Genomic DNA, 101,734 nt, shown 5'->3' with positions numbered 1-101,734 from the left:
CCACTCACTCGACCTCAGCATTACACTGGGCGGTGGGGTGGGGGGTGTTTTTTTATAACCCCACCCCCCGGTGGTGGTGGGGCGCGCCGCCCCCCCGGGCGCCCCACCGCCTCCTGGACCAGGTCGAGGTCTTTTCGGCGCTGGCGGGGGATGGAGTCCACGGCGCCGATTGCCGCATCGATCATCAGGTCTTCCAGGCTCTCACCGCTGCCGTCGGCCTCGGCGACGCCGATGGCGACCAGATCGGGATCGCCGGCAAGCTCGTATTTGTCGTCGAGCACGACATTGACGGCGACATGGCCGGCAAAGGACAGCTTGCGGCGGTCGCGAATGCCCATCGCCTGGTCGGTGCCGATCAGCCTTCCGTCCTTGTAGATGCGGCCGAACGGCACCTGGTCGATGATGGCGGCGGCACCCGGATACAGCCTGAGCATGTCGCCGTCGCGCACCTGCGCGACCTGGCCGATGCCGGACGTCGACATCAGCGAGCCCTGCGCCACCAGATGCGCCGCTTCGCCATGCACGGGAACGCCGATTTGCGGCCGCACCCATTCATACATCTTGCGCAATTCGCTGCGGCGTGGATGGCCGGAGACATGCACCAGCGCATCGCCGTCCTCGATGATCTTGATGCCGAGATCGATCAGGCGGTTCTTGATTTCGAGGATCGCCTTCTCGTTGCCGGGAATGGTGCGCGAGGAAAACACCACCGTGTCGCCGGCCGTCAGCGCCACCGACTTCATCTCGTCGCGCGACAGCTTGGCAAGTGCGGCAAGCGGCTCGCCCTGGCTGCCGGTGCAGATGATGACGAGGTTTTCGCGCGGGATGAAGCCGTAATCCTCCTCGGCGATGAATTCCGGCAAGCCGTCCATATAGCCGAGTTCATCAGCCACATCGATGACGCGCTTCATCGAGCGGCCAATCACCAGGCACTGGCGGCCGGCATCCCGCGCCGCCTTGGCGATGGAGACGATACGCCCGACATTGGAGGAGAAGCTGGTGACGGCGACCCGGCCCTTGGCGTTCTGGATGACGCTCTTGAGGCCCTCGCCCACCGCCACTTCGGACGGCGATTCCCCTTCCCGCATCGCATTGGTGGAATCGCAGACCAGCGCCAGCACGCCCTTGTCGCCATAGGCTCGGAAGCGCGCCTCGTCGGTCATCGGCCCGACCGTCGGCGCCGGATCGATCTTCCAGTCGCCGGTGTGGATGACGACGCCGGCCGGCGTCGTGATCGCCAGCGACATCGGTTCGGGAATGGAGTGCGCAACAGGGATGGCCTCTATCTCGAACGGACCGACGGTGAATTTCTCGCCGGCCCGGTAGATCGTCACCGGGATCTTCGGCGCCCCTTGCTCGCCCTGCCGCTTGGCTTCCAGCAGGCCGGCGCTGAACGGCGTCATCCACACCGGCGTCTTGAGCTTCGGCCAGATATCGTGCAACGCCCCGTAATGGTCCTCATGCGCATGGGTAATGACGATGCCGCGCAGATTGGCGATATTCTCCTCGATGAAGCGTGTGTCGGGCAGAACCAGGTCGACGCCGGGCAGGGTTGCATCCGGAAAAGTGACGCCGACGTCGACCACGATCCATTCGCGCGCATTGGCCGATCCATAGCCGTAGAGGGCAAAGTTCATGCCGATCTCGCCGACACCGCCGAGCGGCACGAAGACAAGTTCGGCGTTTTCCGCTGTCGCCATGGTCTTTCCTTCCTTGCCGGTCAAAATTGCGGGCCGGTCAAAATTGTCGGCCGGTCAAAATTGTCGGCCGGTCAAATTCAAGCTGGTCAAATACCTGGCCAGTCAAACGTATTGGCCGGTCAAACGCCGGCCGAGGCAACCGCGCCGAAATGCACGTCGCCGGCGGCGATCGTCAGAACCGAACCTTCATCGTCGCGGATCACGAAACGGCAGTCCTCGTCAATGGTCTCGAAGGTGCCGCGCACCACATTACCGTCAATTCTGACAGCAACCTGCCCGCCAAGCCCCGCCGCACGCGCCAGCCACCGCCGCCTGACGGCGGCAAGCCCACGCCCTTCGTTCCACAGCCGCGCATTCTCGCTCCAAGCATCCGACAGCGCCAGAAACAGCGTCTCGGCATCGCAAGCAGACCCCAGCGCGCTGAGCGACGTCGCTGGATAAGGCAAATCCTTGGGATAAGCCACCACGTTGACGCCGATGCCGACAGCCACCGCCGAACGGTCGCCATCCAGCATCGCCGATTCCAGCAGGATGCCGGCGAGCTTGGCGCCCGAGGCAAGCACATCGTTCGGCCATTTCAGTTCGAAACGGTTCTTGCCTTGGCTCGCACCATCGAGGCCGATCGCGATCCTGCCCTTCGGCACGACGGCGTCGAGTGCGTCGGCCAGCGCCAGTCCGGCAACGAAGCCGAGCGTCGCGGCAAGCCGAAGCTCGGTGTTGGTGATCACCAGCAACGTCGCTGCCAGATTACCCTCGGGCGTCGCCCAGGCGCGGCCACGGCGGCCACGCCCCGCTTCCTGCTTTTTGGAGACGACCCAGAGTTTGCCCGGATCGCCGGCCCGCGCGTGCTCCAGCGCCAGCGCATTGGTGGAGCCGACCGTGTCGTGCGCCTCGAGCCGGAACCCGTCCGAAGCCGCGGTTGGAGCCAGCCTGAACGTCATTCCGTCAGAAGAAGGTCTTGGCTGCGGCAGCGGCGTAGGTTCCGATGGGGCCGCCGATCAGCACGTAGAACAGCACGAAAGCGCCGCAGGCGCCGAGCACGACGCGCAGTTCGGTCGCCATCGGCACGAAGCCGCCGACCGGTTCGTCGAACCACATGATCTTGATGATGCGCAGATAATAATAGGCGCCCACCACAGACGCGAGCACGCCGATGATCGCCAGCGCGTAGAGGTTGGCATTGATGGCGGCGAGGAACACGTACCATTTCCCCCAGAAGCCGGCGAGCGGCGGGATGCCGGCCAGCGAGAACATCAGGATGGTGAGGATCGTCGCCATGATCGGATTGGTCGCCGACAGGCCGGCGAGATCGCTGATCTGCTCGACATTGCCCTCCTTGCGCCGCATGGCGAGGATGAAGGCGAAGGTGCCGAGCGTCATCACCAGATAGATCAGCATGTAGATGGCGACGCCGCGCACGCCGTCCTGGCTGTTGGCGGCAAGGCCGACCAGAGCATAACCCATATGGCCGATGGAGGAATAGGCCATCAGCCGTTTGATGTTGGTCTGGCCGATGGCCGCGAAGGCACCAAGCGCCATCGAGGCGATCGAGATGAAGACGATGATCTGCTGCCAGTCGGCGGCGATCGGCTTGAAGGCGCCCATGGTGACGCGCACCATCAGCGCCATCGCCGCCATCTTCGGTGCCGCCGCCAGAAAAGCCGTCACCGGCGTCGGCGCGCCTTCATAGACGTCGGGCGTCCACATATGGAACGGCACCGCCGAGATCTTGAAGGCAAGGCCGGCCAGCACAAAAACCAGGCCGAAGACGAGGCCGAGCTGGCGCTCGCCGCCGCTCAGCGCCGCGGCGATCTCCTGGAAGCCGGTGTTGCCGGTGTAGCCGTAGACCAGCGAGATGCCGTAAAGCAGCATGCCCGACGACAGCGCGCCAAGGACGAAGTACTTCAGCCCGGCCTCGGTCGAGCGCAGATTATCGCGGTTGATCGCCGCCAGCACGTAGATCGCCAGCGATTGCAGCTCGAGGCCGAGATAGAGCCCGATCATGCCGTTGGCCGAGATCATCAGCATCATGCCGAGCGTGCAGAGCAGGATCAGCACCGGATATTCGAACTTGTCGAAACGCTCCGCCTGGGCAAAGCGGACCGACATGACCAGCGTCACCGCCGAGCCGATCAGCGCCAGCACCTTCATGAAGCGGGCGAATGGGTCCTGGATGAAGGCTTCGCCATAGGCATTGCCCTGCCCTGGGGAAAAGATCAGCCAGGCGCCGGCGATCACCAGCACGGCAACAGCAAGGCCGCTCACCGTGACAGTGGTGTTGGCGCGAGAATAGGCGCCGAGCATCAACAGCGCCAAGGCGCCGAGGGCGAGGATCAGCTCTGGCGTCGAGAGCGACAGGCTTGAGAGAAGGTCCGGCGTCATGGTTCGCAAAACCCCCAGTCAGTTCGCCGCCGCGGTCTGCGCGGCGCCGATGGATGCGGTGACATTGGTAACGAGCGCCTTGACCGATTCGGCGGTCGCGTCGAAGATCGGCGCCGGATAGACGCCGAAGAAGATGACCAGCGCGACCAGCGGATAGATGATCACCTTCTCGCGCGTCGACAGGTCGAGCAGGCCTTTAAGGCTTTCCTTGGTCAGCGCGCCGAAGATCACCTTGCGGTAGAGCCAGAGCGCATAGGCCGCCGAAAGGACGACGCCGGTGGCGGCGAAGAACGCTACCCAGGTGTTGACCCGGAACACGCCGAGCATGGTCAGGAACTCGCCGACGAAGCCGCTGGTGCCGGGCAGGCCGACATTGGCCATGGTGAAGATCATGAACACGGTTGCATATTTCGGCATGTTGTTGACCAACCCGCCATAGGCGTCGATGTCACGCGTATGCATGCGGTCGTAGACGACGCCGACGCAGAGGAACAGCGCGCCGGAGACCAGGCCGTGCGACAGCATCTGGAAGATCGAGCCCTGGACGCCTTCCTGGTTCATCGCGAAGATGCCCATGGTGACGAAGCCCATGTGAGCGACCGACGAATAGGCGATCAGCTTCTTCATGTCCTCCTGCATCAGCGCCACCAGCGAGGTGTAGATGATGGCGACGACGGAAAGCGTGAAGATCAGCGGCGCGAACATTTCGGATGCGATCGGAAACATCGGCAGCGAAAAACGCAGGAAGCCGTACCCGCCCATCTTGAGCAGGATGGCGGCCAGGATTACCGAGCCGGCCGTCGGCGCCTCGACATGCGCGTCCGGCAGCCAGGTATGCACCGGCCACATCGGCATCTTCACCGCGAAGGACGCGAAGAAGGCAAGCCATAGCCAGGTCTGCATATTGGCCGGGAAGTTATGCGTCAGAAGCGTCGGGATATCGGTGGTGCCGGACTGGAAGAACATCGCCATGATGGCGAGCAGCATCAGCACCGAGCCGGCCAGCGTATAGAGGAAGAACTTGAAGGAGGCATAGACGCGCCGCTTGCCGCCCCACACGCCGATGATGATGAACATCGGGATCAGGCCGGCTTCGAAGAAGACATAGAACAAGACGATGTCGAGCGCGCAGAACACGCCGATCATCAGCGTCTCGAGCAGCAGGAAGGCGATCATATAGGCCTTGACGCGCTTCTCGATCGATTCCCACGAGGCGAGGATGCAGAGCGGCATCAGGAAGGTGGTCAGGATGACGAACAGCATGGAGATGCCGTCTACGCCCATATGGTAGGAGATGCCGGAATCCAGCCAGGCAAACTTCTCGACGAACTGGAAGCCGGGCTGCGAATTGTCGAAGCCGGTCCAGATGAACAGCGAAACCACGAAGGTGAACGCGGTCGTGAACAACGCGATGGCGCGGATGTTGCGGCGCGCGTTCTCGCTGTCGTCACGCACGAAAAGGATGAGCAGCACACCAACCAGCGGCAGGAAGGTGACCAGCGATAGGATCGGCCAGGCGGTCATCAGAGCATCATCCAGGTGACGAGTGCGGCAACGCCGATCAGCATGGCGAAGGCATAGTGGTAGAGATAGCCGGTCTGCAGCTTGACGACCCGGTTGGTGACGTCGACGACGCGCGCCGAAATGCCGTCCGGCCCGAGCCCATCGATGACGGTGCCGTCGCCGGTCTTCCACAGGAAGCTGCCGAGGCGCTTTGCCGGCCGCACGAACAGGAAGTCGTAGAGCTCGTCGAAATACCATTTGTTGAGCAGGAAGGCGTAGAGCAGGCGATGGTTGGCGGCGACGCTCCGAGGCATTTCCGGCGCGCGAATATAGAACTGCCAGGCAATCGCAAAGCCGATCAGCATGGCGATGAACGGTGACAGCTCGACCCACAACGGCACTTCGTGGATTTCGTGCAGGATGTGGTTGTCCGGCAGCGTGAACAGCGACGCCTTCCAGAATTCGGCGTAGCCCTCGCCGATGAAGGCGCCGTGGAAGATCACGCCGGCGAACAGCGCGCCCGCCGCCAGGATGAACAGCGGCACCAGCATGACCGGTGGCGATTCATGGACATGGTGCATGACCTCGTGGCTGGCCCGCGGCTCGCCATGGAAGGTCATGAAGATCAGCCGCCAGGAGTAGAAGGAGGTGAAGCAGGCAGCAATGACCAGCAATATGAAGGCAAACGCGGCTACCGCATTGTGGCCGGCGAAGGCCGCTTCGATGATGGCGTCCTTGGAAAAGAAGCCGGCCGTGCCGATGATCGTTACCGGAATGCCGACACCGGTCAGCGCCAGCGTGCCGATCACCATCATCCAGTAAGTCGTCGGGATCAGCGTCCTCAGGCCGCCCATTTTGCGCATGTCCTGCTCGTCGGAGACGGCGTGGATGACCGAGCCCGAGCCGAGGAACAGCAGCGCCTTGAAGAAGGCGTGGGTGAACAGATGGAAAATCGCTGCGCCATAGGCGCCGACGCCGAGCGCCACGAACATGTAGCCGAGCTGCGAACAGGTCGAATAGGCGATGACGCGCTTGATGTCGTTCTGGACGAGACCGACGGTCGCCGCGAAGAAGGCGGTGAAGGCGCCGATGAAGGTAACCACCGTCAGTGCCGAATGCGACAGCTCGAACAGCGGCGACAACCGCGCCAGCATGAACACGCCTGCCGTCACCATGGTCGCGGCATGGATCAGGGCCGAGACCGGCGTCGGGCCCTCCATGGCATCCGGCAGCCAGGTGTGCAGCGGCACCTGCGCCGACTTGCCCATGGCGCCCATGAACAGGAGCAGGCAGACGACCGTCATCGCAGCCTGCCTGTCGAGTGCGTAGCCGAGGAAGGTCAGCACGGCCGCACCTTGCGGCGCGCCTTCCGCCGGAATGAACGTCGCCGCATTGGCGAAGATGGTGCCGAGATTGACCGAGCCGAACAGCACGAACACGCCGAAGATGCCGAGCGCAAAGCCGAAATCGCCGACGCGGTTGACGACGAAGGCCTTGATTGCAGCCGCATTGGCCGAAGGCTTCTTGTACCAGAAGCCGATCAGCAGATAGGAGGCAAGGCCGACGCCTTCCCAGCCGAAGAACATCTGCACGAGGTTGTCGGCCGTCACCAGCATCAGCATGGCGAAGGTAAACAGCGACAGATAGGCGAAGAAGCGCGGCCGGTCCGGATCGTGATGCATGTAGCCGATCGAGTAGATATGGACCAGCGACGACACCGTGTTGACGACGACCAGCATGACCACCGTCAGCGTGTCGATCCTGAGCGCCCAGGACGCCTCCAGCCCGCCCGACTGGATCCAGCGCATCACCGGCACGGTGAACACCTCGCCGCCGCCGAAGCCGACCGAGAAGAAGGCGACCCACGACAGCACAGCCGCGATCACCAGGAAGCCGGAGGTGATGTATTCTGAAGCCTTGGCGCCGAGCGAAGTGCCGAACAGGCCGACGATCAAGAAGCCGAGCAGCGGAAGGAAGACGATGGCCTGATACATGGTGGTTCCGTCAACCCTTCATCATGTTCACGTCTTCGACCGCGATCGAGCCGCGGTTGCGGAAGAAGACGACGAGAATGGCAAGGCCGATCGCCGCTTCGGCCGCCGCGACCGTCAGCACGAACAGTGCGAACACCTGGCCGACCAGGTCGCCGAGCGCCGCCGAGAAGGCGACGAAATTGATGTTGACGGCAAGCAGGATCAGCTCGATCGACATCAGGATGACGATGACGTTCCTGCGGTTCAGGAAGATGCCGAACACGCCGAGCGTGAACAGGATCGCCGATACGGTCAGGTAGTGCGCGATGCCGACGACCATCTCAGACTCCTTCGCCCGTCTTGACCTTGCGGATTTCCACTCCGGTTGCCGCCGTGCGGCCGACCTGGGCGGCGATCGACTGCCGCTTGACGCCCGGCTTGTGGCGCAGCGTCAGCACGATGGCGCCGATCATGGCGACCAGCAGCACCAGCCCCGCCACCTGGAAGTAATAGAGGTAATCCGTATAGAGGATGTCGCCGAGCGCTGCTGTGTTCGAGCGCGCGGCCAGGTCCGGAATGGGCTTGGCGACCGTCGCCGCCAGTTTCGGCGCGAATGTATAGCCGCCGAGCACCACGATCAGCTCCGCCGCCAGGATCAGCCCGACCAGCGCGCCGATCGGTGCATATTGCAGGGCGCCTTCCTTCATTTCGGCGAAGTCGACGTCGAGCATCATGACGACGAACAGGAACAGCACCAGCACCGCGCCGACATAGACGACGAGCAGGATCATCGCCAGGAACTCGGCGCCGGTCAGCATGAACAGGCCGGCGGCGTTGAAGAAGGTCAGGATCAGGAACAGCACCGAATGCACGGGATTGCGCGCCGATATGACCATGAACGCCGATGCCACCGCGACAAAGGCGAAGAGGTAGAAAAAGGCCGCCTCTAGTCCACTCAGCATGGGTTCCCCCGGGTTTCCTGTCAGAACAGGACGTTCGTCCTGTTTTTTGCCACCGCCTCCGGTCGGCAAGTTGCGTGTTCCTTAAACGAGGCCCCTCGCCCCGTCCATGCGTCAAATATCAGCGGTAAGGCGCATCCAGCGAGATGTTGCGCGCCAGTTCACGCTCCCAGCGGTCGCCATTGGCCAGGAGCCTGTCCTTGTCGTAATAAAGCTCCTCGCGCGTTTCGGTCGCGAATTCGAAATTCGGGCCCTCGACAATGGCGTCGACCGGGCAGGCTTCCTGGCAGAAGCCGCAGTAAATGCATTTCACCATATCGATGTCGTAGCGCACGGTGCGCCGTGTGCCGTCGTTGCGGCGCGGGCCGGCCTCGATGGTGATGGCCTGCGCCGGGCAGATCGCCTCGCACAATTTGCAGGCGATGCAGCGTTCCTCGCCGTTGGGATAACGGCGCAGCGCATGTTCGCCACGGAAGCGCGGGCTGACCGGCCCCTTTTCATGCGGATAGTTGATCGTCTCCTTCGGCGCGAAGAACTGGCGCATCGACAGGAAGAAAGCGCTGACGAAATCCTGCAAAAGCAGTGACTTGGCGGCCTGGGAAAGAGCGGACATCAAAGGGCTCCCGAAAGTTTCATACCTTGAATCCATCCAACTATTGGCAGAAAGGCAAAACCGAAAAAGGCAACGCCTCTTAGGACACGTCGGTTTTTCAGTGGAAGTTCGGGCTTCAACCAGTAAGCGCGAAGTAGAAAGAACTCGACAGCCGCAAAAGCAACGCCACCGATCGCTCCCCCAATTTCATATGTCATCACGCAAACCCCGTGATTTTGAGGAATGCCGCGGTGGCGACCACCATGAACAGCGAGATCGGCAGGAAGACCTTCCAGCCGAGCCGCATCAGCTGATCGTAGCGATAGCGCGGCACGAACGCTTTCACCATCGAGAACATGAAGAATACCAGGCAGACCTTGAGCACGAACCAGATCAGCCCCGGCACCCAGGTGAACGGCGCGAAGTTGAAGGGTGGCAGCCAGCCGCCAAGGAACAGGATGGTGGCCAGCGCGCACATCAGGACGACGGCGACATATTCGCCGAGGAAGAACAGCAGGAACGGCGTCGAGGAATATTCGACCATATGGCCGGCGACGAGTTCCGATTCGGCTTCCACAAGGTCGAAGGGCGGCCGGTTGGTCTCGGCCAACGCCGAGATGAAGAAGACGATGAACATCGGGAACAGCGACAGCCAATGCCAGTCGAGGAAGGTGTTGGGCAGGCCGAGCCGCGTGCCCAGCCCGTCCTGTTGCGACAAGACGATGTCGGACAGGTTGAGCGAGCCGACGCAAAGCAGCACGGTGACAATGACGAAACCGATGGAGACTTCGTAGGACACCATCTGCGCCGCCGAGCGCAGCGCGCCGAGGAAGGGGTATTTCGAATTGGACGCCCAGCCGCCCATGATGACGCCATAGACCTCGAGCGAGGAGATGGCGAAGACATAGAGGATGCCGACATTGACGTTGGCGATCGCCCAGCCTTCATTGACCGGTATGACCGCCCAGGCAGAGATCGCCAGCACCGCCGACACCAAGGGCGCCAGCAGGAAAACGCCCTTGTTGGCGCCGGACGGGATGACCGGCTCCTTGAAGACGAATTTCAGCAGATCGGCGAAGGCCTGCAGCGTGCCCCATGGGCCAACGACGTTCGGGCCTCGGCGCAATTGCACCGCCGCCCAGATCTTGCGGTCGGCGTAGAGCACATAGGCGACGAAGATCAACAGAACGACGATCAGCACGACCGACTTCAAAAGAATCAGCAGCGCCGGCAGCACGTAGAAGGAGAAGAAGGTGTCCATATCTACTCCGCCGCCTGCCTGAAGCCGTTCTTCGCCAAAGCCGAGCACTCCGCCATCACTGCGGAAGCCCGCGCGATCGGGTTGGTCAGGTAGAAATCCTTGACCGGCGAGGTGAAGGTGCCCTTGTTCAGCCGCCCGCCGAGCTTGGCAACCCTGGCGATGTCGGCCGGGTCGCCGGCCGCGACATGGTCGATGCGGGCAAGATGCGGGTATTCCGCATAGAGCTTAGCGCGCAGCTGCGGCAGCGAATCGAACGGCAGCTTCTTGCCAAGCACATCCGATAGTGCCCGAAGGATCGCCCAGTCCTCGCGTGCCTCACCGGGCGCGAAGCCGGCACGGTTGGTCTGCTGCACGCGCCCCTCGGTGTTGACGAAGGTGCCCGACTTCTCGGTATAGGCGGCACCCGGCAGGATGACGTTGGCGCGGTGTGCGCCCTTGTCGCCATGCGTGCCGATATAGACGACGAAAGCGCCGCCGGTCTTGGCCATATCGATTTCGTCAGCGCCGAGCAGGAACAGCACATCGGTCTCGCCCAGCATGCCGGCGACGTTCCTGCCGCCCTCGCCCGGCACAAACCCGACATCGAGGCCGCCGACGCGTGCCGCGGCAGTGTGCAGCACGGCAAAGCCGTTCCAGTCGGCCCTGGCGGCGTTGACTGCGACGGCGAGCTTCGCCGCCTGGCCGAGCACGGCCGCCCCGTCCGGACGCGCCATCGCACCCTGTCCGACGATGATCAGCGGATGCGTCGCCTTCTTCAGCAGCTGGAAGAACTTGCCGTTACCGTCGGCCAGATCCTTCAGCGATTCCGGCCCGGCGCCGAGCTGCTCGTAATCATAGCGCGTTTCGCCGACATCGCCGATGACGCCGACCGGCAGATTGCCGGCCCGCCAGCGCTTGCGGATGCGGGCGTTGAGCAAGGATGCCTCGAAGCGCGGATTGGCGCCGATGATCAGCACCGCATCGGCCTGTTCGATGCCTTCGATGGTCGGGTTGAAGACATAGCTCGCCCGGCCGAGCGACGGATCGAGTGCGGCGCCGTCCTGGCGGCAGTCGGTGTTCTTCGAGCCGAGCGAAGCCATCAGAAGCTTCAGCGCGTAGATCTCCTCGACGGCTGCGAGATCGCCGGCAATGGCACCGATCTTTTCGGGTGCCGCATTCGACACCTCTTCCTTGATAGCGGCAAAAGCCTCGGCCCAGCTTGCCGGGGCCAGTCTGCCGTCCTTGCGCACATAGGGGCGGTCGAGGCGCTGCGTGCGCAAGCCGTCCCAGATGAAGCGGGTCTTGTCGGAAATCCATTCCTCGTTCACCGCCTCGTTGGTACGCGGCAGGATGCGCATCACTTCGCGGCCCCGGCTATCGACGCGGATCGCCGAGCCGACGGCGTCCATCACGTCGATGGATTCGGTCTTGGTCAGCTCCCACGGCCGTGCCTGGAAGGCGTAGGGTTTGGAGGTCAGCGCACCGACCGGGCAAAGGTCGATGACATTGCCCTGCAGTTCCGAAGTCATCGCGCTTTCGAGATAGGTGGTGATCTCGGCATCCTCGCCGCGGCCGATCAGGCCGAGCTCGGATATGCCCGCAATCTCGGTGGTGAAGCGGACGCAGCGCGTGCAATGGATGCAGCGGTTCATGATCGTCTTGACGAGCGGCCCGATATACTTGTCTTCGACCGCCCGCTTGTTCTCATGGTAGCGCGAGGAATCGACTCCGAACGCCATCGCCTGGTCCTGCAGGTCGCACTCGCCGCCCTGGTCGCAGATCGGGCAGTCCAGCGGATGGTTGATCAGCAGGAATTCCATCACGCCTTCGCGCGCCTTCTTGACCATCGGCGTGTTGGTGAAGATTTCCGGCGGCTCGCCATTCGGACCGGGGCGCAGGTCGCGCACGCCCATGGCGCAGGACGCCTGCGGCTTGGGCGGGCCGCCCTTTACTTCGATCAGGCACATGCGGCAATTGCCGGCGATCGACAGCCGCTCATGGAAGCAGAAGCGCGGCACTTCCGCGCCGGCGTCCTCGGCCGCCTGCAGCAGCGTGTAATGGTCGGGTACAGTGATCTCTTTCCCGTCGACCTTGAGCTTTGCCATTTCGCCTCAAACCCCTGCGGACGTTCCGCAATCTTTCCTTCCGGGCGCAGCCGAAACCGCGCACGATATTGAATTCACTTTTTGGCCCCGGCCAACGCGGCCGCCTGACCGATCCAGCCGTCACGGCCGATGCGGCCCTTCAACGACAGGTAATCTTCGACCCAGGCGATCTCTTGCGGCGTCCACGCGGCGATCTGGGCGTATGTCCAGATGCCAAGGCCGTTCAGCACCTTTTCCAGTTTCGGCCCGATGCCCGATATCGCCTTGAGGTCAGCCGGCTCGGCTGGCCGATCCATCGGCTTGGGCTGCTTGAAATCCTCCGGCATCAGCCCGGCCGACGCATCCGCTGCAACGGTGCTGGCATTCGCCAAGCTCCGCGCAGCGGTGCTCGTCGCAATGTCGGTCACATCGTTGGCGAAGGACTGCGCCTCGGCAATCAGGGTTTTGGTCGCTGCGCGCGCCTTTGTCGAGGAGCTTTTGCCGGTCGCGGAAAAGCGTTCCGTCCGGGCCTCGAAATCCTCGGCGACCGGCTGCCAAAGCCGCTGCGAGGTTTCGGCCGCGCCCGAAAGCACGCCCATCCAGATGCCAAAGGCGTGGTTGGCAAGACCGATGCCGAGTGCCGTCATCGCCGCCGCGCCCGCGACAGGATGCGCCAGGAGATTGACGGCATTGGCCATCTCCTTCGGCATCATCCTGGTCAGATCCTGGTTCATCTTCAACAACGGGTCCATATCGGGCGTAAAATCGTCGGGTGTCGAAAACAGCGACATAGGTGGTCTCCTGGTCGTTTCCGTCTGCCCCGCGCTCGTTTCCTCGTATCGGACATTCGTCCGCATTTTGAATTCTTCTATTCCGCCGCCGCCAGCACCGGTTCGGCGCGATGTGCGTTGCGCGAAAACTCGTCGATGCGCCGCTCCACCTCGCCGCGGAAATGCCGCATCAGGCCCTGGATCGGCCACGCCGCCGCATCGCCCAGCGCACAGATCGTGTGGCCCTCGACCTGCTTCGTCACGTCGAGCAGCATGTCGATCTCGCGCTTCTGCGCCTCGCCGCGCACCAGCCGTTCCATCACCCGCCACATCCAGCCGGTGCCCTCACGGCAAGGCGTGCACTGGCCGCAGCTCTCGTGCTTGTAGAAATAGGACAGCCGCGCGATCGCCTTCACGATATCGGTCGATTTGTCCATGACGATGACAGCCGCCGTGCCGAGGCCCGATTTCAGGTCGCGCAACGCATCGAAATCCATCGGCGCGTCGATGATCTGCTCGGCCGGCACCAGCGGCACCGAGGCGCCGCCCGGAATGACCGCCAGCAGGTTGTCCCAGCCGCCGCGAATGCCGCCGCAATGCGTCTCGATCAGTTCGCGGAACGGGATCGACATCGCCTCTTCGACGGTGCATGGATTGTTGACGTGGCCGGAGATGCAGAACAGCTTGGTGCCGACATTGTTGGGCCGGCCGAAGGACGAGAACCAGGCGGCACCGCGGCGCAGGATGGTCGGCGCGACAGCGATGGACTCGACATTGTTGACCGTCGTCGGGCAGCCATAGAGGCCGACATTGGCCGGAAACGGCGGCTTCAGCCGCGGCTGGCCCTTCTTGCCCTCGAGGCTTTCGAGCAGCGCCGTTTCCTCGCCGCAGATATAGGCACCGGCGCCATGGTGCATGTAGATGTCGAAATCGTAGCCGGAGGTGTTGTTCTTGCCGATCAGCTTGGCCGCATAGGCCTCGTCTATGGCGCGTTGCAGCGCCTCACGCTCGCGGATGAACTCGCCGCGCACATAGATGTAGGCGGCGACCGCGCCCATGGCGAAGCCGGCAAGCAGGCAGCCTTCGACCAGCGTGTGCGGGTCATGGCGCAGTATGTCGCGGTCCTTGCAGGTGCCGGGCTCGGATTCGTCGGCATTGACGACGAGATAGCTCGGCCGGCCGTCGCTTTGCTTGGGCATGAACGACCATTTGAGCCCGGTCGGGAAACCGGCGCCGCCGCGGCCGCGCAGGCCCGATGCCTTCATCTCGTTGACGATCCACTCGCGCCCCTTGGCAACGATGCCGGGCGTGTTGTCCCAGGCGCCGCGCGCCATGGCGCCGGCCAGCGACTTGTCGAAGCGGCCGTAGATGTTGTTGAAGATGCGGTCTCTGTCCTGAAGCATTGCTCGTTCCTCAGACCGGCTTCTTGCCGGTCGGCCGGCTCCTGTTTCCGGGCGACGGCTTGGCCGCAGCCTTCGCCGGTTTGACCTTGGCCTCCGGCGCTTTGAAAGCAGACGCCGGCTCGGCCTTGTTCTTGGGGCCCTTGCGCTGTTTCGAGACGTCCTCGACCTGCGGTTCGGCCTTGTTGGCATTGGCGGCCGAATGCAGAGGCGCTGCGACGCTCGCCGCCCTTTCCGCCGCGGGCGCGACTTTCGTCGCCGACGGCGATTTCAGCGCCGGGTTGGTCTCGACCGCGTCGGTCTTCGGCTTGCTGGCATTCGAGGGCGCAACCGGCGCCGGCGCGGCAGGAGCAGCTGGCGGAACTGATGCTGCGGCGGCGGCCGCCGGCTCTGCATCCTTGGCGGCCTTGGTCGCCGCCCTGGTTTCCCGGTCGCGGGTCGCCTTGAGGATCGCCTTTTCGCTCTTGAGGGTCGTCAGGCCACTGGCCGGCTCGGAAGTGATGCGGCCGTTTTGCGGTCCTGGCGTCACCGAAGCACCTTTGCCGGCGTCATAGAGGTCGATGATCTCGGCAAGCCGCTCCGGCGTCAAATCCTCATAGGTGTCCTTGAATATCATCACCATCGGTGCGTTGACGCAGGCGCCGAGGCATTCGACCTCCTCCCACGACAGCGTGCCCTTGTCGTTGGTGTGGAACTGGTCGTGATGGATCTTCGAGCGGCAGACATCCATCAGCGCTTCCGAGCCGCGCAGCATGCAGGGCGTGGTGCCGCAGACCTGGATATGCGCGCGGGTGCCGACCGGATTGAGCTGGTACTGGGTATAGAAGGTGGCGACTTCCAGCCCACGGATATAGGGCATGTCGAGCATGTCGGAGATCGTTTCGATCGCCGCCTTGGTCACCCAGCCTTCCTGCTCCTGCGCCAGCATCAGCAAGGGGATGATCGCGGATTGCTCGCGTCCCTTCGGATATTTCTTGATCCACTGCTTCGCCGCCGCCGCATTCGCCCGGTTGAAGGCGAAGGAGGCTGGCTGGAGGCTGGCTTCTGCGAGACGGCGGACTGACATGGAGTTTCGCTTTTATGTTTTCTTATTGAACCGAACTGGAGACGCGATAGCAGTTCTCAGATTGCCCTAACACGCATACAAACTCTTCCTTACCGCACTTCAGACGGATGTATTCATCATAACGATCGTCAACCCAAGAGACACAGTAAGGCCTCGGCCGGCTGGGCACTTGGGCAACAAACGACTCGATCGGACACGGAAGAGAATGAAAACCCATCCCGTCATCCATCGGCGCATGCCTCTCGTATGTACGCCCCATCAGCAAGTCGCCCTCCGAGACCAGCTCAAACCCGATCTTGAGCAGGTCTCGCGAAAGCAATCGACCATCCGGGGCCCAAGCAGGAACTTGGGCCGCCATGGTCAGAACCGCTGCGGTGACAAGCGCGTTCATTGCTACCGATCCACCTCACCAAACACGATGTCGAGGGAGCCGAGAACGGCGGTGACGTCGGCCAACATGTGGCCGCGACACAAAAAGTCCATGGCCTGGAGGTGCGCGAAGCCGGGCGCGCGCAGCTTGCAACGATAGGGTTTGTTGGTGCCGTCGGAGACCAGATAGACGCCGAACTCACCTTTCGGCGCCTCGACCGCCGCATAGACCTCGCCGGCCGGCACGCGGTAGCCTTCGGTGTAGAGCTTGAAGTGATGGATCAGCGCTTCCATCGAGCGCTTCATCGCCGCGCGCTTCGGCGGCACCACCTTGCCGTCGAGGTTAGACACCGGCCCGCTGCCTTCCTTGCCGAGCAACAGGTCGACGCACTGGCGCATGATTTTCGCCGACTGCCGCATCTCTTCCATGCGTACCAGATAACGGTCGAAACAGTCGCCGTTCTTGCCGATCGGAATGTCGAAATCCAGCTCGGCATAGCATTCGTAGGGCTGCGATTTGCGCAGGTCCCACGGCGCGCCCGAGCCGCGCACCATGACGCCGGAAAAACCCCAGGCCCATGCGTCGGCCAGAGACACCGTCGCGATGTCGACATTGCGCTGCTTGAAGATACGGTTGCCGGTCAAAAGCGCGTCGAGATCGTCGACCGATTTCAGGAATGGGTCGATCCACTTGCCGATGTCCTCGATCAGCTTCTGCGGCAGATCCTGATGGACGCCCCCGGGGCGGAAATAGGCAGCATGCATGCGCGAGCCCGAGGCGCGCTCATAGAACACCATCAGCTTTTCGCGCTCGACGAAGCCCCACAGCGGCGGCGTCAGCGCGCCGACATCCATCGCCTGCGTCGTCACGTTGAGGATATGCGACATGATGCGGCCGATTTCCGAATAGAGAACTCGGATCAACTGGCCCCGCTTCGGCACCTCGATACCGAGCAGCCGCTCCGCGGCAAGCGCAAAGGCATGCTCCTGGTTCATCGGCGCGCAATAATCGAGCCGGTCGAGATAGGGCACGGCCTGCAGATAAGTCTTGGCCTCGATCAGCTTTTCCGTGCCGCGGTGCAACAGCCCGATATGCGGGTCAACGCGATCGACGACTTCGCCGTCAAGCTCCAGCACCAGGCGCAAAACGCCGTGCGCCGCTGGATGTTGCGGGCCAAAATTGATGTTGAAGTTGCGGACCGAAGTTTCAGCCATTTTGGCGTCTCTGGCGAAGAGTCAGTAGTGAGTAGTGAGTAGTGATCATCAATCTCAGTGCCTGCTTCATTCCGCCTGCTTGGCCTGCACCGTTCGGATAAGAGATCTCGTCATTTTTCCAATCTCTTCGCATCGCAGCAGCAGCTCAATCTCGTTGTCATTTCGTAGCAGGCCAACCCGGCATGCCAGTAGTATGTGCGTTTCCAGTTCCTTCAACGAACCTTGCGCCATGCGCAAAAATTGAACGAACGAACCTCTGTTCTCCCGACCGTACCCCTCCGCGATATTGGCTGCGATCGACACCGCCGATCGGCGCATTTGAGAGGTCATGCCGTAGATCTCCTCTCTCGGAAACCCTTTGGTGATGCGGTAACAATCTTCAGCGAGTAGCATCGCCGATTGCCACACCTTCAGGTCACGATAAGATTCGATCCGTTGCTCCAATTCTTTCCTACCGACTACTCACTATTTCACTACTCACTGTTTCGCCTTCTCATCCCCCGGAAGCACGTAATCCGTACCTTCCCACGGAGACAGAAAATCGAAATTGCGGAATTCCTGCTTGAGCTCCACCGGCTCGTAGATGACGCGTTTGGCTTCGTCGTCGTAACGCACCTCGACGAAGCCGGTAAGCGGAAAGTCCTTGCGCAGCGGATGGCCTTCAAAGCCGTAATCGGTCAGAATCCGCCGCAGATCGGGATGGCCTGAAAACAGCACGCCATAGAGATCATAGGTCTCGCGCTCGAACCAGTCGGCGCCGGGATAAATCCCGGTGATTGACGGCACCAGCGTCTCTTCGTCGGCCTGGACCTTGATTCGGATGCGGATATTCTGTCTCGGCGACAGCAAATGATAGACGACGTCGAAGCGCTTCGCCCGCGATGGATAATCGGCGCCGCAGACGTCGATGATCGAAATGAACTGGCATTTCGGGTCGTCGCGCAGGAAGGTCACCACCTCGATCAGGTCGCGCGGCTCGACCGAGATGGTGAGTTCGCCATAGGCGAACACCGCCTCCCCGATCCGGCCGATCAGCTTCTCGCCGAGATAGGTCGAGAGGTCATTCAACGCCTGGGTCATGCCGCTCACCGTTCGATCGTGCCGGTGCGGCGGATCTTCTTCTGCAGCAGAAGGATGCCGTAGAGCAGCGCTTCGGCGCTCGGCGGACAGCCGGGCACGTAGATGTCGACCGGCACGATGCGGTCGCAGCCGCGCACCACCGAATAGGAATAATGGTAATAGCCGCCGCCATTGGCGCAGGAGCCCATCGAGATGACGTAGCGCGGCTCCGGCATCTGGTCGTAGACCTTGCGCAGCGCCGGCGCCATCTTGTTGGTCAGCGTGCCGGCGACGATCATGATGTCGGACTGGCGCGGAGACGCGCGCGGCGCCACGCCGAAGCGCTCGCTGTCATAGCGCGGCATCGAGGTGTGGATCATCTCGACGGCGCAGCAGGCGAGGCCAAACGTCATGAACATCAGCGAGCCGCTGCGCGCCCAGGTGATCAGCGCCTCGGTCGAGGTGACGAGAAAGCCCTTGTCGGCGAGCTCGTTGTTGATCTCCAGGAAGAATGGATCGTCGGACCCGACCGGCCTGCCGGTGTTGGGGTCGATGAGGCCCTTGGGCTTCGGCGCGACGAGCGTACCGGAACTGTCGTTCAATCCCATTCCAGCGCTCCTTTTTTCCATTCATAGGCAAAGCCGATGGTCAACACCGCCAAAAACACCATCATCGACCAGAAACCGAGCATGCCGATCTGGCTGAACGACACCGCCCACGGAAACAGGAAGGCCACCTCCAGATCGAAGATGATGAACAGGATCGACACCAGGTAGAAGCGGATATCGAACTTCATGCGGGCGTCGTCGAACGAGTTGAAGCCGCACTCGTAGGCGGAAAGCTTTTCCGGATCGGGGTTGCGGTAGGCCACCAGGAACGGTGCGGCGAGCAGCGCCAGCCCGACGATCAGCGCCACGCCGATGAACAGGACGATGGGCAGGTACGAACCTAAAAGTGCGTTCATGCTGCAGTTTCCGTTGGCGGCCAATCCACTCTGATTACAGCACCGGACCCACTTGCGGAAGCGTGACAGTTTAACCACTGAACCGTTTTAAGGGGGCTCTATGCTGCAACGCGGCGAGGGTTAGCGCAGCGCTTTCGGCGAAGCAAGTCAAACCTTGTTCAAATCGCGGTGCTGGACGGCATATCCGGGAAAACTGGTCCGATCCGCTCCTGTTTGATTTCCTTCACTTTTTACTCCACTTTTCTCTCCTGACATAGATGCCGCCAAAACCCTGCTAGCATGGCACGGAATCGTAGGTCATTTTCTCTGTCTAAGATCGTCCGGATGCCGCCTTCATGAAGGAAAAAATCTCGCGCGCCATGGCCCGTCGCATTGCGCTCGCGGCACAGGGATTCAATGACCCGCGCCCCACCGGCACGCCTGACCGACGGCATCTGGCCCGCGTGCTTGCCCGTACCGGCCTGCTGCAGATCGATTCCGTCAGCGCCGTGGTGCGCGCCCACTATATGCCGCTCTATTCGCGGCTTGGCCCCTACAAGCTGGCGCTGCTCGACGACGCCGCGGTAACGCGCAAGCGCATGGTCTTCGAATATTGGGCGCACGAAGCCTCGTTCTTGCCGGTCGGGACCTATCCATTGATGCGCTGGCGCATGCAGCGGGCCGAGGGCGGCGACGAAATGTACAGCGGACTGGCCAAATGGGGCCGCGAGCACGCCGCCTATATCGAAGACATCTATCGCGAGGTCGCCGAACGAGGCCCGATCGCGGCGTCGGCTTTCGAAGGGCAGAAGGGTTCGGGCGGCTGGTGGGGCTGGAGCCATGCCAAGCACGCCTTCGAATGGCTGTTCTGGGCCGGCCGCATCACCACGGCGCATCGCCGCGGCTTCGAGCGGTTCTACGATCTGCCGGAGCGCGTGCTGCCGCCAACAATACTGAGTCTGCCAACGCCCTCCACCGAAGACGCTCACCGCGAATTGCTGCGCATCTCGGCCCGTGCCCACGGTATCGCCACGGCAGGCGACCTGCGCGACTATTTCCGTCTCTCGCCCGCCGACATCAAGGGCCGGATCGAGGAGCTGGTCGAGTCCGGCGACCTGTTGCCGGTGAGCGTCGAAGGTTGGAGCAAAACAGCCTATCTCCACAAGGACGCCCGTTTGCCGCGCAGGATCGAGGCGCGCGCCTTGCTCGCGCCGTTCGATCCTGTCGTCTTCGAACGATCGCGCACCGAGCGGTTGTTCGACTTCCACTACCGCATCGAGATCTACACGCCGGCCGAAAAGCGCCGGTATGGCTATTATGTGCTGCCATTCCTGCTCGGCGACAGCGTCGTCGGGCGCGTTGACCTCAGGGCCGACCGTCCGGCCGGCGTATTGCGCGTCCATGCCGCCTATGCGGAGCCCGGCGCCCCGCCACAAACCGCTGCCGAACTCTTCAAGGAATTGAAGCAGATGCAGGGCTGGCTCGGGCTTGAGCGCATCGAGGTGACCGCTGCCGGCGATTTGGGCCGGCCGCTCGCGGACATCGCCGCGCCATAGACGTGCGTTGACACGACTGCCTCCACAAGCCTAAATCCGTTCCAGACGGTCCCCTGCCCGCAACGGCAGGGGCCAAGAGGGAATGCGGTGCGAAATCTCGATTTCAAATCCGCGGCTGTCCCCGCAACTGTAAGCGACGAGCCAAGGCCGAAAACCACTGGGATATTCCCGGGAAGGCGGCACCCAGGCGATGACCCGCGAGCCAGGAGACCTGCCGTCTAGGACATAAGAATCCGATCGCCTGGCGGGTTTTCCGGGCAAGGAGCCTGATTTGGAACGCGACAGCAGTTTTCCGGCTGAGACAGCGGATTTATTGTCCGGCCATGGTGATTCCCCGGCCGGCGTTACCGTCATCGTCTGCTCGTCCTGCCGTGACGAGACCGGTTCGGACGCTCATCCGCGCGCCGGCGAACTGCTCGCAGAGGACACGCGCCGCGCTGCTTCCAGCGAAAACATCAAAATCCGCACCGTCGAATGCCTCGGCAATTGCAAGCGCCGGCTCAGCGCGGCCATGCTGCGCGACGGCTGCTGGAGTTACGTCTTCGGTGATCTGACCACGACCAGCGGCGCCGATCTCGTCACCGGGGCAAAGCTGTTCGCCACCTCGACGGATGGGCTCATTCCATGGCGCGGCCGTCCCGATTGCCTGAAGCGCGGCCTGGTTGCCCGCATCCCTCCCCTTGACCATTTGAAGGACCTGACATGACCGCTGCCTCCCTTTCGCGCGTTCCCTGCACCGTGGTCACCGGCTTTCTCGGCGCCGGCAAGACGACGTTGATCCGCCATTTGCTCGAAAACGCCAAAGGCAAGCGCCTGGCCATCATCGTCAACGAGTTCGGCGACATCGGCATCGACGGCGAGATCCTGAAGGGCTGCGGCATCGACACCTGCCCCGAGGAAAACATCGTCGAGCTGGCCAACGGTTGCATCTGCTGCACCGTCGCCGATGATTTCGTCCCGGCGCTGGACCAGATCCTGTCGCTGACGCCGAGGGTCGACCACATCCTGATCGAGACATCCGGCCTCGCTTTGCCCAAGCCGCTGGTCCAGGCCTTCCAGTGGCCGTCGGTGAAAAGCCGCGTGACGGTGGACGGCGTCATTGCCGTGGTCGACGGACCGGCGCTGGCTGATGGCCGCGTAGCCAACGACATGGACGCCCTGCAGGCGCAGCGCGCGCAGGACGAGACGCTCGACCATGACGATCCGGTCGAGGAAGTGTTCGAAGACCAGCTCGCCTGCGCCGACTTGATCATCCTGTCGAAGAGCGACCTGATGGACGCAGCCGGCGCGGCCCGTGCCAATGCCGTCATCGGCAAGCACGTTGCGCGGGCGGTGAAGATCGTACCGACTTCGCAAGGCAAGGTCGACCCGTCGGTGCTGCTCGGCCTCGGCCTCGCCGTCGAGGACGACATCGAGAACCGCAAGACCCACCACGACGACGAGCTCGACCACGAACATGACGATTTTGACTCGTTCGTCATCGACATCGCGTCCGTGTCCAACCCGGACGAGCTCGCACAACGCGTCGCCACGGCGGCGGAGGAAGAAAACGTGTTGCGCGTCAAGGGTTTCGTCGAAGTCGGCGGCAAGCCGATGCGGCTCCTGCTGCAGGCCGTCGGTCCGCGCGTCAACCACTATTACGACCGCGCCTGGACCGCTGAAGACGACCGCCGCTCGCGCCTCGTCGTCATCGGCCTGAAAGGGCTGAACCGCCCGGCCATCGAGCGTATCCTCGCCGGCTGACCCCAGGTACGAGCCGCGATGCACATCCTCACCACCACATCCGCCTCGCTCGACGATCTCGCCGAGCCTGTCGATCTCAGGCAAACGCCTGCGGATGTCGTGGCGCTGTCCTTCACCGACAGCGACCTGGCCGGGCTGGCGGCGGCGTGGAAGGCAGATGCGCACCGCCTGCCGTCGATGCGGCTCGCCGCCTTGCGCGACCTGCGCCATCCGATGTCCGTCGACCTGTGGATCGACAGTGTCGCCCGCCACGCCAAGGTCATTCTGGTCCGCATCCTCGGCGGCTATGACTGGTGGCGCTATGGCTGCGACCAGCTCGCCGCTATCGCGCGAAATCGCGGTATCAAGCTGGCGCTCCTACCGGGCGAGAGCCACGACGAGGATTTGCGACTGATCGAAGGCTCGACGCTGCCGCGCGAGGAGTTGGACGCCCTGCTTGGCTACTTCCGCGAGGGCGGGCCGGCAAATATGACGGCGCTGGTGCAGAGGCTGGCAAGTCTCGCTGGATCGGGTGCGGCGGTAGCCGAACCTGTTAGCGTGCCAAAGGCGGGATTTTACGAGCCGGGACTGGGGGTCGTAGAACGCGGTGTCCCCCTCCCCCTCGAGGGGAGGGCCCGGCCGCAGGCCGGGGGTGGGGTCCTCTCCGAAGCGCGCCTGCACAAAACGTCGAGCACTGCCGTGACGACCCCACCCGGCCCTGCGGGTCCCCTCGAGGGGAAGGGGGACGTCGTGCCAATTCTCTTCTACCGTTCGATGCTGCTCGCGGCCGATGTCGCGCCCATCGACGCGCTTTTCGAAGCCCTGCGCCACCGCGGCATGGCTCCCGTGCCTATGTTCGTCTCCAGCCTCAAGGACCCGGCGTCGCTCGCCTTTGTCGCAACCGCGCTCGCAACCCTGAAGCCTGCCGCCATCATCACCGCCACAGCTTTCGCCTCGGGTGCCGAGCCCGGCGTTGAAACCCTGTTCGACCGCGCCGGCGTGCCCGTGTTCCAGGTCATCGTCGCAACCACCCGCCGCGACATCTGGCAAACCAATCAGCGCGGCCTGGCGCCCGCCGACCTTGCCATGCATGTCGTCCTGCCCGAGCTCGACGGCCGCATCCTGGCCGGCGCCATTTCATTCAAGGGCGAAAGCGAAACCGACCCGGCGCTGGCCTTCCGCGCCTTCGCCAACCGGCCTGAGCCCGACCGCGTGGCGCAAGTGGCGAACCGTGTCGAGGCCTTCGTGCGCCTGCAGCGGTCGCCGCGTGCGGAGCGCAAGCTCGCCATCCTGATCCCCGACTATCCGAGCGCCCCCGGTCGCACCGGCTACGCGGTTGGTCTCGACGTGCCGTCCAGCGTCCTGGCAATGCTGCACGACCTCAGCGAACAGGGCTACGCCGTTGAAAGCATTCCGCAAACACCGCGCGAGTTGCTGGAGACGCTGGAAAAGGGCGGCCATGGGCTGGCATTGAAGGAGTATTTGACCTTCTCGACGGAATTGCCGCCGTCGGCCATCGCTGCGGTGGAAGCCGCATGGGGAAATCCAGAAGATGAGACAGGTTTGTGCGAAGCACCCCCCTCTGTCCTGCCGGACATCTCCCCCTCAAGGGGGGAGATTAGCAGTTCCGCCACCGGCTCTCCCTTAAGGCCCTCGGTAATTGGCGAAAGTAGAGACAACAGCGCAATCTCCCCCCTTGAGGGGGAGATGTCCGGCAGGACAGAGGGGGGCGCGACAGAACGCCAATCTTCGCTGCTGGTCAGCGAAAAACAATTCCCCTTCCGCGCAGCCACCTTCGGCAACGTCACCGTGGCACTCGCACCTGACCGCGGGCGCTCAGCCGACCGCCGCGCCGACTATCACGACCCGACGCTGCCGCCGCGCCATGCGCTGGTCGCCTTTGGCCTCTGGCTGCGCAAGTCGCTCGGCATCCATGCAATTGTCCATGTCGGCGCCCATGGCACGCTGGAGTGGCTGCCCGGCAAGACCGTGGCGCTCAGTGAAAACTGCTTTCCCGAGATAGTCACCGGTCCCCTGCCCGTCATCTATCCCTTCATCGTCTCCAACCCGGGAGAGGCAGCGCAGGCCAAGCGGCGCATTGCCGCCGTCACGCTCGGCCATCTGCCGCCGCCGCTGACCGGCGCCGGGCTGGACGAAAACCAGCACAGGCTTGAACGACTGGTTGACGAATATGCCCAAGCCGACGGGCTCGACCGCCGCCGCCGCGACCGCCTGGCGAAGCTGATCGTCGAGACGGCGGAAAAGACCGGCCTCGCCTCAGAGGCAGGCGTCGCCAGGACCGACGCAGCCGACGAGGCTTTGCGCCGCATCGACGCCTGGCTCTGCGATCTCAAGGATTTCGCCATCAAGGACGGCCTGCACATTTATGGCCGCTCGCCGGAAGGCGAGGCTGATCCGGTACGGCGGCAAAGTGCGGCAGCTGAAAGAACCGCGCTGCTTGCCGCCCTCGACGGCCGCCACGTCGCTGCCGGTCCGGCCGGTGCGCCGGCGCGTGGCCGGAGCGATGTGCTGCCCACCGGCCGCAATTTGTTTACCGCCGACCCGCGCACCATGCCGACGCCGACCGCCTATGATCTGGGCAAGGTGGCAGCGGAAGAAGTGGTCCGCAGCTACATGCAATCGCATGGCGACTGGCCGCGCTCGCTGGTCATCGACCTGTGGGGCTCGGCCTCGCTGCGCACCGGCGGTGAGGAGATCGCGCAAGGCCTGGCGCTGATGGGCTGCCGGCCGCAATGGGATTCCGCCACCGGCCGCATCACCGGCATAGATGTGCTGCCGCCGGCAACACTCGGCCGTCCGCGCATCGATGTCACCTGGCGCATATCGGGCCTGTTCCGCGACATGTTCCCGACCCAGATCGCGCTGATCGACGCCGCGGCCAACGCGGTGGCGACCCGCGACGAGGACGATTCGGAAAACCCGCTGGCGGCCAGGACCCGCACCGATGGAAAGATCAGCCCGCGCATTTTCGGCACCTCGCCGGGCACTTACGGCGCGGGCGTCGAGGACTTGTTGTCGAGCGGCGACTGGGCCGCGCGCGAAGAGATCGGCCGCACCTATCTCGCCGCAACCTCGCACGCCTATGGCGGCTCCGAGGGCAAAGGCATTTCGGCGCCCGGCGCGTTCGAGGAACGCCTCGCCGAGGCCGACCTTCTGGTTCATACCGGCGACGACCCCGGCCGCGACATCCTCGAAGGCTCGGCCGACGTCGCCTTCATCGGCGGCTTTTCGGCAGCGCTTGCCGCGCTCGGCAAGAACGCCGACGTGATCGTGCTCGACACCACGGACCCGCAAAAGCCCAAGCCGCGCTCGATCAGTGAGGCCGTATCCCGGGTAGTTCGCGCCCGCGCGGTCAACCCGCGCTTCATCGCCGGCCAGCTGCGGCACGGGCCGCGCGGCGCCTCGGAATTCGCCGAGACGGTCGACCGGCTGGTCGGCTTTGCCGAGACTACCCATGCCATATCGGGCACGCTGATCGAGGCGGTGCACGACGCCTATCTTGGCGACCCCGTGGTGCGCGCCTTCATCCTGCGCGAGAACCCGGCGGCGGCGAAGGTGATCGCCGAGCGTTTGCTGTCGGCACGGCGGCGCGGGCTCTGGCATCCGCTGCGCAATTCGATCGATGACGATCTCGCCGCACTGATTGCCGAAGCGCAAGCGCTGGGAGTGGCGGCATGAACGCTTTCTCGCGCCGTGGCGCCTGCCCCGCTTTGTCGGCGCCGATGCAGACCGGCGACGGGCTGCTGGTGCGGCTCAATCCGGTCGCTGGAGGACTGTTGCCGAAGTCGTTGATCGGACTCTGCGAATTCGCCTTGCGCCATGGCAACGGTATCATGGAAGTGACCGCCCGCGGCAGCCTGCAGATCCGCGGCCTGACGCCGGCAAGCGCGCGGCTGCTGGCGATGGAGGTCGATGCGCTCGGCATCGCGGTGCGCACCGGCGTGCCGGTCGAGACCGGCCCGCTGGCCGGGCTCGACCAGGAGGAGATAGCCGACCCGCGCCCAATGGCGCAGCGGATTCGGGCGGCAATTGAGGACGCCGGTGTTACGCAACGCCTTGGCCCGAAGGTGTCGGTGATTGTTGACGGCGGCGGGCAGCTGACAATGGATGCGGTTACGGCCGATGTCAGGCTGGTCGGGGTGCGGGCCGCCGACGGAATTAAGTGGCGGGTATCGCTCGCCGGAGATGCGCAGGGTGCCACGCGGCTGGCGATGTCCGAGGAAGATGCGGCTTGTGACATCGCTGTCGCCATTCTCAGGATGGTTGCCGAAAAGGGCCGCGATGCCCATGCGCGGGATTTGACGGCGAGGCAGCTGAGATCCCTCGCAAGTTGGCGATCCGTCGCGCCCCCCTCTGTCCTGCCGGACATCTCCCCCACAAGGGGGGAGATTGCGCCCTCCTCTCGGCTTTCGCCTATCACCCGAGGTCCTGAGCCGCCGCTGAAGCTGCCGATCTCCCCCCAAGTGGGGGAGATGTCCGGCAGGACAGAGGGGGGCGCGAAGGATCGCCGGCCCATCGGAATTTTCGATCTGGCAGCCGGCAGTACCTCCCTCGGCATCGGCCTGCCGTTCGGCAGCATACCAGCGCAAAAACTTATCGATCTCACCCAACACGCCCTCACCCTCGGCACCACCGAAATCCGCCTGGCGCCGGGTCGCGCGCTGCTTTTGCTTGGCCTCTCCCCAGCCGCATGTCTTTCCCTCCAGAAAACCGCCGCAGCCCTCGGCTTTGTCACCGACGGAGCCGATCCGCGCACCAGGATCGCCACCTGCCCCGGCGCACCCGCCTGCGCCTCCGGCCGGATCGCCACCCGCGACATCGCCGAGATCATCGCTACAGAAAACCGCGACATCCTTGATTCCTCGCTGACGCTGCACATCTCAGGCTGCACCAAGGGTTGCGCCCATCCCGGTCCGGCGGCGCTGACCCTGGTCGGTGGCGAAAACGGAGCCGGACTTGTCGTGGACGGGACGGCAAAGGCATTGCCCGCCGGATACAGGCCGGGCTACGACGCCGCGCACGGCATCGGCCGCATTGCAGCGGCGATCCGCAGCGCACGACATCCCGGCGAAACCGCTGCCGCCTGCCTGGCAAGGCTCGGCGCGGCCGGCATCACCGAAATCTATCGACAGGAATGAGCATGCCCGCCCAGAACGCCTACGACTACATCCGTGATGGCACGGCGATCTACGAGCGCTCCTTCGCCATTATCCGCGCCGAGGCCGACCTGTCGCGCTTTTCCGAAGCCGAGGCCGAAATCGCTATCCGCATGATCCACGCCTGCGGCCAGGTCGACGCTGCGCGACACTTCGTTTTCTCGAGCGATTTCGTCGCCGCCGCGCGCACGGCGTTGCGGGCCGGCGCGCCGATCTTCTGCGACGCGCAGATGGTCTCGCATGGCGTCACGCGCGCCCGGCTTCCGGCCGGCAACGAGGTGATCTGTACGCTGCGCGATCCACGGACAGCCGACATCGCGAAAAAGATCGGCAACACCCGCTCGGCCGCCGCGATCGACCTGTGGGGCGAGCGCATGGCCGGTTCGGTCGTCGCCATCGGCAATGCGCCGACAGCCCTTTTCTATCTGCTGGAAAAGCTGCGCGACGGCGCCCCGAAGCCGGCGGCGATCATCGGCATGCCGGTCGGGTTTGTCGGCGCCGCTGAATCGAAAGATGCGCTGGCCGAAAATTCCTATGGCGTGCCTTACGCCATCGTGCGCGGCCGGCTGGGCGGCAGCGCCATGACCGCCGCCGCACTCAATGCATTGGCGAGGCCGGGCCTATGAATGCGATTGCAAAAGGCAGGCTTGTCGGCGTCGGCACCGGACCCGGCGACCCGGAACTCTTGACGCTGAAGGCAGTGCGCGCGCTGGCCGCGGCCGATGTCGTCGCGCATTTCGCTAAGCGCGGCAACAACAGCAACGCGCGCGCCATTGTCGGCGCGCATTTTCGCCCTAATCTGATCGAGCTGCCGCTGCTCTATCCGGTGACGACCGAGATCGACAAGGACCACAGCGATTACCGGTCGCAGATAACGGATTTCTACGAGCAGTCGGCCGAAAAGGTCGCCGAGCACCTCAGCGCCGGCAGGATGGTCGCGGTGCTTTCGGAAGGCGATCCGCTTTTCTACGGCTCCTACATGCATCTTCATGTCCGGCTGGCGCACCGCTTTCCGAGCGAAGTCATTCCCGGCGTCACCGCCATGTCCGGCTGCTGGTCGGCGACCGGCCTGCCGATCGTCCAGGGCGACGACGTGCTGACGGTGCTGCCGGGCACCATGAGCGAATTCGAGCTGACGCGTCGCCTCGCCGACACCGACGCTGCGGTGATCATGAAGGTCGGCCGCAACCTGCCCAAGATCAGGCGCGCGCTGGAGGCAACCGACAAGCTGGCGCGGGCCATCTATGTCGAGCGCGGCACCATGCCGGGCGGCGTCTCGATGCGGCTGGTCGATAAAAAGGACGACCAGGCGCCTTATTTCGCCATCGTGCTGGTGGCCGGCTGGTCGGGCCGGCCAAGCGCATTGAAAGCCGAAGCATGAGCGGCCGCCTCACTGTCATCGGCCTCGGGCCCGGCAACGCCGACCAGGTGACGCCGGAGGCAAGCCGCGCCGTTGCCGAGGCAAAATTCTTCTACGGCTATAAACCCTATCTCGACCGGCTCGATCTGCGCCCCGACCAGATTCGCGTCGCTTCCGACAATCGCGAGGAACTCGCGCGCTCCAGGGACGCGCTGCTGAAGGCTGTGGAAGGCCACGATGTCGCCGTCGTGTCGGGCGGCGATCCCGGCGTCTTCGCCATGGCCGCGGCCGTCTGCGAGGCGATAGAGGCGGGCCCACCCGAATGGCGCGCGGTCGACATCGCCATCGTGCCCGGTATCACCGCCATGCTCGCCGTCGCCGCCCGCATCGGCGCGCCGCTCGGCCATGATTTCTGCGCCATCTCCCTGTCCGACAATCTGAAGCCGTGGGACCTGATCGAGCTACGCCTGCTGGCGGCAGCCGGCGCCGGCTTCGTAATCGCGCTCTACAACCCGATCAGCAAGGCGCGCCCATGGCAGCTAGGCCGCGCCTTCGAATGCCTTGCTGCGATCCTGCCCGGCACCACGCCGGTGATCTTCGGCCGTGCCGCCGGCCGTCCCGACGAGCGCATCGAGGTTTTTCTGCTGGCCGACGCCGATGCCGCGAAGGCCGACATGTCGACCTGCATCATCATCGGCTCGCCGGAAACCAGAATCATCAAGCGGGGTGACAAGGCCGCGCTGGTCTACACGCCGCGTTCGGCAGCGGGCCCAAGAACATGACCGACCAGAAAATGATCGACCATCGCGGCAAGAGATTCGACGGTCTCAGCCGACGTGACGTCCGGCAGCGCCGGCCTGCGGATCATCACCACCTCGATTCCCAGCGCTCGCGCCGCCGCGATCTTGCCGTAGGTCGCCTCGCCGCCGCTGTTTTTGGAAACAACGACTTCGATGTGGTGTTGCAGAAGCAGTGCATGTTCGTCGACTTCCCGAAACGGCCCGCGCGCCAAGAGATAGGTCGCATCGGGCACAGCGAGCCTGGGCTCGACCGGGTCGACACTGCGGATGAGATAATGATGCTGGGGAGCGGCCTTGAAGGCAGCGACCTCCTGTCGCCCGAGCGCCAGGAACACGCGGCGCGGCACCGATCCCAGAGCCGTCACCGCGCTGGCAACGGTGTCGACCAACATCCAGCGATCACCTTCGACCGCCTCCCATCCGGGACGCCTGAGCGCAACGATAGGCACGCCGGTCATGCGCGCTGCTTCCGCCGCATTGGCAGAGATTCGCGCCGCATAGGGATGCGTGGCGTCGATCAGCAGGTCGATCTTGTTCTGGCGGAGATACGCCGCCAGCCCGCCGGCACCGCCGAAGCCGCCGACCCGCACCGGCACCCCCTGCGCGGCCGGGTTTTCGGTGCGGCCGGCCAGCGACAGCATGACCGAAATATCCGCGCGCGCGGCCAGCTTTCCGGCCATTTGCCGGGCTTCCGTGGTTCCGCCGAGGATCAGAATGCGGTGGGTCGTCATGCCTGCTGAAGCTCCGCGCGGCGCCAAGCTCACCTCAAAGTGGCTCACGATCATCGGCATCGGCGAGGACGGTGTAGCGGGTCTCGGCGACGAGGCCAAGCGGTTGATCGCGGAGGCCGAATTCGTCTTCGGCGGCAAGCGCCACCTTGCCCTCGTCGCGTCGCTCGCCAAAGGTGAAGCGCGCGCCTGGCCGACACCTTTCGATGCCGAGATGCGCGACGTGCTGGCGCTCTCCGGCAGACGCGTCTGCGTGCTGGCCTCCGGCGATCCCCTCTACCACGGTGTCGGCGTCACCCTCGCCCGCAAGGTCGCGGCAGAGGGTATGCGGGTGATCCCCGCGCCCTCGGCCTTTTCGCTGGCCGCCTCACGCCTGGGCTGGGCGCTGCAGGACGTCGAGACCATTTCGCTGCATGGCCGCTCGCTCGACCTGATCCGGCCGTTGCTGCATCCTTGCACCCGCATTCTCGCGCTGACCTCGGACAGCGATGCACCGGGAGCGATTGCCCGTCTGCTGACAGAGCTCGGCTTCGGCGCCTCGCAGCTGACCGTTCTGGAGGCGCTGGGTGGGCCGAACGAAAGCCTGCGCTCGGCGAGCGCCGGCACTTTCGACCTCGAAAAGATCAACCCGCTCAACGTGCTCGCGATCGAAGTTGAATCGACTTCGCAAGCGCGCATCGTGCCGCTGACAGCGGGACTTGCCGATCATTTGTTCGAGCATGACGGCCAGATCACCAAGCGCGAAGTGCGCGCCGTCACCCTGTCCGCTCTCGCGCCAAGACGCGGCGAACTGCTGTGGGACATCGGCGCCGGATCGGGCTCCATCGGCATCGAATGGATGCTGGCGCATCCTTCCATGCGTGCGATCGCCGTTGAGGCCGATCCGGCCCGCGCCGCGCGCATCCGACGCAACGCCGCGGCTTGCGGCGTTCCCGGTCTTGCCGTCGTTGAAGGTTCGGCACCGCAAGCGCTTGCCGGACTGGAAACGCCGGCGGCGATCTTCATCGGCGGCGGCGGCAGCGATGCCGGCGTACTGGAAAGAGCCATCGATGCCTTGCCTGCCGGCGGGCGCCTCGTCGCCAACGCAGTAACCCTGGAGATGGAGGCGCTGCTGCTTTCCCGTCACGCTGCGCTCGGAGGCGAGCTTACCCGCATCGCTATATCCCGTGCTTCGCCGGTTGGTTCGATGCAGGCGTGGCGGCCGGCTATGCCGGTCACTCGATGGAGCTGGGTGAAGCCATGATGGTCGCGGGCATCGGCAGCCGCAAAGGCGTCAGCGCGCGCGACGTGCTTACCGCGGTAGAAACCGCGCTGGAAGCGCACGGGCTTGCCCTGCCCGCGCTTTCAGCCCTCGCGACCGCGTCTCTCAAGCAGGATGAAGCGGCAATCTTCGCCGCCGGACGCGAACTCCGCCTTCCGGTAATCGTTGTCGGGCAGGACGAACTCAAAGCCGCATCTACGACCAGCCGTTCCGACCTATCGCAGGAGCATGCCGGCACGCCGTCAGTTTCCGAAGCCTCGGCGCTTGCCGTCGCCGGCAAAGGCGCAAAACTGCTCGGGCCGCGCACCGTGCTCGGCGCTGTCACTTGCGCCATCGCCATCAGCGGAGAGGCGGCATGACCGTTCACTTCATCGGTGCCGGCCCGGGTGCTGCCGACCTCATCACCTTGCGCGGCAGCCGCCTGCTCGGCAGTTGTCCCGTCTGCCTCTATGCCGGATCGATCGTCGCGCCCGAGCTGTTGCAGCACTGCGCGCCCGGAACGAGGTTGATCGACACCGCGCCGATGTCGCTCGACGAGATCGAGGCCGAATATCTGGCCGCCCACGCGGCCGGCAATGATGTCGCCCGCCTCCATTCCGGCGATCTTTCGGTGTGGAGCGCCGTTGCCGAGCAGATCCGCCGGTTGGAAAAGCACGGCATTCCCTACACGCTGACGCCGGGCGTGCCGTCATTCGCCGCTGCGGCGGCAGCGCTGCGCCGCGAGCTGACCATTCCAGAAGTCGCGCAAAGCCTGGTGTTGACCCGAATCTCCGGCCGCGCCTCGAAAATGCCGCCCGGCGAAACGCTGGCCGGCTTCGGCCGCACCGGCGCCACGCTGGCCATCCACCTTGCCATCCACGCCATCGACCGCGTCGTCGCCGAGCTGACGCCGCATTGCGGCGCCGACTGCCCGGTCGCGGTCGTCTTCCGTGCCTCCTGGCCGGACGAGCGCGTGCTGACCGGCACGCTGGCCACCATCGAGGCGCAATTGGCCGCCGATCCGATGGAACGCACGGCAATCATCTTCGTCGGCCGCTCGCTGGCGGCCGAAGGCTTTGGCGAAAGTTCACTGTATGACGCGCATTACCAGCGGCGCTTTCGCGGACGGGACGGATTGTGAGCGGCAGCAATAGAAACACTACGGTCGAGCAGGCGCTCACCCGGCTGAACTTCAAGCCGCGCCAGCTGGAGCCCGGTCACGTCTGGCTAGCCGGCGCCGGCGCTGGCGATCCCGGCTGCCTGACGCTGGAAGTGCTAGCCGCCCTCGGACAGTGCGACGCGCTGGTTTATGACGCGCTGGTCTCGCCAGAAGTCGTCGCTGTCGCCGAGGGCGCGGAACTGTTCTATGCCGGCAAACGCGGCGGCAAGCCGTCGATGAAGCAGGACGACATCACCGCTCTGCTGGTCCGGCTGGCGCGCGAGGGCCGGCGCGTCGTCAGGCTGAAGGGCGGCGACCCCTATATTTTCGGGCGTGGCGGCGAAGAGGCGCTGGCGCTGGCCGGGGAAACTATCCCGTTCCGCATCCTGCCTGGCCTGACGTCCGGCCTCAGCGCGCTGGCCGCGACCGGCATTCCCGGCACCATGCGCGGCATCAACAAGGCGCTGATCCTGGCGACCGGCCATGCCGCCGGCACCGATGATGATCTCGACTGGGCGGCAATCGCCCGCACCGGCCAGCCGGTGGTCATCTATATGGGCATGGCCAACCTGCCGCTGATCGCCGCTTCGCTGATCGAGGGCGGCCTGCCACCTTCGACGCCCGCCGCGGTCATCGTTGCCGCGACGACGCCGCAGGAGCGTATCGTCGTCGCCACGCTCGCCACGATTGCGGAAGAGGCAGCGGCCGCCGGTCTGACCTCGCCGGCGCTGATCGTCGTCGGCGGGATCGTCGGGATGCGCGCGGCACTGGCGGGTGAGCCATGACCCGCGCCATCATCATCGGCGCGCCGCGCTCGGGCTCGGGCAAGACCAGCGTCACCATCGGCATTCTACGCGCCCTCGCCCGGCGCGGCCTGAAAGTGCGCGGCGCCAAATCCGGCCCGGACTATATCGATCCCGGCTTCCACACCGCCGCCACCGGGTTGTCCGGCATCAATCTCGACAGTTGGGCAATGCCGCCCGCCCTGCTCAACGCACTGGCCGGCGAAGCGACCGAGGACGCCGACTTCATCTTCCTCGAAAGCGCCATGGGCCTGTTCGACGGGATCCCTGCTGCTCCGGGCCGTTCCGGCTCGGCCGCCGATCTCGCCCGGCTCTATGGCCTGCCGGTGCTGCTGGTGCTCGACGTCTCCGGACAGTCGACCACGGCGGCGGCCGTCGCCAAGGGCTTTGCTATTTATGACCCCGATGTGCGCATGGCCGGGGTCGTGCTCAACCGGCTGGGCAGCGAGCGCCACCGCCGGCTATGCGGCGATGCCATCGAGGCACTTGGCCTGCCTGTCGTCGGCGCCATCCTGCGCGATCCCTCGCTCAACCTGCCCGAGCGCCATCTCGGCCTCGTCCAGGCCGGCGAATATGAGAATCTGATGGCGCATCTCGACCGGCTGGCCGACATGGTCGAGCGCTCGCTCGATCTCGAGGCCATCATGGCGCTGGCGGCGCCATTCACGCCCGCGCCGGGCAATTTCGACGACGCGCTGCCGCCGCCCGGCCAGCGCATCGCATTGGCCGAGGACGCCGCCTTCACCTTCCTCTATCCGCACGTTGCCGCGCATTGGCGCAAGGCCGGCGCCGAGATCGTTCCGTTCTCGCCGCTCACCGATGAGGCGCCAGGCGACGATTGCGATGTCTGCTGGCTGCCCGGCGGCTATCCCGAGCTTCATGCCGGCCGCCTCGCGGCCGCGGCGAATTTCAGGGCGGGCATGGCGAGGTTCGCCGCCACGCGGCCGGTGCACGGCGAGTGCGGCGGCTTCATGGTGTTGGGCGAAGCGCTCGAGGACGCGTCGGGCGAGACGCATCGGATGCTTGGCCTCCTCGGCCATTCGACCAGCTTCGCCAAGCGCAAGATGAATCTCGGCTACCGCGAGGCGCGGCTGCGTTCCGGGTGTCCGCTCGGCGGCCGAGGCACGCTGATCCGCGGCCATGAATTCCACTACGCGCAGATGATTGCGACCGGCAATGACGAGCCGCTGGCCGACCTCGCCGACGGACAAGGCAACCCGCTCGGCGCCTCCGGCTACCGGCGCGGCAATGTCAGCGGCACGTTCTTCCATGCCATTGCGAGGGGCGAGAGCATGATTCCGAACCGAAGGACCGCATTAGCGATAAGTGCTAGCCGGTTTTCGGAATAGATCATGCTCAACCTCCAGATCCCCTCGCAACAGCAAATTCTCGATGATATCGCGCTTTGCCTCGTCTTCTTTACCCGGCTGCCGCTGCCGCGAGCCGACTTCCGTGGCCGCAGCCTTGCCGCTGCGATCTGGGCTGCACCCGTTGCCGGTCTCGCCGTCGCTCTGGCCGGTGCGCTGGTCTACGCCGGCGGCACGAGGCTCGGCCTCGCCGCAGGCCCCGCTGCCGCATTGACCCTTGCCGCGATCCTGCTCGCCACCGGCTGCCTGCATGAAGACGGGCTTTCGGATGTCGCCGACGGCTTTGGCGGCGGCAAGACACGCGACAGGAAACTCGAGATCATGCGCGACAGCCGCATCGGTGCCTACGGCGCCTGCGCGCTCGGCATCTCGCTGCTGATCCGCTGGAGCGTGCTCTCTGGATTCGCTGGCTCGGCCCATGTCTTCTGGGCCCTCATTGCCGCGCATGCGGGCTCGCGCGGCCTGCTCGGCGCCTTCATGCACCTGCTGCCGCCGGCCCGCGCCGACGGCCTCTCGGCTGATGCAGGCTTAGTCACCGCCGAAACCGCGGGTGTCGGTGCCGTGCTCGGCGCCGTCGCGCTGCTGGCGCTTGGGTTCAGTGCTGCCATGTTCGCGCTCATCCTGCTTGCGTTCTTGTTTGCCGCGTTTCGAGCGCTTTGCCTCAACCAGATCGGCGGCCAGACCGGCGACACCGTCGGCGCCCTGCAGCAGCTCGGCGAGATCGCAATCCTGCTCGTCGCTTCCGTTTCCCTGTCTTGACTCTGTTTCGGAGATTTTGCCCCCATGCCTTTCAAATCGCTCGATGAACTGCGCGCCGCCTGCCTCGACCTGCACAGCGGCAGCGACGCCGCGGCCAACGCCGTCGCCCACCGCCAGGACACGCTGACCAAGCCGCAAGGCAGCCTCGGCCGGCTGGAGACAGTAGCCGCCTGGCTGGCGCGCTGGCAGGGCCGCGACATACCAAAGCTCGACCGCGTCAAGGTTTTCGTCTTTGCCGGCAACCACGGCGTCACCGCGCAAGGCGTGTCGGCCTTCCCGTCGGAGGTCACCGTGCAGATGGTGGCGAATTTCGCCGGCGGCGGCGCCGCCATCAACCAGCTTGCCCGCATCGCCGGCGCGGAGCTGGACGTCATCCCGCTCGACCTCGACCGTCCGACCGGCGACTTCACGCAAGAGCCGGCGATGGACGACGAAGCGTTCCTCGCCGCCGTCTCGGCAGGCTACGACGCGATCAGCAGGGATCTCGACCTTGTATGTTTCGGCGAAATGGGCATCGGCAACACCACGCCGGCGGCGGCCATCTCGACCGCGCTGTTCGGCGGCGGCGCGGAGCGATGGACAGGGCGTGGCACCGGCGTCGACGACGCCGGCCTCGTGCGCAAGATCGTCGCCATTGAGGCCGGCCTGAAGCGCCACGCCCCGGCGCTAGCCGACCCCCTGAAAGTAGCGGCAGCCCTCGGCGGCCGCGAGCTCGCGGCGATCCTTGGTGCGACGCTGGCTGCGCGCCACCTAGGCGTCCCGGTGCTGCTCGACGGCTTCGTCTGCACCGCCGCCGCCGCACCCTTGGCGAGATTGCACTCTGCCGGCCTCGCTCACACACTGGCCGCTCACGTCTCTGCTGAATCCGGCCATCGCCGGCTGCTGGAGGCACTCGGCCTGCCGCCCTTGCTCGACCTCGGCATGCGGCTCGGCGAAGGCTCCGGCGCCTGCCTCGCAGTCAACATTGTTCGTTCAGCCCTAGAATGCCATACGCGCATGGCAAGCTTTGAAGAGGCTGGGGTCTCGGAGAAGTAAGGTGGAGCCAAGCGCGGATCGCTTTGATGAACAAACGCTCACAGATCTTCGGAGACCCCAAACAGGGGCTTCGCGATATTCTTGCTCGGATCATCAGAGATTTCGACAGCAAGAGCGGCGCTTTTGCCGGGCTGAAATACAATTCGCCGTGGATACTCGCCACCGAGGATTGGGCAGAGCGATCGGGCCATACGGTCGAAGAGCTATGCGAGATGATTTCTCAATGGCGAATCTCAATCTTTTCTGGCGAGCAGACAGACCCGAGCATCGTTCAGATTTTTGAAGATCTTCGCAGCGCCGCGGAAGATTGGCGAACCGAGACAGACTACATCGATCCACCCCTTCCCTTCGATCCTGAAGAGGCAAAATTCCCCAATCGCAAAGAACTGAAAGCGCATACCCCCAGGGCTTGGGATTCTTTGGGATTATCGACGCAATGGCATCACTACGATGCCCGAGACCTTAGTTTTAGCGGAATTATCGAAGATAGATTTGGTCACGAAATTAGATTCTCGATGACCTTCAAGCTGGCATATGGTGGTCCCATAAGGTTGTTCTTCCAATTTCCTTACTATTCTGAAGGCGATCCGAGACATCTAGACCTCTTTATGCTTTCAGGCTGTTTTGTCTGTCAGGAACCTCCGTTTGCCCGAAGCACCCGACCTTAAATGGACCGTCGGTAAAAGCAGGACAAACTTCGATGCCGTCGACGGCGTCTTGGCCATAGTGCGGGCGATCCTCAGCTGTCTGCGGCCGACTATCCAATAGCGGCTGCATAAATGCGGCCACCCGATAGCGGCGAAACATCCCGCTTTCTAGGTCTTTCCACCAATTTTCTGAAAAATTTGGTGGGTGCGCACAGGATTGAACTGTGGACCCGCTGATTAAGAGTCAGCTGCTCTACCAACTGAGCTACGCACCCACTCGGCCGGCAAAACCGGCGTTGGCGGGCATATAGCCGCCGACATCCGCCATGTCCAGCCCCGTGGGATTCATTTCCCGACAAATCGCCGAAGTGCCGCGCCCGTCAAACAAAAAGCCTGCCTTCAGCCACCTTCACCGCATGGCCGCCGATGCGGGCGGCCGCCAGTTTGCCGCCTTCGACATTCAGTTCGAGGCGAATGCGCGAAGGCCGGCCCATCTCCAGCCCCTGCTCGATCCACAGTTGTGAAACGCCGTCCGTCGGGCCGTCGAAATGCATGATCGCGCCGGCGAAGGCGGCCGCCGCTGAGCCGGTCGCCGGGTCTTCGTAGGACGGATTGCCGGGCACCATCATGCGGACATGGAAGGCGCTGTCGTGATGCACCGTCTCGCGGCAATAGACATAGGGGCTGGCGAAGGCCCATTCGCTCTTGCGTGGTGCGAGCTCCGACCAGGCCTGGTTGTCCAGCCTGATCCGGGCGGCCGCCTCCAGATTGGCGACGGGGATGGTCACGTAGGGCACGCCCGCCGACCAGAACGAAACGCGGTGGTTCTCGAAGCCGATCTCGTGCGGCCCAAGGCCAAGGGCCGCGCCGATCGCCTCGGGATCGGCCGACAATGCCAGCTGCGCCGGCAGTTTCGCCAGGTCGAACTCGGCAAAGGTCGAACCGTCGTGCTTGCTGACAGCGCAGCGCACCGGGCCAATATTCTCCTCGAGCACGAAGATGCCGGCGGCCTCTCCCGCCATTTCGGCGAGCGCTATCGCCGAGCCGACGGTTGGGTGGCCGGCGAACGGCATTTCATAATCGGGCGTGAAGATACGGATGCGGGCCCGGTGCTTCGGGTTGTCCGGCGGCAGCACGAAGACGGTTTCGGACAGGTTGAACTCGCGCGCCACCGCCTGCATCGTCGCAACGTCCAGCCCATCACAGTCGAGCACCACGGCCAGCGGATTGCCGGCCAGCCGGTTGGTGGTGAATACGTCGTAAAGCAAGTAATTCCGCGGCTGCATCTCAGTAAGTCCTCTGCCTCATTCCAAACATGAGCGAAATTTAATTTGAATTTTGAACCATAAGGCCTGATTTGTGCACTGATGGGATATCACTGAACATAGGGGTCCGGCGTGGACCAGATTGTCAATCTGCCAAAGACGGAATCCGCTTCCGCCATCGAGACGGCGCTCGGGCTCGACCACCAGGGCCTGAAGACAAAACGCCGTCGCGGTTGGGGTTACGCAGTGTTCGCACTGCTTGCCGTCGCCGCGAGTGTCGTCGGCTACCAGTGGTATGCGGGCTCGCCCGCCAAGATCGAGTATACCACGACACTGGCCGCCATGGCCGACCTTACCGTCGCCGTTTCGGCTACCGGCGCGCTGCAGCCTCTCACCCAGGTCGATATTTCCAGCGAACTCTCCGGCGTCGTCCGCTCGGTTTCGGTCAACGAGAACCAGCTGGTGAAGAAGGGCGATGTGCTGGCCGCGCTCGACACCGCAAAGCTGGAGGTGCAGATCGAGCGCGCCCAGGCCTCCGCCAAGGCAGCGGCGGCGAGCGTCGAGGACGCCACCGTGACCCTGGCCGAAAACGAAAAGGCGCTGGTGCGCGCGGCGCAACTGACCAAGCGCGGCATGGCGACGGACCAGTCGCTCGAAGCGGCAACCGCCACCCGCGACCGCTCGAAGGCGGCGCTTGATATCGCCAAAGCCAACCTCGCCATGGCCAATGCCGATCTCAAGGCGCAACAGACGGATCTTGCCAAGAGTACCATCTACGCTCCGATCGACGGCATCATACTGACGCGCTCGGTCGACCCCGGCCAGACGGTCGCCTCCTCGCTGCAGGCGCCGGTGCTGTTCGTCATCGCCGCGGATCTGAAGAACATGGAATTGAAGGCTGCGGTCGACGAGGCCGATATCGGCGCCGTCAAACCCGGCCAGCATGCGCGCTTCACCGTCGACGCGTTCCCCGAACGGCCATTCGACGCCGAAATCCGCGACATTTCCTATGCCTCGGTCACCACCGACGGTGTCGTTACCTATGATGCAAGGCTCGACGTCGACAATAGCGAGCTTCTGTTGCGGCCCGGCATGACAGCCACCGTCTCGGTCGTCACCAAGCAGGCCAAGAACGTGCTCACCGTGCCATCGATCGCCTTCCGCTACCGGCCGGCGCAGACGGCGGAGCGCGGCTGGAGCCTCACCGACCTGTTCACCGGCCGCATGGGACGCCCCGGCGGCAACCGCCAGCACCAGGCGGCGGCGAAGCCCACCGACGGCTCGCGCACGCTCTACGTGCTGGAGAATGGGCGGCCGCATCCGGTCAACGTCAGGGTCGGCTCGACAGACGGAGAACTGACCGAGATCGTCTCCGGCCTGGAGGAAGGCGCGCAAGTCATTACCGCCTCGCAGCAGCGGAGCTGATCGTGGCATCGGGCGCGACCACCCTCATAGGCTTCGACAAGGTCTGGAAAAGCTATGGCCAGGGCGAAGCCCGGGTGCATGCGCTGGCCGGCGTCGACCTCGCCATCAGGCGCGGCGAATTCATCGCCATTATGGGCCCGTCCGGTTCGGGCAAATCGACGGCCATGAACATCATTGGCTGCCTCGACACGCCGACCGCTGGGACCTACAGCTTCGAAGGCATCGACGCCGGCCGTCTCGATCGCAATCGCCGCGCCGTACTGCGCAACCTCTATGTCGGCTTCGTCTTCCAAGGCTACAACCTCTTGCCGCGCACCACGGCGGCGGAGAATGTCGAACTGCCGCTGATCTACCGCGGCGTTGGTGCCCGCGAGCGTCGCGGCCTTGCCATGCAGGCGCTTGCCGAGGTCGGCCTTGTCGGCCGCGAGCATCATACGCCAGCCGAGCTGTCCGGCGGCCAGCAGCAGCGCGTGGCGATCGCCCGCGCCATCGTCACCAGGCCGACGCTGCTCGTTGCCGACGAGCCGACCGGCAATCTCGACACCGCACGCACGCACGAGATCATGGAACTCCTGACGCAGCTGAACAGCGAGCTCGGGCTGACTATCGCCATGGTCACGCACGAAGCCGATGTTGCCGGCTATGCGCAGCGCACGATCCGTTTCCTCGATGGCCATGTCGCGTTGGACACAGCCAATCTCGAGATGGCCTAGCCATGATCTGGGAAACCGTTCGCCTCTCGCTCCGCTCCATCCGCCGCAACGTGCTGCGCTCGTTCCTGACGCTGCTCGGCATCGTCATCGGCGTCGCCGCCGTCATCGCCATGCTGACCATCGGCTCGGGCACCACCGAGAAGGTCAAATCCGACATTTCCAAGCTCGGCAGCAATCTGCTCGTCATCCGTTCCGGCCGTCCGGCCGGGCCTGGCGGACCTGGAGGGCTCGATCAGGTCGTCCGACCGCTGGGCGACAAAGATCTCGCAGCGCTTGTCGCGCATCTGGACGGCGCGCGTGCCATCTCGCCGGCGTCGCAAAAGCAGGTGCGCGTCATTTTCGGCACCGAAAGCCTGACCTCGGGCGTCACCGGAACCGACAGCGTCTATCTCGATGCCCGCGACTGGAAGCTGGTTTCGGGCCGTCCGTTCAGCGATTCGGAAACCCGCTCGGGGACCGGCGTCTGCCTCATCGGCGAGACGGTGCGCCAGCAGTTCTTCGGCGCCGGCGACCCTGAAGGCGAGATCATCCGCGTCAACCGCACTTCCTGCAAGATCATCGGCTTGCTCGAACCGAAGGGCTATACCGGTTTCGGCCAGGACCAGGACAATGTCGTGCTGATGCCGCTCGCCGCCTATCAGCGTCGCATTGCCGGCAATCGCGACATCGATTCGATCTATGTCGCCGCCGACGACCGTACGCCAACCACGGTGCTGCAGCAGCGCGTCGAGGACATCTTGCGCGACACACGCCGCATCACGCCCGACCGCGACGATGATTTCTCGATCCGCGACATGACCCAGATCGCCGATGCCATGGCCAGCGCGACCACCACCATGACTGGCATGCTCGGTGCCGTCGCCGGCGTCAGCCTGCTCGTCGGCGGCATCGGCATTATGAACATCATGCTGGTGTCGGTAACCGAGCGCACGCGCGAGATCGGCATCAGGCTCGCCATCGGCGCCCACGAAAAGCACATCCTCATCCAGTTCCTGGTCGAGGCAACCGTGCTGTCGCTGCTTGGCGGCATCATCGGCATCCTGATCGGCCTGGCCCTTGCCGGCCTCGCCTCGCTGACGCTGACGATCCCGTTTGCGCCAAGCCCGGCGGTCATCCTGCTTGCTGTCGGCTTTTCCGCGCTGATCGGCATGGTGTTCGGCTTCTTCCCGGCGCTGCGCGGCGCGCGGCTTAACCCGATCGACGCGCTGAGGCATGAATAGGCATTGCAGCAAGTGTCGCCTCCAGACGCTGCCAATTTTTTATGCAACCTGCCCTTGTCGCAGCACATTCTGCAATGATAACAATGCTGTTGGGGACTAAGGGGGGAACAATGGATGAGCAAGAAAGCGCGACTGGCTCTGGCGATTGTGATCGTCGAAGCCGCCTTGGCAGGGCTTTGGTGGAATTTGATCCTTTATGGGATGGACAACCCCGATCGCGTCACCGCTGACTTCCAGCAGGTAATTGGGCAGACGATGGGAACGGCGATGGGCGCGCTCCTGGGTCTCGGCGTGCTGTTGTATTTTGTTGCCGCCCGCAACGACCGCAAGGCTATTGAAGGTAGGCTACGACGTTAGAGTTGGAAACCTTGCTCGCTCGCAAAGTGCCATTCGATCAGCGGTCTCATATGCGGCATCAGCCCGTCCGGCAGGTCGGCTGCATTGCGGATGATGACGGGGCCTTCGATTTCAGGCTCTGATTCGGCGGCGACGAATGCACTGATCCGCTGTGCCAGGTCGTCGGCGGAGGCCGTCTCGCGGTAGCGGCGAAAGATCACCGTGCCGGTTGCCGTCGACAGGGCGTAATAGCGCCTGCCGCGTGTCGCACCTGATAGATCGAGCCCGGTTTCCTCCAGTACCTCGCGGATCATGTTGAAGTCGACGTCAACGATGCCGTCGCGGAAATCGGTTGGCTCGAACGAACCGGCGGCGAAGTAGACGCGCCCGGCATTGACCGTATGCGGTGCCATACGGATCGCCACCAACGCGTTGTCGCCGGCGACCAGCATGGCGTGCGCGTAGGCATGTTCGGCGCCAGGCACCTGTCGATTGCTGCGCCAAAGCATGAAGGTCGAATAACGCACCGCATGGCAACGGCCGACTAGGCGAGTGTCGCGATAGCTGAGAGCGGAAAGCAGCACCACGGTGCCGTCGAAAAGCGCCGGCTTGGCCGCGGTCTCACGCCGCCAGTTCGCCGCGATCGCGTCGGCATGATCGCGCTCGAACGGATGCGGGCCGGAATCGAGCCTGACGTCGATGGCATCGACCGGCAGGATGACGTTGCGCGGCAAATCGAAACTCACGCCTGTCTCACACCAGGTCGAGGGCAATTGCTACTGGGCAATGGTCGGATGCCTTCGGCCGGTCCCACCCGGCGCGTGGGAAGCGCTCGACCTCCTGGCCCGCCGGAAATATGGTGCGCCAAGGCTGTCCGCTACGGATGATATCGGGAACGGCGGTGGCGTTCTGCCTGGCTAGCGCCCTCGATAAAAGGATGTAGTCGAGCTGGCAGAGATGCCGCTCTTCCGGTCCGCGCGTGTGATAGAAAGTCCAGCGGTCCATTTCCGGCCGCCGCTCGACCGCGTTTTCGCAAAAACCGCCGGCAGTGAGCACGTCGATGCAGGACCGGGTCTCGTCGATCACCTCGAAGCGATGGCCGTCGAAAACATCGCCAGTGATCTTCACGCGCTGCCGGTAGTCGTTCATGTCGCCGCAGATTGCCCAGCGCTTGTCGGCGGCATTATCCTTGCCGAAGCGCTCCTCGATGATCCGGCGCACCGCTTGCGCCTCGGCGATGCGCAGCGGCATTGTCGCCTCGCGGCCGTCGAGGCCGTTACGGGGCGAGCCCATCGACTTGAAATGCACGAGATACAGCGTCAACGGCGCGCCAGCGACCGTCAGATCGATTTCCAGGCAGTCGCGTCGGAAGATGCGTTCATTGGCCTGGTGACCAAGCGCTGCCAATTCCGCCGTGTGCAGGCCGAATTGCTCGAACGTGACATAGGCGTAGCTAGTCATGCGCACGAATTCGATTGGCTGGCCCTGCGCGGTCTCGTTGCGCATCATCACGGCGACGTCGATGCCGCGCGAATCATTGCCGGCGGTGGTGTATTTCTGCCGATAGCCTTGCCCCACCATCTTGAAGAGATAGCCATATTCGAAGGCCTTCAGCGCCTCGATATTGTCGACCTCCTGCATGCAGATGATGTCGGCGCGGGTGGCCGCGATCGCCAGCGCCGTCAACTGGCGCGTGTCGTCGGACTGCGCGATCGCCCGCGCCTGCTCGAGCATCTTGTATTCGGCCTCGCTCTGGATGTCGAAAAGCGCCAGTGTGCGATCTTCGTTGAGCTGATTGCGGTATCCGGAATAATCAAACCTGTTCATCAGGTTTTCGACGTTGAAGGTGGCAAGGCGCAGCGACATGGCTTTGAGCTTTGCCCGCAAGCGCGCCCGAAAACAAGGGCGCAGAAACCAGGAGGCTCTGATTGATCGCGCGCTCGCCATGGTTGACGGAACCTTTTTGTTCATCTTCCGTTCAGATGGAAAGTTCCATCAATAGGCTCTTCCCCGAGGTTCTGGGCGTGGGGCCTGAATTTCGGAGAGTGCGATGAAACCGCTCTTTTTATCTTCCGTCAGATCCGGGCTGATGGCCCTCGGTCTGATCGCCAGCCTCTCGGCCCCGTCGCTTGCCGGGCCGATACCCAAACCCCTGCTGCCGGTGGCGGGCAACGCTGCCGACATCGTGCAAATTCGTGAAGATTGGGCAGGCGGCAATGACAGGCAGATCTGGCGTTGGCGCAATCGCGGCTTTCGGCAATGGCACGGCGGCGACGATTGGAGATGGCGGTCCCACAATTTCCGCGGCCGTCATTTTTCGAGACACTGGGACAATGGCGGCTGGGACGACAGCTGGCGCTGGCGCCACCATCGCCGCCATTACCGCGGCGGCTACTATGATGATGGTGCGGGTGCCGCGATTCTTGGCTTGGGCCTGGGCCTCGGCCTTGGCAGCCTGTACAACAGCTACAACTACTACGACGCGCCGCCACCGCGCCGCTATTATCGCGCAGGGCGGCTTTCCAGTGCACATGTCCAATGGTGTTACAATCGCTACCGGTCGTACCGCGCCTGGGACAACACCTTCCAGCCCTATTACGGGCCGCGCCAGCAATGCTACTCGCCCTATAGGTAAGCAGGCCGACAACAAGCATCATTCGGCGCCGTGCTTCGCGGCGCCTTTTTCTTCCAGCCAGGAACCGCGAACATCGCCCAGTCCCGACTGCTGATAACGCTATTTTTATCAGGCAGGTCTAATAATCCTCCCGATCAGAACGCCCGAGACGCGAAAAATGGCTGGATTGCGTGCGATGGCCGAGGACGAACAGAGGGACAAACACCGGCAGCGCGTCTTGAAGGGCGCGACGATCCTGACCGGCGTGAGCAATTCCGAGGTCACATGCACGCTGCGCAACATGCACGCCGGCGGCGCCGAATTGAAGGTCTCGATCGACGCGCGCGTGCCCGATGAGTTCCTGCTCTATGTTCCGACCGACGGCATTGCCTACAAGGCCGTGGTCCGCTGGCGCCGCGAAGATCGTATCGGCGTGATGTTCACCGGTACCGAACCAAAGCCCAGTTGGCACTACGGCTGAGATCCCGGCGCTATCCGGGTGGCAGGACTCGCAGTGTCTGCTCGTCAAACAGCGGCTCATCCTGGCCGACGCGAACGAATAGAAGCTTTCGCAGTTCGGGTGATTGCACCTCGAAATACTGAATGCCGTCCGGGGCTTCGCCCCATTCGCCACAAGGCGGTTCGCCGACCTCGTCAGGGTTGGCGACGGTCTTCAATTCCTCACGATAGGCGGCATCGGGACTGAAAACATACCGGAGGATGCGCGCGGGCGTCGCCCCTTCGGTGTAAGGCATGAGCACGCAACGTGTGCTGATGGCTTTCTCGGTCTTCTCCGTAAAAATGCGCTGCAACGCAGAATCGGCGGCCTCGCCAGGCAGCATATCGAAGACTTCGACGACAGGATCGGCCGGCCCGCCGTCGCTGTATTTGATGGCAAGAGCATTGCCGCCAAGCTCGAAATGAATCCGGCGAAAACCGAAATCGCAACGCTGCACCCAGGCAGCCAGCCCGACATCCCTGTCCGCCAGCCGTTCCCAAGCGCATTTGTCGACAGGCGGACGCGACGGCTTGCTTTGGTCGGCACGAGCGCCGGTTGCCATGGCAATAAGGACCGACAGGGCGAACATGCAGGCCGGCAGTCTCTTGCTATTCATCGCTACAACCCGTCAAACTAAAGGCGTCCCAGGCTGAACCGTCGGGATTGGCTTTGGCGAAATCGGGCCATTCGGTAAAAATCGCGCCGAAGTCAGGCAACAGCAACCCTGCCGGTGCCGGCGAGGCTTCGCGGGAATTCAACTGCTCGGCACCGCCTGCATTGAACGCATAGACCTGCCCATCCCACACTCTGCACAGCCCGGTGCCGTCCTCGAGACCAGCCTCACGATCGTCGTCGGTGCAGGTGTGCCGGATCGTGCCCACAGGAAAGGAGTACTTGCCATTGGTCCAGGTAATGTCCGACGGCAGACGAATGTCGGTATTGGGCACGATCAACGAAAAGACCTCGGTCGTCAGCGCGGCCGGCTCGTTGTTGGTTGGCCGGAACTGTATCGTCGCTCCCGAACGCGGCTCGCGATAGGTCGCATGGCTGAGCGAGCATTCTGTTGCGTTCGCTGCTTGCAACAGGCTCAGCATGCTCAGAAAAATAGCTGCTGCTTTGCGGATGATCATTTAAGTCCCTTGGAGCAGCATCATTGTGAAGTTTGAGCATCGATGCTTTAGCATGGCCCAAGGCCGCGTCGAAAAGAAAGAATCGATGATGCGAAATCTCTTGATGCTCATTTCGATCTTAACATTTACGTGCGGCAGCGCCTTTGCCACGGAACCCTATGTGGGCACATGGTCCGGGGACAGATCGAACTGTACCGCCGTTGCGGATGTTCAACGCCAGACTGTCTACACATTGTACCGCGACGCGCTGTCGGTCCCTGCTCTCGGCTGCGAACACGCATCGTTTCTCAAGACGCCTACGGGCTGGGTGGCTCGGGCCAGCCAATGCTACGGATCCGACCCGTCGGCCGAAGAGCCGTTCTCCCGTGTCATCCATATTGTGGTCGACGGGGCGACGGTGAGATTGACATGGCCTGGCTTCGACAGCGGAGTTCTTGTCAGATGCTGAAGACAGGCGTCTTTTTCCGCTGGATATGCAGCCTAGGACAGCAGCTTCAGATGACGCCTACCAGCAGCGCGGCTCCACCGAGGAGGCCAACTGCGCAGACCCACAGGAGCCAAAGCCCGCTCACCCTGCATTCGAGAACCGCTGCAACTGGGTTGTCGGGATCGTAGTGGACCTCGACCTTGTCGCCCTGGAGGTAGCGCTGCGATCGACCGCTGACGAGGCTCGGCAGCGAAGCCGTCACGTTTGCGCCGAACGCGATGCGATCGGCGGCGTAGCGCTGGCCGGCGACGCTATAGCTGTAGACGACGCGGGATTTGAAGACTGTCCGCCAGGGCCGATAGCCGCCTCCGGACTTGTCGCGGGTCTCGAATTTCTGCAGGCCCGAAGCATCGATGCGTCCTGCCGTGATCGGCCATTTGGCCGCCTGTTCCGCAAGTGACTTCTGGGCAAAGCCCATGCGCAGGACAAATAATCCCATGAAAAGCAGCAGGGCAGCGGCGCCGAGGTTCTGCGGCCTGGGCAAAAACGGCCGGATCGCTTCGAGGAGGCCGCCGACGGAGAAGACCAATACAAGCGCGCCGACCACCAGCCCGGCCGAAAGCTGGACCATGAACTTGAAGGAGCCGTCGGGCATGGTGCGTTCGATCACCGCCTTGGCTGGATCGGCCGGATTGTAGAAGACGGTTACGCCGGCCCCGTTTGGAAATTTCGCAAGGGTTTCCGCCACGGCAAAGTTTCCAAGGTTCTCCTGCACGCTGTAGTGCGAACTGCGAAATGTCTTGCCGTTCACCTTGTATTCGAAGGTGATTGCCGGGAAGTTGCGGATTTCGGTCGACCCTCTGCTGTCCGAACCGGATCCCGAACTGGTCACCTCGCGGGCCTCGACCCGCGACGAGATGATCTTTCCCGGCGTCGGAGACCAGCGGCTGACCGCCCTCACCTCCCACCACTTCAGCAAGGTGACGAGGGAGAGCATGCCGGCAACCGCGCAGGCAAACCCGATCAACAGAAATTTGAGTTCCAACTCTCACCCCCTTGGCACTTTTGCGCCATGCCCCGCACAGGCATATCACGGTGATGAGGATAATGCGCCTGTCCAGAAGCCTGGAAACCACACGATCTTGATGCGAAAAGGCCGGCGGATCGCTCCGCCGGCCTTTCTTGATCGGCAATGAAATTGCGATCAGTTCTTGGCCTTGTCGACCAGCTTGTTCATGGAAATTCCCACGCGCCCGCAGGGCGAAGCCCGAGGACGGGTAACGAAACGAACGTGGGTGTCCTTCAGTTCTTGGCCTTATCAACCAGCTTGTTCTTCGAAATCCACGGCATCATCGCGCGCAGCTTGGCGCCGACTTCCTCGATCTGGTGGCTGTCGTTGTTGCGGCGGATGCCCTTGAAGCGCGACATGCCGGCGCGGTATTCCTGCATCCATTCCGAGGTGAACTTGCCGGTCTGGATATCCTTCAGCACGCGCTTCATCTCGGCCTTGGTCTCGGCGGTGATGATGCGCGGGCCCGAGACATATTCGCCCCATTCGGCGGTGTTCGAGATCGAGTAGTTCATGTTGGCAATGCCGCCTTCATAGATCAGGTCGACGATCAATTTGACCTCGTGCAGGCACTCGAAATAGGCCATTTCCGGCGCGTAGCCGGCTTCCACCAGTGTCTCGAAGCCGGCGCGGATCAATTCGACTAGGCCGCCGCACAGCACCACCTGCTCGCCGAACAGGTCGGTCTCGCACTCCTCGCGGAAATTGGTCTCGATAATACCCGAGCGGCCGCCGCCAACGCCGCAGGCATAGGAGAGCGCCAGGTCGAGCGCATTGCCCGAAGCGTCCTGGTTGACCGCGACCAGGCACGGCACACCACCGCCCTTCTGGTATTCGCCGCGCACCGTATGGCCAGGCCCCTTCGGCGCGATCATCACGACGTCAACCGAAGCTTTGGGCTCGATCAGGCCAAAATGCACGTTGAGGCCGTGGGCAAAGGCGATCGCTGCGCCATCGCGGATGTTCGGCGCGATCTCGGATTTGTAGATGTCGGCCTGCAGCTCGTCCGGCGTGGCCATCATCATCAGGTCGGCCCACTTGGCGGCATCGGCTACGCTCATCACCTTGAGCCCGTCGGCCTCGACCTTCTTGGCGGTCGCCGAGCCGGCCTTGAGGCCGATGGCGATGTCCTTGACGCCGGAATCCTTAAGGTTGAGCGCATGCGCCCTGCCCTGGCTGCCATAGCCGATGATGGCGACCTTCTTGCCCTTGATCAGGTTGAGATCGGCATCGCGATCGTAATAGACACGCATTTTTGTTCCTTCCCGTTTTGAATTCAGAGGCCTTGCGGCTCGGTTTTTGCCCCGTAAAGAGCGAGAAACTGCTGCGTCGCCCGGACGGCATCGCCGCCGATCGCCGCCAATTCCAGCCGGTCGCCAAGCAGCAGGCGGATCTGCACGTCGCGGGCGACCAGCCCGAAAAAGGTGCGGAACGCCGTCTCCGCGTCGGAAAACTCGAGGAAACCAGCTTCCTTGCCTGCCTCCAGCACCGGTTTAAGGCGCCGGGCCAGTGCGAAGCGGCCGTTCTCCAGCACGATGGCGCCGAGATCGTCCTTCCCCGAACTAGCATGGCCGACCGCCACCCTGTTCAGCGCGATCGAGGTGTCGCTCGAAATTACCTTGAGCCAGTCCGAAGCGAAGCGTTCGAGGCTCGCCGTCAGCGAAGGGAGGTCGAGCCCCTTGCGGTCGACCGGCACTACCCGCACCTTAGACGCCTGCCATTGTACCGTTGCCGTCAACAGCCCGTCGCGATCGCCGAACCATTTGTAGAGCGTCTCCTTCGAGCAGCTCGCCCGCCGCGCCACGGCGGTCATGGTCAACTGATCGCCCTCTTCGACCAGCAGGCGAAGGGCGGCGTCGAGCACGTCCTTCTGCCGCTCCGTCAGCGCCTCGCTGGTGTCGATGTCGGTCACAGCGTGCAACACAGTTTTTCCTCAGGACGCGAACTCACCCGCAGTTCAGATACGAGCTCGATGGCGTACCGTACGTTACGGTTCGGCTTTATGGCGTATTGCCCGACCCGACGCAAGCCTTTATTTCTGTAGCTTGCTCCATGCGGGGCATCACGGGAGACACTGATCATGCTCGCCGGATTGCTTGCGTTGACCGTTACCGCAGTGTTCGCGGGTGCGGCTATCTACGTCAGCGTCGCCGAACAGCCGGCGCGGCTTCGCCTCGAGGACAAAGCATTGCTGCAGGAATGGCAGCCTTCCTACAAGCGCGGCGCCGCCATGCAGGCCTCGATCGCCGTCATCGCCTGTATTCTAGGCCTCGTCGCGTGGTGGCTGACCGGCAATCTCGCTTTTCTGGCCGGCGCTGTGCTGATCATCCTGCCTTGGCCATGGACGCTGCTGGTGATGATGCCGGCAAATAGGTTGCTGGAGGCGATGGACGCGAACTCCGTCAATCCTGAAGCTCGGACATTGATCGCCAAATGGGGCAATCTGCATCTGGTCCGCGTCGGGCTTGGCGTTCTGGCGACGTTGGCATTCCTCTTGGGCAGTGCCTGACCTCGCCAATCGGTCGCCATCTTCGTCATGAAGGCGTGTCACTCCAGGGCGGGCGGATCTCGCAGGCGCCCAAGCAGAGCTGACAGCGCGTCCAGTTCAACATTGGAAAGCCGGGAGCCGACCAACTCCGCGATCGACCGGCCGTAGACAGCCCACATGCGGCGGCGCGTCTCGCGTCCCTTGTCTGTGACGCGGACTGTTTGCCCGCGGCCGTCATCGGCAACTGGAAGCTTCTCGACCTGCCCGTCGGCTTCGAGCCGCGCCAGCAGCCGGGAGATGTTGTACTGCGCAAACAGGGTGCGCTCGGTGAGTTGGAACGGCCGCAATCCGCCCTCGCCCGCCTCGGCAAGCTCGTGCAGGATGTCGTACCAGGCAAGCGGCGGCAGGCCACTGTCCTTCAGCGCGTCCTCGGCTCTTTCCAACAACTGGCGCGAAACCCGCATCAGGCGAGCCCAGGCCTTGATGGCTGGAGGTGTAGGAATCCCGGTCATGATTGCATCGTAGGCGATAGATGCAATTGCATCAAGCTTGACGATCGATGCAAATGCATCTATATAGATGCAATCGCATCAATCACGAGAGGCAATTCCGATGAAGCATGAAATCTGCAAGATCGCCGACATTCCGGAAACAGGCAGCCTCATCGCTCCGTTTTTCGGCCGCGAGGTCCATGTCTACCGCAGCGGCGAGCGTATCCGCGCCGCCGCCAACGTCTGCCTGCATTTCGGTGGCCCGCTCGACTGCAAGGACGGCAAGCTCGTCTGCCAGTGGCACGGCGCCTCGTTCGACATGGCGAACGGTGATCGCCTCGAAGGCCCGGCGCCGAAGGGCTCCCGCCTGATGTTCCTCTCCACCCGCGTCGAGGACGGTGCTTTGAACTATGTCTGGGGGGAGTGAGATGACCGACAAGCTCACTCTCGTCAGCCATCATCTTTGCCCCTATGTGCAGCGCGCGGCGATTTCGCTTCGCGAAAAGGGCGTGCCGTTCGAACGCATCACGGTCGATCTCGCCAACAAGCCTGCCTGGTTCAAGGCGATATCGCCGCTCGGCAAGGTGCCGCTGCTCCGCGTTGAGCATGACGGCCAGGAAACGGTGATCTTCGAATCGCTCGTCATCCTCGAATTCCTCGAGGAAACCCAGCCCAATCCGCTGCATCCCACCGACCCCTACGCCCGTGCCCGGCATCGCGCCTGGATCGAGTTCGGCTCGGCAATCCTCAATGCCATCGGCCGCTTCTATTCAGCTCTCACCGAAGCCGCCTTCATCGCCGAACGCGGGGCTCTGGCAGCAATGTTCGATCGCCTGGAAGTGGAACTGGCGAACGGCGCGGCTGGGCCATGCTTCGACGGCGAGCGCTTTTCACTGGTCGACGCGGTCTACGGCCCGATTTTTCGCTATTTCGACGCCTTCGACCGGATCGGCGATTTCGGCATCCTGGACGGAAAGCCGCATGTCCAGGTGTGGCGCGAGGCGTTGCGCAAACGCCCATCCGTGAAGGGCGCGGTCGCTCCCGATCATCCGCAACGCCTCCATGCATTCTTGCAGGCTAAGGGTTCGCACCTTTCGGAAATCATCCGCCAAAACGATCCGGCCACAGCGCTTCCGCAAGCCCTATCGGCTTGAATGGATTGAGCACCGTTCCTGTAACCATGGAAGCAAGAAACTGCGGCGCCGGCGGGACTTTTGCCAGCGTCGCCACCAGCCTGTCGCGGACGAACGGCATCACAATCGAGTCCGATTGATAAAACGGCGTCAGCACCAGCGACAGCGCCTGGAAGACCCGCACATGCCATCGCCGTGTCCGGACATAGGCCTCCAGTGCAGTATCGATACGGTCCGTTCCTATTAGTGCGTAGTTGAGCGCGGCTGCATCGAGCAGCGCCATGTTCGCGCCCTGGCCGAGCTGCGGGCTCGTTGAATGGGCCGCGTCGCCGATAACGGCCAATCGCCGTCCGGCTGGCGTCTTCATCGTGTGATGGCCATAGCGCGCCAGCGAGAGCTGCTCGAAACTGTCGATCTGGTCGATGAAGGCCGCGCATTCAGGCCACAGCCCGACCAATCTCGCCTTCCATGCCTCGAGACCTGCCGCCCAGACGCGCTCGGCATCCGCCGGCTTGAGGCTCCAGAAGAATGCCGCCATCTGCTGGGCATCCGGCTCGGGCCGGCCGATTGGCAGCACGCCGATCATCACGCTCGCGCTGTCGTAGCGCTGCAGCAGCGCGTGCTCGTCGAAACCCTCGCCGCGCCAGCCAAGCGATGCCCAGAACGCGCCATAGGCGAGCGATCGCGGTTCGCCCGGATTGTTCACGCACCGCCGCAGTTTGGAGCGCGAACCGCTGGCATCCACTACCAGGTCGAACGACCCTATCCGTTGTCCGTTGCCGCAGATCAATGTTGCCCGCTCGCCGGTTTCCAGCGTCTCGAGCTCGATACCTGTCTCAATGGTGAGCGCCTGGCGCCGGGCGGCGCGGAAAAGCACGCCGAACAGAGCCGCGCGGTGCACCGCCAGCCCGAAGCGGCCGCCACTCCGGGCATCGTAGCGGACGTCGAGCACTGTGCGGCCGGTCTTGGCATCTGCACCATGCAGGCGGTCTATGCGGCTGCCCAGCGCCAGAATGTCATCGAGCAGGCCGAGATCGGCAAGCACCGTCAGCCCGGTCGGCTGCAGGATCAGCCCGGACCCGACCGGTTGTGGCTGGTCGAAGCGCTCGAAGATGGTGACCCTATGTCCGGCGCGCGTGAGATAGAGCGCGGCGGCAAGTCCAGCCGGCCCGGCGCCGGCAATCGCGATGTCCAGAGAATTGCCCATCTGCCCGCCCCAACCCAGGCCGGACAATCCTTCAGCACCGCCGCTAAATCAAGCCGCCGTCTCGGCCTGGGGGCTCAGCCTTCGGCAGCATCGAAAACCTTCCGTGCCTCGCGTACAGCGCCGTGATTGAGCTCGGCCCATTGGATCAGCTGATGCAAGGGTCCAAACATCGAGCGCCCGAGATCGGTGAGGCTGTATTCGACGCTCGGCGGTTTGGTCGGGAACACCTGGCGATGCACATAGCCGTCGCGCTGCAGATCGTGCAGCGTCTGGGTGAGCATGCGCTGTGAAATATCGGGCACCAGCCGCCGCAATTCGCCGAAGCGGTACGGCTTCTCGGCCAAGGCCTCCATCAACAGTGAACTCCATTTATTGCTTATGCCCTGGATCACGTCGCGAACCGGGCAATCCGCAAGGTTTCCGCCACCGCTGCCTGCTTTGTATATCTCGAGCTTCGATCTCAGATTGACGATCTTGCCGTCCATGGCTGGTTCCCTGGGTGTGCCTACCTCCCGCAAAACTGCCTTCTTTACGAGGATGGGTCAATTCCTATTTTAGTGCTGGTCTCTTTTTGAGACTAACATATGCACCCGCCGCTCCGGCGCAACGTCAGGACATCTCATGACCGACACCCTTCTCGTCACCGGCGCCTCCGGCCAGCTTGGCCGCGGCGTCATTAATCATCTGCTTGACACGCTCAAGGTCTCCCCTCAGCGCATCATCGCCGCCACCCGCAACCCGGAACATCTGGCCGATCTGGCAGCCCGAGGCGTCACCATCCGGGCAGTCGACTTCGACGACGCCACGTCGTTGGCCAGTGCATTTACCGGTGCGGGCAGGGTTCTGATCATTTCGACAAACGAGCTCGCCGTTCCGGGCAAGCGCCTGAAGCAACATGAGGCTGCGGTCGCCGCAGCAAAAAGCGCCGGCGTTTCGCATCTGCTCTACACGTCGATGCCCAGTCCGGAGCCAGGATCGCCGGTACTGTTTGCGCCTGATCACCACGGCACCGAGCAGGCGATCAAGGCGAGCGGTATCCCCTACACCATCTTTCGCAACGGCTGGTATCAGGAGAACCTGTTCATGGCGCTGCCGCACGCCATCGCGTCGGGGCAGTGGTACACATCCGCCGGAGACGGCCGCATTGCCCATGGCGCGCGCGACGACATGGCCGCGGCGATCGCCGCCAGCCTTGCTTCGAGCGGAACCGAAAGCACGACATACACGCTGACCGGCCCCAAGGCCCACACGATGGCCGAGATTGCAGCCCTCGTCACCGAAGTTACCGGCAAGCCGATCGAGGTCGTCCAGCTTTCGGACGAAGCGCTGACCGGGGGATTGAAGGCAGCCGGCGTCCCCGAAGGTTTCGCGCCTGTCATCGTTTCCTTCGACACCAACACACGCTCCGGCCGCATCAGCATGGTGACGGACGCGATCGAGACGCTGTCCGGCAGGAAGCCGCGGCCGCTGAAGCAATTTCTTGAAGCAAACAAGGCGGCTCTGGTGAGCTGAGCCTGACAAATGGCCGTGCCCTTCGAAGGGCACGGCCGTTTGCTCAGATAGCCACCTGCGTTCCGATCTCGACGACGCGTCCGGTCGGGATCTGGAAATATTCCGTCGCATCGGCCGCCGTGCGCGCCAGCCCGATGAACAGCTTGTCCTGCCAGACCGGCATGCCGGAATTGGGCGAGGCCTTGAGAGAGCGCCGCGACAGGAAGAAGGACGTCGTCATGATGTCGAACTTCCAGCCCTGTTTGCGGCAGATCGCCAGCGCACGCGGGATGTTGGGCTGCTCCATATAGCCGAAGGTCAGCGTCACCCGCATGAACAGCTCGTTGACCATTTCCATCTTGACGCGCTCGCTGTCGGGCACAACCGGCTGCGGTGCCGTCACCACCGAAAGGATGACGTTCTGCTCGTGCAGCACCTTGTAGTGCTTCAGGCTGTGCATCAGCGCGGTCGGCGCGCTCAGCGGATCGCTGGTCAGGAACACCGCGGTGCCCGACACCAGATGCGGCTTCTTCTTCAGCAGATTGCCGGCGAGGAAATCCAGCGGGATCTCGTTCCGGCGCGTCTTGTCGAACAAATAGCGGCTGCCGCGGATCCAGGTCCACATAGTCATCACGATAACTGCGGCGATGGCAAGCGATGCCCAGCCACCTTCAAACACCTTGACTATGTTGGCGGCAAAGAAGCCGGTATCGACGAAGGCGAACACGGCCATCAAGGCGATCGCGACGCCGAGCGGCCATTTCCAGATGCGCGTCATCACAACAAAAAGCAGCACATTCGTCACCAGCATGTTGCCGGTCACCGAAATGCCGTAGGCCGAGGCCAGGCGGCTGGATTCGCCGAAGCCGACCACCAGCAACATCACCACCAGCGCCAGCATCAGGTTGATGCGCGGCAGATAGATCTGGCCCGACTGTTTTTCCGACGTATGCTGGATAACGAAACGCGGCAGCATATTGAGCTGCACCGCCTGTCTGGTCAGCGAAAAAGCGCCGGAGATCACCGCCTGGCTGGCGATGACGGTCGCCGCCGTCGCCAGCACGACCATCGGAATAAGCGTCCAGCCCTGGTTCATCTCGAAGAATGGATGACCGACAACGCCGCCATTTGCCAGCACGAAGGCGCCTTGCCCGACATAGTTGAGCAACAGACAAGGAAACACGATTGCCAGCCAGGCGAGTACGATCGGCTTGCGGCCGAAATGGCCGAGGTCGGCATAGAGCGCCTCGGCGCCGGTGACGGCGAGGAAGACCGCACCAACCGTGACGAAGGCGACATCGGGCGAGTTGACCAGGAACGACACGATGTAATGCGGGCTGATCGCCAGCAGGATTTCCGGATCGGCGATGATGTGGTTAATGCCGGAAAGGCCGATGGCCAGGAACCACAGCGCGGTGACTGGCCCGAACACCAAACCTACGCCGCCGGTGCCGAATCGCTGTACCGCAAACAGGATCGCCAGGATGGCCAGTGTCAGTGGCACCACATAGGGCTGGAATGTCGGCGTGACGACGTTCATACCTTCGACCGCCGATAGCACCGAGATCGCCGGCGTGATGACTGCGTCGCCGAAAAAAAGCGCCGCGCCGACGATGCCGATGCCGAGGATCACCGCCGAGCGCGTCGGGAAGCTGTTGCGCGCCAGCGCCATCAGCGACAGCACCCCGCCCTCGCCTCGATTGTCGGCGCGGAGCACGAACATGATGTATTTGATGGTGACGGTGATCGTCAGCGACCAGATGATCAGCGACAACACACCGAGGATGTCGCCACGGTTGGCGACGTTGCCACCGGCCGATGCGTGCAACGCCTCGCGAAATGCATAGATCGGGCTGGTACCGATATCGCCGTAAACCACGCCGAGCGCGCCCAGCATCAGCACCTTGGTGCTGTGCTGCTCGACCTCAGAATGGCTGGATTGTTCGACAGGTTCTGCCTCGTTACCAGCATTGGTAAGGGCCATGGACGACACTCCGGTAAGCGGGCGGTGCTCTACGCTTGCTGCGCTGCAATATCAAGTGCCGTCACGTAATGGCTCCGTCCCGATATTGCGAGCCCTCCACGACTTGGCAGACTCAGTCCGATCGGCAGACCACCTGGAATGTCGCAACGGACACGTTTTTAAATAGCCACCTGCGTCCCGATCTCGACCACCCGTCCGGTCGGGATCTGGAAATATTCCGTCGCATCGGCCGCCGTGCGCGCCAGCCCGATGAACAGCTTGTCCTGCCAGACCGGCATGCCGGAATTGGGCGAGGCCTTGAGAGAGCGCCGCGACAGGAAGAAGGACGTCGTCATGATGTCGAACTTCCAGCCCTGTTTGCGGCAGATCGCCAGCGCACGCGGGATGTTGGGCTGCTCCATATAGCCGAAGGTCAGCGTCACCCGCATGAACAGCTCGTTGACCATTTCCATCTTGACGCGCTCGCTGTCGGGCACAACAGGCTGCGGCGCCGTCACCACCGAAAGGATGACGTTCTGCTCGTGCAGCACCTTGTAGTGCTTGAGGCTGTGCATCAGCGCGGTCGGCGCGCTCAGCGGGTCGCTGGTCAGGAACACCGCGGTACCCGACACCAGATGCGGCTTCTTCTTCAGCAGATTGCCGGCGAGGAAATCCAGCGGGATCTCGTTCCGGCGCGTCTTGTCGAACAAATAGCGGCTGCCGCGGATCCATGTGGACATGATCAGCCCCATGCCGCAGGCGACCGTGATCGACACCCACCCGCCTTCGAGGATCTTGACGACGTTTGCGAGGAAAAATCCAGTATCGATCGTGCCGAACAGCAGTGTGAGCGCGGCTGCCAGTGCAAGCTGCCATTTCCACCGGAACCGCATCACCACAAACAACAGGATGGTTGTCATCAGCATTTCGCCAGTCACCGAAATGCCATAGGCGGAAGCCAGCGAACTCGAACTGCCAAAGCCGACCACCAGCAGCATCACGCCGAGCGCGACCACCAGATTGACCCGCGGCATGTAGATCTGGCCGGATTGCATCTCGGAAGTATGCTGCACCTCGATACGTGGCAGCAGATTGAGCTGCACCGCCTGCCGCGTCAGCGAGAAAGCGCCGGAGATCACCGCCTGACTGGCGATCACCGTCGCTGCCGTGGCCAGCCCAACCATGGGCATTAGCGCCCAATCCGGCAGCATCTGGAAGAATGGATTGGTGGGTTTGCCGCCGTTGGCCAGAACGAACGCGCCTTGTCCGAAATAGTTGAGGAGCAGACAAGGGAACACCACGGAGAACCACGCCAGCACGATCGGCCTGCGGCCGAAATGGCCGAGATCGACATAAAGGGCTTCGGCCCCGGTGACCGCCAGGAACACCGCCCCGACCGTGACGAACGCACCGGTGGGCGTATTGGCCAGATAAGCGACGGCGTAATAGGGATTGATCGCCAGCAGGACCGACGGGTCGTCCAGCAGATGGTAGACCCCGGCGGCGCCGATCGCCAGGAACCACGCTGCCGTCACCGGTCCGAACACGGCCGCCACCCTGCCGGTGCCAAAGCGTTGCACGGCAAAAAGCATTGCCAGGATGATCAGCGTGATCGGAACAACATAAGTTTCCAGCGTCGGGGTCACCACTTCCAGGCCCTCGACCGCCGAAAGCACGGAGATGGCCGGCGTTATGATGGCGTCGCCGAAAAACAGCGCCGCGCCGCAAAGTCCGATCCCCAGAATGAACCGGGCTCCCTTTGGATAAGCGTTGCGCGCAAGCGCCATCAGCGACAGCGTGCCGCCCTCACCCTTGTTGTCGGCTCTGAGCACGAAAGCGACGTACTTTATCGTGACGATGATCGTCAGCGCCCAGACGATAAGCGACAGCACGCCAAGGACGTCGTTGCGCGCTACCGGTCCCGACGATGCGTGCAGCGCTTCCCGAAACGCGTAGATTGGGCTCGTGCCGATATCGCCGTAAACCACGCCCAACGCGCCCAGCATCAAAACTCTGGTGCTGTGCTGTTCGGCCTTGGAGTGGCTGGATTGTTCGATGGGTTCTGCCTCGCTACCGGCGTGGGCAAGAGCCATGGACGACACTCCCATAGACGTGCGGCGCTCGACGCTGCGGGATGGAAAGGACGCGCTGCCGTGCCCGGAACGCATGGCCTATCGGCTCGCCTTTCTCTACCAGCCACAAGCCTTCAGAAACCGCCTGACCGTTGCGGCCATGCCATACTCCAACGCATCGGCTGTCAACCCATGTCCGATCGACACTTCGGCCAATGCCGGGATGCGCCTGGCCAGCGCCGGCAAATTGCTCACCACAAGGTCGTGCCCGGCGTTGACCTGGAGCCCTGCCGCCAATGCGGCATCCGCCGTCTTTCCCAATTTCTCCAATTCCTTCGCCGCTTTTGCCGAATCGGAATGATAGCTGCCGTATGGACCCGTATAGAGTTCGATCCGATCGGCGCCGGTGTCGCGAGCGGCGTTCACGCCAGCGGGATCCGGATCCGAAAACAGCGACACGCGAAAGCCTCCCTTCTTCAGGCGCTTGACGACCGGTGTCAGGAACGCAGCCTCGGCGGCGAAGTTCCAGCCATGGTCGGAAGTCGCCTGCGCCGGGTCGTCGGGCACCAGCGTCACCTGCTCGGGCTGATGCTTTTCCACAAGCGCCAGGAACTCCTCGGTCGGATAGCCCTCGATGTTGAATTCCGCATTCGGGAACTCGTCGTCGATCAGCGCCCTGATCTCAGGCAGATCGGAATGCCTGGTGTGCCGCTCGTCGGGTCGCGGGTGCACCGTGAGCCCATGCGCGCCGGCGGCAAGGGCGATGCGTCCGAGCCCCGTCACGCTTGGCCACGGCAGGTCGCGCCGGTTGCGCAGCATGGCGATCGCATTGAGGTTGACGGAAAGCTTTGCAGGCATTTGCACGGCTCCAGGCTGATCTTGGCGCGCATCTATACCGCCTTTAACGGGAACAGACAGAGGGTTTCAGGTGTTCCAAGGTGTGCGAAGGAAATCGAGCGCAAGGAGTTCCCTGTTGAATTTTCTCGAGGCTGTGCCGGCGGTTCGCCGCATCGATACCGATCGCGAAGATCTTTTCGCCATCGATGTCGTCGGCCATGTCGCAGCGGCTGACGCCGAAAACCTGTTCGGATTGCTGGAGGCGGCCTATGCGCTGCATCCGAAGATCGACGTGCTGGTGCGCCTGATCGACCATGAGGGTGTCGACTGGGCCGACGTATCGGACGAGACGATCGAACAGGGCATAGCTCATGCCGTGGAGCATATCGGCCGCTGCGCGGCGATCGGTGAGCCGAACTGGATACCGGAGGCAAGAGCCTTTTTGCCTGCCTCTTTGCCTATCGAACTCCGGCATTTCGAGGCCAAGGACGAAGCCGCCGCCTGGGAATGGCTTGACGCCAGACCGATCGCCCAGCGCTGATACGACGGACCTGACAGCCCTATCGGACGATCGTCAGCCGTTCGGCTGCGCGCGTGATCGCGGTGTAGAGCCAACGCTGCCGGGTTTCCTTGAATGCCCAGCTTTCGTCGAAAAGCACGATCTCGTTCCATTGCGACCCTTGCGCCTTGTGCACGGTCAGCGCGTAACCGTAATCGAAATCGTCGAAGCGCTTCTTCTGCTGCCAGGGAATGTCGGCGTCGGGATCCTCGAATGCGGCTTTGAGCAGCTTGATCTTGGCGACGCCGCGATCCGGGTCATCTTCCTCTGGTGAGACCAGCAGATTGATGCCGGGCTTGACCGTCTCGCGCGACGAGGTCATCACCTTCCACAGCGAGCCGTTGAGCAGCCCCTTGGCCGGATCGTTGCGCAGGCAGACCAGCTTGTCGCCGGCCTGCGGATAATCGGCGTTGAACCCCTTCAGCTCGCGCAGCCGCTGGTTATAACGCCGGCGCGTACGGTTGGTGCCGACCAGCACCTGGTCCGCTTTCAGCACCAATTCCTGGGTGACGTCTTCCTTGCCGATCACTTGCGCCGCGCCATAGTCGCCACGCATGAATTCGCGGCCCTCGCGCACGTCGAGCGCAAGCCGGATGATCGGGTTGTCTCGCGCCTGGCGATGGATTTCGGTGAGCAGAATGTCCGGCTCATGGTCCGTGAAGAAGCCGCCGCCGGAGATTGGCGGCAACTGGCCGGGATCGCCGAGCACCAGGATCGGCGTGCCGAAGCTCATCAGGTCACGGCCGAGTTGCTCGTCGACCATTGAGCATTCGTCGATGACGACGAGCTTGGCGCGCGAGATCGGGCTCTGCCGGTTGAGCGAAAATGTCGGCGACATCGATGTCTTGCCGGTTACCTCGTCCGATACCGATTCTTCGCCCTTCGGCCGGTAGATCAGCGAATGGATGGTGCGGGCATTGACCGCGCCCTTGGAACGCAGCACCTGCGCCGCCTTACCCGTAAACGCGGCGAACTGCACCTGGCCGTCGACATGCTCGGCGAAATAGCGCGCCAGCGTCGTCTTACCGGTGCCCGCATAGCCGAACAGCCGGAACAGCTGCGGCTTGCCGGCTTTCAGCCAGCCGGCCACCGCCTTCAGCGCCTCGTCTTGTTGAGGAGAGAATTCCATCAGCGCGACAGACCGGATTCGCGAGGGAAAGACAAGGTGACTGCCGTCACCGGCAAATTTTCATCGCCGGCAATCACGCCGCTGCGACAGGGTCAGGCTATCAGTGACGAACAGGAACGTAAAGAGAACAAGGCCGGGCGGCCGCAGCTTACCCGGCCTGCTGTGGATCGTTCTCCAGCTGGATCGGCTTGCCATGCGGAGTTGCGTGCGCGGCGCGTTCCCAGGCAGCGGCGAGCGCATCGACGTCGCGCTTTCCGGCAACGCCCTTGGCCAAAAGCAGCTTTTCCAGCGCTGCCAGCCAGTGCTCGTAGTAATCGTGACCGTCGCGCGCGGCGCCCGGCCGCTTCACCTCTGCCGACAAAGCATCCGCCCATTCGCTCCACGAAAACAGCCCGTTGTCGTGCAGTGCTACCGTCATGGCAAAGGCCTCTGCTTGCCACGGCTCGGCAAACACAGGCGCCTCGACACCGGCGGGCAGCATGGCGGCAACTGAGCCCGTCTCACGCCGGCTCAAGGTAGCTCTCGCAGGCGTCGATCGACACGACAAGTGTCGGATCGGCGCCCTCGCCCCAGATTTCGCCGCCGGTGAAGGCCACCGTATAGACCCATTGCGGGTTTTCGCCCTGGCCGTGCGCATTGGTGTCGGGAAAGACAAAGCCGTCGCGCACAGCCTCGACGACGCCTCGCTTGCCGCGTGCATAGCGCGGCAGTCTGGTGTGGCCGGTCGGATGAAAGTTCTTGGTTCGCACGGGGTCGCCCGCCTTGAACCGCGCAGGCGCGGCGACAGGCCGGTCGCAGTGCCCGCCCTTGGCCAGCACCGCCGGAACGTCCTTAGCCTTCAGCACCCGTTTGGGTGTCGCTGCCGGGTCGACTGCGTCGCCCGTAGTCAGGTCCCGGTCGCTGACGAAACCATGGCGTTTGAGCAGCACCTCCAGCGCCTTGATCCATATCTGGTAGTAGCTGGAGGCATAATAATCCGCTGGATGCAGCGATTCCCGCGCGTGCCGGCTCTCGTCGATGGTCCAGGCGCCCATGGCGCCGGCGCACAACGTCACGCCCAGCGCCCGCCTTTCCCAATCGGCATGGAAATAGGGTTCGTCAGGTTCGGGCGCGACCGGCCCGAAACCCATCTGGCCGCCGAGATCCTGCGGCCCGTTCATGCCGGTTCCCGCACCAACGCCGTGCCGATCATGGCATCGCGCGTCACCAGATCGGCGAGCCTTGCCTCATCCCAGCCCTCCGTACCCCGGGGGCGCATCGGCACCACCAGATAGCGCAGCTCGGCGGTCGAATCCCACACCCGGATTGTCGTCCTCGCCGGCAAGGTCAGACCGAATTCCTCGAGCACGCCGCGCGGATCGATCACTGCGCGCGAACGGTAGGGCGGCGCCTTGTACCAGACCGGCGGCAGGCCGAGCACCGACCACGGATAGCAGGAGCATAGCGTGCAGACGACGAGGTTGTGCGTGTCGGCCGTGTTGAACACCGCCTGCATGTGCTCGCCTTGCCGGCCGGTGTAGCCGAGCGATTCGATTGCCGCCGTCGCATCACGCTTCAGCCATGCGGCAAACCCGGGATCAACCCAGGCCTTCGCCACCACCTTTGCGCCGTTGCGCGGCCCGATCTTAGTCTCATAGGTGTCGACGATAACATCGATCGCCGCCGGATCGATCAGGCCTTTGCGGGTGAGAATCGTCTCCAGCGCGCGGACCCGCGCCGCAAAGGGATCAAGCTCGTTGTCGTGGTCGTGATTGTGCAGCATGGCGTCAAATTACGATCGCGGACCCCCGGCCGCAAGCACCACGGCTTGGGCCAGCGCTATTCGGCTGCCGCCTTTTGCGGCACCGGTTCTTCCTCCTCGTCGAACAGTGACGGCTGGTCGACCGCTTCGACCGGGCTCGGCTCGCCCCGGCGCCGCGCCCACAGCCTGACCAGCCAGCCGGAAAAATGCTCCATGTAGACGTAGATGACGGGCGTGACGAACAGCGTCAGTGCCTGCGAGGCGACAAGACCGCCGACCACCGCCACGCCGAGAGGCTGGCGCAGTTCCGCACTGGCACCGGTGCCGAGCGCGATCGGGATGGTACCCATCAGCGCCGCAAGCGTGGTCATCATGATCGGCCGGAAGCGCATCAGGCAGGCCTTGTGGATGGATTCGACAGGCGACATCCCCTCGCGCCTGAGTTCCAGCGCCACGTCGATCATCATGATGCCGTTTTTCTTGACGATGCCGATCAGCATCAGGATGCCGATCACCGCGATCACCGACAGATCCATCCCCGCCAGCCGCAGTGCCACCAGTGCGCCGAGCACCGCCGATGGAAGCCCGGTCAGGATGGTGAGCGGATGGATGAAGCTCTCATAAAGCATGCCGAGCACGATATAGATGGTCAGGATCGCGCCGCCGATCAGCAGCCCCTGGTTGGAAAGCGAATCCTGGAACGTCTTGGCCGTGCCCGAGAAGGCGGTCGAGATCGTCGGCGGCATGCCGATCTTGTCCTTCAGCGCGTTGATGTGGCTCACGCTGTCGCCGAGGGCCACGCCTTGCGGCAGATTGTAGGAGATGGTCACTGCCGGAAGCTGGCCGAGCTGGTTGACGGTCAAAGCACCGGCGGTCCGATCGACGCGGGCGAACGCACCGAGCGGCACCAGGCTGCCGCTCGCCGTTCTCACCTTGATGGCGAGCATCCGCTCGGGCGACCACTCGATCTTCGGGTCGAGCTCCATGATCACGTCGTAGCTATCGGCCGAGCCGAAGATGGTCGACACCTGTTGGGTGCCGAAACCGCCATAGAGACTGGAGCGCAGCGTGTCGGTATCGACACCGAGGTTCGCCGCCTTGTCGCGGTCGATCACCAGCGTTGCCTGTAGCGCGTTGTTCTGCAGGTCATTGGTGACGTCGGTGAAGGCGGCATGATCGGCGGCCATCGCGTCCGTCAGCCTTTGCGCCCAGACGTTCGTCAGGCCGGTATCGAGGCCCTGAACGGCAAGCTGGTAGGCACTCGCCGAAGAACGCGCGCCGAGCCGCAGGTTCTGCACCGGCTGCATGTAGGTTTCGATGCCGGGCACATTGGCAAGCTGGCGCCGCAGGTCCGTAAGCACCTTGTCGATGTTCGGTCGGTGGTCCTTGTCTTTCAGCTGTACAAACAGCTGGCCCTGGTTGAGCGCATTGTTTCCACTGCCCGCCGACCAGCCGACATGCGCGACGTAGGGCGAATGGGTGAAGACATCCGCCACTTGCCCCTGCAGCTTCACCATCGCGTCAAACGAAATGTCCTGGCGCGCGATGGTCGTCACCGAGACCTGGCCGATATCCTCCTGCGGGAAGAAGCCCTTCGGCGAAATCTGGATCAGCCACACCGACAGCCCGGCGGTCACGAGGAAGACAAGGAAGACAAGGAAATTGTGGCGCAGGCAGAATGTCAGCAGCCTGTCATAGCCCCGCATGAAGACGTTTTGTCTATGGCCTTCACCGTGCACTGCTTCCCGCTCGGCCTTCGATAACGACAACAGCCGCGAACACAGCATCGGCGTCAGTGTCAGCGAGACGAACATCGACGCCAGGATGGCGACCGTCACCACCACTGCGAATTCGTTGAAGATGCGCCCGATCACGCCGCCCATCAAAAGCACCGGAATGAACACAGCGACCAGCGAGATCGAGATCGAGATGATGGTGAAGCCGATTTCGCGCGCGCCCTTGAGCGACGCCTCGAGGGCAGAGAGCCCGTCCTCCTCCATGTGGCGGAAAATGTTTTCGAGCATGACGATTGCATCGTCGACGACAAGACCGACCGCCAGCGTCAGCCCCATCAATGAGACGTTGTCGATGGAAAAGCCGAACAGGTACATCACGCCCAGCGTGGCGATGAGCGAAATCGGTACCGCCACCGCCGGGATGATCGTCGCCGTTACCCGGCGCAGGAACAGGAAGATCACCATCACCACCAGCGCGATGGTGAGCAGGAGCGTGAACTGCACGTCATCGACCGCCTCGCGGATCGATGTCGAGCGGTCGTTTAGCAACTGGATGCTCGCCGCTGCCGGCATCTGATCGTCGAAGGAAGGCAGCATCGCCTTGACGCGGTCGACGACGTCGACGGTATTGGCATCCGGCTGGCGCTGCACGGCCATGATGATGGCGCGGGTGCCGTCATACCAGCTTGCCGTCGTCGTGGTCTCGACCGAATCGATGACGCGGGTCACCTCGCCGAGCCGCACCGGATGGCCGTTCTTGGTGGCGATGATGATGTTGGAGAATCCCGCCGCATCGGTCAGCTGCGTGTTCGCGGTGATCGTCAGCTGCTGTTTGTTGTTCTTGAGCACGCCGAGCGGCGTGTTGCTGTTGGCCGAGGCAATGGCCGTCTGCAGCTGGTCGATCGAGATGCCGCGTGCGGCGAGCGCCGTCGGATCGATCTGGACGCGCACGGCATATTTCTGCTGCCCGTAGATCGACACCTGCGCAACGCCGTCAATCGTCGACAGCGACGGCGAAATCACATTCTCGGCAAACGCGTCGAGATCGGTCAGCGGAATTGTGTCGCTGACCAGCGACATCAGCAGGATCGGCGCGTCGGCTGGATTGACCTTGCGGTAGCTCGGCGGGCTGGTCATCTCCGGCGGCAATTGTCGTTGCGTGCGTGCGATCGCTGCCTGCACGTCGGCGGCGGCTGCATCGATGTCGCGGTTGAGTACGAACTGGATGGCGATCGAGGTCGAGCCGAGCGAGTTGGTCGTCGAAATCGAATCGATGCCAGCGATAGTGGCAAACTGCTTGATCAGAGGCGTTGCCACCGAGGTCGCCATGGTTTCCGGCGAAGCCCCGGGCAGCGAGGCCGAGACGTTGACAACCGGAAATTCGGCGCTTGGCAGCGCCGCGACCGGCAGGAATTTGTAAGCAAATAGTCCGCCCAGAACCAGCGCGAACGACATGAGCAGCGTGGCGACGGGCCTGCGGATGCAGAATTCGGAAATCATGGCTGTGTTCCGCCCGTCCGGTCAGCCTCGGCAACCTTCGGAGCCGCCCGATCGCCTGTGCCGGTCGAAGCCTTGCCTTCGCGCACCGCCGCGCCGTTCTTCAGTTTGGTCTGACCCTCGACGACGACACGCTCGCCGCTTTTCAATCCTTGGCTGATTGCGGTGTTGGTGCCTTCTGTCAGCGCGACCTGCACGGGCCGCATTTCAACGGTGTTGTCCGGCTTGATTACATAGACGAACGGGCCCTTCTGGCTGGGCTGGACGGCGACCGTCGGAACGGACGTCATTTGTGGCATGATGCCGGCATCGAGCACGACGTTGACGTATTGGCCCGGCCATAGCGAAAGATCGGCGTTGGGCACACTGGCCCGCGTTGCGATCGTGCCGGACGCCGTGTCTACGCTGGAATCGACGAAATCCAGCGTTCCCTTGCCGACCGGCTTCGGGTCGCCGTCCTTGGTCAGCGTCACCGCACCTTGCCGCGGCGCTGCCAGCGCCTTGTGCAGCAAGGCAAGATCGCTTTCGGGGAGATTGAAGTTCACCTGCAGCGGGTCGACCTGCGTGATCGTCACCAGTGGAGTCGACGTGCTGCTGCCGTTGCTGGTGGTGACGAGATCGCCGACGGCGACGCTGACTGCGCCAAGCCTGCCGGAGATCGGCGCCCTGATCGTGGCGAAGCCAAGCTGGATTTGGTCCGCATCGATCGTTGCCTTGTCGGCGTCGACGGTGGCCGCGGCGGATTTCTGTGCCGCGACGGCCTGATCGTAGGTCTGCTGTGTTCCGGCCTGCCTGGCGACGAGATTTTTGGCGCGCTGAAGATCGGCCGTGGCGCTGGCAAGCAGCGCCTGGTCTTTTGCGAGCGTCGCCTGATCGCGTGCCAGTTGCGCCTTCAACGAGCGATCGTCCAGCGAGAAAAGAAGGTCGCCGGCCTTCACCATCTGTCCGTCCTTGACCGCGATTGCGACGATCTGGCTCGAGACCCGCGCGTTGATGCTGACCACGGCAGGAGAGGACACAAAGCCGATGGCATAGCGCCGGACCGGGAAATCGGCCGTCGTAGCGGTGGCGGCAACCACCGAAGTCGTACGCGCGGCATTTGCCGCTGCAGCGGGCTTGTCCGCCGTCGCCGTCTGCTTCGCCGACAGCATCTGCTGAAGACCGCTCATTGCGCTGGGCGAAAGATAGAGCCACGCCGCGGCAACGCAGGCTGCAGCGATCACCGCTAATACGATCTTTCCGCGCATCGACAAAAGACCTCTCGATCCGACACGCCGCTATCCGGTGGCCGTAGTCTAGCTCAACTCGCAGCCTCTTGCCGCGCTTTTGCCAGATAATAGAGGATGCCGAAGGCGAAAAAGGGCCAAAACCCGTCATTACGAAGATTTAATGTGCAGTGCACAATAGAACGGCAGCTAACGCAGCATCGGCCACAGCGTCGCCGCAAGCATCACACCCATGACGATGTTGAACCATTTGAGCCGCACCGCATCCGCCAGAAAGCCGCGCAGCGCCATGCCGAAACCGGCCCAGGTCGAAATGCTCGGCAGCATGACGACGGCGAAAGCGGCTGCGATCAGCACCACCGACACAAACGGGCGTTCCGGACTGGTATAGACGGCCATGGCTGTAATCGCCATCACCCAGGCCTTGGGATTGACCCACTGGAATGCCGCAGCCTCGATGAAGCGCATCGGCTGGCCCTTCGTCTTGTCTTCGCCGCCGAGCGAGCGCGACATGGCGATCTTCCAGGCGAGATAAAGCAGGTAGAGGCCGCCAGCGATCTTCAACCCGGTATGCAGCACCGGAAAGGTCGTCAACACGGCGCCAAGCCCGAAGCCTACGGCAAGCAACAGCACGAGGAAGCCGAAGCCGATGCCGAGCATGTGTGGCACGGTTTTGACCAAGCCGAAATTCACGCCCGAGGCCAAAAGCATGAAATTGTTCGGACCCGGCGTGATCGAGGTCACGAAGGCATAAACCAGCAGAGCAAGGAATGCATCGAAGGTCATGGAGGATCGCAAAGATCAATAATATTGAAATACTGACTTAAATCGATGAGGTGCTGAGTGCAAATGCAATTCGTTGGTCCACGCGCGCCCAGCGTTCTTTCATATCTTAGGCCAATATCCGCTGAGAACATCTATCTGCGGTAGGGCTGCACCGACCATAGATCTGAATCCGGGGCAGTTTCGCGCTGACGGCGCACGCGTCGCAGCCCTTTGCGTCTCGGCGTATTCTCCGGAATCTTGACGCTGTGCGCCAGACCCAGGATCGCCAGAACCTGAATGAATAGCCAGCCGAGATCGATCTGTCCGTGTTCCAAACCAAGCCGTGCAGACTCGGGAAACGCGTGATGGTTGCCGTGGAAACTCTCGCCGAACGTTACCAGCCCGAAACGCGGCAAATTGTATCCTTGCACGGCAACGTCGTCGACGCGCCATCCTTGCTCCCCATCTCGGTGCGCAAAATGCCCAACCAACCAATGGCCGGTAAGCGACACTGAAACGCGCACCGCGATTCCCCATACCACCCAATCCCAGCCGCCAAGCGCGAAAAAGAGGATCGCCCAGGGCAGTTGTTGCAGCATCCAGGTGCGTTCGACGAACTTGTAGAACCGGTCATTCGTGATCGAGGGTTCGATGACGAAGGTGGGTGGATTGCGCAAAGCGACCGCGCAATGCATCTGCCAGAAGGCATCGGTGAAAAATGGCCGACGATGGGCATGGAGATCGTGACATGCGGTCTGGCGCTGAGCCCAGTCACGAATATCGTGAGCATAGATCATCCCAAAAGGACCGGCCATGCCGACGAGCACGCCAAGGTAGACCAGCGCATGCTCGACCCAGATATGAACCTTGAACGACCGGTGGATGAGCAGACGGTGCATCCCCACCGAGTGTCCGGCGCAGATTGTCGCCGCCGTTGTCGCAACGAATAAGGCGAAGGCACTCCAGCTAAATGTCATCGGTCCCAACACAATGGCGGCGATCGTCATCGCCCCGACCCAGATCGACTTTGCCGGCACCCACACGACTTTGCCGTCTTCGGCGTCACTGTCCTGTTGGGAAATCATTCTGCCCGTGGATATGGTTTTCATCGGTACCCCTCCTCCTGCATGAACATTTCCGGACCACAGCCTTGCCTTCTGGCGCGTCGTCCGTTACTTAGGCAGTAAGCTAATCGTCTACTACTGCGAATTAGGTATTTAGGCAATAGTCTAAATGAAAATAAGAAAAGCGGACCGAGGCGCAGCCAACGCCTCGGCATCACAAGGTGGCAGACAGTGATCGAAGATGCAGAGCACGCAGCGGATGCCGAAACGGCTGCTCACGCAAATGGCGCGATACAGCGCGTGTTTGAAGCGCTATCTTCAGCGCCCCGGCGCAAGATCCTCGCCTATCTTGCGCACTCTTCCCTAACGGCGGGCGAGATCGCGGCGCGCTTCGAGATGTCGAAGCCGTCGATCTCGCAGCATTTGAGCATTCTGGAGACGGCCGGGCTCATCGCCAAGGAGCGGCACGGACAGTTCATCCACTATTCTCTGGTCCAGAACAATCTTGTGAACACGCTGAATGGATTTGTTCAGGATGTCTGCCCGGTATCGCGCCCTATCAAGAGAGAAAGCAAAGAACTTGGTCGAGGCGAGGCAGCGCAAAGATCGCACTTGCGCAAATCTGAAAAGCCCTAGCGGCTTTGCATCGTTTTCATGAGCGCCTTGGCGTATCGGCAGGCGTCAAATTCCACAGCGATCTCGCAAGACCTTTTGTAAGCGGCCATCGCCTCGGCTTCGTCCGCAGAGACGCCTTCACCATGCTGAAGGGCGCCGCCATACATGGTGCAACCCCAGGCATCGCCCTCATTGCAGCTCAGCTTGAATGTGCGATAAGGGCAAGATTCGTTTGCACTACCGGCGGCAAGCAGTTTGTTTAGCCCAAGCCGACCCAAAAGAATTCCCGCGCCGCGATTTGTGCAGCCGCCGATACTGCCAGTTGCGCAGGCCTGGGCGAACATCTCCTCGGTCCATTGCTTGTCTTCTGGCGAGTGCTCCTGGATGACCCTGGCCGTCTCGAAACAGGCTTCGCCCCTGCGTCCGTCGAAACACCGCCTGGCACAGGCCAAGACGTCTTTCTCACAACCTTGGTAATCTATTCCCGGCGTGGAAAAGAGCGCGTCATCGACGCCCGACGCCCTGCGCCAAATATCGGCCGGGCATTGTTGGAAATAATAGCTCGGTGTGCCCCTGCGGTCGATTTCTTCAAACAATTTCGGCAGCACTGACTTGTCGAATACCGGCTCCTGGCTGGCCGCCGCCGTCGTGACCGCAAGAACGATTGCGCCGGCGCCTGCTCGAATTGCCGCCGCGAGCATCATGATCACATCCCTTGCGGGCCGCGGTTCATCGCCGCCACCCCGGTACGGCAGATCTCGACCAGCCCGAGCGGTTTCATGATGGCGATGAACTGATCGAGCTTGGAGCCCTTGCCGGTGATCTCGAAGATGAAATGCTCGGTGTTGGCATCGATGACGCTGGCGCGGAATGCATCGGCGAGCCGGAGCGCCTCGACGCGGGCTTCGCCGGTGCCGGCGACCTTGACCAGCGCGAGTTCCCGCTCCAATGGCCGCTCCTGTCCGAGTTCCTGCGACCGCACGGTGAGATCGACGACGCGGTGCACCGGCACGATGCGCTCGAGCTGGTGCTTGATCTGCTCCAGCACGTGCGGCGTGCCGCGCGTCACGATGGTGATGCGCGACAGGTGCTTTTCGTGCTCGGTTTCCGAGACCGTCAGGCTCTCGATGTTGTAGCCACGTCCGGAAAACAGGCCGATGACCCGCGCAAGCACGCCCGGCTCGTTGTCGACCAGGACCGAAAGCGTGTGGTTCTCTGGTTTTTCCGTCTCCTTGGCGATGAAATAGGCGGAGCCGGTCGGTTGCAACTGTGCGTTCATGACATGAATCTCGATTTCAAACTTTTGCGCTAATCTGCTGTTTCCGCACAGCTTCCTCGAACCAGGCTACACCAGTTCCCTGCCCTTGGCGTCGATCGCGTTGGCGACAGCTTCGTCGGTCGCCTCGTCCGGCAACAGCATCTCGTTATGCGCCTTGCCGGACGGGATCATCGGGAAGCAGTTGGCGAGCGTCGCCACGCGGCAGTCGAACAGGACGGGCTTCTTGACCGCGATCATCTCCTTGATCGCGTCATCGAGCTCGTCCGGCTTGTCGCAGCGAATGCCGTGGCCGCCATAGGCTTCGGCGAGCTTGACGAAATCCGGCATCGCCTCGGTGTAGGAGTGCGACAGCCGGTTGCCGTGCAGCAGCTGCTGCCACTGCCGCACCATGCCCATATATTGGTTGTTGAGGATGAAGATCTTGATCGGCGCCTCGTGCTGCACCGCCGCGCTCATCTCCTGCATCGTCATCTGCACCGAAGCGTCGCCGGCGATATCGATGACCAGCGCATCCGGGTGCGCGATCTGCACGCCGAGTGCCGCCGGCAGGCCGTAGCCCATCGTGCCCAGTCCGCCAGAGGTCATCCAGCGGTTCGGCTTCTCGAAATGATAGTGCTGCGCCGCCCACATCTGATGCTGGCCGACCTCGGTGGTGATGTAGGTGTCGAGGTCCTTGGTCAGCGCATAGAGCCGCTGGACGGCGTATTGCGGCATGATCACCTCGTGATTCATCTTGTAGGCGAGCGAATCGCGCGCGCGCCATTTGGCAATCTGCTCCCACCACGGGTGAAGCGCTTTCTTGTCGGCCTTGGCGGTTGCCCGCCACAGCCGCACCAGATCCTCCAGCACACGCCCGACATCGCCGATGATCGGCACGTCGGTGTGGACGTTCTTGTTGATCGACGACGGGTCGATGTCGATGTGGATCTTCTTCGAATTCGGCGAAAACGCCGTCAGCCGCCCGGTGATGCGGTCGTCGAAGCGCGCGCCGATGCAGAGCATGACGTCGCAATCGTGCATCGCCATGTTCGCTTCATACGTGCCGTGCATGCCGAGCATGCCCATCCAGTTCTTGCCCGACGCCGGATAGGCGCCGAGGCCCATCAGCGTCGAGGTGATGGGAAAGCCGGTGAGGTCGACCAGCTCGCGCAGCAGATGGCTCGCCTCCGGGCCGGAATTGATGACGCCGCCGCCCGAATAGATGATCGGCTTTCGGGCAGCCCCCATCAGCTCGACCGCCGCCTTGATCTTTTCCAGATCGCCCTGGACCTTCGGTTGGTAGCTGGTGCGCGGCGCCGTCTGCGGCGGGACATAGATACCCCTGGCGAACTGCACGTCCTTCGGGATGTCGACGACGACCGGACCGGGGCGCCCTGTCGTTGCCACATGGAAGGCCTCGTGGATCGTTGCCGCGAGCTCGTTGACGTCCTTCACCAGCCAGTTGTGCTTGGTGCAGGGCCGCGTGATGCCGACCGTGTCGCACTCCTGGAACGCATCCGAGCCGATCAGCGAAGTCGGCACCTGGCCGGTCAGGCAGACCAGCGGGATCGAGTCCATCAGCGCGTCCTGCAATGGCGTCACCGCATTGGTGGCGCCCGGCCCTGAGGTCACCAGCATGACGCCGGCCTTGCCAGTCGAGCGCGCATAGCCTTCCGCCGCGTGGCCCGCGCCCTGCTCGTGGCGGACGAGGATGTGCTCGACCTCGTCCTGCTGGAAGATTTCATCGTAGATTGGCAGAACCGCGCCGCCCGGATAGCCGAAAACATGCTTGACGCCATTGTCCTTCAGCGCCTGCACCACCATTTCGGCACCCGTCATTTCGCTCCTTGGCATTTCAGTTCTTGGCATTTCGCGCCGCTCATTCTGTCCACTGCTCATCGTTCTGGTCCCGTACTGTTCGCCATCTGGCGATTGCTCGTCGTTTAGTCGTGTTTCGGGCAATAAAAAAGGCCCCCGAGGGAGCCTGTGTCTTGCGCATGGGAGGTCACCGCCCGGCGGTTACACCGCCTTGCCCACGCGCTTTCCTACGAGAATGAGTGCCTTTTTCATGGTGGCGGACAATAGAATTGGTTTGACGCCGCTGTCAACGGCGAATGTGCACTTGGCCTGACGTCGGCACATCCGCCCATTATGCACCCGCGCCGCCTTTCCGCCGCGCGGGTCTTCCGTTTCAGGCGCAGAGCACCACACCCCTCGCCTTGGCCCAGCGCTCGATGATCTTGCGCTCCTCGAGCGAGGCGAGACGATTGCCGAAACCGCGCACCTGCACCGCACGGTTTTGCGGGTCGAGTTCGATCGTCAGCAACCGCTCGATCTTGCCCAGCGCCGAGCGCCGCAGCACCCAGATCGAGGCATTGCCGGCGATGCATTTGGCCGCGTATATCGAGACGCAATGATGCATCGCCCGGCTCTCGGCGACCAGATCCTCAGCTGTCTTCAACTGACGGACGAAGAAACGCTCGCCATGCGCCTTTGCCTCCTTGGTCGACGGCTGCCAGTCCCAGTCGTCCAGGCACGAGCCGTCCCAGGCGCGACCCTGCGACTGCGTCCCGGCAGTACGCGTGGTCCGCCCGGCAGCGCGGCGGCGCATTGCCTCGATGCGTTCGATCGCGGCAATGTCTCGATGCCATTCCAGCATCTGCCGACGCAGCGAGGCAAGCGTGCGACCCTTCAGGCTGTACGCCGCATCGCGCTGGTGCACGGCGCCGATATAGTCGCAAAGATCGTCGATCTCCTCCTTCGACGCGGGTTGCCCGCAGAAGAACCGTGTCACCTCGCGCCAGAAGGCCAGATCGTTACGTGGCGTGCGCGCGATTTTCGACTTGGCAAGTCGGGCCGCCAACCCGGAATCATCCGTGTAGGACCGGGCGATCACCACCCAAAATGCCTCGTCGAACGTGAAATCGCCGGGCAAGTTCAAGAAGCAATGCACCTCCTTGCGAGACAGCCACGCACAGGCGCCCGCCTTGTAAAGCGAGTCACCATGCGCCACTGCGATATACCAAGCCTTGCGAAGCGCAATCTCGCCGACATTCAACCCCGAGCTGTCCAGCCAGATCCCCTCGAGCGCGGCTGTAACCGGGTAGCGCGCATAGAGATGGCGCGCCGCGGCCAGCCGCAGCCGCTCGGGGTCGCGCGTCTTCAGCTTTGGACGCCACAGCGCGCCGTCGCGAATCGCCATGCCGGCAAAGCCCCGACGTGCCTCGTCGAGCGCCCGCTCGAAATCCGGAGCGGGACGCGGGACGGGAAAAACCCGCCGCAGCGTTACGGCATATGCTTCAATGCGTTCGCGCTCGGCATCCTGCCTGCGCTGGATCATGGACTTTGCCATGGCCGTTCTTCCTGATTGGAACCCTGTCAGCCGCACGCAATTCCAGCGTCGGCACGGAATGTGTCGATCTGGATCGCCGGGTCATTGACAGGTCTCCTTTCAGGACGACGGATCAGAATGGGCGGCTTCTCTAAGCTCGCCGCCAATTTGACGCAAGAGCTATTCTTTCCACGCCCGCGATGGTCTGACGGGTGTTGCAAAGGTGCATCGTTGTCGCCATCAGCGTGTCCGGCCGACGCGTTTCCAGTAGATGAGGGTGCCTGTGAGCCCGCCATGCGGCTTCAGCGCATAATCCGGTATTTCGCCGGCCAGCGTGAAGCCGAGCTTTTCATAGAGCCCGGAAGCCCCCTCCTCTTTTGCCGTGTCGAGGACCAACAGCGTGCGGCCTTTCTCCACAGCAACGGCTTCCGCCGCCTCCATCAGGCGGGTTGCGATGCCCTTGCCGCGGTAATCGAGGCGGATCATCAGCTTGGCGATCTCGGCCCGGTGCGGCTGGTTGGGAGGGCAGTCGAGCAGCAAGGTGATGGTGCCGAGTTGGGAGGGCAGTCGAGCAGCAAGGTGATGGTGCCGACCAGAGCCTCGCCGTTCCAGGCCCCAAGCACCGCCCTTTCGCCTCTGGCGGCCGCCTGAAGCGACTTGTTCCAGAAGGCCGCGGCCATCTCCGGCACCAACGGATGCATGAAGCTGACCGAGCCGCCGGCAGCGACTGTCCCGATCAGCAGTTCCGTCAGCATTTTTTGCGTTCCGTCAGCATTGCTGAGTGGCCTGATTTCGATCGAACTCATGTCGTTCCCCTGTCGCCGTCCGTCAGTCGAAACGACTGGTCCGCTTCCGCTTCCTGGCCCGCCGGATTTCCGCGATGCGATCGGCGTCTTCCTCTTGCAGATGTCGCCCGCGTTCCAGCAGTTCGAGCGTGTATTCCTCATAGGTCAGGCCCAGCCGCTCGGCCTTGTGCAGCCGCATCAGCATGATCTCGCGGCTCGGCACTTTCCATGCCTGGGCATGGGCGGTCTGCCAGGCAAGAAACACATAGGGGTCGCCCTTGCCCCAGGGCGGACCGTCATAGTCGTCGAGCGGCGGACCGCCATTGTCGCAGCGTTTTGGACGGCGCGCCTTCACCTCAGCTCCTGGCCAACGCAACCAGATAGTCGGCGGCGTCCGGCCCCGGAGCGTGAAAGACGCAATCGGATGGCGCGCCGAGCGCCAGGCAGTCGCCCGGTTCGAGCCGGTGAACGATGTCCCCCTCTGTGAATTCCAGTCGCCCGGAGATCAGCCATATCTGTTGCCTGATAAAGGCATAAGACGCCGCCGGGAAACTTACCTTGGCGCCGGCCGGCAACTGGATCCGGATCAGTTCGAGGGGCATGTCCGAAACCGGCGAAAGATGCCGCCGCACATAACCCGTAGCCGGATCGCGCCAGAGCGGCTGGTCACGTTCGCGAAGCAGGCCACCGCCCTGCAATTCCGCCCTTGCGATCAATGTGGACAGCGTCATGCCGAAGGCGGCCGCAATACGCACAAGGAGTGCCGCCGTCGGGCTGGTCATGCCGCGTTCTACCGTGCTCAGCATGGCTTTCGAAACATCGGACCGCTCCGCCAGTTCTGCCAAGGACCAGCCTCGAGCCACTCTTTCGGTATGTATTCTTCTGCCGACGGTCGAGGAGATGTCGTTCGCTATATCATCCATTAATCCAATATATTCTTCTACAGAGCAACGGCCGTTTCATCCAGTTTTCGCAAACTCCTTAATGTCCGCTAAACCATCCGGCCTCATCCCACCTTAACCCCGTTCGCCTAGGCTCATCGCTTGGGAAAAGGGGACCGGCGTATCCATGCTCGTTGAACGCGAAGCCTCCATTGGGGAACCGACTTTGCTGGAGCGCCGCAGGGCGGAGCAGAACGACAAGCGCATTCTGGGCAATATCGTACAATGCGACGGCGCGCGCGCCACCATCAGCGCCTATGCCGACGATATCGAAGGCACGGTCACCGGCCTGTGGAGCGTCGGCAAGATGATCTCGATCAATCTCGGTACATCACGAACCGTCGGCCTGGTCTATGAAATCGGCAAGTCGGATCGTGCGTGGAGCAGCGAGGGCCAGAATCCGATCGAGGTCAGCATCGAATTGATCGGCGAGGTGCGCGACGGGGCCGAACCCGGCGCGAAGCCGATCTTCGACCGTGGCATCACAACCTACCCGCATATCGGCGCCATTGCCCATCGTATCCGCAGCCGCGACCTGCAGGCCGTCTACGATCTCGCAGGTCGTCATTCGATCACCATCGGCACGCTGTCGCAGGACGAGGCGATCGACGCCAATATCGCCATCGACGATACGCTGGCGCGGCATTTCGCCATTGTCGGCACCACCGGGGTCGGCAAATCGACCGCCGTGTCGCTGCTCTTGCGCAAGTCGATCGCCGCCCGGCCCGACCTGCGCGTGCTCATCCTCGATCCACACAACGAGTTCGCCGCGTCGTTGCCCGAATATTGCGTCAGGGTCGATTCGACGACGCTCGACCTGCCCTTCTGGATGTTCAAGCTAGAGGAATTTGCCGAGGTGCTGTTTCGCGGCCGCGAGACGGTCCCGGAAGAGGTCGACGCCTTGCGCGATCTCATCCCCGCGGCCAAGAACCTCTACCGCAATCCGAACTCCGGCAACTATCTACGGCGCAGCACCGATGCGCTGACCGCAGACGCGCCGGTGCCCTATCGCATTGCCGACCTCATCAAGCTGGTCGACGAGCGCATGGGGCTGCTGGAAAGCAAGAACGATCGCCCGACCCTCAGGTCACTGAAGACACGTATCGAATCGGCGGCATCCGATCCGCGCTACCGTTTCATGTTCAACTCGCGCCTGATCGAGGACACCATCCACGAGACGATCGGCAACATCTTCCGCGTGCCGCATCACGGCCGCCCGGTGACCTGCTTCGAAATGGCCGGCATGCCGTCCGAGGTGGTCAATTCCGTTTGCTCGGTCCTGGCGCGGCTGGCCTTCGACCTGGCGTTGTGGAGCGAAGGCCGCCTGCGGCTGCTCTTCCTGTGCGAGGAAGCGCATCGCTATATGCCGGCCGATCCGCGCCTCGGTTTCGCGCCGACGCGGCACGCGCTGTCGCGCATCGCCAAGGAAGGCCGCAAATATGGCTGTTATCTCGGCGTCGTCACCCAGCGCCCGGGCGAACTCGACCCGACCATCCTGTCGCAGTGCTCGACGTTCTTTGCCATGCGGCTCGCCAACGAGCAGGACCAGGCGATCATCCGCTCGGCGATCGCCGATTCCTCGGCTTCGACGCTCGCGTTCCTGTCTTCCATGGGCCAGCGCGAGGCTATCGCCTTCGGGGAAGGCGTGGCGACGACGATGCGGATGAAGTTCGAAAAGCTCTCCGAGGATTTGATCCCCGGCACCGCCAAACGCGAGAATGCCTTGCCGTCCGAAACCGGCGACGAGGTCGACCTCGTGGCGATCGTCGAACGGCTGCGCAACGTGCCGAAATCACAACAGGCAATGCCTTTCGCGGAAGTCGTCGATCCGGGCCGGCAGGCCGGCGATTCGGACTATCGCAAGCGGTCGGCCGCACGCACCCAGCGAAACGACGATTTCGACTTGCGCTACGGCCTCAAGCCGGCGACCTTCGGCCTGCGTCCCCCAGAATGATTGAGCCGAGCGACTTTTAGGCAGCGCTCGCAGATATCAAAGCTGAGTTTCGATGGCTGTCCTGTCTATAACTGACCACACCTGGCGAATTTTCCCTCTCTGAAGCTCATAAAATACGTTCTCGGCAAACGAAATTCTCTTCCCGCTTACATCGAGCCCAAGGAACGTTCCCCTTGGCGCGCAGTCGAAGCTTAGCCGGCTCGCTACATAAGGCGGATCGGCAACCAATAGCTGAATGTTGAAATAAAGGTCCGGAATTTCGTCGAAGTCTCTCACCAACATCTCGAGATAGCCGGACAATCCGAGCTTGCGACCGTTGTGGGTCACTTCATCATGAACAAACCTCCCCAGATTTGGCCAATCCTGCTTGTTCAGGCATGCAATATAGCCTCGGTAAAGACCGGAGAGATCGGATTTAGTCACGGCAACACCTCTATTTCCGGCAAGCCCCGCAAAGGCAGCATCTCAGCTTGACGGGGTGATGTCGGTCTGCGTGCACCGGAAACGAAGAAAACGATACCAGACGGCCGGAATCACGAATTCAATGACGGAATTCAGGCACAGACGCGGTTGCGCCCTTGCCTCTTCGCCTCATAGAGCTGGCGATCGGCGCGGCGATAGAACTCCTCGGCGGTTTCCTTGCGATCCCAGACGGCAAGCCCGACGCTGGTGGTGATTTTCAGTCGGACATTGCCCGTCAGCACCGACATGTTGGCGATCGCCTTGCGGATGCGCTCGGCGAATTTGGATAGCAGCTCGGCGTCCATATTGGGCGTGACCACCGCGAACTCCTCGCCGCCCAGGCGCGCCACCACGTCGTGATAGCGTGTCATGTCCTTGAGACAGTTGGCGACCGCCCGCAACACCTCGTCGCCGACATCGTGGCCGTGGCTGTCGTTGACCTGCTTGAAATGGTCGAGGTCGAGGATCATCAGCCCTACTGGTTTCTCGATGCGGCGGAACTCTTCGAGATATTCCTTCAGCGCATCGTCGAAATAACGCCGGTTCTGCATGCCGGTGAGGCTGTCGGTGAGCGCCGCATGCTCCAGCGTCTCCGAACGCGCGCTGAGCGAAACGGTCATGGCGCGCAGCTTGCCTTCTTCCGTCGCCTGCTTTCGGATCAGCGGGTAGATGAAGAAAATGCCGAAGAACAGCGCAGTCGCCAACAGCACGCCCGTCGCAAACAGCAGCTTGTTGAGATAGACGATTTCATCGAGTTTTGAAGGCGTATTGCTAATGTCGGCGGCCAGGGTTTGCAGGAGCCCATAGGCGTAAAGCGTCACCAGGCCGGCGGCCAGGATCACAAAAATAAAGACGAAAAAGGCTGATTCCGCCTTGTGGAAACGCATCTGCTCCCCGTTGGAAAGTTCGTAGCGATCTTATGGCATGCGGGAACTTACGGACAGTTAACCTGGACAACTTCAACGCGAAATGTCCCCTCGGTGTCGACTTTTCAGGTTGCGCTCGAAGGAGGGAGTGAGAGCATCGAGTCGATCCCCCCATCAGGACGCAATCTCTGCCATTCCGGGCCCAATTGGTGCCTGAACCAGGTCGCCTGCCGTTTGGCATATTGCCGCGTCGCGATTTTCGCGCGCTCGATGGCCTCGGGAAAACTGAAGGCGCCGGCCAGCGCGGCCTGAAGCTCGCGAACACCGATTGCTTTCATCGCCGGCAGGTCGGGATCGAGGCCGAGCGCTGAAAGCTGTTTCACCTCGTCCAGTGCCCCCTCATCCAGCATGCGGTCGAAGCGGGCATCGATCCGCTCCACCAGAGCCGCTCGCTCCGGCTCGATGACGAAAAAGCGCGCGCTGCTCCCGTCGATCAACGGCCGGCCACGCGCGGCCTGCCAGTCCAGGATGGAACGGCCCGACGCGTCGAGCACCTCCAGCGCCCGCACGATGCGCTGGCCATCCGTCGGCTTCAGCATCATGCCGGCCGCAGAATCCTCGCGCAACAGGATGCGGTGCAATCTCACTGCGCCCTGTTCCTGGAGCTCGTAGCGCCAGCGATCGCGGATCGACTTCGGAATGTCGGGCATCTCCGAGATACCTTCCGTGAGCGCCCGGAAATAAAGCCCGGTTCCGCCGACGAAAATCACTGGCCGCTCCGAAAGCGTGCCGTCGTCGATCAGCTTTATGACATCACGCAACCAGGCGCCGGTTGAATAGGCGGTGGACGGATCGACGTGTCCATAAAGAAAGTGGGGAACGCAGGCGAGTTCGGCAGGACCAGGCCGCGCCGTCAGCACGTCGAGCACCGAATAGCCTTGCATGGAATCGGTGTTGACGATGACACCGCCATTGCGCTCGGCGAGGTCGAGTGCGAGCGCCGACTTGCCGCTGGCGGTCGGCCCGGCTATCAGGATCGCGTTCTTCACGCGGCCTTCGCCCGCCTGTCCGCTGGAATTTTCGATGCTGCTGATCGCCACGCTTCTATCCCATCCCGCCGGCCGCGCATTGACGTCGACGCTAGCGAATATGGCCTCGCGGTCGGTCGGCGCAAGCGCTGTTCGCTGGCTGGCCGAAGGCATCGCCTGCGAGCTCGACTTGCCGGAGACCGCCGACGCTTCCGAAATAACGGCGCGCCTGCGTGCCGCGCTGGCTTCCGAACCGATCGACGTGGCCGTCCAGCCGGCCGAGAACAGGCGCAAGAAGATCCTGATCGCCGACATGGATTCGACGATGATCGACCAGGAATGCATCGACGAGCTTGCCGACGAGATCGGCGTCAAGGATCGCGTCGCCGCCATCACGGCGCGATCGATGAACGGCGAGATCGCATTCGAGCCGGCCTTGCGCGAGCGCGTGGCGCTGCTCAAGGGTCTCGATGCCGCAATCATCGACCGCATCATCGACAATCGCCTGACGCTAGCCTCCGGCGGCCGCACGCTCGTCCAGACAATGGCGGCCAATGGCGCCTGGACGGCGCTGATCTCCGGTGGTTTCGACATCTTCACCACCCGCATCGCAGCATTGCTCGGCTTTCACGAAAATCGCGCCAACCGCCTGATCGAGCAGGATCGCCGCTTCACCGGCCTGGTCGCCGAACCGATCCTCGGCCGCGCCGCCAAGGCCGAAGCCCTTATCGAGATTTCCGCCGGCCTCGGCCTGACGCCTGCCGATGCCATTGCCGTCGGCGACGGCGCCAACGATCTCGACATGATCCGTCTTGCCGGCATCGGCGTCGCCTTGCATGCCAAGCCGGCCGTCGCAGCCGAGGCAAAGATCCGCATCGACCACGGCGACCTCACCGCCTTGCTTTATCTGCAGGGTTATCGCCGGGAGGAATTTGTCGAATGATGCCGATCCGCACCGAGCGCCTGATCCTGCGCAACTGGGAAGATCGTGACCGCGAGCTCTTCCATCGCATCAATTCCGACGAGTTGGTCATGGAATTCTTTCCGTTTCGCCGCGACCGTGCCCAGTCGGACACCAAGATGGAGGAGTTGCGCGCGGCTATCGATCGCGACGGCTTCGGCTTCGCGGCCGCTGAGATCGCAGCCACAGGCGAATGCATCGGCTTCGTCGGCATAACCCGAACTGATCATTTGCCATTCCTGCCGCCCGGCACGATCGAGATCGGCTGGCGGCTGGCACCCGAATTCTGGGGCCGCGGCTATGTCACCGAAGCAGCCGAAGCCTGGCTCACCTATGGCTTTGAAAGACTTGGCCTCGACGAAATCGTGTCCTTCGCAGTCAAGGATAACAGCCGGTCCACTGCCGTTATGGAGCGCCTGGGCATGATCGCCGACCCCGCCTCCGATTTCGACCATCCCGGTGTTCCGGACAGCCACACCGCACTCAGGCGACATGTCTTCTACAGGCTGTCACGCACAGACTGGCAGGCAAGAAAAAGAGCGACCCGCTAGCCGCCCTTTTTCGTTTCAAGATCAGAGCATTGCAGGCTCTTCCGGACTCAATCCATCCGGATTGTCACAAACCTCAGCTCGCCGGTCTTCGACGCCAGCATCAACAGCGCGTTCTTGCGCCCCTGCTCCTTCAGCGCGCCGATCCGGTCCATGACGTCCTTGGGCGTTGCGACCGATTCCTGCGCGATCTCGGTGATCACCTCGCCCGGCTGGATGCCGCGTTCGGCAGCCGCCGAATCCTTGGAGACGTCGGTCACGACGACGCCGGAGACGTCGGCGGCGATGCCGAATTTCGTGCGCGTCTCCTCATTGAGCTCGCCGATCGTCATGCCGAGCACGGCAGCCGTCGAAACCGCAGGCGCCTTGTCGGCATCGTCCTGGTCGGCGTTGCCGTTTTCACCGCCGCTGGCAAGCTTTTCGCTGTCCTCGAGCCGGCCGAGCGTCACCTTGACGGTCTGCTCGACCCCTTTGCGCACGATGATCACGTCGACCGCCTTGCCGACCGGGCTCTCCGCCACGACGCGTGGCAGGTCGCGCATTTCATGGATGTCCTTGCCGTCGAACTTGATGATGACGTCGCCGGCCTGGATGGTGCCGTTGTCGACCGGCCCGCCCTTGATAACGCCGGCGACCAACGCGCCCTTGGCGGTCGCCATGCCCAGGCTTTCGGCAATGTCGTCGGTCACCGGCTGGATGCGCACGCCGAGCCAGCCGCGCCGCGTCTCGCCGAACTGGCGAAGCTGGTCGACGACGCCCGAGGCAAGCTGCGACGGGATCGAGAAGCCGATGCCGATCGAGCCGCCCGATGGCGAGATGATTGCCGTGTTGATGCCGATGACCTCGCCGCTGCTGTTGAACAGCGGTCCGCCGGAATTGCCGCGGTTGATCGCGGCATCGGTCTGGATGAAGTCGTCATACGGGCCGGAATTGATGTCGCGATTGCGTGCCGAGACGATGCCGACCGTCACCGTGCCGCCGAGACCGAACGGATTGCCGATCGCCATCACCCAGTCGCCGACACGCATCGTGTTGGAATCGCCGAACTTCACCGCCGTCAGCTTGTGCCCTTTCGGATCGACCTTCAGCACCGCGACATCGGTCTTGGTGTCGGTGCCGACCAGCGTCGCCTTGAGCGTCACCCCATCGGAGAAATTCACCTCGATGTCGTCGGCATCGGCAATGACGTGGTTGTTGGTCACCACGATGCCCTGCACGGCGTCGACCACGAAGCCGGAGCCCAGCGACTGCACCTTTTGCCCGCCGCCGCCCTTGTCGCCGCCACGGTTCTTGAAGAAATCGTCGAAGAAGTCCTGGAAGGGCGAGCCCTCCGGCAGCTGCGGCATCGGCACTGCGCCCGGCCCCTCAGTGCCTTTAACAGTCTGCGACGTCGAGATGTTGACCACGGCGCCAAGCAGGCCGGCGGCGAGATCGGCAACCGAGGGCGGCCCGTCGGCTGCCATCGTCGGCGCCACGAACGACGGAACGGCAATGGCGCCGACCAGAAGCGCAGCGGCCCCGGCGATGAACGTCCGCCTCGCTGCACGCAGAAGGGTGGTGGATGTCATCGAAAGGCCTCCGGGTGTTCTGAAAAAAGCGCTTCGGCAAAAAACGCCGCGTCGCGTCATGTTGGCAAGAAATAAGGCACGTTTGCGGCTATGGCTACCGCCAGAGAATAAATCCTCTGTTACGCCGGCTATCCCTGCACCGGCCCTACTGGCCGGTGCTTGGCTGAGCCGCCGGTGGCGCGGGAGCGGCAGGTGCTGGCGCTGGTGCCGCCGGTGCCGCAGGCGTTTCCTTGCTGTCCGGGTCGCGGAAGAAGCGGAAGAACTCGGAATTCGGCGACAGCACCATCGTCGTTCCTGCGCTGTTCAGCGCCGTGCCATAGGCATTCATCGACCGGTAGAAATCGAAGAAGGCCGGATCGCGCTGATAGGCCCCGGCAAACGTCGCGCTGCGCTGGGCTTCACCTTCACCGCGCAGGATTTCAGACTCTTTCTGCGCTTCGGCGACGATTTCGACCACTTCGCGGTCGGCGCGAGCCCTGATCCGCTGCGCTGCCTCGTTGCCGCGCGCCCTCAGCCGCTCGGCTTCGGCGAGACGTTCGGCCTTCATGCGGTCGAAGGTCTGCTGCGAGACTTCGGCCGTGAGATCGGTGCGGCGGATGCGGACATCCTCGATCTGCAGGCCAAGCGAGGTGGCATCAGGTCTCAGCTGATCGCGCACCTCGCGCATCATCACGGCGCGCTCTTCCGAGAGTGCCGCCTCGAAGTCGCGCAGGCCGTAGACGCGGCGCAAGGCAGCGTCGAGACGCGTCCTCAACCGGGCCTCGGCCAGTTCGATCTGGCCGGAAACCGCGGCGCGGAACACACGCGGGTCCGAGATACGATAGGCGATAAAGGCATCGACCTCATAGAATTTGCCGCCCGAAACCTGGACACGGATGTTGTCGAGGTCGAAGCGCAGGACCCTGTTTTCGATCAGCTGGACGGTGTCGGCATCGAAGAAGGAGAATGGCGCCTTGAAATAGATGCCCGGCTGGTTCTTGACGTCGACGATTTCGCCGAACCTGAGCACCAGCGCCTGCTGGCGCGCATTGACGACGAAGACCGACGAATAGAGCAGGAACAGGATGACCGCGGCGATGACCGCAATGACGGGAAGACGGTTGGCCATCACTGGTTTCCTCCGGTGGCCGGTGCCGGCGCCTTCTGCTGCAATGCCGGCAGCGGCAGGTAGGGAACCACCCCTTGCCCGTTGCCTTGCTCGACGATGACCTTGCTCGAATCCTTCAGCACCCTCTCCATCGTCTCCAGGTAGAGCCGCTTGCGCGTCACTTCCGGCGCCTTTGCATATTCGTCATAGACCGAGATGAAGCGCTGCGCCTCGCCTTCGGCCTCCTGCACGACCCGGTTCTTGTAGGCGGCCGCGTCTTCGCGGATCTGTGCGGCCGCACCGCGCGCCTGGCCGAGCTTCTGATTGGAATACTGATTGGCCTGCTCGACGAACTTGTCCTCGTCCTGTTCGGCCCGCTGCACCTCGTCGAACGCGTCTGCCACCTCGCGCGGCGGCGCGGCGTCCTCGATGGAAATTGCGTTGACGTTGAGGCCGGCCTTGTAGCCGTCCAGCGTCGTCTGGATGATCTCACGCACCGACGCCGCAATGCCTTGCCGGTCGTCGCGGAAAATGTCCTGCGCCGGGCGCCGGCCGACCGCTTCGCGCATCGCGCTTTCGGCGACCTGCTGCAGCATGCCGCCCGGGTCGGACACGTCGAACAGATAGGCCTTCGGGTCGGAAACCTGATAGGCCACCGAGAATTGCACGTTGACGATGTTCTGGTCGCCGGAAAGCATCAGGCCATCGCCGCTGGTGCTGCCGCCGCCGATGCTGACAAGCTGCTCGGCGATGTTAGCGGTCTCGACCGTTTCGATGGGCCACCAATGGAAATGCAGGCCCGGCTGCGACAGCTCCGCCTTCGGCTTGCCGAACCTGAGCTCCACCGCAACTTCATCTGGCTGGACGGTGTACACTGCCTTGAACGCCCATAGCACCACCAGCGCCGCGGCAATCAGCGCGAACACGGCAGGGCTCGCGCCACCGCCGCCCGGCAGCGCGCGCCGCAACCGGTCCTGCCCGCGCCGGATGATATCCTCGAGATCGGGAGGCGAGCCCTGCGGGCCGCTAGGTCCTTTTGGTCCCTGACCCCAAGGCCCCTGATTGTTGCCGCCGCCCCACGGGCCGCCGCCGCCGCTCTTGTCGTTCCAGGGCATGAATGTCCTTTCGCTTGGAATTCCCTCAAGCGCCGGCTCACCGGCGCAAAATCCAATATTATTCTTCTATAGGGATGCGACGGCACGCTTTCAACGCGATCGGCTGCCGCCACTGTCCGCCTTTGGGTCCATCTAGACCTGTCGCGACCCCTTTGTCGCCTTCAATGCACGTCGCGGCGCCGCTCGTAAACCGAATAGCGTGTCGCATGGCTGTCCTTTTCGCCAGCCTCCACCTCCTGCGAGCGGACGATCCGCCACAGCGCCGGATCGATCGGCGGGAAATGGGCATCGCCGTCGACCGCGGCCAGAACATGGGTCACGTGCAGCCGATCGGCCAACGGCAGCGCCTGAGCGTAGATTTCGCCGCCGCCGATGACGCAGATCTCGTCGGCGCCGGCCATGCAGCGCCCGCGCACCGTCGCCAGCGCGATCGCGTCCTCGATCGAGTGCGCGACTTCGACGCCCTCGGCGCGCCATGCCTTGTCTCGTGTCACCACGATGTTGAGCCTGCCCGGCAATGGGCGGCCGATGCCTTCATAGGTCTTGCGGCCCATGATGATGGGCTTGCCCATCGTATCGGCTTTGAACCGCTTGAGATCGGTGGACAGCCGCCACGGCAACCCACCCTCGCGCCCGATCACGCCGTTCTCGGCGATGGCGACATAAAGCGCGAGGTCCATCAGCCGCCGTTTCCGCCATCCGACGGCTCAAGCAGCAATATGTCGATGTCATGCTCGGGGTAGAAGTTCTGCGCCTTCATCTCGAACGTCGTCGGTCCGATCTTCCTGACGTTTTCGCCGCAAAACGAGACCAGGTTCTTCGCATCGCCCTTGTCGACGGTCAGCTTGAAACTGCCGATGTTTCCCGACGCCCAGTTGCCGCCCGTGGTCAGGATATAGGCGATGCGGTTCTCGAAATATTTGGGGTAGCCGTCGGGATCGTCCTTGGCTGCCTTGCGCACGGCATTCTCGAAGGCATCGTCCATGCAGTAGCGTGTCTTGTAGGCGGCATACTGACCCTGGAACTGGCCGTCATAGAAGAAGCTGACCGAGGAGGTGCCGCCGACGCTCGGCTTGTAGCGATGCGAGACATGGACCGCCTTGTTGGCCGGAAACGTCGAGCGCCACCAATAGGTCGAGCGCAATTGCCAGAACGGCGTATAGACGGTCTTCATGCCCGAACCGTCGTCAGCAGTGTCCTCGATGATGATGCCGCGGTTGACCCAGTCGTCGGCGACCGCTTGCGGCAGCTTTGCCAGCGCTGCCTTGGCCGCATCGCCGAACGGATAGAACGGCACGCCCTGCGCCTTCAGGTCAGCGCCGATGTCGATGCCGAGCGCGAACACCTTCTGCTCGAGCTGCGGCTTTGCCGGCTCCCCGTCGATCGTCACTTCGAAGCCGAGGAAATTGTCGCTCTGCGCCTCCGGAATCGCTGGTATTTCTTCGGGGTCGCCTTCGATGTCGGGCATCGGAAAGGCGACGATCGCATCGACATCCTTGTCGGTATTGTTGCGGAAGACGTAATCGACCATCACTTTTTCCGGCGAGATGTAGAGATCCTCGCTTTCCATCGCCACCGCATCGCTGCGCGAAAGAATCAGCCCACCGGTGCCGAGTTCGGCGACCGAATCATTGGCGAGCGCAGGCGTAGCCGAGAGCGCCAAGGCTGCGGTCAGGACGTAACGGAACATGGAAACTCCCCCGGCGAGAATGCCAACATGACTCTAGCTGTTCAATGTGGCGTTTCAAAGCCTTTCGGCAAATGCGCCGGCGCCTGCCGGCATGTCGTGTCGGTCTAGACACGCCGGTCCCGATCGGGCAGGAGTTCGCCCATGCGCAAGCTTCTCGTCATCGGCATCGGCGCCGGCAATCCGGAGCACATGACGGTCCAGGCCATTAACGGTCTCAATCGGGCCGACGTGCTGTTCATTCCCGACAAGGGCGCCAAGAAGAACGATCTCGCCGAATTGCGCCGCCAGATCTGCGACCGCTTCGTCATTAATCCGGACTCGCGCCGTGTCGAATTCGACGTGCCGGTGCGCGCCGAGCCGGCGCCTTCCTACCGCTCGACCGTCGACGACTGGCACGAGGCGATCGCCGCGATCTACGAAGGCCTGATCCGCGACGAACTCCCTGAAGATGGCTGCGGCGCCTTCCTGATCTGGGGCGATCCGTCGCTCTACGACAGTGCGCTGCGCATCCTTGAGCGCGTGCGCCTCAGAGGCAATGTAGCGTTCGAGCTGGAGGTCGTCCCTGGCATCACCGCCATCCAGGCACTCGCAGCCAGCCACAAAATGGCATTGAACCGGATCGGCGACGCCATTTTGATCACCACCGGCCGCCGGCTCGCCGAGGAAGGTCTGCCCGAAAACGCCGGCAGCACCATCGTCATGCTGGACGGCAAATGCGCCTTCAACACGCTGGACGACAACGACGTCACCGTTCACTGGGGCGCCTATCTCGGGACGCCTGACGAGATCGTCATCTCGGGCCGGATTGGCGACGTCGGCGACAAGATCGTGACCACCCGTGAGCAGGCCCGCCGGAAAAAAGGCTGGATCATGGACACCTATCTGCTGCGCAAGCCGGGCGAGCCTAAGAAGTAACAGGGATCACACGCGGCAGAATTCCGCCGGCGTCACGCTGCGTCGATCTCGGCTTGCAGCGCCTCCATATGCGCCGCCGCTGCTGAAGACGCAGCCCGCTCGATCGCGCGGAAGCGGCTGACCACAGCAAGCCCGACCGACGTCAACTGGGCGCCACCGCCTTTTTTGCCGCCCGTCTGTGCCGCAACCAGCGGCTTGCCGAACACGCGGTTCATGTCTTCGACCAGATCCCAGGCGTGCTTGTAGGACATCTCCATGCCGCGTGCCGCGGCCGAAATCGAGCCGAAGGCGGCGATCTGTTCCAGAAGCTCGATCTTGCCCGGTCCGATGCGGCCATCTGGATCGAGATTTATCCGCAAACTCAGCGACGGCATTTGCTCCTCCGCGGTCACGCTATTCTACAGGTTCTGCAGCGATACCGCTATTCCAAAACGATATAGCGAATCATCGGCCGTTCACTCATCCGCCTCGGCGGGCAGGCCGGCGCCGGTATTCGCCCGGTCGAAGCTCACCGTCTTGACCACGGCGAACACCTGTCGACCAAGCCGAAGCCCCAGTGTCTGCCGCGACTGTTCTGTGATGCGGGCAAGCACGGTTGCGCCATTGCAGTCGAGGCCGATCTCGACGGTAGGCCCTTCGCCCGGCTCTATCGCCACGATCGTGCCCGGCAATATGTTGAGCGCGCTGAGGCCAACCGGCTGCTCGGTGGCGATCATCACGTCGCGGGCACGGATGCGGACGCGCACCGGCGCACCGACTGGCGTTGCCAGAAGCGGCACCCGGATCTCGCCCGCCAATGAGCCTAGCACCGTCATGCCGAAGGCTTCGTCGTGGCGCAGAACCGCGGTATCCAGCACGGCGCCGCCCTCGCCGCGCTCTTCGGCCGGCAATAGATCCAGACGCTGCATGATCGCTCCGGTCGGACCGGAAGCGGCGACCTTTCCTTGCATCAGCACCACGACGTCGCTCGCCAGCCGCGCCACTTCGGCGATCGAGTGGCTGACATAGACGATCGGGATTTTCGTCTCGTCGCGCAGCCGCTCGATATAAGGCAAGATCTCGGCCTTGCGCCGCTCATCGAGCGAAGCCAGCGGCTCGTCCATCAGCAGCAATTTCGGACTGGCAAGCAGCGCCCTGCCGATTGCCACACGCTGCTTCTCGCCACCGGAGAGTTTTGCCGGCCGCCGGTCGAGCAAATGGCCGATCCCGAGCAGTTCGACCACGCCATTGATATCGGCGTAACGCTCGGCAGCCGGCGTGAACCAGCGGCCATAGCGCAGATTGCTCGCCACGCTCATATGCGGAAACAGCCGCGCATCCTGGAACACCATGCCGATCCGCCGTTTGTGCTTCGGCACGAACAGACCGGCATCGCTATCAACCAGCACGCGGCCCTCGGCCGCGATGCGACCTTTGTCGGGGCGGATCAGCCCGGCAATCAAATTGATCAGCGTCGTCTTTCCGGAGCCGGAAGGCCCGAACAGCGCGGTCAGCCGCCCGGCGCTTTCGAAGCGGGCATTGACGGTGAAATCGCCAAGCCGGTGGCTGATGTCGACCTGAACCGTCATTCGATGTCCATCCGCCGGCCGACACGCCGCGCCAGCACTTCCGAGGCAACAAGTGCCGCCATCGAGATGACGATCGAGATCAGCGTCAGCCTGAGCGCGCCGGCGTCGCCGCCGGGAACCTGCGTGAAAGTGTAGATCGCCGACGGTAGCGTCTGCGTCTCGTTCGGAATGTTGGAGACAAAGGTGATCGTCGCGCCGAATTCGCCCATCGCCTTGGCGAAGGAGAGGATCGCACCGGCGATCAGCCCGGGCAGGATCAGCGGCAGCGTGATCGTGCCGAATACCCATAGCGGATTGGCGCCGAGCGTGCCGGCGGCCGCCTCGATTTTGCGGTCGACGGCCTCGATCGACAGCCGGATGGCCCGCACCATCAGCGGAAAGCCCATCACGCCGCAGGCGAGCGCGGCGCCAGTCCAGCGGAAGGAAAAAACGATCCCGAAATGTTCGGCCAGGAAAGCGCCGGCCGGACCACGCTTGCCGAAAGTCAACAGCAGCAAATAGCCGGTCACCACCGGCGGCACGATCAGCGGCAGATGCACCAGACCATTGAGCAGCGTCTTGCCCCAGAACTGGCCGCGGGCAAGCACAAGAGCGATCAGGATGCCCGGCGGCAGGCTGGCAATCATCGCCACGGTCGCCACCTTGATCGACAGCCGGACCGCATTCCATTCGTCGGGAGCGAGATCCAGCAGCCAGTTCATGTGCGGTGCCGTACGTCAGTTGCTCGGCGCGAGGATTGTAAAACCTTGCGCCTTGAAGAGTTCGCCAGCCTTGGCGGATTGCAGGCATTTCAGGAATGCCGGCGTATCCCTGCTCTTCGAATCCGCAAGCTGGGCGACTGGATAGATGATCGGCGGATGGGTACCCGCGGGGAAAGTGCCGACCACCTTCACGCCAGGCTCCGCATGCGCATCCGTGGCGTAGACGATGCCGAGTGCTGCCTCGCCGGTCGACACCAGCTTTAGGGCGGCGCGGACATTCTCGGCCTGCGCCACCTTGCCTTCGACCGAAGACCAGGCACCGAGCGATTCGAGGGCTGCCTTGCCGTATTTGCCTGCCGGCACAGCTTTGACATCGCCCATGGCAAGTTTGCCGTCACCGACGAGCTTGGCAAGATCGAAACCCTTTTCGATCCTGGTTTCAACCTTGGAATCCCGCGGCGCAACCAGCACGATCTGGTTACCGAGCAGTTTCACTTGGGTTTCGGGCTTGGTCAGCTTCCTGTCGGCAAGATATTTCATCCAGTCGAGATCGGCCGAGATGAACAGGTCTGCTGGCGCGCCGCTTTCAATCTGCCTGGCCAGCGCCGAGCTCGCCGCGTAGGAAATGGTCGCCGCCTCGCCGACATCGGCCTCGCAGGCCTTGTTGACGGCATCGAGCCCATCCTTCAGGCTCGCCGCGGCAAACACGACCACCTTGTCATCGGCATGGGCCGCCGGCACCGCGGCCATCAGGATGGCGGCGAGACCCGCGATGGCAATCGTCGTCGAACCTTTGCGCGCCAGCATGAAACTCTCCTCGTCTCGGAACGCCCGAAGCCGTCCATCGATATATCCATGTGAACATAACAAGGAAAGGCTCTTTATCGCCTACGGCATTCTGAGCTGAGGTTTTCCCGGCCTGCGATAATCTTCGTTGGATACAGCGGCACCGAGGCCGAAGGAAATATTCACATGAAAATCAGCGACCAGGGATTGCGCGTCAAGTCGACGTCGGCCAATAAAGATGGATGCTGACAACGCCCGAGGGCGTAGCCGCAGTAGGCAATGTCGACATGCACAGTCAGCTATGGTGCTAGACCGCGATCGGTGCCTTGATCGTCGCGTCGGCGAAATAGTTCTCGAGCCGGAAATCCTCGAAGCGGAAGGCAAAGAGATCCTTCACCTCGGGATTGATCCACAGCGTCGGCAACGCCTTGGGCGTGCGCCGCAATTGTTCGCGCGCCTGCTCGAAATGGTTCGAGTAAAGATGCGCGTCGCCGAGCGTGTGGATGAAATCGCCGGGTTTCAATCCGGTCACCTGCGCCACCATCAGCGTCAGCAACGCATAGGAAGCGATGTTGAACGGCACACCGAGAAAGATATCGCCCGAACGCTGGTAGAGCTGGCAGGAAAGCTTGCCTTCCGAAACATAGAACTGGAACAGGCAGTGGCAGGGCGGCAAGGCCATGGCCTCCACCTCGGCCGGGTTCCACGCCGAAACGATCAGCCGCCGCGAATTAGGATTTTTGCGTATCTCCTTCAGAAGATTCGCAATCTGGTCGATAGCGCCGCCATGGCCGTCCGGCCACGACCGCCATTGTTTGCCATAGACCGGGCCGAGATCGCCGTTCTCGTCGGCCCACTCATCCCAGATCGAGACGCCGTGATCGTTGAGATATTTGATGTTGGTGTCGCCGGCCAGGAACCACAAAAGTTCGTGGATGATCGACTTCAGGTGCAGCTTCTTGGTGGTGGTGACCGGAAAGCCGCGGGCCAGGTCGAAGCGCATCTGGTAGCCGAATACCGAGCGCGTTCCGGTGCCCGTGCGGTCGCCGCGATCAGCGCCGTTTTCCAGCACATGCTTCAGAAGGTCGAGATACTGGCGCATCGGCTCCGGTCCGATTCGGGTTGTCAGCCATCATAGCCGAATGACCGTCGGCCGAACACAGCAAAGCGAGACGATTCCAGCAGAAGTCTCACCAGCACCGGCGGCGAGGTTGCTCAGAGCGAGCCGAGCATGCCCAGATCCTTGGCGACGAGGTAATAGAATGTCACCCGGCTCTTGCTGTTGTCGGCCGCCATAGCCTTGCAGGTCTTTTCGATAGCCGCATCCGCCTTGGCACCGTCGGTGACGCCGAGCTTGCCGGCGACCCAGCTGTTCCTGACGCGCTTCAGTTCCTCCGGGTCGGTGCAGGACACCAGCGAGGAATCGCGGTTCCTGAGCGCGATGCCCAGATGCTTGACGATCTTGGCGACCGCGTCGGCATCCGCCGCCGCATCATACTTCTTTACGTCTGCGAGATAATCGGCCATCGAATTTCCCCTCGTCGGCGCCACGGGATCCGGTCGATGAGGATTGTGGCGCGCTGCCGCAAGTATGCGCTAGGTCTCCTCACCGCCACAAAGCTTCGGTTGAGACCGGCTGCAAGTCAACCCTTCATGATCCACTTTGGCACGGACGAAAGTGGCATTCCGGCCTTTCATTTTCCACCGCCAGTCCCTATATTCGCTTCGTCGGCTCGACCGACTATGGCGATAAACAGGCGATGAAATAAGCCGTTCGGACCCGGGGGCGGTACCCGGCGCCTCCACCAAAAACCGCTGCTCAGGAGCGGCTTTTGCTGGGGGCGAAATAGGATCGACGAAGGTGTAAAGATCGTACTTTTGCCCGGCATTGTACCACCGTTATCGGGCTAAACTTATAGTTGCCAACGACAACTATGCGGAAGCACGTCTCGCCGCGTAAGCGGTGCGATAGCTTCAATTCAAGCCCTAGTGGTTCGCACTTCTAGGCGGGGTTCGGAGGTACCTGGCAACAGAAACCTCCATTTCTCCCCCTTTTTGATATGCGCAGCCGCAGGCTCGCCCGATATGTGCAGCTGCGGGCCTGGGCTTTTTACGCCCTGATACGCCCTGGCGCCGCTGCGTTCATACCAGTCCCTGGCTGATCGTTTCGATCGCGCTGCCAAAGGTCTCGTCGGCAGCCTCATGTGACATCTCATTGTGCGCCCTGCCCGTCCTGATCATCGGAAAACAATTGGCGAGCTTGGCAACACGACAGTCAAGGAGCACCGGCCGGTCCACATCGATCATTTCCTGGATCGCATCATCAAGGTCGGCTGGTTTGTCGCAGCGCAGGCCGACCGCTCCGAACGCCTCGGCCAATTTGATAAAATCGGGCAAAGCCTCGGAATAGGAATGCGCGAGGCGGTTGCCGTGGAGAATTTGCTGCCACTGGCGAACCATGCCCATATATCCGTTGTTCAGGATGAAGACCTTGATCGGCGCGTCGTACTGGACTGCCGTCGACATCTCTTTCATGGTCATCTGAACCGATGCGTCGCCGGCGATATCGATGACGAGGCTGTCCGGATGTGCGATCTGCACGCCCAGCGCCGCCGGCAGGCCGTAGCCCATCGTCCCGAGGCCGCCCGAACTCATCCAGCGGTTCGGCTTTTCCAAGCCGTAGAATTGGGCCGCCCACATCTGATGCTGGCCCACTTCAGTGGTGATGTATGTGTCGCGATCCTTCGTCAGCGCGTAGAGACGCTGCACCGCATATTGCGGCATGATCACATCCTTGTTCATCTCGTAAGAGAATGAATTGCGTGCGCGCCAGCCGACGATCCTTCTCCACCAGTCCTGGAGGCGGCCTCCATCCGGTTTCTGAGGCAATGCGCGCCATAGACGAACCATGTCATCCAGAACATTGCCGACATCGCCTTGTATGCCGATATCGACGTGGACGTTCTTGTTGATCGAGGACGGATCTATATCGATATGGATCTTGCTGGAGTTCGGCGAAAAAGCGTCCACACGCGAGGTCACGCGGTCATCGAAGCGCGCGCCGACACAGATCATGACGTCGCAATCGTGCATCGCCATGTTCGCCTCATAGGAACCATGCAGACCGACCATTTTGAGCCAGTTCTTGCCGGAGGCGGGGTAAGCCCCAAGGCCCATAAGCGTCGAGGTGATCGGAAAGTCGGTCAGTTGAACCAACTCCCGCAGCAATCTCGATGCTTCCGGGCCGGAATTGACGATGCCGCCGCCGGCATAAATAACGGGACGGCTGGCATTGGCCATCAATTCTATCGCCTGGCCGATCTTGCCGATATCGCCCTGCAGCTTCGGTCGATAGTTCTTCAGCGCGACAACGTCTGATGGCGGCGTGTACACGCCGGACGCAAACAGAACGTCCTTTGGCATGTCGACGAGAACAGGCCCCGGTCGCCCCGACCGGGCGATGTGGAACGCCCTATGGATTGCTGACGCCAGGTCATTGACGTCTTTGACCAAAGAGTTGTGCTTGGTGCAGGATCGCGTGATGCCAATCGTGTCACATTCCTGAAAGGCATCGGAGCCGATCAATGTTGTCGGCACTTGTCCGGACAGACAGACGATCGGTACTGAATCCATCAACGCGTCCTGCAGGGGCGTCACGGCATTCGTCGTGCCTGGGCCTGATGTGACCAGCATCACGCCAACCTTGCCCGTGGACCGGGCATAACCCTCCGCGGCATGGCCGGCGCCCTGTTCGTGGCGCACGAGGATATGCTTGATGTCGTCCTGCTGGAATATCTCGTCGTAGATCGGCAATATGGCCGCGCCGGGATAGCCGAAAATATGCTCCACACCATTGTCTTTGAGTGCGCGGAGAACGATCTCCGCTCCTATCATGCGGTTGCTCGTATGCTGAATGGAATTATCGCTTGTCATGGTTCTGTCCCGTAGCGTGATGAGGATGGGTTGACGGGGCGTCGCCGAAATCGGGCGTAAGAAGAATTTCGGGCATAAAAAAAGGCCCCGTCGGAGCCTGTTTGTCGCGCACGGGTGGCTGTCGCCGGATGGTTACACCATCCTGCCCGTGCGCTTTCCTACCACTGCAAGAACCATTGCGATCTTCATGATGATCGCTGCTACACAGAAAATCGCGCATCGTCAACGTCTCAGGCTGAGGCGTCTCAGGCTGAGGCGAAAGCCCAAGGGCCTCCCATCATCGGAACCTCCGATGGCAGCATTCGTTTCTTCCCGTTTCCCTTCTTCTACGCCTTTGCGGGACAAGGCCTCAGTTTCTCGCCGCGTGTGGTCATGCCCGGCGAGCTGCCTCATGGAGAGATAAGATGAACCAGGAAACCACACCAAAACACGAACGCATCCTGATCGTTGGCGGTAGTTCCGGCATGGGGCTGTCGCTGGCCGAACAGCAGCTTGCCGCCGGCGCCGAGGTTACGATCGTCGGCCGCTCCGAGGACCGGTTGTCGGCCGCACGGCAGCGCTTGCCTCACCCGGAAAGGCTGAGGACGATCGCAGCCGACGTCACAAGCGAGGACGAGGTCCAGCGCCTGTTCCAGGATGTCGGCACGCTCGACCACATCGTCTCGACCGCCGCCGACGTTACCGGCGTCTATGTGTTGCTTCCCGAGATGGATATCTCGGTGGCGCGCAAAGTGATGGATTCCAAAGTCGTCGGACCGCTTCTTCTTGCCAAGCATGGCGCGCCTCGTCTGACGCCTAGGGGATCGATCACGCTGACCTCGGGCATCGCCGCCTATCGTCCGGCGGCGAAAGGCTCGGTGGTGGCAGCCGTTAATGGGGCACTTGGCTCACTCGCCTACGCGCTTGCCGTCGAACTGGCGCCGATCCGCGTCAACGTCGTTTCGCCCGGCTGGGTCGACACGCCGATTTGGGATGCCGTCGTCGGCAGCGGAAAGACAGCCGCGCTGGACGCCATGGCAAAGCGTCTGCTCGTCGGCCGGATCGGCCAGGCAGCCGACATTGCCCAAGCCATCACGTCCCTCATGCACAACGGCTTCATCACCGGAACCGTGCTTCATGTCGATGGTGGCCAGCGACTGGTCTAGCGATGGCCAAAATTTCGCGGACCATTGCAAGGAACAGCCGCAGCACCGGCGCTTGAATGCGGCGGTGGCGCCATACCATGGTGACCGGCGTCACCGGGCTGCTTCCGACCCAGGGCAGCACGACGATATTGGCGTCAGCCGCGGAAGCCACGAGACGCGGGACCAGCGCGCATCCAAGACCGCCTTCAACAAGGCTCCGTATCGCGCCCATGCTGGCGAACTCGCCGACGAGTTTTGGACGGTCAGGCAATGTTGCGGCAAACGTTTCGTCGAACATCCGCCTATAGACGCAACCGGGCTGGGTGACGAGGAAGGCCTCGTCGGCCAGATCGTCGGGCGTTATGGCAGAATATCCGGCCAACCGGTGATTTGCCGGCATTATGGTGACGAGCTCTTCTAATGCCACTTGCTCGCTTCGCAGCTCCGGCGGCGCCGCCGGGACGGCTCCGAAATGGAAAGATACGTCCAGCGCCCCGCTTGTCACGCCGGCACGCAACGCACTGCTATCGTCCGCCCTGAGGTTCAGTTCCACATCGGGATGGCGCCGATGGAATTCCGCCAGCACAGCTGGCAAGCGTGTCGAGCAAAGCGTCTCCAGGCCGCCGACAGTCAGGCGACCGGCAACCGTGCCGCTCGCGTCGGCGACTGCGGAACGGGCTTCGTCCGCGAGGTCGAGGAGATCGTTTGCATAGTCCAGCAGGCGTTGTCCCGCCGCCGTCAGCTTCAAGCCACGCCGTGATCTGTCGAACAGCGACGTGCCTAGATCGATTTCCAGCGCCTGGATCTGTTCGGTCACGCTCGATTGGGCAAGATGAACCCGCTCGGAGGCGCGTGTGATGTTCAAGGTGGTGGCGACCGCCACGAAGGTTTTGAGATGTCGAAGCTGCATGTCCTGAACCCGTCATATAGGCATAGGCTGCTTTGAACCGGGACCGCAAACGTGAAAAGGCCGGGAACATCGCCCGGCCTTTTTGTCTCGATAAGCGAAGTTTACTCCGCCGGCGCTTCCGCGACGTCCCGGCTGCGGCCGAGCGTTATTTTGGCCAGTGTGAAGGAGATCGCCGCGCAGAGCGTGATGCCCGCCACCATCGGCAGCGGCGTGCCGTCGAAAAACACGCCGGCGACGCCCATGGCGACCGCGCCGATGGCGAAGTGCAGCGTGCCCATCAGCGCCGACGCCGTACCGGCGATCTCGCCATGCTCTTCCATGGCCAGCACCGACGTCGTCGGGATGACCAGGCCGAGAAAGCCGTAGCCAATGAACAGCAGCGCCGCCATCACGTCGAGCCGGTCGACACCCGATGCCATCACCGCGAACAGCACCACCATCGTCGTCGCATAGCCGGTCACCGCGACGCGCACCACGCGCTGCAGCCCGAACCGCTCCGATAGCAACCCGGTCAGCTGCGACATGCCGATGAAGGCAACCGCATTGATCGAGAAGAACACGCTGTAAACCGAAGGCGACAGGCCATAATGGTCGATCAGGATGAAGGACGAGCTCGACAGATAGACGAAGAAGCTCGCAATGCCGAAGCCGGCGATGGCCGTCAGGCCAAGGAAGTTGCGGTCGCCCATCAGGAAGCGGTAGCCGGAAAGTGCCGTCCCGAAGGACGACCCGGCGCGCTCCTCGACCGGCCGTGTCTCCTTGAGCGAGGTCGCCAGCAGGATGGTGGCGAGCACGGCCGCGCCCGTCACCGTCCAGAACACGGCGCGCCAGCCGAAATTCTCGATGATCTGGCTACCGGTCAGCGGTGCCAGGATCGGCGACACCGAAAACACAAGCATCAGCAGCGACATCAGCTTGGCGGCCTCGGTGCCGGTATGCAGATCGCGCACGATCGCGCGCGGCACGGCCATGCCGGCGCTGGCGCCGAGCCCTTGCAGGAAGCGGAAGGCGATCAGCCATTCGATCGAGGGAGCCAGCGCCGAGCCGACGCCGCCGACCATGAACAGCGCCAGGCCGCCGTAGAGTGGCAGCTTGCGGCCGACCATGTCGGAGATCGGTCCGACGACGATCTGGCCGAAGCCCATGGAAAGAAAGAAGATCAGCAGGCTCATCTGCACCGCAGCAGTGCCGGCATGCAGATCCTCTCCGATTGAAGGCAGGGCCGGAAGATACATGTCGATGGCAAACGGGCCGATCGCGGACAATAGGCCGAGCACGACCGCAATGCGGAGGAATTTGGCGTTCATGATAGCAGGCTCTTTCGAATTCTGGTTGCCGCCGAGGACCGGCGTGTAACCCTAGGACGTTCCATCCCGTGGAGTTCCGACTCTTCTGCGGAACGAAACCCCCTTCGTGCAAGTCCACAAATTTAGACAGGCTTGTCTAATTCGTCAACCACCTCTATATAGTTTTGCATGAAGGCCAACGTCTCTCCTGACATTTTCCCGCCGCGAGGCCACGAGGCCAAGCGCATGTCGATTGTCGATGCCGCCGCCTCGGTCTTCTGCCGCGAAAGCTTTGCCGGTGCCAATATCGACATGATTGCCGCCGAGGCCGGCGTCTCCCGCCAGACCATCTACAATCATCACGGCGACAAGGAAAAACTCTTCGTTGCCATCGTCCGCGACCTCACCGAACGTTGCAATGCCGGCATCTTTGCCACGATCTCCACTTTTCCCGATCAGCCGAAGGATCTCGAGGCCGACCTCATCGCCTTTGCTGTGCGGATGAACCACAACTGCATCTGCAACCGCGACGGCAAATTCCTGCGCAAGCTGATCCAGACCGAGGGCGGGCGCTATCCCGAGTTGTTCGCCGAATGGCGCGAAGAGGGACCGGGCAGGACATGGCCGGCGATCGCCGCCCGCTTCGCCCGCCTCGCTCATGCGGGCTTCCTTGACATCGACGATCCCGATGTCGCAGCGCGCCAGTTCATGGCGCTTGCCAATGCCGAGTTGCAGACGACGTTCATGCTCGGCGGCACGCCGACCGAGGACGAGGTGGTGCAATCGGCGACAAATGGCGTGCGCACCTTCCTGCGCGCCTTCGGCAAGCGGCAGCCTGTGGCCCGGGCGAGCAAACAGGGCGCGCTCGCCAGCGCTTGACGATCAAAGCCGTTTGGCGATCAAATCGTCGCCAATGGGCTTCGCTTCCGCACGCCGGCGATCTATATCCGGTTTACGCCGCGCTCAAGCTTGATTACAGCTATCAGGACGATTCAACGGAACCCGACAGCCACATGGCCGACGACCACATCCGCTACGACATTCTGGCCCAGGAGGCGTTGCGCGGCGTCATGCGCAAGGTCCTGGCCGAAGTCGCGCGCACCGGTCTCCCGGGCAACCATCATTTCTTCATCACCTTTCTCACCGGCGCGCCGGGCGTGCGCGTGTCGTCGCGGCTGCGCGAGCGCTATCCCGAACAGATGACCATCGTCATCCAGTTCCAGTATTGGGACCTGAAGGTGAGCGACACCGGCTTTGAGGTCGGGCTGTCGTTTTCCGACGTGCCGGAGAAACTGGAAATCCCGTTCTCGGCCGTACGCGGCTTTTACGACCCGTCCGTCAACTTCGAGCTCGAATTCGACGTCAAGACCGATACCCCGGCGGAACAGGAGACAAAGGCCAAGCCTGCTCCCGAACCGCTGGCCATCGTCGCCGAGAAAAAGCCCGAGGCGAAGAAGAAAACCGCCGAGGCGGAAAAGAAGCCTGCCGCGGCCGACGCCGGCGCCAAGGGCGCCGACGTGGTGTCGCTTGACGCCTTCCGCAAGAAGTGACCGGACGGGCGGCGTGACATGGCCGAGATCGTCAATCTCCGTCAGGCACGCAAGCAGAAGGCGCGAGCCGAGAAGGAGCGCCTGGCCGAACAGAACCGGGCGCTGCATGGCCGTTCCAAACCCAGCCGGGATCGCGACCGCCTGATCGCCGACAAGGCTGATAAATTCGTCGCCGGCCATCGCCGCGAAAATTCGGGCGATTCGGACAAATCCGATGCTTGAAGTGTGAGTAGGATCGTCTCGTGAGCCCGGTGGAAAAGCGCTCGGTCACCATTCGCGGCCACCGCACCAGCTATTCGCTCGAAAAGCCTTTTTACGACGACCTGGTCGCCATCGCGGCCGTGCGAAAACTGACGCTCGCCGCCCTTGTCGCCGAAATCGACGAGAGCCGCCCGCGGGATGCCAATCTCTCCTCGGCGCTCCGGCTCTATGTGCTGGATTGGGCCAAGCGCGGCAAGTTGTAGCCTTCAGGCAACGCTATCCTGTTTCCTGCGCCGGATACGGAAGCCCAGCAAAGCCGAACGGTCGCGTTCTTCGGCCTGCCAAGCGGCGTATCCTGCAGTTTCAGGTCGGCGAGCGTGAACTGGCCAAAATAGGCGATGTTCGTGGCAAGCCGGATCAGCTTCAAGAGGGCAATGCCGGCAAACAACCCCGCCGTCGCAACCACCACCGCTATGCCGGCAATGAGCAGCACCCGGGCGTCGGTGGTAAAATCGCGCAGATGGCTGGGGTTGGCGTGATCGGACTTCATTTGCAGACCTTGCTTTCTGGCGGCGTGCCGACTTGCGGATGGGTCGCCGGCCGTGCCACCGAGGATGGCGGGCACGAGCGATGTTGGTGACACCACGCCAGCATCAGGCCCTGCTTGCAATCAAAGGGTTCCCCGGCGGAGGGCCGGTGACCATTGGCGACCTCGCGGAGCGCCTGCGCATCCGCCATCACAGCGCAGTGGAATTGGTCAACCGTCTTTGCGAAGCCGGGCTGGTCGCGAGGGACCACGACGAGGAGGACCACCGCCGCGTGCTGCTGCGGCTGACCGAGCGCGCC

103 protein-coding genes, 1 tRNA gene, 1 other RNA gene, 3 pseudogenes and 1 riboswitch (1 of these 109 cut by a window edge) are annotated in these 101,734 nt (G+C 63.0%); of the genes and pseudogenes, 40 read left to right on the top strand and 68 right to left on the bottom strand.

Going from position 1 to position 101,734, the window contains the following annotated elements:
- Positions 1-98: 98 nt before the first annotated feature.
- The 19 genes and pseudogenes from NKH04_RS14130 to NKH04_RS14040 all read right to left on the bottom strand — a co-directional run.
- Positions 99-1,700, bottom strand: a pseudogene (locus tag NKH04_RS14130) (ribonuclease J); the annotation flags it as partial.
- A 119-nt stretch (positions 1,701-1,819) separates the two neighbouring features.
- On the bottom strand, positions 1,820-2,641 hold the full coding sequence (locus NKH04_RS14125) for a biotin--[acetyl-CoA-carboxylase] ligase (protein ID WP_352768816.1): 822 nt from the start codon (positions 2,639-2,641) through the stop codon (positions 1,820-1,822).
- 4 nt (positions 2,642-2,645) lie between these two features.
- Positions 2,646-4,082, bottom strand: a complete 1,437-nt coding sequence (gene nuoN / locus NKH04_RS14120) for an NADH-quinone oxidoreductase subunit NuoN (protein WP_353044475.1) — start codon at positions 4,080-4,082, stop codon at positions 2,646-2,648.
- 18 nt (positions 4,083-4,100) lie between these two features.
- Complete coding sequence (locus tag NKH04_RS14115) at positions 4,101-5,606, bottom strand: NADH-quinone oxidoreductase subunit M (protein ID WP_352681670.1); 1,506 nt, start codon at positions 5,604-5,606, stop codon at positions 4,101-4,103.
- Positions 5,606-7,579 carry an NADH-quinone oxidoreductase subunit L gene (nuoL, locus tag NKH04_RS14110; protein WP_352817111.1) on the bottom strand — a complete coding sequence of 658 codons (1,974 nt, stop codon included), beginning with the start codon at positions 7,577-7,579 and terminating at the stop codon, positions 5,606-5,608. The genes NKH04_RS14115 and nuoL overlap by 1 nt, the downstream gene beginning before the upstream one ends.
- A gap of 10 nt (positions 7,580-7,589) precedes the next feature.
- Entirely contained in the window at positions 7,590-7,898 is a 309-nt protein-coding gene (gene nuoK / locus NKH04_RS14105) for an NADH-quinone oxidoreductase subunit NuoK (protein ID WP_023676620.1), read from the bottom strand.
- Between the two features lies 1 nt (position 7,899).
- Complete coding sequence (locus NKH04_RS14100; protein WP_023676621.1) at positions 7,900-8,520, bottom strand: NADH-quinone oxidoreductase subunit J; 621 nt, start codon at positions 8,518-8,520, stop codon at positions 7,900-7,902.
- Positions 8,521-8,638: 118 nt separating this feature from the next.
- Complete coding sequence (nuoI, locus tag NKH04_RS14095) at positions 8,639-9,130, bottom strand: NADH-quinone oxidoreductase subunit NuoI (protein WP_023676622.1); 492 nt, start codon at positions 9,128-9,130, stop codon at positions 8,639-8,641.
- 196 nt (positions 9,131-9,326) lie between these two features.
- The gene (gene nuoH / locus NKH04_RS14090; RefSeq protein ID WP_292663045.1) at positions 9,327-10,370 is read right to left on the bottom strand and encodes an NADH-quinone oxidoreductase subunit NuoH; all 1,044 of its coding nucleotides are present in this window, start codon (positions 10,368-10,370) and stop codon (positions 9,327-9,329) included.
- 2 nt (positions 10,371-10,372) lie between these two features.
- Entirely contained in the window at positions 10,373-12,454 is a 2,082-nt protein-coding gene (nuoG, locus tag NKH04_RS14085) for an NADH-quinone oxidoreductase subunit NuoG (RefSeq protein ID WP_353044474.1), read from the bottom strand.
- A gap of 74 nt (positions 12,455-12,528) precedes the next feature.
- Entirely contained in the window at positions 12,529-13,224 is a 696-nt protein-coding gene (locus tag NKH04_RS14080) for a helix-hairpin-helix domain-containing protein (RefSeq protein ID WP_352458243.1), read from the bottom strand.
- A 77-nt stretch (positions 13,225-13,301) separates the two neighbouring features.
- Complete coding sequence (gene nuoF, locus NKH04_RS14075) at positions 13,302-14,606, bottom strand: NADH-quinone oxidoreductase subunit NuoF (RefSeq protein WP_023676626.1); 1,305 nt, start codon at positions 14,604-14,606, stop codon at positions 13,302-13,304.
- 10 nt (positions 14,607-14,616) lie between these two features.
- Complete coding sequence (gene nuoE / locus NKH04_RS14070; RefSeq protein ID WP_352470233.1) at positions 14,617-15,669, bottom strand: NADH-quinone oxidoreductase subunit NuoE; 1,053 nt, start codon at positions 15,667-15,669, stop codon at positions 14,617-14,619.
- A 22-nt stretch (positions 15,670-15,691) separates the two neighbouring features.
- Positions 15,692-16,060 carry a hypothetical protein gene (locus tag NKH04_RS14065; protein WP_353044473.1) on the bottom strand — a complete coding sequence of 123 codons (369 nt, stop codon included), beginning with the start codon at positions 16,058-16,060 and terminating at the stop codon, positions 15,692-15,694.
- Between the two features lie 2 nt (positions 16,061-16,062).
- Positions 16,063-17,253, bottom strand: a complete 1,191-nt coding sequence (locus NKH04_RS14060) for an NADH-quinone oxidoreductase subunit D (RefSeq protein ID WP_352470232.1) — start codon at positions 17,251-17,253, stop codon at positions 16,063-16,065.
- A gap of 66 nt (positions 17,254-17,319) precedes the next feature.
- Entirely contained in the window at positions 17,320-17,697 is a 378-nt protein-coding gene (locus tag NKH04_RS14055) for a four helix bundle protein (RefSeq protein ID WP_352768834.1), read from the bottom strand.
- Between the two features lie 33 nt (positions 17,698-17,730).
- Positions 17,731-18,333, bottom strand: coding sequence for an NADH-quinone oxidoreductase subunit C (locus NKH04_RS14050; protein WP_352617419.1), 603 nt, complete (start codon positions 18,331-18,333; stop codon positions 17,731-17,733).
- A gap of 5 nt (positions 18,334-18,338) precedes the next feature.
- Positions 18,339-18,920, bottom strand: a complete 582-nt coding sequence (locus NKH04_RS14045) for a NuoB/complex I 20 kDa subunit family protein (protein WP_023670824.1) — start codon at positions 18,918-18,920, stop codon at positions 18,339-18,341.
- Entirely contained in the window at positions 18,911-19,276 is a 366-nt protein-coding gene (locus NKH04_RS14040) for an NADH-quinone oxidoreductase subunit A (protein ID WP_023676631.1), read from the bottom strand. Before NKH04_RS14040 ends, NKH04_RS14045 begins: the two co-directional genes overlap by 10 nt.
- A gap of 335 nt (positions 19,277-19,611) precedes the next feature.
- Between NKH04_RS14040 and NKH04_RS14035 the strand changes: the two genes are divergently transcribed.
- The 8 genes from NKH04_RS14035 (at position 19,612) to NKH04_RS14000 (ending at position 29,852) form a co-directional block, all read left to right on the top strand.
- Entirely contained in the window at positions 19,612-20,811 is a 1,200-nt protein-coding gene (locus NKH04_RS14035; protein ID WP_353044472.1) for a winged helix-turn-helix domain-containing protein, read from the top strand.
- A gap of 29 nt (positions 20,812-20,840) precedes the next feature.
- Positions 20,841-21,044, top strand: a riboswitch (cobalamin riboswitch).
- Between the two features lie 38 nt (positions 21,045-21,082).
- Positions 21,083-21,517: a DUF1636 family protein gene (locus NKH04_RS14030; protein ID WP_353044471.1), complete on the top strand. Its 435-nt coding sequence runs from the start codon at positions 21,083-21,085 to the stop codon at positions 21,515-21,517.
- The gene (gene cobW / locus NKH04_RS14025) at positions 21,514-22,554 is read left to right on the top strand and encodes a cobalamin biosynthesis protein CobW (RefSeq protein WP_353044470.1); all 1,041 of its coding nucleotides are present in this window, start codon (positions 21,514-21,516) and stop codon (positions 22,552-22,554) included. The genes NKH04_RS14030 and cobW overlap by 4 nt, the downstream gene beginning before the upstream one ends.
- A gap of 18 nt (positions 22,555-22,572) precedes the next feature.
- Positions 22,573-26,232, top strand: a complete 3,660-nt coding sequence (locus NKH04_RS14020) for a cobaltochelatase subunit CobN (protein WP_353044469.1) — start codon at positions 22,573-22,575, stop codon at positions 26,230-26,232.
- Positions 26,229-27,692, top strand: a complete 1,464-nt coding sequence (gene cobG / locus NKH04_RS14015; RefSeq protein WP_353044468.1) for a precorrin-3B synthase — start codon at positions 26,229-26,231, stop codon at positions 27,690-27,692. Before NKH04_RS14020 ends, cobG begins: the two co-directional genes overlap by 4 nt.
- Positions 27,689-28,336 (top strand): precorrin-8X methylmutase, encoded by a 648-nt coding sequence (locus NKH04_RS14010; RefSeq protein WP_353044467.1) that lies wholly within the window; start codon positions 27,689-27,691, stop codon positions 28,334-28,336. The genes cobG and NKH04_RS14010 overlap by 4 nt, the downstream gene beginning before the upstream one ends.
- Positions 28,333-29,091: a precorrin-2 C(20)-methyltransferase gene (locus NKH04_RS14005; RefSeq protein ID WP_353044466.1), complete on the top strand. Its 759-nt coding sequence runs from the start codon at positions 28,333-28,335 to the stop codon at positions 29,089-29,091. The genes NKH04_RS14010 and NKH04_RS14005 overlap by 4 nt, the downstream gene beginning before the upstream one ends.
- The gene (locus NKH04_RS14000) at positions 29,088-29,852 is read left to right on the top strand and encodes a precorrin-3B C(17)-methyltransferase (protein ID WP_352539607.1); all 765 of its coding nucleotides are present in this window, start codon (positions 29,088-29,090) and stop codon (positions 29,850-29,852) included. Before NKH04_RS14005 ends, NKH04_RS14000 begins: the two co-directional genes overlap by 4 nt.
- Here the strand turns inward: NKH04_RS14000 and NKH04_RS13995 are convergent.
- Positions 29,816-30,601, bottom strand: coding sequence for a cobalt-precorrin-6A reductase (locus tag NKH04_RS13995; RefSeq protein ID WP_353022381.1), 786 nt, complete (start codon positions 30,599-30,601; stop codon positions 29,816-29,818). The genes NKH04_RS14000 and NKH04_RS13995 overlap by 37 nt on opposite strands.
- Here NKH04_RS13995 and cbiE point away from each other — a divergent pair.
- From cbiE to NKH04_RS13955, 8 genes are read left to right on the top strand one after another with little or no spacing between them, the layout of a single operon-like run.
- On the top strand, positions 30,600-31,841 hold the full coding sequence (cbiE, locus tag NKH04_RS13990) for a precorrin-6y C5,15-methyltransferase (decarboxylating) subunit CbiE (RefSeq protein WP_353044465.1): 1,242 nt from the start codon (positions 30,600-30,602) through the stop codon (positions 31,839-31,841). The genes NKH04_RS13995 and cbiE overlap by 2 nt on opposite strands.
- The gene (locus NKH04_RS13985) at positions 31,838-32,218 is read left to right on the top strand and encodes a cobalamin biosynthesis protein (RefSeq protein WP_353044464.1); all 381 of its coding nucleotides are present in this window, start codon (positions 31,838-31,840) and stop codon (positions 32,216-32,218) included. Before cbiE ends, NKH04_RS13985 begins: the two co-directional genes overlap by 4 nt.
- A complete protein-coding gene (gene cobM / locus NKH04_RS13980; RefSeq protein ID WP_352539603.1) occupies positions 32,215-32,979 on the top strand; it encodes a precorrin-4 C(11)-methyltransferase in 765 nt (254 codons plus the stop codon). Before NKH04_RS13985 ends, cobM begins: the two co-directional genes overlap by 4 nt.
- Positions 32,976-33,782: a uroporphyrinogen-III C-methyltransferase gene (gene cobA / locus NKH04_RS13975; RefSeq protein ID WP_353014898.1), complete on the top strand. Its 807-nt coding sequence runs from the start codon at positions 32,976-32,978 to the stop codon at positions 33,780-33,782. Before cobM ends, cobA begins: the two co-directional genes overlap by 4 nt.
- On the top strand, positions 33,779-35,149 hold the full coding sequence (locus NKH04_RS13970; RefSeq protein WP_353044463.1) for a cobyrinic acid a,c-diamide synthase CobB: 1,371 nt from the start codon (positions 33,779-33,781) through the stop codon (positions 35,147-35,149). The genes cobA and NKH04_RS13970 overlap by 4 nt, the downstream gene beginning before the upstream one ends.
- A 3-nt stretch (positions 35,150-35,152) precedes the next feature.
- Positions 35,153-35,926 (top strand): adenosylcobinamide-GDP ribazoletransferase, encoded by a 774-nt coding sequence (locus NKH04_RS13965; protein ID WP_353044462.1) that lies wholly within the window; start codon positions 35,153-35,155, stop codon positions 35,924-35,926.
- Positions 35,927-35,950: 24 nt separating this feature from the next.
- A complete protein-coding gene (gene cobT / locus NKH04_RS13960; RefSeq protein ID WP_353044461.1) occupies positions 35,951-36,961 on the top strand; it encodes a nicotinate-nucleotide--dimethylbenzimidazole phosphoribosyltransferase in 1,011 nt (336 codons plus the stop codon).
- A gap of 26 nt (positions 36,962-36,987) precedes the next feature.
- Positions 36,988-37,629, top strand: a complete 642-nt coding sequence (locus NKH04_RS13955; RefSeq protein WP_353044460.1) for a hypothetical protein — start codon at positions 36,988-36,990, stop codon at positions 37,627-37,629.
- A 178-nt stretch (positions 37,630-37,807) separates the two neighbouring features.
- Here the strand turns inward: NKH04_RS13955 and NKH04_RS13950 are convergent.
- Together NKH04_RS13950 and NKH04_RS13945 are read right to left on the bottom strand one after the other, a co-directional pair.
- Positions 37,808-37,883, bottom strand: a tRNA-Lys gene (locus NKH04_RS13950).
- Positions 37,884-37,988: 105 nt separating this feature from the next.
- On the bottom strand, positions 37,989-38,894 hold the full coding sequence (locus tag NKH04_RS13945) for a PhzF family phenazine biosynthesis protein (RefSeq protein WP_353044459.1): 906 nt from the start codon (positions 38,892-38,894) through the stop codon (positions 37,989-37,991).
- A gap of 111 nt (positions 38,895-39,005) precedes the next feature.
- Between NKH04_RS13945 and NKH04_RS13940 the strand changes: the two genes are divergently transcribed.
- The 4 genes from NKH04_RS13940 (at position 39,006) to NKH04_RS13925 (ending at position 42,588) form a co-directional block, all read left to right on the top strand.
- Entirely contained in the window at positions 39,006-40,298 is a 1,293-nt protein-coding gene (locus NKH04_RS13940) for an efflux RND transporter periplasmic adaptor subunit (RefSeq protein ID WP_352539596.1), read from the top strand.
- A 2-nt stretch (positions 40,299-40,300) separates the two neighbouring features.
- Positions 40,301-41,011 carry an ABC transporter ATP-binding protein gene (locus NKH04_RS13935; protein ID WP_352681709.1) on the top strand — a complete coding sequence of 237 codons (711 nt, stop codon included), beginning with the start codon at positions 40,301-40,303 and terminating at the stop codon, positions 41,009-41,011.
- Between the two features lie 2 nt (positions 41,012-41,013).
- Positions 41,014-42,231 carry an ABC transporter permease gene (locus tag NKH04_RS13930; protein WP_352815349.1) on the top strand — a complete coding sequence of 406 codons (1,218 nt, stop codon included), beginning with the start codon at positions 41,014-41,016 and terminating at the stop codon, positions 42,229-42,231.
- A 114-nt stretch (positions 42,232-42,345) separates the two neighbouring features.
- A complete protein-coding gene (locus NKH04_RS13925; RefSeq protein ID WP_352636669.1) occupies positions 42,346-42,588 on the top strand; it encodes a hypothetical protein in 243 nt (80 codons plus the stop codon).
- Here NKH04_RS13925 and NKH04_RS13920 read toward each other — a convergent pair.
- Positions 42,585-43,313 carry a hypothetical protein gene (locus tag NKH04_RS13920; protein ID WP_353044458.1) on the bottom strand — a complete coding sequence of 243 codons (729 nt, stop codon included), beginning with the start codon at positions 43,311-43,313 and terminating at the stop codon, positions 42,585-42,587. The genes NKH04_RS13925 and NKH04_RS13920 overlap by 4 nt on opposite strands.
- Before the next feature lie 7 nt (positions 43,314-43,320).
- The gene (locus NKH04_RS13915; protein WP_353044457.1) at positions 43,321-44,433 is read right to left on the bottom strand and encodes an endonuclease/exonuclease/phosphatase family protein; all 1,113 of its coding nucleotides are present in this window, start codon (positions 44,431-44,433) and stop codon (positions 43,321-43,323) included.
- On the opposite strand from NKH04_RS13915, the gene NKH04_RS13910 reads away from it, so the two are divergent.
- The 3 genes from NKH04_RS13910 to NKH04_RS13900 all read left to right on the top strand — a co-directional run bounded on the left by NKH04_RS13910 (position 44,408) and on the right by NKH04_RS13900 (position 45,662).
- The gene (locus tag NKH04_RS13910; RefSeq protein WP_353044476.1) at positions 44,408-44,569 is read left to right on the top strand and encodes a hypothetical protein; all 162 of its coding nucleotides are present in this window, start codon (positions 44,408-44,410) and stop codon (positions 44,567-44,569) included. The two genes, NKH04_RS13915 and NKH04_RS13910, sit on opposite strands and share 26 nt — an antisense overlap.
- A gap of 48 nt (positions 44,570-44,617) precedes the next feature.
- A complete protein-coding gene (locus tag NKH04_RS13905) occupies positions 44,618-45,202 on the top strand; it encodes a BA14K family protein (protein WP_352768897.1) in 585 nt (194 codons plus the stop codon).
- Between the two features lie 175 nt (positions 45,203-45,377).
- Positions 45,378-45,662, top strand: coding sequence for a PilZ domain-containing protein (locus NKH04_RS13900; protein WP_352470452.1), 285 nt, complete (start codon positions 45,378-45,380; stop codon positions 45,660-45,662).
- Between the two features lie 10 nt (positions 45,663-45,672).
- On the opposite strand, the gene NKH04_RS13895 is transcribed toward NKH04_RS13900, so the two are convergent.
- From NKH04_RS13895 to NKH04_RS13875, 5 genes are all read right to left on the bottom strand, one after another.
- The gene (locus tag NKH04_RS13895; RefSeq protein WP_352768899.1) at positions 45,673-46,296 is read right to left on the bottom strand and encodes a hypothetical protein; all 624 of its coding nucleotides are present in this window, start codon (positions 46,294-46,296) and stop codon (positions 45,673-45,675) included.
- The gene (locus NKH04_RS13890; protein WP_352767834.1) at positions 46,289-46,810 is read right to left on the bottom strand and encodes a hypothetical protein; all 522 of its coding nucleotides are present in this window, start codon (positions 46,808-46,810) and stop codon (positions 46,289-46,291) included. The genes NKH04_RS13895 and NKH04_RS13890 overlap by 8 nt, the downstream gene beginning before the upstream one ends.
- Before the next feature lie 494 nt (positions 46,811-47,304).
- On the bottom strand, positions 47,305-48,282 hold the full coding sequence (locus tag NKH04_RS13885; RefSeq protein ID WP_353044456.1) for a DUF3592 domain-containing protein: 978 nt from the start codon (positions 48,280-48,282) through the stop codon (positions 47,305-47,307).
- A 257-nt stretch (positions 48,283-48,539) separates the two neighbouring features.
- On the bottom strand, positions 48,540-49,559 hold the full coding sequence (ilvC, locus tag NKH04_RS13880; RefSeq protein WP_023676662.1) for a ketol-acid reductoisomerase: 1,020 nt from the start codon (positions 49,557-49,559) through the stop codon (positions 48,540-48,542).
- A 23-nt stretch (positions 49,560-49,582) separates the two neighbouring features.
- Positions 49,583-50,230 (bottom strand): TetR/AcrR family transcriptional regulator, encoded by a 648-nt coding sequence (locus NKH04_RS13875; RefSeq protein WP_352820459.1) that lies wholly within the window; start codon positions 50,228-50,230, stop codon positions 49,583-49,585.
- Positions 50,231-50,386: 156 nt separating this feature from the next.
- Here NKH04_RS13875 and NKH04_RS13870 point away from each other — a divergent pair, with 156 nt between their 5' ends.
- Complete coding sequence (locus NKH04_RS13870) at positions 50,387-50,815, top strand: anthrone oxygenase family protein (RefSeq protein WP_352768909.1); 429 nt, start codon at positions 50,387-50,389, stop codon at positions 50,813-50,815.
- A 38-nt stretch (positions 50,816-50,853) separates the two neighbouring features.
- On the opposite strand, the gene NKH04_RS13865 is transcribed toward NKH04_RS13870, so the two are convergent.
- Positions 50,854-51,306: a MarR family winged helix-turn-helix transcriptional regulator gene (locus tag NKH04_RS13865; RefSeq protein ID WP_352820458.1), complete on the bottom strand. Its 453-nt coding sequence runs from the start codon at positions 51,304-51,306 to the stop codon at positions 50,854-50,856.
- A 100-nt stretch (positions 51,307-51,406) separates the two neighbouring features.
- On the opposite strand from NKH04_RS13865, the gene NKH04_RS13860 reads away from it, so the two are divergent.
- Both NKH04_RS13860 and NKH04_RS13855 read left to right on the top strand, forming a co-directional pair.
- A complete protein-coding gene (locus NKH04_RS13860) occupies positions 51,407-51,712 on the top strand; it encodes a Rieske (2Fe-2S) protein (protein ID WP_352470198.1) in 306 nt (101 codons plus the stop codon).
- 1 nt (position 51,713) lies between these two features.
- Positions 51,714-52,439, top strand: a complete 726-nt coding sequence (locus NKH04_RS13855) for a glutathione S-transferase family protein (protein ID WP_352539583.1) — start codon at positions 51,714-51,716, stop codon at positions 52,437-52,439.
- Here NKH04_RS13855 and NKH04_RS13850 read toward each other — a convergent pair.
- Positions 52,387-53,625, bottom strand: a complete 1,239-nt coding sequence (locus NKH04_RS13850) for an FAD-dependent oxidoreductase (protein ID WP_352470196.1) — start codon at positions 53,623-53,625, stop codon at positions 52,387-52,389. The two genes, NKH04_RS13855 and NKH04_RS13850, sit on opposite strands and share 53 nt — an antisense overlap.
- Before the next feature lie 74 nt (positions 53,626-53,699).
- Complete coding sequence (locus NKH04_RS13845; RefSeq protein ID WP_352466906.1) at positions 53,700-54,110, bottom strand: winged helix-turn-helix transcriptional regulator; 411 nt, start codon at positions 54,108-54,110, stop codon at positions 53,700-53,702.
- Between the two features lie 136 nt (positions 54,111-54,246).
- On the opposite strand from NKH04_RS13845, the gene NKH04_RS13840 reads away from it, so the two are divergent.
- Positions 54,247-55,137 carry an SDR family oxidoreductase gene (locus NKH04_RS13840; protein WP_353044455.1) on the top strand — a complete coding sequence of 297 codons (891 nt, stop codon included), beginning with the start codon at positions 54,247-54,249 and terminating at the stop codon, positions 55,135-55,137.
- A 43-nt stretch (positions 55,138-55,180) separates the two neighbouring features.
- On the opposite strand, the gene NKH04_RS13835 is transcribed toward NKH04_RS13840, so the two are convergent.
- The 3 genes from NKH04_RS13835 to NKH04_RS13825 form a co-directional block, all read right to left on the bottom strand.
- Positions 55,181-57,100 carry a potassium transporter Kup gene (locus NKH04_RS13835; protein WP_352450049.1) on the bottom strand — a complete coding sequence of 640 codons (1,920 nt, stop codon included), beginning with the start codon at positions 57,098-57,100 and terminating at the stop codon, positions 55,181-55,183.
- A gap of 158 nt (positions 57,101-57,258) precedes the next feature.
- Positions 57,259-59,172, bottom strand: coding sequence for a potassium transporter Kup (locus tag NKH04_RS13830; protein ID WP_352501006.1), 1,914 nt, complete (start codon positions 59,170-59,172; stop codon positions 57,259-57,261).
- Positions 59,173-59,268: 96 nt separating this feature from the next.
- Positions 59,269-60,009, bottom strand: coding sequence for a pyridoxine 5'-phosphate synthase (locus tag NKH04_RS13825; protein ID WP_352471639.1), 741 nt, complete (start codon positions 60,007-60,009; stop codon positions 59,269-59,271).
- A 115-nt stretch (positions 60,010-60,124) separates the two neighbouring features.
- Here NKH04_RS13825 and NKH04_RS13820 point away from each other — a divergent pair, with 115 nt between their 5' ends.
- Entirely contained in the window at positions 60,125-60,529 is a 405-nt protein-coding gene (locus tag NKH04_RS13820; protein ID WP_352450052.1) for a SpoIIAA family protein, read from the top strand.
- A gap of 19 nt (positions 60,530-60,548) precedes the next feature.
- Here the strand turns inward: NKH04_RS13820 and NKH04_RS13815 are convergent, their stop codons facing one another.
- The 8 genes from NKH04_RS13815 to NKH04_RS13780 all read right to left on the bottom strand — a co-directional run bounded on the left by NKH04_RS13815 (position 60,549) and on the right by NKH04_RS13780 (position 69,750).
- Positions 60,549-61,676, bottom strand: coding sequence for an ATP-dependent DNA helicase (locus NKH04_RS13815; RefSeq protein ID WP_352471638.1), 1,128 nt, complete (start codon positions 61,674-61,676; stop codon positions 60,549-60,551).
- 148 nt (positions 61,677-61,824) lie between these two features.
- On the bottom strand, positions 61,825-62,157 hold the full coding sequence (locus NKH04_RS13810; RefSeq protein WP_352769194.1) for a nitrile hydratase accessory protein: 333 nt from the start codon (positions 62,155-62,157) through the stop codon (positions 61,825-61,827).
- Positions 62,158-62,176: 19 nt separating this feature from the next.
- Positions 62,177-62,836, bottom strand: a complete 660-nt coding sequence (gene nthB, locus NKH04_RS13805; protein WP_352501007.1) for a nitrile hydratase subunit beta — start codon at positions 62,834-62,836, stop codon at positions 62,177-62,179.
- The gene (gene nthA, locus NKH04_RS13800; protein WP_353044454.1) at positions 62,833-63,438 is read right to left on the bottom strand and encodes a nitrile hydratase subunit alpha; all 606 of its coding nucleotides are present in this window, start codon (positions 63,436-63,438) and stop codon (positions 62,833-62,835) included. The genes nthB and nthA overlap by 4 nt, the downstream gene beginning before the upstream one ends.
- A 56-nt stretch (positions 63,439-63,494) precedes the next feature.
- The gene (locus NKH04_RS13795) at positions 63,495-66,653 is read right to left on the bottom strand and encodes an efflux RND transporter permease subunit (RefSeq protein WP_352501009.1); all 3,159 of its coding nucleotides are present in this window, start codon (positions 66,651-66,653) and stop codon (positions 63,495-63,497) included.
- Complete coding sequence (locus tag NKH04_RS13790) at positions 66,650-67,897, bottom strand: efflux RND transporter periplasmic adaptor subunit (RefSeq protein WP_352501010.1); 1,248 nt, start codon at positions 67,895-67,897, stop codon at positions 66,650-66,652. The genes NKH04_RS13795 and NKH04_RS13790 overlap by 4 nt, the downstream gene beginning before the upstream one ends.
- 168 nt (positions 67,898-68,065) lie before the next feature.
- Complete coding sequence (locus NKH04_RS13785; RefSeq protein WP_352501011.1) at positions 68,066-68,662, bottom strand: LysE family translocator; 597 nt, start codon at positions 68,660-68,662, stop codon at positions 68,066-68,068.
- A gap of 131 nt (positions 68,663-68,793) precedes the next feature.
- On the bottom strand, positions 68,794-69,750 hold the full coding sequence (locus NKH04_RS13780) for an acyl-CoA desaturase (RefSeq protein WP_353044453.1): 957 nt from the start codon (positions 69,748-69,750) through the stop codon (positions 68,794-68,796).
- Positions 69,751-69,936: 186 nt separating this feature from the next.
- Between NKH04_RS13780 and NKH04_RS13775 the strand changes: the two genes are divergently transcribed.
- Positions 69,937-70,341, top strand: coding sequence for a metalloregulator ArsR/SmtB family transcription factor (locus NKH04_RS13775; RefSeq protein WP_352570428.1), 405 nt, complete (start codon positions 69,937-69,939; stop codon positions 70,339-70,341).
- Here NKH04_RS13775 and NKH04_RS13770 read toward each other — a convergent pair.
- From NKH04_RS13770 to NKH04_RS13740, 7 genes and pseudogenes are all read right to left on the bottom strand, one after another.
- Positions 70,338-71,024 carry an SEL1-like repeat protein gene (locus NKH04_RS13770; RefSeq protein ID WP_353044452.1) on the bottom strand — a complete coding sequence of 229 codons (687 nt, stop codon included), beginning with the start codon at positions 71,022-71,024 and terminating at the stop codon, positions 70,338-70,340. The two genes, NKH04_RS13775 and NKH04_RS13770, sit on opposite strands and share 4 nt — an antisense overlap.
- A 2-nt stretch (positions 71,025-71,026) precedes the next feature.
- On the bottom strand, positions 71,027-71,599 hold the full coding sequence (gene ilvN, locus NKH04_RS13765) for an acetolactate synthase small subunit (RefSeq protein ID WP_124995754.1): 573 nt from the start codon (positions 71,597-71,599) through the stop codon (positions 71,027-71,029).
- A 66-nt stretch (positions 71,600-71,665) separates the two neighbouring features.
- The gene (locus NKH04_RS13760) at positions 71,666-73,417 is read right to left on the bottom strand and encodes an acetolactate synthase 3 large subunit (protein ID WP_352471629.1); all 1,752 of its coding nucleotides are present in this window, start codon (positions 73,415-73,417) and stop codon (positions 71,666-71,668) included.
- Between the two features lie 352 nt (positions 73,418-73,769).
- On the bottom strand, positions 73,770-74,930 hold the full coding sequence (locus NKH04_RS13755) for a PcfJ domain-containing protein (RefSeq protein ID WP_353044451.1): 1,161 nt from the start codon (positions 74,928-74,930) through the stop codon (positions 73,770-73,772).
- Between the two features lie 219 nt (positions 74,931-75,149).
- Positions 75,150-75,715: pseudogene (locus NKH04_RS13750) on the bottom strand (GNAT family N-acetyltransferase).
- 22 nt (positions 75,716-75,737) lie between these two features.
- Positions 75,738-76,049: a hypothetical protein gene (locus NKH04_RS13745; RefSeq protein WP_352471626.1), complete on the bottom strand. Its 312-nt coding sequence runs from the start codon at positions 76,047-76,049 to the stop codon at positions 75,738-75,740.
- Position 76,050: 1 nt separating this feature from the next.
- The gene (locus NKH04_RS13740; RefSeq protein WP_353044450.1) at positions 76,051-76,617 is read right to left on the bottom strand and encodes a helix-turn-helix domain-containing protein; all 567 of its coding nucleotides are present in this window, start codon (positions 76,615-76,617) and stop codon (positions 76,051-76,053) included.
- A gap of 145 nt (positions 76,618-76,762) precedes the next feature.
- Here NKH04_RS13740 and NKH04_RS13735 point away from each other — a divergent pair, with 145 nt between their 5' ends.
- Positions 76,763-78,589, top strand: coding sequence for an ATP-binding protein (locus tag NKH04_RS13735; protein ID WP_352501014.1), 1,827 nt, complete (start codon positions 76,763-76,765; stop codon positions 78,587-78,589).
- A 36-nt stretch (positions 78,590-78,625) separates the two neighbouring features.
- Here NKH04_RS13735 and NKH04_RS13730 read toward each other — a convergent pair whose 3' ends face one another.
- From NKH04_RS13730 to miaA, 3 genes are all read right to left on the bottom strand, one after another.
- Positions 78,626-79,012 (bottom strand): ester cyclase, encoded by a 387-nt coding sequence (locus NKH04_RS13730; protein ID WP_352501015.1) that lies wholly within the window; start codon positions 79,010-79,012, stop codon positions 78,626-78,628.
- A 131-nt stretch (positions 79,013-79,143) separates the two neighbouring features.
- Positions 79,144-79,938 (bottom strand): GGDEF domain-containing protein, encoded by a 795-nt coding sequence (locus NKH04_RS13725; protein WP_352501016.1) that lies wholly within the window; start codon positions 79,936-79,938, stop codon positions 79,144-79,146.
- A gap of 104 nt (positions 79,939-80,042) precedes the next feature.
- The gene (gene miaA / locus NKH04_RS13720; protein WP_352501110.1) at positions 80,043-81,011 is read right to left on the bottom strand and encodes a tRNA (adenosine(37)-N6)-dimethylallyltransferase MiaA; all 969 of its coding nucleotides are present in this window, start codon (positions 81,009-81,011) and stop codon (positions 80,043-80,045) included.
- Between miaA and serB the strand changes: the two genes are divergently transcribed.
- Both serB and NKH04_RS13710 read left to right on the top strand, forming a co-directional pair.
- Positions 81,001-81,888 carry a phosphoserine phosphatase SerB gene (gene serB / locus NKH04_RS13715; RefSeq protein ID WP_352501017.1) on the top strand — a complete coding sequence of 296 codons (888 nt, stop codon included), beginning with the start codon at positions 81,001-81,003 and terminating at the stop codon, positions 81,886-81,888. The genes miaA and serB overlap by 11 nt on opposite strands.
- Entirely contained in the window at positions 81,885-82,457 is a 573-nt protein-coding gene (locus tag NKH04_RS13710) for a GNAT family N-acetyltransferase (RefSeq protein WP_352501018.1), read from the top strand. Before serB ends, NKH04_RS13710 begins: the two co-directional genes overlap by 4 nt.
- Before the next feature lie 47 nt (positions 82,458-82,504).
- Here NKH04_RS13710 and NKH04_RS13705 read toward each other — a convergent pair whose 3' ends face one another.
- From NKH04_RS13705 to NKH04_RS13685, 5 genes are all read right to left on the bottom strand, one after another.
- On the bottom strand, positions 82,505-84,022 hold the full coding sequence (locus tag NKH04_RS13705; RefSeq protein ID WP_353044449.1) for a DegQ family serine endoprotease: 1,518 nt from the start codon (positions 84,020-84,022) through the stop codon (positions 82,505-82,507).
- Positions 84,023-84,167: 145 nt separating this feature from the next.
- Positions 84,168-85,130 carry a protease modulator HflC gene (hflC, locus tag NKH04_RS13700; RefSeq protein WP_352501020.1) on the bottom strand — a complete coding sequence of 321 codons (963 nt, stop codon included), beginning with the start codon at positions 85,128-85,130 and terminating at the stop codon, positions 84,168-84,170.
- Positions 85,130-86,224: an FtsH protease activity modulator HflK gene (gene hflK / locus NKH04_RS13695; RefSeq protein WP_352501021.1), complete on the bottom strand. Its 1,095-nt coding sequence runs from the start codon at positions 86,222-86,224 to the stop codon at positions 85,130-85,132. The genes hflC and hflK overlap by 1 nt, the downstream gene beginning before the upstream one ends.
- 161 nt (positions 86,225-86,385) lie before the next feature.
- A complete protein-coding gene (locus NKH04_RS13690) occupies positions 86,386-86,904 on the bottom strand; it encodes a dihydrofolate reductase (protein ID WP_352471618.1) in 519 nt (172 codons plus the stop codon).
- Entirely contained in the window at positions 86,904-87,914 is a 1,011-nt protein-coding gene (locus NKH04_RS13685; RefSeq protein WP_352471617.1) for a DUF4424 domain-containing protein, read from the bottom strand. Before NKH04_RS13685 ends, NKH04_RS13690 begins: the two co-directional genes overlap by 1 nt.
- Before the next feature lie 141 nt (positions 87,915-88,055).
- Between NKH04_RS13685 and cobF the strand changes: the two genes are divergently transcribed.
- Positions 88,056-88,829, top strand: coding sequence for a precorrin-6A synthase (deacetylating) (gene cobF, locus NKH04_RS13680; protein WP_352820440.1), 774 nt, complete (start codon positions 88,056-88,058; stop codon positions 88,827-88,829).
- A gap of 32 nt (positions 88,830-88,861) precedes the next feature.
- On the opposite strand, the gene NKH04_RS13675 is transcribed toward cobF, so the two are convergent.
- The 6 genes from NKH04_RS13675 to NKH04_RS13650 all read right to left on the bottom strand — a co-directional run bounded on the left by NKH04_RS13675 (position 88,862) and on the right by NKH04_RS13650 (position 93,411).
- Positions 88,862-89,203 (bottom strand): winged helix-turn-helix domain-containing protein, encoded by a 342-nt coding sequence (locus NKH04_RS13675; protein WP_023676697.1) that lies wholly within the window; start codon positions 89,201-89,203, stop codon positions 88,862-88,864.
- A gap of 81 nt (positions 89,204-89,284) precedes the next feature.
- Complete coding sequence (gene modC, locus NKH04_RS13670) at positions 89,285-90,397, bottom strand: molybdenum ABC transporter ATP-binding protein (RefSeq protein WP_352768947.1); 1,113 nt, start codon at positions 90,395-90,397, stop codon at positions 89,285-89,287.
- Positions 90,394-91,098: a molybdate ABC transporter permease subunit gene (modB, locus tag NKH04_RS13665; RefSeq protein ID WP_352539561.1), complete on the bottom strand. Its 705-nt coding sequence runs from the start codon at positions 91,096-91,098 to the stop codon at positions 90,394-90,396. Before modB ends, modC begins: the two co-directional genes overlap by 4 nt.
- A 15-nt stretch (positions 91,099-91,113) precedes the next feature.
- A complete protein-coding gene (gene modA, locus NKH04_RS13660; RefSeq protein ID WP_352471611.1) occupies positions 91,114-91,905 on the bottom strand; it encodes a molybdate ABC transporter substrate-binding protein in 792 nt (263 codons plus the stop codon).
- Between the two features lie 286 nt (positions 91,906-92,191).
- On the bottom strand, positions 92,192-92,986 hold the full coding sequence (locus NKH04_RS13655) for a thymidylate synthase (protein WP_023676701.1): 795 nt from the start codon (positions 92,984-92,986) through the stop codon (positions 92,192-92,194).
- 113 nt (positions 92,987-93,099) lie between these two features.
- Entirely contained in the window at positions 93,100-93,411 is a 312-nt protein-coding gene (locus tag NKH04_RS13650; RefSeq protein WP_023676702.1) for a DUF2853 family protein, read from the bottom strand.
- A gap of 161 nt (positions 93,412-93,572) precedes the next feature.
- On the opposite strand from NKH04_RS13650, the gene ssrA reads away from it, so the two are divergent.
- Positions 93,573-93,928, top strand: a transfer-messenger RNA (tmRNA) gene (gene ssrA / locus NKH04_RS13645).
- A gap of 98 nt (positions 93,929-94,026) precedes the next feature.
- Here ssrA and NKH04_RS13640 read toward each other — a convergent pair.
- Positions 94,027-95,817 (bottom strand): acetolactate synthase 3 large subunit, encoded by a 1,791-nt coding sequence (locus NKH04_RS13640; protein ID WP_353044448.1) that lies wholly within the window; start codon positions 95,815-95,817, stop codon positions 94,027-94,029.
- Positions 95,818-96,221: 404 nt separating this feature from the next.
- On the opposite strand from NKH04_RS13640, the gene NKH04_RS13635 reads away from it, so the two are divergent.
- Positions 96,222-96,962, top strand: coding sequence for an SDR family oxidoreductase (locus NKH04_RS13635; protein WP_352815392.1), 741 nt, complete (start codon positions 96,222-96,224; stop codon positions 96,960-96,962).
- Here NKH04_RS13635 and NKH04_RS13630 read toward each other — a convergent pair.
- Together NKH04_RS13630 and NKH04_RS13625 are read right to left on the bottom strand one after the other, a co-directional pair.
- Entirely contained in the window at positions 96,916-97,851 is a 936-nt protein-coding gene (locus NKH04_RS13630; RefSeq protein ID WP_353044447.1) for a LysR family transcriptional regulator, read from the bottom strand. The two genes, NKH04_RS13635 and NKH04_RS13630, sit on opposite strands and share 47 nt — an antisense overlap.
- 101 nt (positions 97,852-97,952) lie before the next feature.
- Positions 97,953-99,158 (bottom strand): multidrug effflux MFS transporter, encoded by a 1,206-nt coding sequence (locus NKH04_RS13625; protein WP_023676705.1) that lies wholly within the window; start codon positions 99,156-99,158, stop codon positions 97,953-97,955.
- A 168-nt stretch (positions 99,159-99,326) separates the two neighbouring features.
- On the opposite strand from NKH04_RS13625, the gene NKH04_RS13620 reads away from it, so the two are divergent.
- The 4 genes from NKH04_RS13620 to NKH04_RS13605 all read left to right on the top strand — a co-directional run bounded on the left by NKH04_RS13620 (position 99,327) and on the right by NKH04_RS13605 (position 101,151).
- Positions 99,327-100,016, top strand: coding sequence for a TetR/AcrR family transcriptional regulator (locus NKH04_RS13620; RefSeq protein WP_352450076.1), 690 nt, complete (start codon positions 99,327-99,329; stop codon positions 100,014-100,016).
- Positions 100,017-100,150: 134 nt separating this feature from the next.
- On the top strand, positions 100,151-100,687 hold the full coding sequence (locus tag NKH04_RS13615) for an SspB family protein (protein ID WP_353044446.1): 537 nt from the start codon (positions 100,151-100,153) through the stop codon (positions 100,685-100,687).
- A gap of 18 nt (positions 100,688-100,705) precedes the next feature.
- Positions 100,706-100,909 (top strand): DUF4169 family protein, encoded by a 204-nt coding sequence (locus NKH04_RS13610; protein ID WP_023676708.1) that lies wholly within the window; start codon positions 100,706-100,708, stop codon positions 100,907-100,909.
- Between the two features lie 20 nt (positions 100,910-100,929).
- Positions 100,930-101,151 carry a ribbon-helix-helix domain-containing protein gene (locus NKH04_RS13605; protein WP_352450079.1) on the top strand — a complete coding sequence of 74 codons (222 nt, stop codon included), beginning with the start codon at positions 100,930-100,932 and terminating at the stop codon, positions 101,149-101,151.
- Here NKH04_RS13605 and NKH04_RS33215 read toward each other — a convergent pair.
- A complete protein-coding gene (locus tag NKH04_RS33215) occupies positions 101,115-101,513 on the bottom strand; it encodes a hypothetical protein (RefSeq protein ID WP_502893718.1) in 399 nt (132 codons plus the stop codon). The genes NKH04_RS13605 and NKH04_RS33215 overlap by 37 nt on opposite strands.
- An 11-nt stretch (positions 101,514-101,524) precedes the next feature.
- Between NKH04_RS33215 and NKH04_RS13595 the strand changes: the two are divergent.
- Positions 101,525-101,734 (top strand): annotated as a pseudogene (locus NKH04_RS13595) (MarR family winged helix-turn-helix transcriptional regulator); its annotated part runs 96 nt beyond the window's last position; the annotation flags it as partial.

This window comes from Mesorhizobium sp. M1365 (assembly GCF_040317865.1).
Taxonomy (GTDB): Bacteria; Pseudomonadota; Alphaproteobacteria; order Rhizobiales; family Rhizobiaceae; genus Mesorhizobium.
The sequence above is the reverse complement of the archived record's forward strand: the minus strand, read 5'-3'. Positions and strand labels throughout refer to the sequence as shown.

Excerpts from the sequence above, each read along its gene's own strand:
- NKH04_RS14125 (WP_352768816.1), bottom strand. The coding sequence starts at position 2,641 with ATGACGTTCAGGCTGGCTCCAACCGCGGCTTCGGACGGGTTCCGGCTC.
- nuoN (WP_353044475.1), bottom strand. The coding sequence starts at position 4,082 with ATGACGCCGGACCTTCTCTCAAGCCTGTCGCTCTCGACGCCAGAGCTG.
- NKH04_RS14115 (WP_352681670.1), bottom strand. The coding sequence starts at position 5,606 with ATGACCGCCTGGCCGATCCTATCGCTGGTCACCTTCCTGCCGCTGGTT.
- nuoL (WP_352817111.1), bottom strand. The coding sequence starts at position 7,579 with ATGTATCAGGCCATCGTCTTCCTTCCGCTGCTCGGCTTCTTGATCGTC.
- nuoK (WP_023676620.1), bottom strand. The coding sequence starts at position 7,898 with ATGGTCGTCGGCATCGCGCACTACCTGACCGTATCGGCGATCCTGTTC.
- NKH04_RS14100 (WP_023676621.1), bottom strand. The coding sequence starts at position 8,520 with ATGCTGAGTGGACTAGAGGCGGCCTTTTTCTACCTCTTCGCCTTTGTC.
- nuoI (WP_023676622.1), bottom strand. The coding sequence starts at position 9,130 with ATGTCCGCTCTTTCCCAGGCCGCCAAGTCACTGCTTTTGCAGGATTTC.
- nuoH (WP_292663045.1), bottom strand. The coding sequence starts at position 10,370 with ATGGACACCTTCTTCTCCTTCTACGTGCTGCCGGCGCTGCTGATTCTT.
- nuoG (WP_353044474.1), bottom strand. The coding sequence starts at position 12,454 with ATGGCAAAGCTCAAGGTCGACGGGAAAGAGATCACTGTACCCGACCAT.
- NKH04_RS14080 (WP_352458243.1), bottom strand. The coding sequence starts at position 13,224 with ATGTCGCTGTTTTCGACACCCGACGATTTTACGCCCGATATGGACCCG.
- nuoF (WP_023676626.1), bottom strand. The coding sequence starts at position 14,606 with ATGCTTCAGGACAGAGACCGCATCTTCAACAACATCTACGGCCGCTTC.
- nuoE (WP_352470233.1), bottom strand. The coding sequence starts at position 15,669 with ATGTCAGTCCGCCGTCTCGCAGAAGCCAGCCTCCAGCCAGCCTCCTTC.
- NKH04_RS14065 (WP_353044473.1), bottom strand. The coding sequence starts at position 16,060 with ATGAACGCGCTTGTCACCGCAGCGGTTCTGACCATGGCGGCCCAAGTT.
- NKH04_RS14060 (WP_352470232.1), bottom strand. The coding sequence starts at position 17,253 with ATGGCTGAAACTTCGGTCCGCAACTTCAACATCAATTTTGGCCCGCAA.
- NKH04_RS14050 (WP_352617419.1), bottom strand. The coding sequence starts at position 18,333 with ATGACCCAGGCGTTGAATGACCTCTCGACCTATCTCGGCGAGAAGCTG.
- NKH04_RS14045 (WP_023670824.1), bottom strand. The coding sequence starts at position 18,920 with ATGGGATTGAACGACAGTTCCGGTACGCTCGTCGCGCCGAAGCCCAAG.
- NKH04_RS14040 (WP_023676631.1), bottom strand. The coding sequence starts at position 19,276 with ATGAACGCACTTTTAGGTTCGTACCTGCCCATCGTCCTGTTCATCGGC.
- NKH04_RS14035 (WP_353044472.1), top strand. The coding sequence starts at position 19,612 with ATGAAGGAAAAAATCTCGCGCGCCATGGCCCGTCGCATTGCGCTCGCG.
- cobW (WP_353044470.1), top strand. The coding sequence starts at position 21,514 with ATGACCGCTGCCTCCCTTTCGCGCGTTCCCTGCACCGTGGTCACCGGC.
- NKH04_RS14020 (WP_353044469.1), top strand. The coding sequence starts at position 22,573 with ATGCACATCCTCACCACCACATCCGCCTCGCTCGACGATCTCGCCGAG.
- cobG (WP_353044468.1), top strand. The coding sequence starts at position 26,229 with ATGAACGCTTTCTCGCGCCGTGGCGCCTGCCCCGCTTTGTCGGCGCCG.
- NKH04_RS14010 (WP_353044467.1), top strand. The coding sequence starts at position 27,689 with ATGAGCATGCCCGCCCAGAACGCCTACGACTACATCCGTGATGGCACG.
- NKH04_RS14005 (WP_353044466.1), top strand. The coding sequence starts at position 28,333 with ATGAATGCGATTGCAAAAGGCAGGCTTGTCGGCGTCGGCACCGGACCC.
- NKH04_RS14000 (WP_352539607.1), top strand. The coding sequence starts at position 29,088 with ATGAGCGGCCGCCTCACTGTCATCGGCCTCGGGCCCGGCAACGCCGAC.
- cbiE (WP_353044465.1), top strand. The coding sequence starts at position 30,600 with ATGCCTGCTGAAGCTCCGCGCGGCGCCAAGCTCACCTCAAAGTGGCTC.
- NKH04_RS13995 (WP_353022381.1), bottom strand. The coding sequence starts at position 30,601 with ATGACGACCCACCGCATTCTGATCCTCGGCGGAACCACGGAAGCCCGG.
- NKH04_RS13985 (WP_353044464.1), top strand. The coding sequence starts at position 31,838 with ATGATGGTCGCGGGCATCGGCAGCCGCAAAGGCGTCAGCGCGCGCGAC.
- cobM (WP_352539603.1), top strand. The coding sequence starts at position 32,215 with ATGACCGTTCACTTCATCGGTGCCGGCCCGGGTGCTGCCGACCTCATC.
- NKH04_RS13970 (WP_353044463.1), top strand. The coding sequence starts at position 33,779 with ATGACCCGCGCCATCATCATCGGCGCGCCGCGCTCGGGCTCGGGCAAG.
- NKH04_RS13965 (WP_353044462.1), top strand. The coding sequence starts at position 35,153 with ATGCTCAACCTCCAGATCCCCTCGCAACAGCAAATTCTCGATGATATC.
- cobT (WP_353044461.1), top strand. The coding sequence starts at position 35,951 with ATGCCTTTCAAATCGCTCGATGAACTGCGCGCCGCCTGCCTCGACCTG.
- NKH04_RS13955 (WP_353044460.1), top strand. The coding sequence starts at position 36,988 with ATGAACAAACGCTCACAGATCTTCGGAGACCCCAAACAGGGGCTTCGC.
- NKH04_RS13945 (WP_353044459.1), bottom strand. The coding sequence starts at position 38,894 with ATGCAGCCGCGGAATTACTTGCTTTACGACGTATTCACCACCAACCGG.
- NKH04_RS13930 (WP_352815349.1), top strand. The coding sequence starts at position 41,014 with ATGATCTGGGAAACCGTTCGCCTCTCGCTCCGCTCCATCCGCCGCAAC.
- NKH04_RS13925 (WP_352636669.1), top strand. The coding sequence starts at position 42,346 with ATGAGCAAGAAAGCGCGACTGGCTCTGGCGATTGTGATCGTCGAAGCC.
- NKH04_RS13915 (WP_353044457.1), bottom strand. The coding sequence starts at position 44,433 with ATGTCGCTGCGCCTTGCCACCTTCAACGTCGAAAACCTGATGAACAGG.
- NKH04_RS13905 (WP_352768897.1), top strand. The coding sequence starts at position 44,618 with ATGAAACCGCTCTTTTTATCTTCCGTCAGATCCGGGCTGATGGCCCTC.
- NKH04_RS13900 (WP_352470452.1), top strand. The coding sequence starts at position 45,378 with ATGGCCGAGGACGAACAGAGGGACAAACACCGGCAGCGCGTCTTGAAG.
- NKH04_RS13895 (WP_352768899.1), bottom strand. The coding sequence starts at position 46,296 with ATGAATAGCAAGAGACTGCCGGCCTGCATGTTCGCCCTGTCGGTCCTT.
- NKH04_RS13890 (WP_352767834.1), bottom strand. The coding sequence starts at position 46,810 with ATGATCATCCGCAAAGCAGCAGCTATTTTTCTGAGCATGCTGAGCCTG.
- ilvC (WP_023676662.1), bottom strand. The coding sequence starts at position 49,559 with ATGCGTGTCTATTACGATCGCGATGCCGATCTCAACCTGATCAAGGGC.
- NKH04_RS13870 (WP_352768909.1), top strand. The coding sequence starts at position 50,387 with ATGCTCGCCGGATTGCTTGCGTTGACCGTTACCGCAGTGTTCGCGGGT.
- NKH04_RS13865 (WP_352820458.1), bottom strand. The coding sequence starts at position 51,306 with ATGACCGGGATTCCTACACCTCCAGCCATCAAGGCCTGGGCTCGCCTG.
- NKH04_RS13860 (WP_352470198.1), top strand. The coding sequence starts at position 51,407 with ATGAAGCATGAAATCTGCAAGATCGCCGACATTCCGGAAACAGGCAGC.
- NKH04_RS13855 (WP_352539583.1), top strand. The coding sequence starts at position 51,714 with ATGACCGACAAGCTCACTCTCGTCAGCCATCATCTTTGCCCCTATGTG.
- NKH04_RS13850 (WP_352470196.1), bottom strand. The coding sequence starts at position 53,625 with ATGGGCAATTCTCTGGACATCGCGATTGCCGGCGCCGGGCCGGCTGGA.
- NKH04_RS13845 (WP_352466906.1), bottom strand. The coding sequence starts at position 54,110 with ATGGACGGCAAGATCGTCAATCTGAGATCGAAGCTCGAGATATACAAA.
- NKH04_RS13840 (WP_353044455.1), top strand. The coding sequence starts at position 54,247 with ATGACCGACACCCTTCTCGTCACCGGCGCCTCCGGCCAGCTTGGCCGC.
- NKH04_RS13835 (WP_352450049.1), bottom strand. The coding sequence starts at position 57,100 with ATGGCCCTTACCAATGCTGGTAACGAGGCAGAACCTGTCGAACAATCC.
- NKH04_RS13830 (WP_352501006.1), bottom strand. The coding sequence starts at position 59,172 with ATGGCTCTTGCCCACGCCGGTAGCGAGGCAGAACCCATCGAACAATCC.
- NKH04_RS13825 (WP_352471639.1), bottom strand. The coding sequence starts at position 60,009 with ATGCCTGCAAAGCTTTCCGTCAACCTCAATGCGATCGCCATGCTGCGC.
- NKH04_RS13815 (WP_352471638.1), bottom strand. The coding sequence starts at position 61,676 with ATGGAATTCTCTCCTCAACAAGACGAGGCGCTGAAGGCGGTGGCCGGC.
- NKH04_RS13810 (WP_352769194.1), bottom strand. The coding sequence starts at position 62,157 with ATGCTGCCCGCCGGTGTCGAGGCGCCTGTGTTTGCCGAGCCGTGGCAA.
- nthB (WP_352501007.1), bottom strand. The coding sequence starts at position 62,836 with ATGAACGGGCCGCAGGATCTCGGCGGCCAGATGGGTTTCGGGCCGGTC.
- nthA (WP_353044454.1), bottom strand. The coding sequence starts at position 63,438 with ATGCTGCACAATCACGACCACGACAACGAGCTTGATCCCTTTGCGGCG.
- NKH04_RS13795 (WP_352501009.1), bottom strand. The coding sequence starts at position 66,653 with ATGATTTCCGAATTCTGCATCCGCAGGCCCGTCGCCACGCTGCTCATG.
- NKH04_RS13790 (WP_352501010.1), bottom strand. The coding sequence starts at position 67,897 with ATGCGCGGAAAGATCGTATTAGCGGTGATCGCTGCAGCCTGCGTTGCC.
- NKH04_RS13785 (WP_352501011.1), bottom strand. The coding sequence starts at position 68,662 with ATGACCTTCGATGCATTCCTTGCTCTGCTGGTTTATGCCTTCGTGACC.
- NKH04_RS13780 (WP_353044453.1), bottom strand. The coding sequence starts at position 69,750 with ATGAAAACCATATCCACGGGCAGAATGATTTCCCAACAGGACAGTGAC.
- NKH04_RS13770 (WP_353044452.1), bottom strand. The coding sequence starts at position 71,024 with ATGATGCTCGCGGCGGCAATTCGAGCAGGCGCCGGCGCAATCGTTCTT.
- ilvN (WP_124995754.1), bottom strand. The coding sequence starts at position 71,599 with ATGAACGCACAGTTGCAACCGACCGGCTCCGCCTATTTCATCGCCAAG.
- NKH04_RS13760 (WP_352471629.1), bottom strand. The coding sequence starts at position 73,417 with ATGACGGGTGCCGAAATGGTGGTGCAGGCGCTGAAGGACAATGGCGTC.
- NKH04_RS13755 (WP_353044451.1), bottom strand. The coding sequence starts at position 74,930 with ATGGCAAAGTCCATGATCCAGCGCAGGCAGGATGCCGAGCGCGAACGC.
- NKH04_RS13740 (WP_353044450.1), bottom strand. The coding sequence starts at position 76,617 with ATGGATGATATAGCGAACGACATCTCCTCGACCGTCGGCAGAAGAATA.
- NKH04_RS13735 (WP_352501014.1), top strand. The coding sequence starts at position 76,763 with ATGCTCGTTGAACGCGAAGCCTCCATTGGGGAACCGACTTTGCTGGAG.
- NKH04_RS13725 (WP_352501016.1), bottom strand. The coding sequence starts at position 79,938 with ATGCGTTTCCACAAGGCGGAATCAGCCTTTTTCGTCTTTATTTTTGTG.
- serB (WP_352501017.1), top strand. The coding sequence starts at position 81,001 with ATGCTGCTGATCGCCACGCTTCTATCCCATCCCGCCGGCCGCGCATTG.
- NKH04_RS13710 (WP_352501018.1), top strand. The coding sequence starts at position 81,885 with ATGATGCCGATCCGCACCGAGCGCCTGATCCTGCGCAACTGGGAAGAT.
- NKH04_RS13705 (WP_353044449.1), bottom strand. The coding sequence starts at position 84,022 with ATGACATCCACCACCCTTCTGCGTGCAGCGAGGCGGACGTTCATCGCC.
- hflC (WP_352501020.1), bottom strand. The coding sequence starts at position 85,130 with ATGGCCAACCGTCTTCCCGTCATTGCGGTCATCGCCGCGGTCATCCTG.
- hflK (WP_352501021.1), bottom strand. The coding sequence starts at position 86,224 with ATGCCCTGGAACGACAAGAGCGGCGGCGGCGGCCCGTGGGGCGGCGGC.
- NKH04_RS13690 (WP_352471618.1), bottom strand. The coding sequence starts at position 86,904 with ATGGACCTCGCGCTTTATGTCGCCATCGCCGAGAACGGCGTGATCGGG.
- NKH04_RS13685 (WP_352471617.1), bottom strand. The coding sequence starts at position 87,914 with ATGTTCCGTTACGTCCTGACCGCAGCCTTGGCGCTCTCGGCTACGCCT.
- cobF (WP_352820440.1), top strand. The coding sequence starts at position 88,056 with ATGCGCAAGCTTCTCGTCATCGGCATCGGCGCCGGCAATCCGGAGCAC.
- NKH04_RS13675 (WP_023676697.1), bottom strand. The coding sequence starts at position 89,203 with ATGCCGTCGCTGAGTTTGCGGATAAATCTCGATCCAGATGGCCGCATC.
- modC (WP_352768947.1), bottom strand. The coding sequence starts at position 90,397 with ATGACGGTTCAGGTCGACATCAGCCACCGGCTTGGCGATTTCACCGTC.
- modB (WP_352539561.1), bottom strand. The coding sequence starts at position 91,098 with ATGAACTGGCTGCTGGATCTCGCTCCCGACGAATGGAATGCGGTCCGG.
- modA (WP_352471611.1), bottom strand. The coding sequence starts at position 91,905 with ATGCTGGCGCGCAAAGGTTCGACGACGATTGCCATCGCGGGTCTCGCC.
- NKH04_RS13655 (WP_023676701.1), bottom strand. The coding sequence starts at position 92,986 with ATGCGCCAGTATCTCGACCTTCTGAAGCATGTGCTGGAAAACGGCGCT.
- NKH04_RS13650 (WP_023676702.1), bottom strand. The coding sequence starts at position 93,411 with ATGGCCGATTATCTCGCAGACGTAAAGAAGTATGATGCGGCGGCGGAT.
- NKH04_RS13640 (WP_353044448.1), bottom strand. The coding sequence starts at position 95,817 with ATGACAAGCGATAATTCCATTCAGCATACGAGCAACCGCATGATAGGA.
- NKH04_RS13635 (WP_352815392.1), top strand. The coding sequence starts at position 96,222 with ATGAACCAGGAAACCACACCAAAACACGAACGCATCCTGATCGTTGGC.
- NKH04_RS13630 (WP_353044447.1), bottom strand. The coding sequence starts at position 97,851 with ATGCAGCTTCGACATCTCAAAACCTTCGTGGCGGTCGCCACCACCTTG.
- NKH04_RS13625 (WP_023676705.1), bottom strand. The coding sequence starts at position 99,158 with ATGAACGCCAAATTCCTCCGCATTGCGGTCGTGCTCGGCCTATTGTCC.
- NKH04_RS13620 (WP_352450076.1), top strand. The coding sequence starts at position 99,327 with ATGAAGGCCAACGTCTCTCCTGACATTTTCCCGCCGCGAGGCCACGAG.
- NKH04_RS13615 (WP_353044446.1), top strand. The coding sequence starts at position 100,151 with ATGGCCGACGACCACATCCGCTACGACATTCTGGCCCAGGAGGCGTTG.
- NKH04_RS13610 (WP_023676708.1), top strand. The coding sequence starts at position 100,706 with ATGGCCGAGATCGTCAATCTCCGTCAGGCACGCAAGCAGAAGGCGCGA.